Origin of the sequence: Megasphaera sp. SW808 (assembly GCF_012027795.1) — a bacterium.
Classification (GTDB): domain Bacteria; phylum Bacillota; class Negativicutes; order Veillonellales; family Megasphaeraceae; genus Megasphaera; species Megasphaera stantonii.
In genome coordinates this window covers 1-115,343 of record NZ_SJOT01000004.1, presented here as the reverse complement: position 1 = coordinate 115,343, position 115,343 = coordinate 1, and the positions used below count along the sequence as shown (strand labels likewise).

Sequence of the window (115,343 nt, the reverse complement as noted above, 5' to 3'; positions counted from 1 at the left end):
CGGAGGCGGCTAAGGAGTTCCTGACTTATCTCCGGAGCGACAAGGCCATGGCTGTCTTTGAAAGCGTCGGCTTCAGCCGGGCAGGGTAAGTATGGACTGGTATCCTCTTTGGAACAGCCTGCGCATCGCCGCGATTTCGTCGGTCCTCGTCTTTTTCTGCGGTATCGCCGCCGCTTACTATGTGGCGAAAGCGCCGCGCCTCGTCAAGGGCGTCCTCGATGTCGTCCTGACGCTGCCCCTGGTCCTGCCGCCGACGGTATGCGGCTGGCTCCTGCTGCTGGTCTTCGGCCTGCGTCATCCCGTCGGCATGTTCCTCCATGACGTAGGCTTTCCCCTGGTCATGACCTGGTACGGCGGCGTCGCGGCTTCGGCTGTCGTCGCCTTTCCCCTCATGTATCGAACGGCCCGCGGGGCCTTCGAAAGCTTTGACGAGACACTGGCCTGGAGCGGGCAGACCCTGGGATTGTCCAATACGTATATTTTTTGGCGCATCCGCATGCCCTATTGCAAGCAGGGCATTTTGGCCGGCCTCGTCCTGGCCTTTGCCCGGGCGCTGGGGGAATACGGCGCGACGAGCATGCTTATCGGTTATATTCCCAAGAACACGGCGACGATTTCGACGACGGTCTATCAGCTGTGGCGGACGAACGACGAATACGGTGCGTTCGTCTGGGTTCTTGTCAACATCGCTATCAGCGCCGTTGTCCTGGTGACGGTCAGCCTGATGGAACGGAAACGCCGCCGAAGGGAGGTCTGGTCGTGATAGATGTGCAGTGTTATAAACGGCTCGGCCGGTTTTGTCTGGACGTGGAATTTCAGGCTCGCGGCGTACTGGGACTGCTGGGGCCGTCGGGAAGCGGCAAGAGCAAGACCTTGCAGTGCATCGCCGGCATTGAGCGTCCCGACCGGGGGCGTATTGCCGTCGGGAACCGCGTCTTTTTCGACGGGGCGAAGGGCGTGAATCTGCCGGTGCAGGAGCGGCGCGTCGGCTATTTGTTTCAGCATTACGCCTTATTCCCCAATATGACGGCGGCCGAAAATATCGCCTGCGGCGTCCGGCGGCACGTTGGCCGGGGCGAACGGCGGGCTATTATCGCGGCGGTGATGGAACGGCTCGGCTTGACAGGATTGGAATACCATAAGCCGTCCCAGCTATCGGGAGGCCAGCAGCAGCGCGTGGCCCTGGCCCGCATATTGGTCAACGAGCCGGATATCCTGCTGCTGGACGAGCCCTTCAGCGCCCTAGATGCCGGCCTGAAGGAACAGGTCATGGCGGAGCTGACCGACGTGCTGCGCCAATTCGACAAGGATGTCGTCGTCGTGACCCACAGCTATGAAGAAGCGTACCGTCTGTGCCGTACCATCGCCGTTCTCAGCGACGGGCGCATCGACGTCATCGGCGAGCGGGACGCCGTATTTTCCCAGCCCCAATCGAAAACGGCGGCGTCCCTCATGGGCTGCCGCAATATTGCGCCGGCCTGGAAAACGGGGCGGAGGACTGTCTTCGTGCCGTCGTGGAACTGCGAATTTACGGCGGCCTGCGACGTGAAGGACGAATTATGCGCCGTCGGCATCCGGGAGCGTTCGTTCAGCTCAGCCGTGCCCGTCAATTCGCGGGCCGTTTCGATTGCAGAAGAAACGAAGCTGCCCTTTGGCATCTTGACAGCCTTTCGTTACGACGGGCAGAGGCCCGACGAGCCGCCCCTTGTCTGGCTGGCCGCAGGAGGCGAAGGCGTGCGCGCCGATGCGTTAGGCGTGCGGCCTGAGGATATATTGCTGTTATACCGATAAGGAATATACGGAAAGGATAGGATATATGGACGACGTATTTCTGAGACTGGAAGCGGAACTCTGCGCCGGCCGGCCGGCGGCGCTGCTGACGGTGGTGGAAAGTCACGGCGCGACGCCCCGCGGTGCCGGCAGCCGCCAGCTCGTATTGGCTTCCGGCGATACGGTGGGGACGATTGGCGGCGGCATCGGCGAGTACAAGGCCTGCGAAGCGGCAAGACGGGCCTTGCAGGATGGCGTTTCCACGCTGCTGGCATATGATTTGAGCCCCGGCGCGGCGGCGGACATCGGAGCTGTGTGCGGCGGTACGTTTACCGTCTTTTGCCAGTACATCGGGCCTGATGCGGCGGCCTGTATCAGAGCTATCGCCGAATATGGCCGAAACCGCAGGCCCTATTTGCTCCTATGCGATATGACGGAGCCGAAGCGATGGGCCATGGCAGTCGCCGGGCCGGAGACGGTATACTGCGGCGATGAACAGCATAGGGCGGATTTACAGCGTTTTTTGCGGAAAAGTGGGAATGCATCGACCTATAAGCCGCAGTTACTATCCTATAGTGGGAAATTGCTGTATGCCGAGTCCTTTTTTCCAGCCAGCCGGGCCTTTATCTTCGGCGGCGGTCACGTAGCCTGCGCCCTGGTTCCCCTATTAGCCCGCGTCGGCTTTTCCTGCGTCGTCGTAGACGACCGGGAAGACTTTGCCAATGCCGAACGGTTTCCCGACGCCGAGTCCGTCGTCGTCGCCGACTTGGAGCATCTGCCGGATTTCCATATCGGAGAGGACGATTACGTCTGCATCATGACGAGGGGCCACGTAGGCGACTACGTCGTCGAGCGGCAGATACTGCCGCTGCGGCCTCAGTACATCGGGGTCATCGGCAGCCGAAATAAGCTGCATTTCGTGCGGGAAAAGCTGCTGGCCGACGGCTTTGCAGCAGAAGAAATAGATAACACGTACGGCCCCATCGGCCTTCCCATCTCTGCGGCGACGCCGGAGGAAATCGCCGTCAGCATTGCGGCGGAGCTCATCGCTGTCAGGGCGCGGCGGGAAGGTCGGGAAAAGGCCGACGCGAAGAAGTGGAGGGCCGCCGATGTGCCGCATATTCGCCTGCCGTAACGGGGCGGCTGAAGAGATGCCGTCGCTGCGGCAGGGATTGGCATATGGCTGTCCGTCCTTGGCGCAGAAGAAAAAGACCGTCGTCGCCTTTACCGGTTCAGGCGGCAAGACGACATGGATCTATCGGCTGGCTGAGGAGCTGCGCCGGCAGGGAAAACGAGTTGCCATAGCGACGACGACTCATATGTACGAGCCGCCGTCGGAAGTGCTGGCTGACGATGCCGCGACGGTGAAATCGCTGCTGGAAGGGCGAGGTTTCGCTGTCGTCGGCCGTCGGGACGGCCGGGGTAAGATTGGCTACGGCGGCGACGCGCTTTTTGCTGTATGCCGGGCCTTAGCCGATGTCGTCCTCGTCGAAGCCGACGGGTCGCGGCGGCAGCCGCTGAAATGCTTCGGTCCGCACGAGCCGGTCATCCCGCCGGATGCAGACTGCATCGTCCATGTGGCAGGATTATCTGCCTGGGGTCGTCCTCTGGACGAGGTCTGTTTCCGCTGGGAACGAAGCCGATGGGCTCGGCGGCAAGTCGTTACGGACGACGTATTCGCCGCCGTCGTCACTTCGTGTTTGGCAGCCTTGCGCCGAAATTGGAAGGTACCGGTTATACCTGTTTTCAATCAGGCCGATGGTGAAGCGGTTCGGCTGCGGGGACAGGATTTGCTGCGCCGCATGGCTGAGCCCATAGGGCTGATGACTTTTTTCGATATAGAGGAACGGGAGGACATACGGTGCACATCGCTTTGATTTACATGGCGTCGGGCTTCAGCCGGCGCTTTGGCGGCAATAAGCTGCTGGCTCCGCTGGCCGGCAAGCCCCTGTATCGCCATGGCTTTGACCATTTGCAGGATGCTGTGCGGCGTATCAGCGTCGCCTTGTCGTGCTCGTGCCGCCTATACGTCGTCAGCCAGTATGACGAAATTCTGTCGTGGTGCCGTGCTCATGGTGCGATTGTCGTGAAAAATACGGCCGCCGAAGAAGGTATGGCCGCGTCTGTCCGCCTGGGAGTGGAGGCGTCTGCTGCTGCCGATGCTTGGGCCTTTTTCGCCGCCGACCAGCCCTTCCTTTCCGGCGAGATCATAAGCGATTTCGTCAAGCAATACGCGCAGTCGGGATGCGGCATAGGCTGCGCCGTATCGGGCAGCCGCCGCGGCAGTCCGGCGATTTTTTCCCATGTTTATAAAGACGAGTTGCTGGCCCTGCAAGGCGATAGAGGCGGCAGGGCGATATTGGAGACATACGAGGACGACCTATGGCAGTTCGCCGTGCCGGAAGGCGAGCTTTGCGATATCGATACGAGAGATGATTGGGAAGCGGCGGAAAGATAGTTAGAAAGAAAGCGCTTGGATTAGAAAATCCAGCGCTTATTTTTATGGGTGAAATGATGGCAGTGAGGACTTGGTCGGCTATCCTTGTTTTTGGCAACGCTTTTTTGCAGCGTTTTTATATAGAGGGACATCACGTATGCTGGTGTGAAGAAACCTGGCAGGATTTTTGTAAAATACGAAATTTATATACAATATAAAGATGAAATAGTAGTAAAGCTTTTCTATATACGGTAAAGGTAGCTCTATTCATAAATGTCATACAAAAAATGAATATTGAATATATAAAATTAACTAAAACACCTGTTTTTAGAATATTTTCTAAATAAAACCACTAAAACTATAAAAATATAAAATAAAACACGAAAATAACCTTTACAAATTAAAATAAGGGAGTATAATAGAGAACGTAATCGGAGCAGGGGGTTATACGTATAACTCCGATTACGAAGATAGGGGAAAGAGGGGTATTATGACTAAAAAAATATTTAGAACGAAAAGTATTAACGAGTTCATCTCCGAAACCAAAATGGACGGCGGGATGAACAAGTTCCTCGGCACGTTCGGTTTGACCATGCTGGGGATCGGCGCCATCGTAGGGACGGGGATTTTCGTCCTGACAGGCGTAGCTGCGGCAAATTATTCTGGTCCTGCACTGGTTATTTCATTTATTATCGCCGCCTTGGCCTGCGGATGCGCCGCCTTATGTTACGCTGAATTTGCCGCAATGGTTCCCGTTGCCGGCAGCGCGTACACCTATGGATATGTAGCGTTAGGGGAATTTTGGGCCTGGGTCATCGGCTGGGATTTGATTTTGGAATATGCCTTCGCCGTATCGACCGTCGCCATCGGCTGGTCCGGGTATTTTAACAACATTCTCATGAATTTGGGAATTACCTTGCCGGCGGCGCTGACCATGGCTCCCCATGACGGCGGCATCGTCAACTTGCCAGCTGTTCTCATCTTAGCTGTCGTCGCCTTTGTCAACATCCGCGGCGTCAAGCAGAGTTCCTTCGTCAACAACGTCATCGTTGCCATTAAGCTGGCTGTCGTCGCATTGTTCCTCGCGCTGGGCTTCAGCCATGTCGACGCCTCGAATTGGGTTCCGTTCATGCCCTTCGGCTGGTCGGGCGTATTCGCCGGCGCATCGATTATCTTCTTTGCTTACATCGGCTTTGACGCTGTTTCCACGGCGGCAGAAGAAGTAAAAGACCCCCAGAAATCGCTGCCTCGCGGTATTATCTTATCCTTGATTATCTGCACGATTTTGTACATCGCCGTTTCCGCCGTACTGACCGGCATGGTTCCCTTTATGCAGTTCCAGACGACGGCGGCTCCCGTTGCCTTCGCCTTGCAGGCTGTCGGCTATCACTGGGGCGCTGCGGCCGTATCGGTCGGCGCTATCTGCGGCCTTACGTCCGTACTGCTGGTCATGAGCTTTGGTCAGAGCCGCGTACTGTTCGTCATGTCCCGCGACGGCTTGCTGCCGAAATTCTTCGGCCACGTTCATTCGAAGTATAAAACTCCGGCCAGAAGCTCCGCTCTCGTCGGCGTCATTACGGCTATTACAGCAGGTTTCCTGCCCATCAACGCCGTAGCAGAAATGACCAACATCGGCACGCTCTGCGCCTTCATCATCGTTTCGGCTGCCGTCATCATCCTGCGGAAGAAGAACCCCAATCAGCAGCGCGCTTTCAAATGCCCGCTCGTGCCGCTCGTACCGGCTTTGGCTATCGTCTTCTGCGGCATCCTGATTTACATGCTGCCGCTCGTTACGCAGATCCGCTTCGTCGTTTGGCTCCTCATCGGCCTGGCTATCTATTTCGGCTATGGCTACAGCCACAGCATCATTTCCAAGACGAGACGAAGCGCCGTTCCTGCCGGCTCTGCCGCCAATATAAATCCGGTTGCGCAGCCGACGAAGGGGCATTAAGTTACAGTAGCCAGCCTTTTTCTGATAATGATATACTGACATGCATACGCTGAACCCCGCCTGCTGTTTATAGCAAGCGGGGTTCAGTCATATTATGGGAAGCACAAGAATACGAATTTTTATAGAAATTCGAATACAGTGGCTTTACGTAAGCTCGTATATGTTCGGTGTTGTTACGATCTTGAGCGATGAAACCGTGAGGACAGGGGCTTTGAGTTCTGCGCTACGATGAGAATAATGCCGGCCAGTATCAGAACCATGCCGGCGGCAGTGCTGACGTACAGCCTTTCGCCCAGGAAGAGGATGCCGCAGACGACGCCGACGACGGGGACGGCCAGGACGGCAATAGAGGCCTTGCTGGCTTCCATGCAGGTGAGAACGTAGTTCCAGAGGAAGAAGGCCAGTGCGGAGGCCAGGATGCCGTTGTAGGCCAGACAGGCGACGGCCATGGGCGTCCAGTGTACCTGGCCTGTTTCCATGCAGCTGGTATACAGGAATAAGATGATGGAGCCGATTGTCATCTGCCAGGCCGTGTACTGAATCATATTGCAGTCCTTGCTTTTCAGCTTGCTGTTTTGATACTTGATGACGACGTTTGCTACGGCCCAGGAAATGGCGCCGCCGATAGTGATGAACAGGCTGGAGGCGTTGCCGAGGGAGTCGATGTGCATGAGGATAACCAGGCCGATCATGCTGACGACGACGCCTAAGGCCTTGCGCTTCGTCAGCTTTTCATTTAAAAAGAAATGGGCCAGGATGGCGACCCACACGGGCATGCTGTAATTCAGGACGGCGACGAGGCCGGCGTCCAGGTCTTTAATGCCCATCTGCATGGCCGCGTTGTTGCCGGCGATCTGCAGCAGTCCCGTCAGGGCGATCCATTTCCAGTACCGCCGCGGCGGAAGGGGCAGCTTCAGCCAGGCGTTGACTGCCAGCAGGATGGCCGCGCCGACAGCGAAGCGGTAGCAGGCAAAGAGGACCGGAGGGAAAAAGAGCGTCGCCTCCTTCATGGCGACCCAGTTAAATCCCCAAATGGCGTATATGAGCAGCAGCGCTTTGATCATGATATCTTCTCCCTTTAGTATAGTGCGTTATGGTTTTTATTATATAGGACGGCTAGGGGAATGCAAGGGATTTCGTCAGAAAAACGGCTTGGCAAAATATGGTATAATAGGGTCATCGTACAGATGGAAAGGAAGAATACATATGAAATGCATGGTACTGCTGAGCGGCGGCGTCGATTCGACGACCTGCCTGGCTATGGCTGTGGAACGATACGGCGCCGGCGAGGTAATGGCCCTGACGGCCTATTACGGGCAAAAGCACGCGAAGGAAATACAGGCGGCCCGCCAGGTAGCCGCCCATTACGGCGTGGCTCATAAAGAAACGAATTTATCCCAGGCCTTCGCCCTGAGCGACAGCTCCCTGCTGCAGGGAAGGGGCAGGGAAATCCGCCATGAATCCTATGCGGAGCAGCTGAAGGAATTAGGCGGCGAAGGGACCGTTGATACGTACGTGCCCTTCCGCAACGGCTTATTTTTATCCTATGCCGCGGCAATTGCCGTCAGCGTCGGCGCTGAAGTAATTTATTACGGTGCCCACGCCGACGACGCGGCGGGACGGGCTTATCCGGATTGTACGCCCGAATTTGAACAGGCCATGGCGACGGCTATTTACGAAGGCTCGGGCCGCACGTGCCGCCTGGAAGCGCCGCTGCTGTCGTGGAACAAGGCCGGCGTCGTCAAGGAAGGGCTGCGGCTGGGTGCTCCGTACGAACTGACCTGGAGCTGCTATGAAGGCGGCGACAGGCCCTGCGGCGTCTGCGCGACCTGCATCGACCGGGCCAAGGCCTTTGCCGCCAACGGCGCAGTAGATCCGGCGCTGACGGCGCGATAGATTTCCGACTGTAAAGGAGTAAGGATACCGATGAGATATGGGACGAAACAACGCCTGACCGCGCTGGTGCTGACGGCGCTGCTGGCTTTCGGCACGGCCCAGGCCCAGGAGCCCGTTTCGGAACGGGACGACTTTTACTTAGCCGTCAACGGGCCGACGCTGGCGGAAAAGAAGATTGAGCCGACCGAGCCATCCTGGTCCTGGTTTAAGGAACAATCGCTGAAAAATACGAAAATTTTAGAACAGGAGCTGCATGAAATCGCTGCCAAGGAAGGCTCGTACGCGAAGGGGACGCCGGAGCAGAAAATCGCCGATTTATATCGCTGTGCTGTCGACATGGAACGGCGCGACGCGACGGCGCGGCAGCATTTGCAGGACGTCTTGGCTCCCGTGCGGCAGGCTGGAACGACGGATGAACTGACCCAGGCCCTGCTCCAGGTAAGGGAATCGTCCGGCGCGTCCGTATTCGTCGATTATACGGCGGACCGCATGCCCGATTCGCTGCGCTACGCCACCCGCATCGTGCCGGCGGAGACGATTTTGAGCAAATACGAGCTGGAAAAGGAGCCCCAGCCTGGCGCATGGCAGGCCTATAAGAAGTATATTGCCGACGTGCTGGCCGAGGCGGGCAGTCCGCCAGAGGAAGCGGCCCGGCAGGCCGAAGCTATTTTTGACCTGGAACAGAGTTGGGCACCGGTCATGCTGAGCAGCGAAGAACGCAATGACTTTGCCGTGTTGAATACGATGTATACGCGGAACGAGATCGAAGCCTTCATGCCCCATATGGACGGCCGCCGCCTGCTGTCGTCGTGGAAGCTGACAAAGGAGAAGAAGCTGTTTCTGGCTGACGCAGCCTATCTCCAGAAACTAGACGAAGCCTACGTCCAGGACAATCTGCCCCTGCTGAAGAGCTACGCCGTGTTCCGCATCATGGACGGTTTCGCTCCTTACGCCGACAGGCGCCTTCGCGATTTGCAGCGGGCCTATACGCAGTACCGCTTCGGCATCACAAAGAGCCGCAGCGACGAAGAGACGGCGAGCCGCATGGTTCAGGGCCTTCTTCCCTATGAATTTGGCCAAATCTACATGAAGGACCATTGTTCGCCTGACGCCGTGCGGGACGTGACGGCGATGATCGACGAGATCCGCGGCGTATATCGGGAACGCTTGCTGAAAAACGATTGGCTCGGCGAGGATACGAAGAAGGAAGCCGTAGGCAAGCTCGACGCCCTGCGCGTGTTTGTCGGCGGCCCGGCGGCGGACGACAAGCCGATCATTGAGGATATGCCCGATGTCATAGCCGAAGCCGACGGCGGCGACTTGCTGCGCAATATCATGCACAACGCCGTGCTGGTACAGGCTCAGGTACATCGGCTTATTGGGACTGATTTTGACCCGGATAAATGGTACGCTTTCCAGCCGCAGGACGTCAACGCCGCGTATATTCCGGCGAACAACAGCATTACGATTCCTGCCGGCATCTTGAATCCGCCCTTCTACAGCCCCGACGCCTCGTACGGCGCGAACCTCGGCGGCATCGGCGTGGTCATCGGCCATGAAATTTCCCATGCCTTCGATCCTAACGGCAGCCAGTACGACAAGGACGGCAATATGAAGAACTGGTGGACTGCCGGCGATTATGCGAGGTTCCGGCAAAAAGCCGCGGCCTTCGCCCCTTATTACAGCCGCTATAAAGTAGGTGAGGGACTGTATGAAAATGGGGCTCTCGTCGCCAACGAAGCCATTGCCGACTGCGGCGGCTTGTCCGTCGCGACGGAAATCGCCGGCTGCGACGAAGAAACGTTGCGCGATTTGTACCGCAATTTCGCCGCTATTTTTGCCAGCAAAATGACGCCGCAGCTGCTCCTGCAGAGCGTGCAGACCGACCCGCATCCCATCATGCAGGCCCGGGTCAACGGCGCGCTTTCGGCGACGGATTCCTTCTACGAGGCCTATGACGTAGAGAACGGCGACGGCATGTACGTCGCGCCGGAACAGCGGGTAAAGCTTTGGTAATATGTTTGTAATACTTGCATAGAATCTATAGTTTTTGGAGATAATGCCCTATTTAGGACTTGCAATATTGAAAGGGATACGGTACAATCAAGGACGAACAGTGCTCGAGCAACGTCGAGCACTGTATATATTGCCCACATGGGACAAAAAACGTACCAGTTGGAACAGTATTGCTACGGATACAGAAAAAGGGGGGTAAAACATTGGAAAAATATGTTGCGCTCATTGCCCATGATGCAAAGAAGCAGGACATGGTAGAATTGGCCTGTCAGTTTAAGCACGTATTGCAGAAGTTCCCTTTGGTTGGAACAGGGGAAACGGGGAAGCGTATTGAAGACGCGACGGGATTATCCGTCCGAAAAATGCAGCCCGGACCGCTGGGAGGAGACCAGCAGATCGGCGGCATGATCGCGTCGGGCGAAGTCGTCGCTGTCGTGTTCCTGCGGGACCCGCTGACGGCGCAGCCTCACGAGCCGGACGTATCGGCCTTCCTTCGCCTGTGCGACGTGCACTGCATTCCGCTGGCGACGAATGTGACCAGCGCCCGTATTTTATTGACTTCGTTAGATACATCATTAGATTTGTTTCAGTCATAGAGTTGGTATTGTATAAAGGAGATTACGCATGTTGAAAAAAACGAAAATTGTCTGCACGCTCGGCCCGAGCTCGAATTCCCAGGAAGTCGTCGAACAGATGATTCTGGCTGGCATGAACGTTGCCCGCTTTAATTTTTCCCACGGTTCTCACGAAGAACACAAGGCGCGCATGGACATGGTCCGCGCCGCTTCTAAAAAGGTAGGCATTCCCGTAGCCCTGCTTCTCGATACGAAGGGCCCGGAAATCCGCCTCGGCAAGTTTAAAAACGGCTCCATCCAAATGGAAGAAGGCAAGGAATTTACCTTGACGGCCCGCGACGTCGAAGGCGACGAAACGATCGTTTCCGTAAATTATAAAGAACTGCCCCAGGACGTAAAGGCCGGCGACCATATCCTCTTGTCCGACGGACTGGTAAACTTGGAAGTCATCAGCGTCGAAGACCAGGATATCCATACGAAAATCCTCAACAGCGGCAAGATGAGCGACCGCAAGCGCGTCGCTGTGCCGGGCATCGCCATCAACCTGCCGGCCGTTTCGGAAACGGACGCTGCAGACATTGAATTCGGCATCCGCATGAATATGGACTGGATTGCCGCTTCCTTTATTCAGCGCGGTAAGGACGTCGTGACGATTCGCAAGATTTTGGAAAAGCACAACAGCCAGATGAAGATTATTTCCAAGATCGAATGTCAGGCTGCCGTCAACAATATTGATGAAATCATTAAGATGAGCGACGGCATCATGGTTGCCCGCGGCGATTTGGGCGTCGAAGTGCCGGCAGAAGAAGTACCGACGCTGCAGAAGATGCTCATTCACAAATGTCAGGCCGCAGGCAAGCCGGTCATTACGGCGACGCAGATGCTGGAATCCATGTGCAGCAATCCCCGCCCGACCCGTGCGGAAACGAGCGACGTCGCCAACGCCATTCTCGACGGCACGGACGCCGTTATGCTCAGCGGCGAAACGGCCAGCGGCATGTATCCTGTCGAAGCCGTAGAAACGATGGCCCGCGTAGCTATGTTTACGGAAAGCCAGTTCACGCCGCCGTCCCACCAGGACGAACACGCTTCGTCGTCTACGACGACGGAATCCATCGGCAAGGCCGTCGTAAAAATTGCTGAAGACCTCCACGCCGCAGCTATTATCGCGTCGACGGAACGAGGCAGCACAGCCCAGACGATTTCCAAATTCCGTCCGGAATGTCCCGTCGTCGCCGTATCCCCTCATGAAAGCGTCGTCCGCCGCCTCCAGCTGAACTGGGGCGTCCAGGCTATCGTCGGCAAGGAAGCCAGCGATACGGATGAAGTCGTCGACAACGGCATCTTTGCCGCTCTCGACAGCGGCCTCATCAAGGCCGGCGACCTCGTCGTCCTCACGGCCGGCGTTCCCGTTGCCAAGTCCGGCTCGACGAATATGATTCGCGTACAGGTCGTAGGCGATATCCTCATCCGCGGCACGGGCATCGGCCGCAATTCGGCTATCGGCAAGGTCTGCATCGCCAACGATACGGAATCGCTGGAAAAGAACTTTACGCCGGGCTGCATCCTCGTCGTCCGTTCGGCTAAAGCAGAATGGGTAGAATACATGAAGAAAGCCGGCGCTATCGTATCGGAAGAAGTCGGCCTTACGAGCGAATCGGCCATCGTTGCCATTACCCTCGGCATCCCGACGATCGTCGGAGCTCCCCATGCTGCCGATGCGCTGGAAAACGGCGAAGTCGTCACGGTAGATGCCAGCCGCGGCACGATTTTCCGCGGCGAAGCCAACGCGCGGTAATCTCCTCTTCGCCTTTCAGAGACATAGCGTAGACAATATCATAGGTATATTATAAACGCCATAGCGGCATTGGTTTCGGCCAAGCCCTATGGCGTTTTTGTCGTATATAGTGTGTGAAATAAAATAAGCCCGTCCCTTCGGCAGAGCAGATCTGCTGAAGGGACGGGCTTGCAGCCTCGGCATTGCATGCCAGTATGTTATTCTTCCTTGTTGTTGCGCGCGGCCTGCTGGACGGCCCGTTCTTCGGCGGCTCGTTCGCCGGTATCAGAAGATTCGTCGTTTTGCGCTGCCGGTTCGCGCGATTTCTTCCCCTTGTCCTTAGCTGCGTCTTTTTTGTCATCCGCTTTGGGTTTAGGTTCTTCTTTCGGCGGCGGCGCAATCGGTTCCATGCCGGCCGGGATGGCGAAGCCTTCGTACGATTCGTCCTGCGTGGCGACGGTCATGTAATCGCGCCAGATAGCTGCCGGAATCGTACCGCCGTATACTTCGCCCAGGCTGTGCGATCCCGAGTCGTCGCCGATCCAGACGGCCGTGACAATGGTCGGCGTATAGCCGACGAACCAGGCGTCGACGTTGTTGTCCGTCGTGCCGGTCTTGCCGGCTGCGGGCCGGCCGATGGCGGCGCCTGTGCCGGTGCCGTGATCGATGACGCCTTCGAGCATATAGGTCATTTCATAGGCTTCTTTTTCCGACATGACCTGGGTCTTGTTTTTATCCTGATTCAGGGTGGATTCGTTTTCCAGGACGTTGCCGTTGCGGTCCAGGATCTTGACGATGGCGACGGGTTTGACGTGGACGCCTCTATTGGCGAAGGTGCCGTAGGCGCTGGCCATTTCCAACGGCGTTACGCCGCGGGTCAGGCCGCCTAAGGCCATGGCCAGGTTGTCGTCGTCCTTTTCCATCGTCGTAATGCCCATCTTCTTGACGTTGGCGATGATATTGGAGGGACCGACTTCGTCAGCCAGCTGGACGGCGACGGTGTTGACCGAAAGGGCCAGGGCGTCGGCCAGGGATATCTTGCCGCGGAAGGTCATATCGGAGTTCTGCGGGCTCCACGAGCCGTACGAGATGGCCTTGTCTTCCATTGTCGAGTACGGCGACATGTCGTGCTGCAGGGCCGTCATGTATACGAAGGGCTTGAAAGCCGAACCGGGCTGGCGGACGGCCATGGTGGCGCGGTTGAAGCTGTCCTGGCCGCGGCCGCCGACCATAGCCAGGATGTGGCCGTTTCTCGGGTCGATGGAGACGAGGGCTCCCTGCGGCTGGGTCAAGCCGTTTTCGTCCTTATAGTTGTCCGGCAGCTGGCGCAGGGCTTCCGCTGCGGCGCGCTGTTTTTCCAAGTCCATGGTGGTGTAAATCTTCAGGCCTTCCTTGTACAGGGCGTCGTCGCCGTATTTGGAGGCTACGAGCTGCGACACATAGTCGACGAAGGAAGCCGTATCGGCGTTGTCGTCGGTCTGCTTCATCTGCGTCAATGCTAAGTCGGCGTTTTTCGCTTCCGTACATTCGTCCTGAGAAATATAGCCGTATTTCACCATTTGGTCTAAGACGGTGTTCGTGCGTTTTTTCGCTTCTTCCAGATTATTGAAGGGCGAGTAGTAATTAGGGCTCTTGGGCAGACCGGCCAGCATAGCGCACTGCTTGAGGTTCAGTTGGTCGACGTCCTTGTCGAAGTACGTGCGGGCTGCCGTCTGGATGCCGTACGCGCCCTGGCCGAAATAAATCTGGTTCATGTACATTTCCAGAATTTCTTTTTTACTGTATTTCCGTTCGATTTCCAGGGCCAGCATGGCTTCCTGGATTTTACGCTTCAGCGTCTGTTCCTGCGACAGGAAGGCGTTTTTCGCCAGCTGTTGCGTAATGGTGCTGCCGCCCTGGGCGATGCCGCCGCTGGTAATGTTCGTCACGATGGCCCGGCCGATGCCGATGGGGTCGATGCCGATATGGTCGTAGAAGCGGTTGTCTTCCGCGGCGATAAAGGCGTTCTGCAAATGCTGGGGCACCTTGTTGATGTCGATAGGCAGGCGGTTTTGGTCGGAATGCAGGGTCGTCACGAGGCGGCCGTGAATATCGAAGACCTGCGACGACACGGCAGGCCGCATGTTGTTGCCTACCGTAGGCAGGCTTTGATAGGCGGCGAAAATGTAGCCGAAGGTCAGGCCGGCGATTACGACGACGCATAAGATAATCAGGAGTCGCAGACGGTGCATAGGTCCTGATGATTTTTTAGCATGTTTAGCTCTCCGTCTAGGCGTATACATAGATCCTCCTATATTATAAAACATAAATATAATATATAACTTTCAATAAGCAGAAATGAATCTTTGCTAATTTCTTATTATAGCATATTTATATACATTATCCTATATGCGGAAGGGACTTTCGCGGCGGGAAAAGCCAGAAAGGGGCGAAAATCATTGCCGGAAGGGGCATTATACTATTTTTAGATAGTTACATAAGCAATACCGCACAAATAGTATATAATATATAAAAGAAATGTACAATAGATACTGAAAATGTGTTGACTTTTTCTAACAAATAAAGTACCATAAATGTAAAGGAAACAAATAAATAGCATATCTGCTTGTTCTAGGAGGTAAGAGGGAATGGATAGAGATAAGGCTTTTGTATTATGGTTTGATGAACTGCGCCGCGAGGACGTCGCTCTCGTAGGCGGGAAATCTTCTTCGCTGGGCGAACTGACGTCGCAGACGAGCGTACCCGTACCTTACGGCTTCGCTACGACGGCCGAAGGGTACCGTCATTTTATGCGCGAAACGGGCTTGGATGAAAAGATTAAAGAACTTCTCCAGGGCCTGACCGATGTAGAAGACCCCATTCAGCTCCGCAGCGTCACGGCAGCTGTCCGCGAAGCAATTTGCGCTGCCGATATGCCGGCTGACCTGGCCGAAGCGATTCGGGCCAGCTATGCAGAACTGGGCAAAAAAGTCGGCGAAGACAATCCCTTTGTCGCCGTCCGTTCCAGCGCTACGGCAGAAGACCTTCCCGACGCCAGCTTTGCCGGACAGCAGGATACGTATCTGAACGTCCAGGGCGCCGATATGGTAATCCAGAAGGTCAAGGAATGCTATGCCTCTACGTTTACCGACCGCGCTACGTACTATCGGACGAAGAAAGGCTTCGACCATCTGTCCGTCGCCTTGAGCGCCGCCGTCCAGATGATGGTATTCTCCAAGGCTGCCGGCGTTATGTTTACGGTCGACCTCGTGACGGGCGACGATTCGACGATTACGATCGAAGGCGCCTGGGGCCTGGGCGAATACGTCGTACAGGGTACGGTTACGCCGGATAACTTCCGCGTCAAGAAGGACGATTTGACGATTCTGGACAAGATGATCAATACGAAGCCCGTGAAGCTCGTCCGCAAGCCCGGCGGCGACTGCGAAGAACAGCTCGTGCCGGAAGAAGAACAGAAGATGCAGGTCATTACGGACGAACAGGTAAAAGAACTGGCGACGTACGCTAAGGCTATCGAACAGCATTACGGCTGCTACATGGATATGGAATGGGGCGTCGACGAACGGGATAACAAGGTATGGCTCCTCCAGGCCCGCCCCGAAACGGTATGGTCCAAGAAAAATCAGGAAAAGGGACAGGCCGAAGCGGCTCCTGCAGCCGTGACGACGGACCGCAAGGTCATCGTCAAGGGCCTGCCGGCCAGCCCGGGCAGCGCCGCCGGCAAAGCCCACGTCATCCTCGATCCGTCGAAGATTGAAGAATTCAAGGAAGGGGAAATCCTCGTTACGACGATGACTGCCCCCGACTGGGTACCGGCGATGAAGAAGGCCAGAGCCATCGTCACCGACGCCGGCGGCATGACCTGCCACGCGTCGATCGTCAGCCGCGAGCTGGGTATCCCCTGCATCGTCGGCACGAAGAGCCGCAGCGTTGAAGCGACGACGACGATTCCCGACGGCGCGGATATTACCGTAGATGCGACGAACGGCATCGTATACGAAGGCACCGTCGCCGATATCGTAAAACCGAAGGAAGAAGCAGCCCAGGCCGGCGGCCAGACGACGGTCGTCATGTCCGAACCGGTCCCCATTACGGGCACGAAGATTTACATGAACCTGGGCAACCCCGACTTGGCGGAAAAACACGGCAAGCTGCCCTGTGACGGCATCGGCCTCATGCGCGAAGAATTCATCTGGACGACGTTCATTCACGAACATCCCTTGTATCTCATCGAAATCGGCCATCCCGAACGCGTCGTCGACCAGCTGGCCGACGGCATGCGCAAGGTTTGCCAGGCATTGGCTCCGCGCCCGGTAACGCTTCGCCTCAGCGATTTCAAATCCAGCGAATACCGCAACCTCAAGGGCGGCGATAAGTATGAACCGCAGGAAAGCAGCGCTCTCTTAGGCTGGCGCGGCGCATCCCGCTACTACGACCCGAAATACGTCGCAGCCTTCCGCCTGGAACTGCAGGCCGTCCGCAAGGTCCGCGAAGAATACGGCTTCAAGAACCTGAACGTCATGGTTCCCTTCTGCCGCCGCGTCGACGAAATGGAAAAGATCGTCGGCCTCATGGCTGAAGAAGGACTCCACCGCGGACCGGACTTCAAAGTATGGCTGATGGCTGAAATTCCTTCCAACATCATCCTGGCGGATCAGTTCAATAAGTTTGTCGACGGGTATTCCATCGGTTCCAACGACCTGACGATGCTCGTCATGGGCTGCGACCGCGATAACGAAACGGTAGCTCCTCTGTTTGACGAACGCAACTTAGCCGTTAAGCGGGCTATTCGCCACTTGATCGAAGTAGCTCACCGGGATGGAAAGACCGTTTCCATCTGCGGCCAGGCGCCGAGCGTATATCCTGATTTTACGGAATTTCTCGTTAAGAGCGGCATTGATTCTATTTCCGTCAATCCCGACGCCGTTGTATCGACGCGCAAAAACGTCGCGCAGATCGAACAGCGTATGCTGATGGATTCCCTGACCGGAAAAGGCCGCGCAGATACAGAAGATTATACATGGTAAGTCGATGATATGAGAAAGGCGGCGCCAAAAGAGTAAATTATTTCTTTTGGTCCGCCTTTTTCTTGTGCATCTTGGAGTAAAATATGGTATGATAATAAGCGATTATCAGGAGGTGAAACCACAATATGTTATCGGAACGGCAGGGAACGATTTTGAATATCGTCAAGGAGAATAGTCCGATTACGGGACAGCATATTGCCGACCAGCTGCACGTGACGCGGGCGGCGCTGCGCTCTGACCTGGCGATATTGACGATGCTGGGACTGATAGACGCGCGGCCGAAGCTGGGGTATTTCTTTATCGGCGATAAGGAAAAGGACTTGCTGTCTCAAAAGATCATGGATATCAGCATTGAGTCGTGCTTATCGCAGCCGGTTATCGTCGGCGAGCACACCAGCGCCTACGACGCGGTCATCGCTATGTTTACGGAAGATGCGGGAACGGTATTTGTCGCGACGGATAATATTCTGGCCGGTGTCGTATCCCGAAAGGATTTGTTGAAGACGGCTATGGGCAACAACGATTTGAGAGCTCTGCCGGTGCGTATGGTCATGACGCCGGTCAGCAAGGTCATTTACGTGCAGGCTGATGAAAAGGCGCTGGCCGCGGCGCAGCGCATGATAGAATATGAAATTGATTGTCTGCCGGTAGTTCATGTTCTCGATACGGATGAGGAAGATAAGAAGGATTTACAGATTGTCGGAAGAATATCGAAAACAAACATTACGCGGTTATTTGTTGAATGTGGATTAGGAAGGAGAACGTAAGGTGGCAAAACCGATCATTTACGCCTGCTCGGACTCGCTGGGAGATACGGCGGAACGCGTAGCCCGGGCGGCGGCCTGCCAGTACGACAAACAGGAATTTGATATCGTGCGCATGCCCTATATTCGTACGGAACAGCAGGTCGAAGAAATCGTACAAAAGGCGAAAGAACACAGCGCGATGATCTGCTGTACTATTATATCCCCGACGCTGCGGCGCAAGCTGCAGGAGGCGTCTAACGCGCAGAACGTTACCCTCGTCGACATCATCGGCCCGATGCTGGCCGGCGTAGGCACGCTGACCCATACGGAACCGACGATGAAGCCGGGCATGATTCATCAGCTCGACGAAGAATACTTCAAGCGCGTCGAAGCGATTGAATTCGCCGTCAAATTTGACGACGGCAAAAATCCGATGGGCTTCTTAAAGGCTGATATCGTCATCGTCGGCGTATCCCGCACGTCTAAGACGCCCTTATCTATGTATTTGGCTCATAAGCGGATCAAGGCTGCCAACCTGCCCTTGGTGCCGGAAGTAGCCTTGCCTCCGGAATTATTCCAGGTGCCGGCCCGTAAAATCGTCGGCCTCATTATCGATCCCTTTAAATTGAATTTTATCCGTTCGGAACGGCTGCGCAGCATGGGCCTCGATTCGAACGCCAGCTACGCCAACATCGAGCGGATCAATGAAGAACTGACGTATGCCCGCAACGTCATGCGCCGTCTTCATTGCCCGATTATCGACGTGTCGTCGAAAGCAATTGAAGAAACAGCAAATCTTGTCATGGAAATCGTCAAACGCAATAAAGAGTTGTATCACGAGTAAAATGGCATGAAAAAAAGGACGCCATTTTCGGCGTCTTTTTTCGTATCTGCAAGCAAGGAGAAGGTTATGGAAGAAAAAAAGTTAGACCTGAAGACCTTTTTGTACAAGGCCTTGTCTGATTCGGCCTTTTTAAAGGCTGCCGGCATGAAGCCCGGCGACGGCCCGGCGTTTATGAAGGCCAACGGCATCATGAAGCTGGCCGGTGAATTGGAAGGGTGCCGTGACAGCCGGGGACGGTATGCTTCCGCCAAAGTGCTGGAGGCGGCGCGGCGGTACATATCCTGTTTGTCCGACGAGCCGGAAGGCGGCTGGCTGGCCCATTGCTACTGCGCCGTCTTAGAGAGGCTCTTTCCGATTACGGCGGCTCAGTGGGAAGGCTGGGACGGCAAGCCCGTAGCGCACAGCGGAGACGGCGAATTCCGCCTGGGGCGCCTCGTGCTCATGCAGCTGCTGCACGGATTGTATCAGTACGAACGGGCCGTGCTGCCCTTTGACCCGACCGTCGATTTCGATTTTCTCGACGATGAAGAAATTATGAAGCAGGGCTATACGCGGGAATACCTGCACATGATCAAGATGCTGGAAGATCAGTATATCTATGAATTCATGCGCATCGGCTCGGAAATTTCCCCTTTCAACACGCTGGGCCATATTGCCGGCGTCCATTACGTCGCCCTGCATGCGGCGCGTCAGCTGGCCTTCCTCGGCGAGCCCGTCGACCTGGCCCTCATTTCCGGCGCGGCCCTGTGCCATGACCTGGGGAAATACGGCTGCAAGAAAAACGAAGAAAAGCGCGTGCCCTACCTGCATTATTACTATACCGACGCCTGCTGCCGCCGCGTCGGCCTGTCCGGTATCGGACACATTGCGGCTAACCATTCCGTCTGGGATTTGGAGCTGGAAAATCTTTCCGTCGAATCGCTGCTGCTCATCTACGCCGATTTCCGGGTCAAGAGCAGCCGCGACGCCCAGGGCAGGGAAGTCGTTCATTTCTATACTCTGAAGGAAGCCTTCGACGTCATTTTAGGAAAATTGGACAACGTAGACGAGGCGAAGCGCCACCGGTACCAGAAGGTATACGCCAAGCTGGCCGATTTCGAGTCGTTCATGCGGGAAAAGGGCGTCGTCGAGCTGCCGGCCGACCTTTCGCGGGACCACGTCCAGCCCGACGTTCCAGAGCCGCGGGAAATGGTGCTCCTGGCGGAGGGAGAAGTCGTCGAACAGCTGAAGTACGCGGCTATTGCCCACAACATCCGCCTTATGAGTATTTTCCGCGACGACAGCGACTTCGGCAACCTCATCGAAGCGGCCCGCAGCGAGCAGCTGTGGAAGAACGTCCGCACGTATATCGGCATCTTCGAAGAATACTCGACGTACATGACGGAGCATCAAAAGGTCATGACGCTGAAATTCCTGTACGAGCTGCTGTCTCATAAAGAAGGGGATATCCGCTTCCAGTCGGCGGCCCTCATGGGGCGCATTGTCGCTAATTTCAACGAAAAATACACAAAGGAGCTGCCTGAGGGCGTGTCCCTTCCCCATAAGGTCGTCACGAGCCTGTCCCTGTTTGATCAGTATCTGGATATGATTATCTATCCGGAAATGCGGTTTACGGAGCAGCACAAGCTGTGGATCGGCTATTGCCTGAGCAGCTTTGTCGAAGCCGTACTGCATTTCTGCCCGGCAAAGGACCGCGGCGATTACATCCGCGTGATGGCCAAGTATTTCGAGCGCCGCAATTATCCGGAAGAGCGGTATATCATGCTCCTGAAGGTCCTGGACGACATGAAGCGCAGCGACATTCCTGAGGAATTTATGACGGCAGTCCGCCCCTTTATAGAAACGGCCCTGCAGTCTTCCTCCCAAAACCTGCGCGTCGCCGCCCTGAACACGAAGCGCTGCCTTTATGACGGATATACGGAGGAACAATATTACGGCGACCTCCTGTCGGTGATGAATTTGCCCGCCGATAAAAAGGCCTTTTCCGAGCATGAAGGCAGCCTGTTCCTCATCGACTTGAAGATGGGGACCCACTGGGGCATCAAGGTCGCCAATATAGAGCTGATGATGCGGTATATGGACGATACGTGCGACAAGGGCGACGTCATGCATCTGGGCATGCATCTGACGAACCTTCTGAAAATCAGCGAGTCTATCTTTGTCCGCCAGGCGGCAGGGGAAAGCCTGCTGCGCATCGCCGCCAACATGACGTACTCGCAGCGCAATGAGCTGGCCGTCGAATTGTTCAACGGCCTGGAAATCGGCGACCCCCAGATATCGAAGTACGTGCCGGAATTCCTGGGCCGCATGATTCTGAAGCTGCCGCCGCAGGAATTTGACGAATTTATCAATACGATTTCATCGCAGATTTTGACGGTCAACATCCAGCTGGCGTCGTCTATCGTCAACACCGTCGGCGTCATTTTGGAAAACTTCTCCGAATTTGCCGAGGAGTTCGGCGACGATGGGGACGTCAACGAACGGCGTCAGCGCCGCCTGCTGTACATCATGATCAAGGCTTACGCCCACTACGACGACGAGCTGAGCCGCGACGCCTTCCGCGATATCGGGAAGTTTATTTTCCACAGCCCAGTCATGGCCATGGAGCAGAAGGACTTTTTATTCCTGCACTGCTACAAAAAGCTCTTGGTCCTGCTCGACGAAAATCCCGAAGGCGTTCTGGATTTTTACAGCAACGCCGCTGTCCTGAATCATATTTATCGCTATATCGGCCATCATGAGTTCCAGAACGGCGCCTTTTCCTTCCCGCCGGCCCGCAAGGCCTGCTTCTACCCGGGGACCTTCGACCCCTTCAGCCTGGGGCATAAGGCCGTGGCCTGCAAGATTCGCGACCTGGGCTTCGACGTATATCTGGCCCTCGATGAATTTTCCTGGTCCAAGCATACCCAGCCCCGCCTCATGCGGCGCAAGATCATGAATATGTCCGTCGCCGATGAAGAGGACATGTATCCCTTCCCCGACGATATTCCCGTCAACATTGCCAATCCGAAGGACGTTGCCCGGCTGAAGGCGATTTTTGCCAAGAAGGACCTGTACATCGCCGTTGGGACCGACGTCATCGAAAACGCTTCGGCTTACAAGGCCGCGCCGACGAAGGATTCCATCCATACGGTAAACCATATCGCCTTCGCCCGCGAGACGAGGGAAAATGAAGGGCGGGACCACGACGACGGCGGCCACGGCATTACGGGAAAGGTCGTGTATTTGACCCTCGACAAATTCTACGAAGATATCAGCTCGACGAAGATCCGCGAAAACATCGACCTGAACCGAGATATATCCAACCTCATCGACGCCGTAGCCCAGAATTTTATTTACGACAACAATATGTACCTGCGCGAGCCGGCCTACAAGCACGTCCTGGAAGCGCGGGAGCTGGGCATCGGCGCCTTTAAGCCCCGCGGCGCCGAAAGCCTGTGGCCTATCTGCAATAAGCTGTGGAATAAAGGGTACAACATGGATATTCTCGACAAGTACATCGAGCGGGAAGCCGTGCGGACCCTGTACGTTGACGACGCCCGGCAGGAACGGACGATGATCGCCTACGCCGCGGCTCACCGCATCGGCACGCGGGATTTGCTGAAGGAAATCGGCGATTCCCAGCTGGCCTCGCATATCCGCAACGCCGCCGGCGGCAGCATCGCCTGCATCGGCTTCTTCTACGCCGACGATACGTCGACCATTGACAACGTGGCCCAGATTACCATTACGGAGATCCTGACGGAGCTCATTTCCCGCGACTTCGCCTACGCCGTGTACCGGCCTGTAGACGAAGCGGGCTACGACGCCGAAATCATCGACGCCCTCGAGCTGCAGGGCTTCGTCAACATCGCGCCGGAAGGCAGCGAGCATCCACTGTACGTCGTAGATATGAAATCGCCTATCGTCTTATTTAAGGACGTCGAAACGGTTATCAAGAACCCCTTCAACAAGAATCCTCTCGTCCGCGAAGCCCTGCATGAAGCCCATAACAACCTGCTGGCCGTGCTCAAGCTGATTTACCCGGGCAAGCTGCTCCTGTCCTTCAACATGAGCTCCTTCCACAACAAGATCATCAACAAGGTCGCCGAAATCAACGGCGTCTCTACTGTCGAGGACAAGAAAAAGCGGCGCGGCCCTTATATGTCCGTGCCCTTCGGCAAGGCCCTGAGCAACGTCCTGGTGCCGAATACGGTGACGAAGAGCCTGCACATCGGCAAGTACTTCGACAGGTACGTCAAGGAATTTACCCTGGCTGAATCACATCATTATTCGCCTGTGGAAAATCAGGTCCGGACGATCAAGTCCTTTGACAGGCCGGTCATCCTCATCGACGACTTGCTGCACAAGGGCCACCGCATGCGGATGCTCACGCCGTACCTGGACAAGTGCGACATCGAAGTCAAGGAGGTTCTCGTCGGCGTCATGACCGGGCAGGCCATGGACATGATGGTCGAAAAGAACATGAAGGCCGAAAGTGCCTATTTCCTGCCGACGCTGGAAGTCTGGCTCAACGAAAAGGACTGCTATCCCTATATCGGCGGCGACAGCATCGACAACGCCCACAACTACAGCGGCTACGACAGCAACCCGGCTATCAACCTGATCTTGCCCTACGTCAATCCTGAATTCGTCAGCCGCGGCGTGTTCCTGGCCCATTACTGGTATTCTATGACGTGCCTGCAGAACGCCGCCCACATCATGCGGGTATTGCAGGACGTCTATCAGGAAACGTACGAACGCCGCCTGACGCTGAAGCGCCTCGGCGAGGTCTTTACGTATCCCCGGATTCCCGACATCGACGTCGGCGTAAAATTCGATGAAAACATGGACCCGACCCGGTTCATTGAAAATGATATTGAGCGGCTCCTGCGCATGCAGTGGAAGGAAGGCTCTATGGAAGAAGATTTGATGCGGAGCGCCGCTGGAAGGGAAGGACGATAAGGTGCGGTATATTCATGAATTGCCTGGCGAGGCGGCGGTGACGTCGCCCTTGCCGCTGACGGGCAGCCCCTTGGGGAAACAAACGTATAGAGTTCATATTTTAGCCTTGGGAGACGTGGGCATGACCATGCTCATCGGCCTGCGCCTTCTGGGAGCCGGCGTCGTCGAATCCATCGGCATCTGCGATATTAATGAAAGCAATATCCGGCGGCTGGAAATGGAAATCAATCAGATTCGCTATCCCTTCGCCGATTGGGAAGGAAGCGGCATGCCGTCGCTGCCTCCTGTGTACGCCGTCGGGGAAGAAGCGCTGTTCGACTGCGACGTATTCATCTTCTGTGCCAGCAAGGGCGTGCCGCCTGTCGGCGCCCAGGGAGACGTGCGCATGGCCCAGCTGGCGGCGAATACGGAATTGGTGCGCCATTTTGCCGAACTGGCCAAGGCGGCGAAATTTGCCGGCCTGGCCTGCATCGTGTCCGACCCGGTGGACCCGTTGTGCAAGGCCTTTTGGCTGGCGTCGGGACTCAGGCCGGCGCAGGTGCAGGGCTACGGCTTAGGCGTCATGAACGCCCGGGCCTGCTATTATGCGGAACGCCGCGAAGAGTTCCGCGCCTATCTGACCGAAGGGCGGGCCTTCGGGCCTCACGGCGGGGACTTAGTGCTGGCCGACAGCCTGACAGACTACGACGACGAGCGTTCCCGTGCCCTGACCGACCTGGTCATCGGAGCCAACATGGCCGTCCGCGAATTGGGCTATAAGCCGTACATTGCTCCAGCCTTGTCGTCGGCGGCCTTATCGATCCTCCTGACGCTGCGGGAGCAGTGGCATTACGGCTCCGTGTATTTGGGCGACGAAAAGGCCGGCGCGTTTTTCGGCATCCGGAATCAGATGACCCGGGACGGCGTCGTATATGAAGACGCCGCCGTCTGCGACGCCCTGTATGAGCGGCTGAAAACGGCGTATATCAATCTGTGCCGCCTGGTGTAAAGGGGGAATGAAGCATGTTGACAGTCGTGAAGATCGGCTGGCGCGAATGCGCCGATACGAGCCGGTTAGAAAGCGTGCTGACCTATGCTTTGCATGGATTGGAATACCGTGCCGTCGATGGCGCGGCTTTTGCCGAGGCCTGCCGTTCCGCTGCCGCCCTGCCGGCGGGACGGGCCGTGCTGTTTGCCGTGGCCCTGCCTGCCGGCGGCTTCAGCTGCGAATACGCGCAGCTGATTTCGGCATTGGCCCTTCAGGCCGACTGTCTGGACGGCTGGGCCGGCGCGGTCCTCGTCGACGGGCCGGGCGAATTATTTACAAAAAAAATAGGCCGCGAGCTGATTTTCATGGCAAATCAGGCTGGCTGTGCCTTTCCGGGGAAGCCCCTCGTCGAAGCGACGGGCTCTCTGTATAATTTTAATACGCAGGCCATGCTGCTGGACGCGACGAACCTGCAGGCCTATAAAGAAAGCGCGGCCTGTCTGGTAGGCAAGACGACGGCCTTTGCCGCAGAGCTTTCTCGGGGACGCCGTTCGGCGCGCCGCGTCGTCGTGCTCCACGCCAGCAGCCGCAAGACGTCGAATACGCTGCTGCTGTGGGAAATGATACGGAAGAAGCTGCCTGCAGACGTAGACGTAGAAGAAATTTCCCTGCGCAACGGAGCCGTCGTCGACTGCCGGGGCTGCAGCTACGAGGCGTGCCGCCATTTCGGTGAAAAGGGCGAATGCTTTTACGGCGGCGTCATCGTCGAACGGGTCTATCCGGCCATTCGCGCCGGCGACGCCGTCGTCCTGATTTGCCCCAATTACAACGACGCCGTAAGCGCCAATATTACGGCTTTCTTCAACCGCCTTACGGCCTTGTTCCGCAAGGACTTCGCATCCTTTTCACAAAAGAGGGTCTATGCTCTCGTCGTTTCCGGATACAGCGGCGGCGACATCGTAGCCGAGCAGGTCATCGACGCGATGAACTGCAATAAGAATTTCGCCCTGCCGCCGCGCTTTGCCCAGATCGAAACGGCAAACGACCCGAACAGCATTCTGCAGTGTCCCGGCGTGGAAGAACGGGCGGCTGCCATGGCCAGGCGCATTGCCGGCGTATAACTGAAAAATGGCAATAAAAAAAGATGATTCGATAGGGAATCATCTTTTTTTATATGAAATTAAGCATTGCGCTGTACTTTGCCGGAACGAAGGCAGCGAGTGCAGACGTTGATACGTTTTACTTCGCCGTCTACGATAGCACGTACTCTCTGGATGTTCGGTTTCCAGGTTCTTTTTGTTTTCAAATGGGAATGGCTGACGTTCATGCCGGTCATCATTCCTTTGCCGCAAATTTCGCAATAGTTTGCCATTGGTTACACCTCCCTGCACCATCACAGTACAACATATAAATCCTATCATAAAACATAAGGTAAATCAAGTTTTATTTATAAAAAGTCTACAAAATATGATACAATAAATATGAGAAAAAGACAAGGAGTTTTTTTATGGATGGGACACTTCGTCAGCTGAAGGGCATCGGCGCGCGGAAAGAAGCGCTGTTTGCCCGGCTGGGAATTCAGACGATCAGCGATTTGCTGCAGTATTTTCCGAGGGAGTACGAGGACCGCAGCCGCATATGGCCTATTGGCAGCGCACCGGCGCCGTCATCGGAGCCCGTGCTGGTCTGCGGCACAGTCCGGGGCGTGCAGGAGCTGCGGCCACGGCGGGGCATGACTATATTGAAGGTGCTTATCGCCGACGACAGCGGCGCCGTCGAGCTGACCTGGTTCAACCAGCCCTTTAAAAAAAAATTGTTTCATGTCGGCATGGACGTGGCGGCCTTTGGCAAGATCGAATGGGCTTACGGAAAGCGGCAGATGAATTCTCCCGAAACGGAGCAGGGCGGCCTGTCGCAGGAACAGGGCTTCGTTCCCGTGTACGGCCTGACGGACGGCCTGCGGCAGAACGACGTGCGCAGGGCCGTGCGGGAAGCGTTGGAGGAAGCGGCGCGCTGTCCCTCGCTGCTGCCGGGATGGGACGGCGGCAGAAGTGTCTGCGGCGGCTTTATGCCGGAGCTGCAGGCGTATGAGGCCATGCATTTTCCGCCGTCTATGGAAATGCGCCGCAAGGCGCGGGAGCAGCTGGCCTTCGAGGAGCTCTTCGACATGCAGCTGGGCCTTCTGCTGCGCCGCCGTCAGGAAGGGAAACAGCGGGGAATTAAATGCGGGCCGAACGGCAGCCTGCTGAAGCAGTTTTTAGCCCAGCTTCCCTTTTCCTTGACCAAGGGGCAGACGCAGGCTTTTTTAGACATACAGGCCGATATGGAAAGCGAAGTACCTATGCAGCGGCTGGTACAGGGCGACGTGGGTTCGGGGAAAACCGTCGTGGCGGCCATGGCCCTGACGAAAATCGTCGAAAACGGATATCAAGGTGCTTTGATGGCACCGACGGAAATCTTGGCAATTCAGCATTACGAGGAATTTCTCAAGCTGTTTCGCGGCCTTCCCGTGCGCGTCGCCGTGCTGACCGGCCGTACGACGGCCAAGGAGAGGGAGACCCTGCTGGAAGACCTGCGCCAGGGAAGCGTCCAGATTCTTATCGGCACGCACGCGCTGATTCAGAAGGACGTCGCGTTTTGTGACTTAGGCCTCGTCGTGACGGACGAGCAGCATCGCTTCGGCGTGCGTCAGCGGGCCGCCCTGCAGGGGAAGGGCCGGGCTCCCCACGCGCTGTTTATGACGGCGACGCCGATTCCGCGGACGCTGGCCCTGTCTGTATACGGCGACTTGGACGTATCGTCCATACGGGAAATGCCTCCAGGGCGCAAGGTTGTCAAAACCTACGCCGTCGGCGAGGCCATGCGCCGCCGCGTATACGCTTTTATGGAAAAGCTCATGGCCAAGGGGCAGCAGTGCTACGTAGTGTGCCCCCTTGTAGAAGAGTCGGAAACGGTAGATTTGCAGGCGGCGACGGCTTTGTATGAAGAGCTGCGCGCGACGGTCTTTAAAAACAGGCCGTGCGGCCTCGTCCACGGCCGCATGACCGGCAAGGAAAAGGCCGCCGTCATGGAAGCCTTTCAGGACGGCCGTATATCCCTGCTCGTCGCGACGAGCGTCATTGAGGTCGGCGTCAATGTGCCCAATGCGACGGTCATGCTGATCGACGGGGCCGAGCGGTTCGGCCTGGCCCAGCTCCATCAGCTGCGGGGCCGCGTCGGCCGCGGCAGCCAGCAGGCGTACTGCATCCTGCTGTCTAAGGGCGGAAGCGAAGAGACACGGCAGCGCCTGCAGTGGATGGAGAAAATACACGACGGCTTCGAGCTGGCGGAAAAGGACTTGCTCCTGCGCGGCGCAGGACGGCTGTTCGGGTATGCCCAGCACGGGCTGCCCGATTTGAAGGCCGCTGATATTGTCCGCGATATTTCGCTGCTGACGGCTGCCAGGGACAAGGCGGCAGACTATTTGAAGGGCCCCGTCGACGAAGAGAAGATTTATGCGGCTCTGGAGCGGCGGTTCGGGACGCGTTTTCAAGGTTTGCTAAATAACTAAGAAAATGTCATGAAAATATGTACAGATGACATCTTATCGGCTATAATAAAGGATAAGCTATTTAGGGGTATTTCCCTAGGTTTTTATATTTTTCAAAACAGAGGTGCAAAGATGAGATCTGATAAATTTGGTATGAAAGGTTTAACTTTTGATGATGTTTTGCTGGTACCGGCGAAATCCGACGTGCTGCCGTACCAGGTAGACGTATCGACGAATCTGACGAAAGATATCAAACTGAATATCCCTATGATGAGCGCTGGCATGGATACGGTTACGGAAGCTCCCATGGCGATTGCAATCGCCCGTGAAGGCGGCATCGGCGTTATCCATAAAAATATGTCTATTGCCGCTCAGGCGCGCGAAGTCGACAAGGTAAAGCGCTCCGAACACGGCATCATTATCGACCCCATTTTCCTGCATCCCGATAATTTGCTGGCCGACGCCAACGAATTGATGGGCAAGTACAAGATTTCCGGTGTTCCTATTACGGTTGACGGCAAATTAGTCGGCATCATCACCAACCGCGACATGCGCTTTGAAGAAGATATGAGCCGCCGCATCGGCGATATCATGACGAAGGAAAACCTGGTCACGGCTCCTGTCGGCACGTCCTTGGCTGATGCGAAGGCCATCCTGCGCCAGCATCGCATTGAAAAGCTGCCCTTAGTTGATAAGGACGGCAATCTGCAGGGCCTGATTACGATTAAAGATATTGAAAAAGCAACGAAATACCCGAATTCGGCGAAGGATTCCAACGGCCGCCTGCTGGCCGCCGCAGCTGTCGGCGTTTCTCATGACATGATAGACCGTCTGGATGCTCTCGTAGCCGCGAAGGTCGACGTCGTCGTCATCGACACGGCTCACGGCCATTCGGAAGGCGTATTGAAGACCTTGAAGGAAATTAAAAAAGCCTATCCCCATCTCCCGGTCATTGCCGGCAACGTCGCTACGGGCGCCGCTACGGAAGCCCTCATCGAATGCGGCGTAGACGCCGTTAAGGTAGGCATCGGGCCCGGTTCCATCTGCACGACCCGCATCATCGCCGGCATCGGCGTTCCCCAGATTTCCGCCGTATACGAATGCGCCAAAGTTGCACAGCGCTACGGCATTCCCATCATCGCCGACGGCGGCATCAAATACTCCGGCGACATGGCCAAAGCGATTGCGGCAGGCGGCAACGTCGTTATGCTGGGCAATCTCCTGGCCGGTACGGAAGAAAGCCCGGGCGAAACGGTCATCTATCAGGGCAGAAGCTATAAGGAATACCGCGGCATGGGCTCGCTGGCTGCTATGGAACACGGCAGCAAGGACCGCTACTTCCAGGAAGATGCGAAGAAGCTCGTTCCCGAAGGCATCGAAGGCCGCGTGCCGTATAAAGGCGCCGTTGCCGATACGATTTTCCAGATGGTCGGCGGCTTGAGAGCCTCCATGGGCTACTGCGGATGCCACAACATCAAGGAAATGATCGAAAACACGCAGTTCATTCAGATTACCAGCGCCGGTCTCCGCGAAAGCCATCCCCACGACGTCAATATTACGAAGGAAGCGCCGAACTACAGCGTAAACTAAGGGCAAGGTGGAGGATATACGTTGACTAGCACGATACATATCCTGTCCGTCCCCATTGGAAACGTCACGAAGGAAGAAGCCTGTGCCTTTGCCTTTAAATGCATTGAAGAAGGCAGGGCGGCTTCTATCGCGACGGCCAATGCGGAGATGGTCATGAGAGCGCAGTCAGATGAAGAACTGGCAGATATCCTGCGGCACGCGGACTTAGTCGTTCCCGACGGGGCCGGCGTGCTGTGGGCTGCCGAGCAGATAGGGAAGCAGTTTAAGGAGCGGGTCGCCGGCATCGATTTGGCCTGCCGTCTCGTCGGCGAAGCGGCGCTGCGGCAGACGCCGGTGTACTTTTTCGGCGGAGCCGAAGGCGTCGCCAGGGACGCGGCGGCCAATTTGGAAAAACAGGTAGGCAATTTGCATATCGTAGGCACCCATTCGGGATTTTTTACCGACGAGGAAGAAAAGCAGATCATTGAGGAAATCCGTTCAGGCGGCACGCAGCTCCTGTTTGTCGCCCTGGGCGTCCCCAAGCAGGAAAAATGGATACGCGACCACCTGTATGAGCTGGGACCCTGCGTCTGCATGGGTGTCGGCGGCTCCCTGGACGTGCTGTCGGGCCGTCTCGACCGGGCTCCGAAGTGGATGCAGGAGCACCGCCTGGAATGGCTTTACCGGCTGCTGAAGGAGCCGACCAGAATCAAACGCATGATGGCTTTGCCTCAGTTTGTCGCCGCCGTAAAACGGGACAAAGGTGCAAAGTGATTTGAGGTGATGTCTTGAATAAACCGCTTATAATTGAAGATGGCTATATATTCATCGCAGTTCCGGCACTGCTGGCCGTGTTGGCAGGGTATTTCGTCAATGCCTACGCGGCGGCGGTTCCGGCGCTGCTCGCCTTGTATTTCGCCTATTTTTTCAGGAATCCTCATCGTACGATTCCGGAAGACGATACGGCGCTGCTGTCGCCTGCCGACGGCAAGGTCATGAGCGTCGAAGAAGTGTACGAAGATTTATACCTCGATAAGAAGTGCAGAAAAATTGTCATCTTCTTATCTGTTTTCGACGTTCACGTCAACCGGGCTCCCTTAGCCGGGACGATCGACTTTCAGCAGTATACGTGCGGCGGCTTCCGGCCGGCCTATAAGGACGGCGTCGGGTATGAAAACGAACGGTATTCCGTAGGGATTGAAAACAATCGGACGCGGATATTGGTAACAGTTATCGCCGGCATATTGGCCCGGCGAATCGTATCCTGGGTAACGCTGGGCGACACCTTGTCTCACGGTCAGCTGTACGGAATGATCAAGTTTGGCTCCTGCGCAGAAGTATACGTCGGCGACGACGTGGAAATTCTGGTCCAAAAGGGCGATCGCGTGCGCGGCGGAGAAACTATCATTGGGAGGATTGTCAAATGAAAAATATAATTCCATGTCTTTTTACGTCGGGAAACCTCGGGTTCGGCGTATTAAGTATGATCATGACGCTGCATGGCATGTTTACCGCCGCCGGCATATGCATCCTGCTGGCCATGGCCTGCGATGCCTGCGACGGCCGTTCGGCCCGCGCCCTGGGCGTTGCCGGCGAGTTCGGCAAAGAATTGGACTCCTTGTCCGACGTAGTTTCCTTCGGCGCGGCGTCGGCGTTTTTGATTTACACTTATTCGTTGCAGGAATTGGGCTGGATCGGCGTCGTGCCGGCTATTATTTACGCGGCCTTGGGCGGTATCCGTCTGGCCCGCTTCAACTTGAATACCGGCGTCATTCACGGCTATTTCCAGGGCATGCCGATTCCTAACGGCGGCTGCCTCATCGCCACGTACGTCATTTCCGGCGTCCATCTGCCGGCGTGGCTGATCGGCATTTTTGTCGTCGCCCTGGGGTATCATCTGGTAAGCAAGGTCCATAATCCCGATTTCAAAGGGGCCAGCCCGGATGTCCTTCATAAATCGGCATTGGCGATTTCTCTGATTTTTGGCGCCGTCGTGCTGGTTTTCGTCGACTGGCACCTCGTCTTTACGATGCCCTTCTTGTTGTATATCGTATTTGGATTAGTCAATACGGCCATGAACGCCGCTTCTGCGCGTTGATATATTAGGGAGATCGCGTATGGAACATATATTGGATATCATTATGATACCCATACAAGTTATCATTGTATTTTATACGCTGTATTATGTTACCTTGGCTGTTTTCGGCCTGATGAAGCGAAGAGAGCACGTTACGGCAGCACCTAAGAATACCTTTGCTGCCGTAATTTGCGCGCATAATGAGGAACGCGTCGTCGGGCAGCTGATCGATAACCTGAAAGACCTGAATTATCCGAAGGACATGTACGACGTATACGTCGTGGCCGACAACTGTACGGACAATACGGAAAAGATCTGCCGGGAACACGGCGCGATCGTCAAGGTGCGGACGAATAAGGACGAAGTGGGCAAGGGTTACGCCCTGGATTGGATGTTTGCGCAGATGCTGGCTCAGGAAAAGCAGTATGACGCCTTCGTCGTCTTCGACGCTGACAACCTCGTCCATCCGGAATTTTTGAGGGAAATGAACAACCACTTGTGCAAGGGCGAGCAGGTCATACAAGGCTATATGGACGCTAAAAATCCGACCGATACCTGGGTGGCCGGGACCTTTGCCATCGCCTTCTGGCTCATCAACCACATGTGGCACCTGGCGAAATATAATATTGGCTTGTCTACGGCCCTCGGCGGCACAGGCATGTGCATCGCGACGGATATTGTGCGGAAGTACGGCTGGGGATGCGACTGCCTGACGGAAGACATGGAATTTTCCATGAAAGTGCTGCTGGAAGGCGTGCGGACCTGCTGGGCCCACGACGCGATCATTTACGATGAAAAGGCTCTGGGGTTCATGCAGTCGTGCCGGCAGCGCAAGCGATGGGCCCAGGGGCAGTGCGACTGCGGCGAGCGCTTTATTCCCAAGCTGTTTGTCCGCGGCATCAAGACGGGGAATATCCGCATGCTCGACGGCATCATTACCTTGTCGCAGCCCTTTTTCATGATGATGTCGACGATATACGCCCTGATGGCCTATATCAACTCGTATATTCCCTTGTACACCAACATCCTGTACCAAATCGTGCCGGTGCAGATGTGGACGGTCATCGGCGTCGTCCAGTATCTCATTCCGGTTATCGTGCTGCTACAGATCAAGGTGCCCTTAAAATCCTGGGCCTATCTCGTCGTATATCCCCTGTTCATGTACAGCTGGATTCCCGTCAATTTTCTCGGCTTTAAGGACCGCCATAAGATGAAATGGAGCCATACGGAACATACGAGGGCTGTATCCTATGACAGCGCCGTGCTGCTGCGAAAGGAGAATAAAAAATAGATGCATATTCTGTTGACCAATGACGACGGCCTCCGCGCGCCGGGACTGCAGATCCTGAAGCGCGAGCTGGCGGCCTGCGGGTACAGGCTGACTGTCGTTGCGCCTAACGGCCAGCGCAGCGCCGCATCCCATTCTATGACGATCAATAAGGCCTTGTATTGCCGGGAAGAGACCGATGAAGCGGGGATTCGCGAAATCGCCGTGTCCGGCACGCCCGTGGACTGCGTAAAAATGGCTATGGAATACTTCTTGGCTGAGGACAAGCCGCAGCTCATCATATCGGGCATCAACAACGGCTATAATTTAGGCAGCGACGTCCTGTATTCGGGGACGGTGTCGGCGGCAATGGAAGGGCCGTACTATCAGGTGCCGGCTCTGGCCGTGTCGATGTATCCCATGGATGAAAAGAGGTGCGCCCAGACGGCCCGTCTCGTTCACGAATTAGTGGAAAAGGTCGTCGTGAGGGGCCGTTTCCCCGGCATATTGAACGTCAACGTCCCGCCGGCCGGCGATATCAGCCTCGGCAACGTCCGCGTCGTGCCGCAGACCGTACAGATTTATCACAACGTCGTAGCGGAAAAACGCGATTTGGACGGCAGCCTGTGCTATCATATTGTAGGCGATATCGATATGGAAGGGGCACCGGAAAACAGCGACGTGGCCTGCATACGAAGCGGCCGCATCGCCGTGACGCCGCTGCGGTGGCAGCAGACGGCCATGGCGGCTATTGATGACGTAAAGAGCTGTTTGTAAAAAAACATAAAAAGTCAAGAATTCTATTATGGATTCTTGGCTTTTTTTGATAACTTAGGAATATAGTATTATACTTTTAAAAACTGCGTGATACGTATTTAAAATCTTAAATAAGATACATGGGGAGCAGACAGGTGTATTTTCCTATTTCATCAAATTAGTACTTGCAAAATACATTTGTATGCCGTATAATGACAATCAAGTCACATAGTGAGTGGATGAAGTTTACGGGAGAAGGTCGCAGACCTACCGAAGGAGTTAAACTCTCAGGTGCCGGAAGGCAGGACCGTGAATGGACACGACTCTGGAGAGTCCCATATGGGCGCCGAAGGTGCAGGGTATCTTGACGATATCTAATCTCTCAGGCAAAAGGACAGAGAATAGCGCAATTATTTCATTATTTCTTTATGCTGTTTTTGACCTGTCTTCAGAGGTATGCTGACGACAGGTTTTTTGTATTTATTCCTAAAATAACAGTGTAAAGGAGTATGGTATTATGGTAGACGTTTTGAACCAAATTGACAGCTTTGTGTGGGGACCGCCTTTGCTGGTGCTGCTGATCGGTACAGGCATCATGCTGACGATCCGCCTGCGCCTGCTGCAGATTTTCCGCCTTCCTCATGCGCTGAAGCTGATCTTTACGGCAAAGAATCAGGGCGAAGGCGATATCGACAGCTTTAAAGCGCTGTGTACGGCTTTAGCGGCGACTGTCGGTACCGGCAATATCGTCGGCGTAGCTACGGCCGTTCATGCCGGCGGCCCGGGCGCCGTGTTCTGGATGTGGATGGCAGCGCTCGTCGGCATGGCGACGAAATATGCCGAATGCCTGCTGGCCGTCAAGTACCGCACCGTCGATAAAAACGGCGAAATTTCCGGCGGCCCGATGTACTATATTGAAAAGGGCTTGGGACCTAAATTCAAGCCGTTAGCCTGCATTTTTGCCTTCTTCGGCGTTCTCGTCGCCTTCTTCGGCATCGGCACTTTTGCGCAGGTCAATTCGATTGTAGAAATTACGCGCCTTACGGCCGACGTTCCTGTAGAATATACGGCGATTGTCCTGACCATCGTCGTCGCAGCTGTCACCATCGGCGGCCTCCAGTCCATTGCCCGGGCTGCGTCGAAAATCGTTCCGGCTATGGCCGTTATCTACGTCGTTTCGGCGGCTGGATTCCTCATCATGTTCTACGAACAAATTCCGGCGGCTATCGAACAGATTCTCGTCTGTGCCTTTACTCCGACGGCTGCTTCCGGCGGCTTCCTCGGCGCGACGGTCATGATGGCGATGCGCAACGGGATTGCCCGCGGCGTTTTCTCTAACGAATCGGGCCTCGGCAGCGCGCCTATCGTAGCGGCGGCAGCCAAGACGAAATGGCCTGCTGAACAGGGCTTCGTATCCATGACGGGTACCTTTATCGACACGATTATCATCTGCACCATGACGGGCTTAGTCCTCGTTGTCAGCGGCTTGTGGACGAGCGAACTGAACGGCACGGCCCTGACGAACGCCGCCTTCCTGCAGGCCTATCCGGCCTGGGGCAGCTTCATCCTCTGCATCGGCCTGACGCTCTTTGCCTTTACGACGATCTTGGGCTGGAATTACTACGGCGAACGGTGCGTGGAATACTTGGTCGGCGTCAAGGGGATCATGCCGTACCGCATCATCTTCATCGCCCTCGTAGCCTGCGGCGCCTTCATCAAATTGGAAGTTATCTGGATTTTAGCCGATATCGTCAACGGTCTGATGGCCGTGCCGAACCTGATCGCCCTCATCGGTCTCAGCGGCGTCGTCGTAGCCGAAACGAAACGGTATTACGCTCATTTAGCTGCTGAAAAGGAAGCGAAGAAGGCGGCTCTCGTAGACCAGAAGGTAACGGCGGGACATTAACATAAGATAGGGTTTTTATCATAGGGGTATGGTACAACTGCATTAGGAATTTACGCGCCTCATGGGGAGACGGCTCCCTGTGGGGCGCTATCTGTTTGCCTTTGCTTTGGCGTAATAGTATGCATATATTTTGTAAGTTTTCTGTAAGTACCGTTTTAGTCATGATGACGATTACTTATATATATGGTATAATACTTTTTATGAAGCAATATTTTCGAAAGGCAGTGAGTACGTATGGCAAAGATTACTTTAAAATCTGGTTTTGTATTTGACGTAGAGAATTTATACGGTCCGGGCAAGGTGACGGAGGAAGACGTCAAGGCCATGGAGCCGGCGTATACGAAAGCCCACGAAGCGGTCATGGAAATGCGCAGGACAGGCATCATGGCAGGTCATTTATCTAAAGACGGCGAGCCGGAAGCCGTATTGTTCCCGCAGCTTCCCTACATCGTGGAAGGCAATATCAACAATCCGGAACGGGTCATGGCGATGGAAGAATTGGCCCGCCAGGTGCGCAACCGCGTCGATGCAGTCGTATTTTTCGGTATCGGCGGCTCCTATTTAGGCGGCAAGGTACTCTTCGACGTGCAGTGCGGCGAATTTTGGAACCTCAAGAGCACGGAAGCCCGCAAAGGCTATCCGAAAGCCTTCTTTGCCGGCAACAACGTCGATTCCCATAAGGTCAGCGGCCTTATCGAGTTCCTCAAGACGGACAGCGCTGCGAAGTCCGGCTATACGGTCATGGGCGTCGTCATTTCTAAATCGGGCTCGACTATCGAACCGATGTCCAACTACATGGTCGTCCGCCAGGCGATGGAAGACGCCGGCATCAAATTTGAAACCGTCGCCGTTACGGATCCTCATGAAGGCGAAAAAGAAACGCTCCTGCACGGATTGGCGAGAAAATCGGGCTGGCCTATTTTCTACGTTCCCGACGGAGTCGGCGGACGGTTCAGCGTCTTCTCCGAAGTAGGCCTCCTCGTCGGCGCGCTGGTCGGCTTTGATATCCGTCAGTTCTTAGCCGGCGCGAGGGATATGGACAAGGCCTGCCAGAATCCCGATATTTGGCAGAATCCGGCCTTGCTGAACAGTGTGCTGAAATATATTTCCGGCGCAAAATACGGCCGCGACCTGGAAGTTCTCATGCCCTATGCGGACAGCCTGAAATCCTTGTCGGAATGGTATATTCAGCTTTTGGCAGAATCCCTGGGCAAACGCCTCGACAAGCAGGGCAACGTCGTCAACTACGGCCGCACGCCTATCGTCGCCGTCGGCACGACGGACATGCACGCCCAGACGCAGGAACACCAGGAGGGCCCGAGGGATAAGGTCGTCCAGTTCGTTTCCATCGCCAACTGGAAGGACGACGTCGTCGTTCCCCATATGTACGACGAATATCCGAAGCTGGCTGCGTTCAGCGGCTTGCCCCTGAGCAGCATCCTGGAAGCGGCCCGCAGCTCGAATGCGGAAGCCCTGATCGGCGACGGCCGTCCCAACGCCAACTACATTTTGCCCGAACTGACGCCTTATCATTTGGGCGAAGTCATGTTTATGCTGTGCTTGTCCATTGCGTACGAAGGCGAATTTGCCAACGTCGACGCCTTCAATCAGCCCGGCGTGGAAGTGTACAAGAAATTCCTCGGCGGCCGCTTGAAGAAACTGCAGGAAGGTTAATATGAACGTATTAGTTACAGGCGGCGCCGGGTATATCGGCAGCCATACCGTGCGGGCCTTGCTCGAACGGGGCTGCCGCGTCGTCGTCCTCGATAATTTATCGCGGGGCCATCGCGGCGCCGTGCCCGACGGCGTGCGCCTCGTCGTCGAAGATATTCATCATGTCGATGCCGTGTGCGCCCTTTTGACAGAAGAACGCATCGACGCGGTCATGCATTTCGCTGCCCACAGCCAGGTCGGCGAGTCCATGGAAAAACCGACGATATATTATGACAACAACGTCGTCGGGTCGTACTGCCTGCTGGAAGCCGTACGCCGGGCCGGGGTGAAATACTTTGTGTTTTCCTCGACGGCGGCCGTGTACGGCGAGCCGGAGCAGACGCCGATTACGGAAGATATGCCCTATTGCCCGACGAATGTGTACGGCCAGACGAAGCTCATGATCGAGCAGATGCTGGCCCAGTTCAGCCGGGCCTACGGCCTGCGGTATGCGGCGCTGCGGTATTTCAACGCCGCCGGCGCGTCCCGCGACGGCAGCATCGGCGAAGACCATACGCCGGAAACGCACCTCATTCCGCTTATTTTGCAGACGGCCCAAGGGATACGGGATCATATCACGATTTTCGGCACGGACTATCCCACGGAAGACGGCACCTGTATCCGCGACTACATTCACGTCGTCGACTTGGCCGACGCCCATTGCCGCGTCCTCCAGTATCTGGCGGAAGGCGGACAGCCTCAGGCCTTCAACCTGGGCTCGCAGCACGGGTTCAGCGTGCGCGATATGATACGGGCGGCGAAGGCCGTGACGGGACGGGATTTCGCCGTCGAAGAAGGCCCGCGCCGCGCCGGCGATCCGGCGGCCCTCGTCGCGTCGTCGGAAAAAATCCGCCGGCTGACGGGCTGGCAGCCTCAGTACAGCCAAATTGAAACGATCATTGCCGACGCCTGGAAATGGCACAGCGGCCATCCGAAAGGATACGATGATAAAGCGTAATCTGTCGGCCCTTCGGCATCTGGTAAGGAACGCAGCAGCTCACCACAGAAACACATGGCTCCCGTATGGAGTCATCCTGCTTTGCTTGGCAGGTATCTGGTGGGGCTGGGATGGCGTTCCGTCAGGACGGCAGGAAATCATACGGGAGACGAAGAACGATACCGGTTCTTCGCCTCCCGTTTTTTCTGCTTCTGATAGGGATGAAGAAGAGGATCGTCATGAAGGCAGGTTGGTGGAAGGCACTGCGCCGTCTCTGCGGCGCAAGCCCCTGCCTGATATATTTGCCGGCAGCGCGCCGAAGAGCGCTGCCGATTCTGAGGAAAAGGCGCGGCCCGCTGCGGCCGCACCGGCGGCAGAGCCGCCCGTCCTTTGCGGTACGATGGAGCATAATGGAGCCTATCTGGCTTTGTTCCGCCACTCCGGGGAAACGCTGGTCTGCGCCGCAGGGGACAGCTTCGGCGGATATACCGTCGTCAGCGTATATAAAGATGGCGCGCAGCTGGAAAAAGACGGAATCTGCGCGGCCGTAAGCATGTAAAGGAGATGACTATGAAATTTTGCCGATTTATCCTCATTATGATGGCCGTCGCATGGTATGGGCCGGTTTTTGCCGGCAGTTCCTTGTCCGTTCACGTCCGCGAAGTTCCTGTCCGCTCCGTGCTGGAAGGGCTGGCCCGCAGCGGCAATATTAACCTTATCGTCGACGATACGGTGCAGGGGACGATGACCATGCACGTAGACGGCGTCACCGTCGAGGACGCGCTGGACGCCATTGCTGCCAGTCAAAACCTGTATTATGAAAAAGAGGGGCCCGTGCGGACCATGACGGCCGGGAAGAAACGGGACGGTGCGAAATCCCTGCGGACGTGGCGGCTCCGTTACGCCGTCCCGACAGACGTGCAGGAGGCCGTCCGGGCGATGGTACCCGACGGGGATGTCCGCTGCTACGATGATACGAATACCCTCGTCGTCGGTGCGACGCCGCAGGAGCATCGCGCCGTGCAGGACCTCGTGGCAGCACTGGATATGAAGCCGCGGCAGGTCGACGTCGAGGTAGAGATTGCCTCTATTGATCGGAGCGCCCTGCGCCATGCCGGCGTCGAATGGAATTGGTCCAGCGTGAGCGGCGGCGCCGGACATGACGGATTTTCCTTTGCTGCTCAGATACAGGCGCTGGAAGAAAAGGGGAAGGCCTCCGTACTGGCAAGGCCGCGCATGGCCGCCTTGAACGGCAGGGAGGCGAGCGTCCTCATCGGCGATAAAATTCCCGTCGTGACGGAATACATGAGCGGCGGCGAAAAGACGGCGACGACGGAGTACAAGGACGTCGGCGTGAAGCTCCGCTATGTGCCGCGTATTCACGAAGACGGGACGGTAACGGCGGCTATCGAGGCTGAAGTCAGCACGCCTGTATTTGTCAACGAAATGAAGGCCTACCGCATTGCCACGCGACAGGCCAAGACAGTCGTGCGCATGCTGCCCGGAAGGACGCTGGTATTGGGCGGCCTTATCCGCAAGGAGGACGTGGAGAGCCTGCGCAAGGTACCTATATTGGGAGATATTCCGCTGCTGGGAAAATTATTCCGCAGCCATTATACGTCGTCCAAGGAGACGGAAGTAGTCATCCTGCTGCGTTCCTCCGTCCGGGAGGAGATTCCTTGACAGAAGGCGATGGGGAGGAATATGATAAAGGCAGAAAAACGGCCTGTCGTGGTATTGGCAGCAAGATGACGGAAAAGAGTGAAAGAGCATATGCGTGATGGAAAGCGGAGAGACCAAGTTCTTTTGTTGGCGGCGGGATTCTTTTATTTTTCCAGCCCTATGGCAGTTACGCCGATCATTACCGGATTTTCCGGCTCCTTGGGGGCGAGCGCGGCCCTGATGGGCCTTATCGGCGGCCTGATGAATATTTGCTCCCTGTGCTGCCGGCCCTTTGTGGGAGCCTTTTCCGATAGGATGAGAAAGTATGTATTATCCTGTATTGGCGCAGTGTGCCTGATCGTGTCCTGCCTCGGCTACGTCTTCGCCTGGAGCCCCCAGGTCGTCATGGCGGCCCGTATTATCAACGGCTTTGGCTTTGCCCTGTGCTCAATCAGTCTGTCGACGTGGTTTTCCCTGATGCTGCCGAAAGAGCATATGGGCGCCGGCATGGGCGTGTACGGCACGATGAATGCCCTGGCCATGGCCCTGGCGCCGGCTGTTGGGATTTACTGCTACCATCACCTCGGATATCGTGCGGCGTTTTGCGTCGCTACGGCCTTCGCCGCGGCGATCATCGTCCTTATCCAGTTCGTATCGTATAAAAACGAGCCGCTGCCGCCGGCCGGCAAGGGATTCCTGCCCGATCAGTTCGTCGATACAGGTGTCCTGCCCGTATCGTTCCTCATCATGGTATTTACCATTCCGTACTGCGCTACCCAGTCCTTTCTGGTACAGTACGTGCAGACGAAGGGGCTGCCCTTTTCGGCCGGTATGTTTTTTCCAGCCTATGCCGTGGCTTTACTGCTGCTGCGGACGGCGATGCGCGACCTGTTCGACCGCTTATCCTTTCAGTTTTTCTTCGTTATGGCCTGTTTTTGCACGGCGGGAAGTATCCTCCTGCTGGCTGTCATGGACAGCTTTTGGGAAATGATCGCGGCGGCGGTGCTCATGGCCGGCAGCTACGGCGTGATGTGTTCCGTTTGCCAAGCCTTGGCTATCGTCGTAGCCGTCGGAGGGAAGCGGGGATTGGCGAACAGCACCTATTATATCGGCATCGATTTGGGCATGGCTTTAGGGCCCCTGTTCGGCGGCCTGCTGTTCGGTTTCCTGCCGATTTCCTTCTTTTATCCTGTCCTGTTAGCGTCTCTGCCGGCGGCAGCGGCCATTTATTGGTATGGCCGGCGGCGCGTATTTTCCGCCCGCTCTTCCGCTCATGCAAGGTAAAACCTTTAACGTTTGGAAGATAGGAAAAATTACAGAAAAGCATATTGACAATTTTCTTATTTTTCGTATAATGAAATCACGACACAATATACGTTCCCGATAAAGGTATAGACGGAAAAAAGTAGGGCTGCAAATACCCTCGCAGAGAGCCGGTGGGCGGTGTAAACCGGCAGGTGATGCAGCGTGAAGTTCTTTCCTGAACTGTGAGGCTGAACAGAAATCAGTAGGCCGATCCGGTATGGCGACCGTTACATTGCTATGAGTTGATCTGATTCGAGATTATTAGGGTGGTACCGCGGAGATGTTCGTCCCTTGGGTATCACCCTTTTTGTATTCTGGAATGCAGGTAAGCAGGGTGGTACCGCGAGTTCATCGTCCCTCATGGAGGGGCGATTTTTTTATATCAAACGGGAATCTAGCTATTATATTTCTTCATATCATCCATTAGGAGGCAACCCAAATGAACAGTTCAGTTATTGTCGTAGGTTTGTACATTTGTACGATTTTCTTAATCAGCTGGTACACGAAGCACCGCGCTGCCGGGAAGGCGGAAAACTATATCCTAGCCGGCCGGCAGCTCACGACGCCGCTCATCATGGTTTCTATCGTCGGCCTGGCCGTCGGCGGCGCATCGACTATCGGCGTTGCCGAACAGGCCTATAAAGCCGGTATTTCCGCCGGCTGGTACACGACGGCCTGGGGCATCGGCGCGATCGTCATGGGCATGACCGTCGCTAAAAAATACCGCAGCCTCAACATCACGACGATTCCCGAAATGCTGGAACGGTATTACGATAAGAAGAGCATGATTATCGGCATCATTTGCCAGATCATCGTACAGCTCGTCGTCATGAGCATGCAGTACGTCGCCGGCGGCATGATCCTCGCCGCTCTTATGCCGGAAGTCTTCACGCCGACGACAGGGATGCTCATGAGCGCCGTCGTCTTCATCGGCGTAACGCTGATCGGCGGTATGTGGTCGGCCAGCATTACGAACCTCATGAACGTATCCCTGAAATACGCCGGCATCCTCATGGCCGTCGTACTGGCAGTCCGCATGGCCGGCGGCATGGATCAAATCCAGATGAACCTGCCCATGCCTCACGGCCTCGATTTCATCGACGGCGTAGGCCCCATGACCATCGTTACGTGGATTATCGTCCTCATTACGGTTAACCTGTCCCTTCAGAGCATCATCCAGATTTCCCTCGGCGCAAAAGACGTGCATACGGCCCGCAAAGGCTTTATCATCGGCGGCCTGCTCATGCTGCCGATCGGCTTCGTCAGCGCCCTCCTCGGCGTCATCGCTTCGGAATTATATCCCAACATTTCGGCTACGGCTGCATTGCCCCAGGTCATCATGTCCCTCGACCCGTGGCTGGCCGGCATTACCCTGGCGGCTCTTTGGGCAGCCGACGTCAGCTGCGCCTGCAACCTCCTTCTCAGCTCGGCGACGCTGTACTCTCATGACATTCACAAACGGTTCGTCGACCCGAACATGTCCGACAGCAAGTATCTCAACGTCACCCGTATTTCCGTATTCCTTCTCGGCCTGCTTACGCTGAGCTTTGCTCTGACCATCAGCGGCATCATCTCCACGCTCATGGCCGGCCTCAGCCTCATGACGGCGTTCAGCGTCATCGTTCTCATGACGATGTATGCGCCGAAATACTGCTCCCGCGCAGCCGCCTTCTATACGATTCTGGCTTCGGTCGTCGTTCTCGTAGCCTGGATGTTCGTACCGGCCGTCCGCGTGCTGCCGCATGTCATTTATGCCGAATGGATCGTCTGCGGCGCCCTCTTCGTCGGCATCAGCGCCGTGACGCGCAGCAACGCCATTCACATGGAAGGCGTCGAACCGGCCGCCGTACAGGACGGCAAGACGAAGGCCGTACCGGCTCAGCACTAACGATAGGTTCCGCGAGTTTCCACGCGGCAGGTCCTATGGTATAATTAAATAACCTGCATATGAAAAATCCCTGTAAAGCGAGTCTCTTTGCAGGGATTTTTGTGCAGTTGATTGTGCTGATTGTATTCCTGTTCCGGCGAATTGAAGCCGTCGGAGGCAGGGAGGAGAAAGAGGTGATGGCGATGGAGAAAGGATCGGCCATTTCGCTGTATGAAGGGGAACGTATCTTGTGGCAGGGCAAGCCGGGCTGCTCGTGGCGCAAACTGGTTAAACCGTCGGATATACTGAAGGTTCCCATAGGACTATTGTTTTTTCTGTTTGCCCTATGCTGGGAAGGCGCAGCCTTGTCTGTTCCGGGCCTGTGGGGGATTGTCGCGCCCTTATTCGGCCTGCCTTTTATAGCGGCAGGAGCGTATGGCAGCGTTGGCCGCTTGGTCCATCGCCGCTGGCAGCGGCGGCAGATTGTCTACGTGCTGACGAGCGAGCGGATTCTTACGGTGTACCGCAGCCGCCTGGTCTGCCGGTTTTATCATACCCTGCGGTATTTGGAGAAGCGGGAAAACGGCGACGGGTCGGGGACGATTCTTTTCGACAAACGCCCTGTAGATTGGCATGATTTTCATTTTGCTTTTTTTAATGAACTCATACGGGAACGGGAATATGAATACGCCGCTATCGACGACGTCGACGCCGTTTGGGCTATCGTTGAAGCGCAGCGGCGCCGATGGATGAAGCCTGATGGCGAATGATAAAACGCGCCAGCAGATAGCTGTTGTTCTGTCTGCCGGCGCGTCTGCTATTTCAGGCTTTGGTAAATCTGTTCGATGTTGTCGCGCATGCGGTCTATATAGGTCGCAGTTCCTTCGGCGCTTTCGATGGTGTGGATCGTTTTGACCGACGCCCCTACTTCCTTGGCCAGGGTTTTCGAGATCTTGGGGCTGACCATGGTTTCGGAGAAAATCGTCTTCACCTTATGCTGCTTGCAGAAATCAGCCAGGCTGGCCAGCTGCTGAGGGCTCGGCTCGCCGCTGGCAAAGACCGACTCGACGCTGCGCTGCGTCAGGCCGAAATCGCGGCACAAGTAGGCGAAGGCGGCGTGGCCTGTGACGAACTGCCGGTTCGGGACGGATTGGAATTTTTCCTGATATTCCGCCAGCACCTGCTGGAGCTGTTCGTTATAAGCGGCGGCGTTTTCGCGGTAAAATTCGGCGTTGGCCGGGTCGGCTTCAGCCAGGGCGGCGGCGATGTTCTGTACTTCCGTCTGAGCGGCCTGCAGGCTGAGCCAGCAGTGGGGATCGTCGCGGCCGTGTTCGTGTATATCGTGCTTGTCTGTATTGGCGATTACCTGGACGCCTTTCGAAGCGTCGACGGCGACGAGGTTTTTATTGTCTACGACTTCCAGCGTTTTATCCGCCCAGGGCTCCATGCCCAGGCCGTTGTACACGAATAAGCGGGCATGGCTCAATTCCTTGAGATTTTTCGTCGTCGGCTGAAAATCGTGGGGCTCCGTGCCGTCGGGAATCAAGGTGACGACGTCGACCTTATCCTTGCCGACGGCCTGGGTAAATTCTTTCATCGCGTTGAAAGAGGCGACGACTTTCAGTTTGCCGTCGGACTGGACGGAGCCGTCGGATTGGGCGCCGCAGCCCGCAAGGAGCACGGCCGCTGCTATCATTGTGATACAGGCTGTAAGCCATGATTTCATAACATATCCTCCTCTGAAATAGGAATATATACGTATAGTATAAACTGTATCATAGCACTAACCGTTGTCCCTTGTCAATAAATGCAAATGCCTTGCATTTTCCTTTTCGTGACTATATAATAGAGCAGGTATTTTATATGATAAGAAGGAGCGGCTATGATTTCATTAGAAAAGGTGTCCTTTGCCTATGAGCACGGGCCCTATTTACTGCAGGACGTTACGATGACCGTGCAGGACGGCGATTATATTTCCGTTGTCGGGGAAAACGGCAGCGGCAAGAGCACCCTCATCAAGCTGATATTGGGGCTGCTGTCGCCGAGCCGCGGCACGATTTCCAATACCTTCCGCCGCTGCGCCTACGTGCCCCAGCGGTTTGAATCGCTGAACAGCCAGTTTCCCATTACGGTCTACGAGGTGCTGAACTGCCAGCGCAGGATTTTGGGATATAAGGATAAGGATATTATCCGCCGCTCGCTGGAGCAAATGAACGTATATGAGTTAAAGGACCAGCTCATAGGTAACTTGTCGGGCGGCCAATGCCAGAAGGTGCTCATTGCCCGGGCCCTCATGGGCGAGCCTGATCTGCTCATTTTTGACGAGCCGTCGACGGGCATCGACGTCAAGAGCCAGATGGAGCTGTATCCTTTTATCCGCCATTTGAATCAGGATCGGGGCGTAACGGTCCTGACGGTAGAGCATAACCTGAAATTCGCCGCTAAGAATTCGACGAAGATGTTTCGCGTCGTCAACGGCGGCGGCCATTTCTGCTCGCCGGAAGACTATATCCGTGAATACGTATCGGACAACATGGGGAGGGACGGCAATGTTTGAGTACGCTTTTATGCAGAACGCCTTTATCGTGGCCGTGCTGATTTCCATCGTATGCCCTCTCATCGGCATATTCCTCGTGCTGCGCCGCTATTCCATGATCGGCGACGCCTTATCCCATGCGTCTCTGGCCGGCGTAGCTATCGGCCTTTTGCTGGACGCCAATCCCATCCTCAGCGCCTTCGGCCTTACGTCGGTCTTCGGCATTCTCATCGAAGTGCTGCGCCAGCGGTTCCGCCAGTACGCCGAGCTGATACTGGTGATTATCCTGTCCTTATCCGTCGGCATCGCTATTACGATTATCAGTTCCGGCATGGTGCATACCAACGTGGAATCCTTTTTATTCGGCAGTATCCTGACGGTGACGCGGGAAGACGTATGGTCAGTCCTGCTGCTCAGCATCGTGTCGATTTTGACGATTATCAAGCTGTACCCCCAGCTGGTCATGCTGACCTTTGACGAAGACGGGGCGAAGATCGCCGGCGTAAAGAGCCGTCTGATCAACTACGTCTTTGCCGTCCTCGTCGCGGCGACGATTTCCGTGTCCATCCGCATCGTCGGCATCCTGGTCATCAGTTCGCTCATTGCACTGCCGGTAGCTACGGCGCTGCAGCTGCGGAAGGGATTTCGCCGGACTATGGTATGGTCCGTCCTGTTCAGCTTTTTAGATATTATTCTGGGCCTGGGCATCGCTTACGGAATCGACGCTGCGCCAGGCGGCGTGACGGCGATTGTTTCCGTACTCATGCTGCTGGCCGTCATTGCATATAAAGAAACGGCGCAGGCCCGGCGGCTGTAAGGAGGTACAGCTATGGACGACATAATACAGAACGAGGCCCGTGCAGAATGCCTCCACCGCTGCGGATTAAAGAGCACGCGGACCCGCAAGCTGGTCCTGGATGCGCTGTACCGGCACGGCGGCGTGTTGACGGCGGAAGATATTTATCAGGAGCTCATCGGCCAAGGGCAGGGCATCAACTTTTCTACGGTGTACCGCATACTGGAAATGTTTACGGCCAAGGAGCTGACGGAAAAGCATTATCTGCCTGATTCCCGGAAATACGGCTTTTCCCTGCGGGCAATGGGCCATCGGCACCGCTTGATTTGCCTGAAATGCCGCCGCATCGTGGAAATCGACCACTGTCCCCTGGCGGGGTTTGAAGCGGAATTAGCTGAAAAGACCCAGTTTGATATTGTCGGGCACAATTTGGAATGGTACGGGTATTGCCCGGAATGCCGCGGCCTTGCGCCTAGCGGAGAAAAAACGATAAAGACGGCGAAGGAGGAGTAGATGTGGCCTTATGCAAAGAACGGCTGGAGAACTATATAGAAACGCATTGGCAGGACAAGGCCGCTGTGTCCGTGTACTGCCGTCCTCTGGATGGCGGCGACGACTTTTTCTATCGCGACCGGGTCATGCCGTCGGCCAGCTTGATCAAGGTACCCATCATGGCCTGCGTCTTCCGTCAGGAAAAAGAGGGACAGTTGTCCTTTGATACAACTTATCCCGTTTACGGCGGCGTCGAAGGCGGTTCGTTTTACGGCCTGCCGGAGGGGACGGAAGTATCTCTTCGTACGCTGGTGTTTCACATGATCGTCGAAAGCGACAACACGTGTACGAATATGCTCATCGATGTGCTGGGCTTCGACGCCATTAACGAGGAAATTCGGCGGCAGGGCATGGAGCATACGCTGCTGCGGCGCAAGATGATGGATTTCGAGGCGGCCCGCCAGGGGAAAGAAAACGTGACGTCTCCCGGCGATATGGGGCGCTTGTTTCTGCGCCTGGCCTCCGGGACCTGCGTCGACGGGCGGCGCGACGAGGCGATGCGGGCTATCCTGGCCCAGCAGGAGGATAACTGCATTTTGCCGGCGCAAATTCCCAATACCGTGGCGGTAGAGCATAAGACAGGCGAGCTGGACGGCATATATCATGACTGCGGCCTCGTCTGGAAGCAGGGCCGGCCCTATGTGTGCTGCCTCATGGCCGACGGGATAGTCCATGAAGCCCAGGCCATTTACGATATGTCGTATTTGGCGCGCTTCCTATATGATGAAATATAAAAACTGCAGCAGTGCCGGCGCATAGGGCATTGCTGCAGTTTTTTTAACGGTATGAAATTAGCGGACGTAAGTTACGAAGTCGGCCTTGCGCGGTTTTGCTGCCGGCACAGGGCCGTCGGCGTAGCCGAGGATGCAGTGGCCGACTCCTACGAGGTGTTCCGGCAGGTTCCACTGGCGGAGCAGCGCTTTGCCTTCGGCTGATTCAAATTCTTCCTTGGCCCGGTTGATCCAGCACGAGCCGATGCCTAAGGAGGCGGCGGCATTCATGAGGTTGCCCATGACCAGGCAGCCGTCGGACCATGCGTTGGCCGATTTTTCCATGTCGGCCAATACGACGACGATGGTCGGCGCGCCGTACATGGGGTCGCTGTCCGTTCCCATAATCTTTGCGTTCATGGCGGTTAATTTAGCAATCGTTTCCTTGTCCTGCACGACGACCATCGTGACGGGCTGGATGCCCATGCCGCTGGCGGCGTACATGCCTGCTTCCAGGATTTGCTGCAAGTCGCTTTCGGGAATTTGTTCCGCTTTGTATTTGCGGATGCTGCGGCGGGAAATTAAGGTTTGTATTGTTTCGTTCATGCGTATCGCTCCTTTTATATAGAAATATAACTATACTTGTCTGTATGTATTATACCACATCTGTTTTTGGCGGGACGGGACGGAGCCATCTTTTTTCTTGCCATTTGCAGGATAAAATGCTATTATCTTATTTATAAGAAAACTCAAAAGGTTTTTTCAGTTTTCTAACAATTTTTTAACAATTCTCGTTTCTCGTTTTACAGCGGCCCATTATTGATGGTATAGTAAAATAGACGGAGAAATTGAAGCCGGAGAGGAGTGGTTGTCGGTGCAGGAGGCATTGGAGAGAGTAGGGCGCTTTACCCTTCATATCTTTGAACAGGTCGGCGTTCTAGCTATTTTATTTATCCAAACCCTGAGACAGCTTCCCAAAATTCAGCGCGGCTTGACGGTCGCGCAGATGGCTCATTTGGGGGTCAATTCCCTGCCCATCGTCAGCCTGACCCTTCTCTTTGCCGGCATGGTCATGACCCTGCAGATCGTGGATATCCTGCTGCGGTACGGCGCCCAGTCTACCTTGGGCGGCGTCATGTCTATCGCCATGGGCCGCGAGCTGGGGCCGATTCTGACCGGCGTCGTCGTCGCCGGCCGCGTAGGTGCGGCCATGACGGCCGAGCTGGGCACGATGAAGGTTACGGAGCAAATCGACGCCCTGCGCTGCATGGCTGTCAATCCGATTGCCTACCTCGTCGTACCCCGTTTCGTCGCCTGCGTCATCATGGTGCCGATCCTGTCGTTTTACGGGTATGTCATCGGTACGGCCGGAGGCTATGCCGTAGCGACCTTTGGCGCCGGCCTGACTCATTTTACGTATATGAATTCCGTCGAGCTGTTTACCGAGGTAGGAGACATCGTATACGGCCTGATCAAGGCCATGTTTTTCGGCGGCATTATCGCCCTGATAGCCTGCTATGAAGGCATGCACGCCAAGAGCGGCGCAGAGGGCGTAGGCCAGGCGACGACTAAGTCTGTCGTCACGTCCATTATTTTTATCTTTATATGCAATTACCTATTGTCTGTCATTTTGTATTAGGAGAGCCTATGATTAGTTTGCGCGATGTAACCGTAGCCTATGGAAGCCAGGTTGTCCTGGACGGCGTCGACCTCGACATCTGCGACGGGGAGACGCTGGCCATTTTAGGGGCCAGCGGTTCGGGGAAAAGTACGATCCTGCGGCTGATCATCGGCCTGCAGAAGCCGACAAGGGGCCGCATTTTTGTGGATGGCGCAGATATTACGCCGTATGATGAAGAGCAGCTCAATGAAATGCGCCGGAATATGGGCATGGTGTTTCAATACTCGGCGCTGTTCGACTCTATGACCGTAGGGGAGAACGTGGCTTTCGGCCCGCGGCAGCGTACGCGCTGCAGCGAGGAGGAAATACAGGCAATCGTCAGGGAAAAGCTCAGCTTCGTCGGATTGGAGGGCATTGAGGACATGATGCCCAACGATTTGTCCGGCGGCATGAAAAAGCGCGTCAGCCTGGCCCGGGCAATCGCCCTGGACCCGAAGACTATTTTATACGACGAACCGACGGCCGGGCTGGACCCGCTGCGGAGCATGGATATTAACCGCCTTATTGTCGGCATGCAGCGGCATTTGAAAGCCACGTCGATTCTCGTCACGCACGATATGCGGTCGGCCTTTTATGCCGCAGACAGGATAGCCTTCCTGCAGGGCGGCAGGTTCAGGCTGATTGCGCCGAAGGAAGAATTTAAACATACAGAAGATCGGGAAGTACTGCAGTTTATTTACGGCGGCGAGCTGCCCGAGGAAAGGGAGACGATGCTATGAGATGGAGTGCGGAAGCCAAGGTCGGCCTCGTAACCATTGTCGGCGTCCTGGTATTTACATATGTCATCATCACCTTGGCCCACGCCGAGATATTCGGCAATCCCGGCTTCGAGGTTCACACCGTATTTCATGACGCCAACGGCTTGCAGCAGGGGAATTCCGTACGCTACGTAGGCGTCCATGTCGGCAAGGTAGAAAAGGTCACGCCCCTTCGGAACGGCGTGGATATCGTGCTGCGGATTGATGAAGGGACGGAAATTCCCAAGGATTCGCGGGTGGCGATTACGACGGACGGCCTGCTGGGCGAAAAAATCGTAGCGATTACGCCGGGCAATGATAAAAACAATATCCTGGCCGACGGCGATACCCTGAACAGCAATCAGGGCAAAACCATGGACGACATGATGAACAGCGCCGGCACGCTGATCAACGGCGCCAACGATATGATAAAAAATATCAACGCTATCCTCGGCGACGCCAAGACCCAGGCGGCAATGCGCGGTTCTATTCAAAATGTAGAAGCCATTACGGGACAGACCAGCGCCATGATGGAGGCCAACGCCGCGAATATTCAGCAGATTACGGCCAATATGGCGGCGATGACGGCGCAGATGAACGCGTCGCTGCAGCAGCTGGACGGCGACGGGGCTACGTCGGCCAACGTCCGGGAAATGGCCGCCAATATGAAAAATATTACGGAACGCTTCGATACAATTGCCCGCTCTATGGAAACGATGACGACCAATCCGCAGAGCCAGGCAGACATTCAGACGACGCTGCACAATACGGCCGAGATCACGACGAAGGTCAACAATATCCTCGGCGGCAGCGGCGACGTGAAGTTTGAAGGAGAAGCGGGCTTCCTGTATAATGATACGCAAAGTGAAAGCGGGGCTCATGCAAATTTTAGGTTGTACCGGAACAATTCCTTCGCTTTGGTCGGAGCTGAAAGTATTGGCAACGGTACGAATCTAAACTTGCAGTTTGGACGCCGCAGTTCCTGGTTTGACAGCCGCTTCGGCCTGATCAACGGCGATTTGGGCGTCGGCGTCGATTTATTCGCCGACGGGCCGTTCCGCCTGAGCCTGGAGGGGTACGACCCCAACGACTGGCGGTACCGCGTGAAGGCCCAGTACCGCATCTTGCCGGATATTTATTTATTCGGCCAGTTTACCCGTCCCATGGACAGGAGCGACGGCGGCAATTATTACGGCATCAACTATGCTTTTTAGCATATTTCCAGTTTTATGATAAAGGATAGAAAATAATTGACGGGGGTACCCAAGATGAATAAGAATTTGTACAGAAAGATAATCATCGCCATGATGGTAACGGCTTTGGGAGGCGCGTCGGCCTTTGCGGAAGACACTGCCCAGGCATCGGCTGAAGCGGCGCCGAAAGCGCCGGTAAGCGTCGCGAAAGTGCGTCCTGTCGACGTGACGCCGGCTCTGCGGGAAGAATTAGCCCGCCAGATCGCGGCGGAATCGGAAAAGAAAGCGCAGAAGCGCGCCGCTAAAAAAGAGCAGGACCCGGTTATCGTCATCGGCCGGGTAGCTCCGGATCAGGCCGTCGAGCTGACGCTGCCCAAGACCGTGCAGATGGCCCTGGATTACAACCGCGATATCAAGGTCGCCCATTATGACCTGAAGAGCGCCGAATACTACATCGATGAAGCGCGGGCCGGCAAAATGCCTCAGTTCAGCTACACCTTCGACGCGTCGCGCCGTGAAAACAGCGGCAGCTCCGGCATGAATAACCGGGACAGCATTACCAACTCCTTCGGTCACGGCCTGAGCGTCAATATTCCCCTCTATACGGGCGGCCGCGTAGAAGGGCAGATTGCCGTGGCTAAGCTGGGCAAGACCAGCGCCCAGGAAGAAATCCTGCGGGTAGAACAGGCGACAAAGCTTTCGGCCGTTCAGGGCTATTTCGGCCTGCTGGCATATGAAGAGCTGCGCGACGTATACCATGAAGCGGTCACGAATATGCAGGGCCACGTCGACAACGTCACGGCCCAGTACAATGTCGGCACCGTCGCCAAGCTCGACGTCCTCACGTCGAACGTCTCCCTGGCCGACGCCAAGACGAACGCCGTCACGGCAGACAACAACGTCGCCGTTGCCGAAGCGAACCTGAACAACATCCTCGGCTTGCCGCTGCAGACGAAGCTGGAGCTCGTAGACCATCATCTTCCCTTCGAATCGTATGATATTTCCCTTCAGGAAGCCTTGGACTACGCCATGAAATACCGGCCGGAAGTCCTGCAGGCCGCGCTGAGCGTCCGTCAGGCTGAAGAAAATATCGGCATCGCCAACGCCGGCAATATGCCAAGCGTATCTATCGGAGCCGGCAACGACTGGAGCGACGAAGATTTCCCCGGCTCGGGCAACAGCGCATGGCGCGTAACGGGCGGCATTACGTTCAGCTTCTTTGACGGCGGCGCGACGAACGCCCGCGTTAAACAAGCCAAGCAGGCCCTGCTGGCTGCCCGCGAAACGGAACAGCAGACCCGCGAAGCCGTTCAGCTGGCCGTTAAGCAGGCTTACCTGAACATCCGCAGCGCCGCGCAGCGCGTAGAAGCCAGCCAGTCTGCCGTCGCTGAAGCCGAAGAAAGCTTCAAGATTGCCCGCGTCCGCTATCAGGCCGGCGTCGGCATCAACTTGGACGTTCTCGACGCGCAGTTAAACCTGAATCAGGCGCAGACGAACTACATTCAGGCGCTGTACGACTATAACGTCGGCATTGCCCAGCTGGAACAGGCGATGGGCGTAGACGTTCGGTCCGGCGTCGTCATCCCGTCCATGACGGAATAAATTATATACAGGCGTATTGCAAGGTCATAAGCGCTGTCCATCGGGACGGCGGCTTATGACCTTCTTTGCAATACAGACGGCGTGTCACAAGTTTTAAACAATTTTTGAAGGACGCCATATATTTCTTGATTTTATGTACCGGCCTAGGTAGAATAAAAAGAGATTCATACACTTTTGTTTTTTATATGTACATGCGGGAGACTCGGCGTGAAGAAAAAATGGATAGCCGGCTGCGTTGCGTCGGCCTTTTTTCTGTCGGCCACGGCGGCTTTTTGGATGGAAAAACCGGCTTTAACGCAGCAGCTGAGCGAAATCGTAACGACAACAGCAAATAGCAAGCTAAACGGAACCTTATCCTTCGCGTCGATGGATATTTCCCTGACGGGGAAGGTAACCATATCCCGGCCGGTTATCCGCGACGCGAAAGGGCGGATCGTGCTGGAAAGCGAAGATATCGACGTGTATGTCAATCCCGTCAAAATACTGCCTTCTCTATGGGATGGGAACGTATTGGCGTCGCTGGATACAGTAGCCGTCGACAAGCCCGTAGTGCATCTCTGGGAAAATGAAGACGGCTCGTGGAATGCCGCGGCCCTTATTAAACCGAGCGATACGGAAAGAGGCGCAGATTTTTACGGCGTCGTGCGCCTGAGCGACGGCGTCGTGCGCGTGCTGCTGCCTGATGGAAGCGGCAGGACGGTGGCTTTGGAAGACGTAGACGGCTCCGTGTCCTTTGCCGACTACCCCAAGGCCATTGCCTTGACAGCCGACGCCTCGCTGGACGACCACGACCTGACTCTTTCGGGAACGTATACGTCGGCGCGGCAATATGATATGACGATACAGGCCGAACGCATCGACGCGTCGTATGCCGCTCCCTTTATTCCAAAGGACGTAGACGTGACGATTCTCGGCGGCGCTGCCGAGAATGTAAAAGCGCGGGTAGCCGACGGCAAAGACGGCCTCTTCGTATCGGGGCAGGCCGACATTGCAGACGGCGCAGCCGCCGCGTACGGCCTCAGCGTAGACGGGCTTACGGGCCATGTTTCCCTGGGGACGGACGATGTGCTGCTGAAAGGTGTATCGGGGACGATCAACGGCCAGGAATTTCAGGCCGACGGCATTGTGAAGACCAACGGCGCGTCTCCTGTATTCAATATAGACGTCGACGTGCCGGGTGCGGCGCTGGACGCTTTTTCTGAATTTATACCGGCTCCCGTTTCCGGTACAGTCGGATTTAAGGGAACCCTGTGGGGGACGGCCGACGACGTAAGCGGCAAGGGCAAGCTCACCGCTTCGAACGTCGCTTACGACGGCTGGCTTCTCGACGACGGCGTGGCGGATATTTCCTACGCAGACCACGTGGCGCAGATCGAAAATCTAAAAGCCCATGCCGCCGGAGGCGAGATTACGGGCCGCGGCGCTTATCATGCCGATACGGGCGATTTTACTGCCGAGGCGAAGGCTGCGTCTGTCGACTTGTCGCAGATTCCTGCGGTCCCCGTTTCTGTATTGGGGTCTGTTTCGGCAGAGGTACAGGCGGCCGGCAATCTCCAGAGCGGTACGGTACAGGCCTTGGGTCGGGCGGAAGCATACGGCCTTTCATACGACAGCATAGAATCGGATCGCAGTACCGCCGATTTTTCCTACACCGACGGAGTTATTACCCTGTCAAATTTGGACATGGCTGTCGGCGGCGGCACAATTCGGGGCGGCGGTACCTATAATATGCATACGGGCGCGCCGAACATTGCCTTTACGGCAGAAAACGTGTCCCTCGACGTGCTGAGCTCTGCCGCCTCCGTGCCTATGAGCGGCTCTGTGTCGGCGGCAGGCCATGTATACGGCCCCGACCTGCAGTGGGAGTTGTCTGTCAGTGGGCGGAACGGCTCGATTCAGCACTTGGCCTTTGATTCTATCGACGGGACCCTTCGCGGCGTCGGCCGTCAAATTGAAATCCCTGCTGCGTACTGGCGATATAAAGACGGCGTTCATACACTGTCGGGAACGGTAGATTTAGATACGCGAGCCGTCAGCGGGACGATGACTACGGAGCACATGCGCCTGGAAAAACTCCTGCCGGCGATTGGGCAGGGCGATTTACCCATGACGGGCTGGGCGGATAATACCGTGTCGATTCGCGGAACCATAGACGACCCGGTCGCAGAGGGGACCTTCCACTTGACCAGCGGTTCCTACGCCGGGTACTTATATAAAAATATCAGCGCCGACTATCGCCTGGATCAGGGCGTCCTTTATATTTCGAACGGCGATATTTCGTCGTACAACGCGTCTGTATCCGTACAGGGCTCTGTCGGCCAGTCCTTGAACCTGGATATTGAAGGAAAGGAACTGGATATTTCCCGCATGATGCCGCGCAGCCGCCTGCCGCGGAGCGGCGTGTTCAACGTCAGCGCCCATATTGGCGGCACGCCGGACAACCCGACGGCCGGAGGCTCTCTGCGGGCTGATACGCTTACGATCAACGGCATGGAGCTGACGAACGTACGTGGTGATTTTGCCTATTATGACAAGCTGGTGCGCCTGACGGATCTGCACTTTGACCAAAGCGACGGCTCGTACGATGCGAACCTGCTGTACCGTACGGAAGACGGTTGGATGCGCGGACAGGCCGGCGTTCGCAACGGCGATATTGCCAGCATCCTGAAGCTGGCCGCCGTGCCTGTACAGAATGTAGAAGGCCATATAAACGGCCAAATTGATTTGGAAGGGACGGCGTCTGATCCGAAAGCGTCTATTATAGGGCAGATTACGGACGCGTCGCTGGCCGGACAAGCTGTCGAACCGGCAGATATAGATATTCGCCTGGAAAAGGGAACGGTACAGGTCAATAAGCTGTCCCTGAAGACCGGCGACAGCCTGCTGGCCGCGAAGGGGACTTATGCCTTCCACGGTCCCGTCGATATGCAGGTGGCGGCCCGCAATTTCCCGTCCCGGGCCTTGCTGGATATTTTGGGGCAGACTGACGTAGACGTCGATACGCCCATTGATTTTGCCGCGGCCCTGGGCGGTACGGGCGACGATTTGGAAGCCGACGTGTCGGCGCAGCTGAACGGCGGCGCTATTAACGGCGTAGACTTCACCAACGGCTTTGCCTTATTGAACATCCGCGATGGAAATATACATATCGATCAGGCCTATTTAGCCCGCGATCCCTATAAAGTCGCGGCCTACGGCGACATACCCGTCAGCGCGCTTCACGGCGGGCGGGGCGCCGAGCCGATGGACGTGACGCTCAAGCTCGACAACACGGGGCTGGATATTTTAGCAGTCCTAACGCCTGCCGTCGAATCGGCGCAGGGCGGCGTCGAAGGGTCTCTGCAGCTGGGAGGCACGCTGGCAGAGCCTCAGATACACGGCAGCGTGAGCGTGCAGGACGGTTCCATCCAGTTCAGCGATGTCGCCTATCCGCTGGAACACATTACGGGCAATATCGTATTTGGCGGCCAGAACGTCTCTGTAACCGCCTCGGCGACGATGGACAAAAAAGGAGCCAAAGATCCGGGCAGTGTTTTCGTCCAAGGCCAGGCCGCCTGGGACGGCTGGCAGTTGACAAAGTATGAAGGCAATCTGTTTTTGAATCAACTGGCCTTGGACTGCGATTATTTTAAGGGGCCGCTGAACGGAACCTTTACCTTAGGCGAAGGTCAGCGAGGTCCTAAGCTGAGCGGTTCTATCGATATAGCGAACACGACCCTGGATATACCCCTGAGCTTTTCCGATAGTTCCAGCGCTCCCGAGTTGGAATTGGACGTTTCTGTAAACTTAGGGGAAAAAGTAAGGTTGTATAATCCGGCATTATATGATTTAATGGTAAATGGCTCTGCTCGTTTCAGAGGATCGACGACATGGCCCATGCCGTCGGGCCGGTTCGAAGCGTCGCGCGGGACGGTCTATTACTTAAATACGACGTTCCGCCTGTCTAAAGCCCGGGCTGACTTTAATCAGTTCGGCTCGTTCCTGCCGTCTGTCGACATCGAAGGGAACACGCGCGTCGGCCAGTACGGCGTCTTGCTGACGCTCCGAGGTCCTGTAGAAAATATGGACCTGGTGCTGCGGTCGGACCCGCCGCTTACGAAGCAGCAGATCATTTCCTTGATTACGCTGCGCAACAGCAGCAGTAAGCAGCAGAGCTCCCTGAACAGCGAGGACATGAGTACCCTCGTCGGGTCAGGCATCCGCATGACCCTGAACAGCCTGGGTATTACGCAGGAGCTGGAAAAGGCGCTGTATCTGGACATGCTGACCGTTACCAACGGGTCTTTGGATTTCAGCGACAAGCACAGCGATGTAAGCAACAACTATTACAACATCGAAATGGGCAAATATCTGTTTGATAACTTCATGCTTACGGCGGCTTTCGGGTTAAATCACGACGATAACCGCTTCGGCGCCCAGTATGATTTGGGCAGCCGGTTCAGCGTCAACGCCTGGACGTCCGACGACGACAGTTTTGTCGGCGGCATGTACCGCTATTCATTCTATTAGGAACAGGAGGGGACGGCGTGCTGGAACGATATTTAGAAGAATTAAAGCGCATTTCCCTCTTGACGCCGGAGGAAGAGCGGGCCTTATGGAAGGCGTACAAGGACGACGGCGATATGGCCAGCCGCAGAAAGCTCATCGAGCAGTATCAGCCTCTCGTATTCAAAGAGGCGATGCGCTGGCATATCCGGGCAGATTTGCTGCCCGACGCCGTGCAGGAAGGGACGGTCGGCCTCATCGAAGCCGTCGAGCGCTTTGACTACCGGCGCAATGTGGCTTTTCCTTTGTTTGCCGTACACCGCATTCGGGGAGAAATCGTTGACTACCTGAATAAGGAAGGCAGCATGGCGTCCTTGTCCATCGACGAGCCTGATGAAAACGGATTGACGCTGCGGGAAATGCTTCCTGACGAAGACGTAGATATTGCAGAGCAGACGGGGCGCCGATTGCTGTTTGAACACGTAGCCAAGACGCTGCAGCGTCTGCCGCAGAAGGAGCAGGCCGTCCTTGAGGGCGTGTATTTGCAGGACAAGCAGCAGAAATATCTGGCCCGCGACATGGACGTGAGCCTGCCTTATGTCTACCGCCTGCAGAAACGGGGGATTCGCCGCGTTCGCGGCATGCTCAGTCAGTTTATTCACGACTGCAAAAAGAAGTAACCGAGGTGTTTTCCTTAGAAAAATAAAGATTTAGTGAGTATTTTTCGTGTAATATAGGAATTTTGCTGATTTTTTTCTGTTACAAACGAGGCCCTGTGCCAGGATACTATAGGTATGTTCAGAAAGGAGTCAGCAGCATATGGGAAAATCAGGCAATAATATAGCTGAACATGTCCGGTCGGCTAAGATGTGGCTGGAAAAAGCGGAGCAGTCCTTTGACCGCCAGTCTGAAATCCAGGGAGAACTGAATCTCATGCTGGCAGAAGCAGAGATGAAAAATCTGCGGAAACGCCATGGCCTGAAGGTGCGCGCTAAACTTCGCGTCGCAGCGGCCATGGGGATTGCCGTTATGGCCGCCGGATTGTGGTATGCCGCGACCAGGGAAAGCCCTTCGACGGCGTTGCCGGCGCGGGACGCCATACCGGTAGTCCGGCAGCAGTCTCCTGAAAAATTGCCGGCTGCACCGGCTAGGACGGCGGCGCAGCCTGAACCATATACAAGGCGGCAGGCTCAGGCAGAGCCTGCCGCTGCGTCGAGGCCGACCGCCTCGCAGGAACAACGCGATGACGCAGCGGCGCCTGCTTCGGCACCAGAAGCTGCCGCGCCGATTCAACGCAGCGCGCCGGCGCCGAAAGAGGTGCTGACAGACGCGCAGATACAGCAGGCCGTACGAGATGCGCGCCATAGCCTGCGCGGTACGGACGTAAAGAATAAATAAATGGAGGTTTTGTATGAATACGCGGAAGAAGAAGCTTCTTGTCTTGATGATGACCAGCGCAATGATGACCTGCCCCGTATGGGCAAGCGACGAAACGGTAGCGCAGCCGGCTCCGGCTGCCGGCGCGACGGGATATGAACCGGTAGGTAAGGACGTCGTCGCCGCCGATGTTGTTTCGGCTGCAGGAATGTCGGGCACTGAAAAGATGGCCGTCAATGCGACGATAACGGCGCGGGCCGATAAGGCGACGCAGGATACGATGGCGGCGGCCCAATCGGGGCTGACTGGGTATGAAACGGAGGAAGAGCTGGCAGCAATTGCTGAAGGCAAGACGCCGGAAGAAATTCATAAGGCCGCCGAAGCTTCTTCCCAGGAAAGTGCCGCTCCTATTGCTGTTCCAGGTACTGGATCTGAAGCTGCGCCGCAGGCAGCGGAAACGGCGGCTTCTGCTGAAACGGCTCCGGCTGCAGCATCTGACGCTGCATCTCAGCCTGCAGCAGCTCCGGCTGCGCCTGCTCCCAAACTGCCGGGCACGCCGGTACAGTTCCCGGCCAGAATCGGCGATTTTGTCGTAGATTCCAGCGTTCCCAACTATCCTATGGCTGTCATTCCGCCGGAAGGCGGGGTCAACCTGCCCTACGGCAGCCTCGTATCGGACAGCGACGTCGCGCCGTACCTCAACAAGACGGCTACGTCCGTTACGGTCAGCCCGGTGCCGGATGAAAAAATTGAAGAAAACATTCTTCCGCGATTGGCTATGCGCGTCGGCGATGCCGTCAATATGGCCTATATCCGCCATGACTTGAACGTCATCGGCTCGACGGGCATCTTTTCTACAGTGAAGCCGTCCTTTACCAACGTACCCGAAGGGGTTATGCTGAATTACACCGTTCAGATGAACCCTGTTGTCAACGGCATAGAAATTACAGGGAATAAGTCTCTTTCGGACGGCGATATTAAAAAGCTCATTACGATTACGCCGGGCTCGGTGCTCAATACGTCTATTGTCAGCCGCGACATTGCCGCTATCAATACGACGTACAATAACGCCGGCTACATGCTGAACCGCGTATCGGAAGTCAGCCTCGACGAAGAGGGGATTCTCCACATCGGCATCTCCGAAGTCCATGTAGAAGACATCTCCCTGCGGGGCAATACGAAGACTCGTGATAAGGTCATTCTCCGCGAACTGCGTTTCAAGAAGGGCGACGTATTTAACCGCGAAGTTGCCAGCCGAAGCATTCAGCGCGTCTATAATACGGGCTACTTTGAAGACGTCAACGTCCGCCTTCTGCCGGGCCAGAAAAACGCCCAGGACGTCATCGTTGAAATCGATGTCGTAGAACAGAAAACAGGTACCGTTACTATCGGCGCCGGCTATTCCGATTCGGACGGCCTGGTAGGTATCCTGGGCCTGAGCGAAACGAACCTGCGCGGTACGGGCGACAAGGTCAGCATCCAGTGGGAATTCGGCGGCGAAACCAACTCCAATAAGAACTATATTTTCTCCTATACTCATCCGTGGCTCAACGACCAGGGCGATTCCATCGGTTTCAGCTTGTTCGACCGCGAAAATGATTACAACGACTATGACGAAAACGGCGACGAAGTAGCCGATTACGACCGCCAGACCCGCGGCTTCAACATTACCTACGGCCGCGTCCGCAGCGAATACGTCAGCGACTTCGTAACGTTGGAAACGAAGGAAACGAAGTATAAAGATTATAACAGCGGCTTAAATTATCCAGAATTATCGAAGGATCCTAATCATCCGGAATATCACGATTACATGGACGACAACTTCGGCCGTACGAACAGCCTGCGTTGGTCCCATGTATTCGATAACCGCGACAACGTCTTCGATCCGACGCGGGGCAAACGCTTGTCCTTTACGGGCGTTTGGGCCGGCAACGGCTTGGGCGGCGATTTTGATTACTTCAAATTTATTGCTGAAAATCGCCTGTATTACAAGGTCGGCCATGCCCACGTCATCGCCGTCCGCCTTATGGGCGGTATTGCCAGCGGCGACATGCCGTACAATGACCTGTTCACGCTGGGCGGCGCCGATAACCTCCGTGGCTTTGAAGACGATGAATTCCGCGGCGATAAGATGTATTTAGGTACGATCGAATACCGTTATCCCATTGCTAAAAAGGTACAGGGCGTATTCTTTGTCGATGCCGGCAACGCCTGGGGCGGCACGGATAAGGTTCCCTGGTACCATGACAATGACGAGCTGCACGTAGCCGGCGGCTTGGGCTTCCGCGTCACGACGCCTATCGGGCCGATTCGTCTCGATTACGGCGTAGGCGATGAAGGCGGCAAGTTCCACTTCAGCTTCGGCGGCAAGTTCTAATGTTGTCGGACCAATGAAAGCGACTATACTTCGAGCGGGCTTGGGAGCAGTCGTATGCGCCTGCTGCAGTGTGGGCGGCGCATGGGCGGCTCCCATCGCGCATGTCAGCGTCAGCGTTTCCTCCGTACAGGAGAAGATGCCGCCCTTGGTGCAGAAGCGCATTGCGGCCAGCATTCAAACCGTAGGAAACCACGTGCTGCTGACCCATGACAGCGGCGAGGTGCTGGCAAACGGCGAGGAATATAACCGGATTATTAACGATATCGTCAATCGGGTCCTCATCGGCTACACCGTGGAATCGATTCAGATTCAGCCGGGCGAGGACACGACGTTGGCCGTACAGATCCGCCCGTGGGGAGAGACGATTCAATCTGTTGCCATGCATGTAGATTACGGCGCCCTTCCCGATATGGGCCGCCGCCTGGCCGACGGCGATTTGCGCAATGCTTCGTCTATCGTGGAAAATCTCCTCGTCGGCCTGCCTGTCGACGCCCTGGACTGGGCGAACGGCACGATAAAAGCCGTGATGGAAAGCGAGCTGGAAAGCCAGCTGCCGGAATTTTATCCCCATATCGCCATTACGCCGGGGCGCAGGGCGGAGGTGCAGATTTACTTGCTGCCGAAGCTGCCTGTAGTGCGCAACGTAGACGTAGCGATCGAGGCGGAACATCTGCCGAGGGTGATTTTCCTCAGCGCCCGCAAGAACATAGAAGAACGCTACGCCGGGCTGGAAGGCCTGCCCGTGGCGTTTGTGCACCGTCATGAACGAGATATACAGGCTGACCTGCGCCGGAGCGTAGACAGCCAATGGGTTATTCGCAAGTATAAGCTGAAAGTTGACCCTGTCGTGGAAATCGGCGAAAATATGAAGATCCAGCTGCGTTCCCATACTGATTTTTACGATATTCAGGCCGGGGCTTACGTCGACGTCGGCCGCGACGACAACAGCGGCGACGACACGGTTTTAAAAGCTCACTTAGGCCGCAAAATCGGCGGCCATCACGAGGTATATACGCAGGTGGAATTCATGCCCAGCTCCGTCGATTGGAATATCATTCCCGGCTACTTCTACCGCTGGGGAAAATATACCCGTCTGGGCTATCAGTACGAGACGGATGACGACAGCAGCCATGTATGGGTACGCCAGTACCTGGGCAAAAAATGGATGCTTCGCTTCGACAGGGACTTGACAAACCATGAGGACGAAATCGGCCTGACCTACCGCGTCCACGAATACATCGGGTTAGAATATATCGTATCCGACCATGACAATTGGCTCAGGGTCATCGGATATTTGTAAACATAAAGGAGTACATGCCGTTATGATGTCAGAAATGGGTAAAAAACGAAATATTAAAATTTTTTCCGGCGTAATCGCCGTCGTCTTCGTTCTCAGTATTGCCGGCTTAGCTGTCATGCAGATGGGAAATCCCGTCAACGCTGCGCCGTCGAGCAATATCGGCGTCGTAGATATGAGCAAAGTCATCACGCCGGATAATCAGGATGCCGTAGAGGCGCAGAAGCAGCTTCAGCAGGCCGGTGAAGACATGCAGAAGCAGTTTGACGAACAGTCTGCAAATATGACAGACGAACAGAAGCAGGCACTGTTCCAGAAAATGCAGGAAGAAATGAACCAGAAGCAGGAAGAAATCTTCAAAGGCATGAAGGATAAAGTCGATACGGCTATTGGTTCCGTTGCCAGCACGAAGGGCCTCAGCCTCGTTGTAGATAAGCGCGTCGTTCTGTACGGCGGTACGGACATTACCGATCAAGTAGCGAAGCAGCTGAACGATTCTCAGTCCAAATAAGGAGATCTCATGAAACGGATATATGCGGCAGTTATCGGCGCCGTCGTCATAGCCGCCTGCATAGGCGCAGGCTGGAGTGCGATGGAACAACGAAATCAGGTATCGGAGACAGGGCCTTTGTATGCCTATGTCGACCTGGAGCACGTGGTTATGAGTCATCCCAGATACAGCGAATACCATCGGCTGGAGCTGGAATACAACGCTATGGTTGCCCAATATCAGTTTGAGCAGTGGAATTACTCCCATAAGGCGGCGGCAGAAGGCCTTGCGTCGCAGCAGTTCGCCGCTGTAGATGCTGCCGGGACGGCGGCGCTGAATCAGGAGCTGCAGGCCAAGGTGCTGCTGAAGGAACAGGAGTTAAACAACGGCCTGAAGCAGCAGTACGATAAGATACTGCAGGAAAAGAGGAAGTCGCAGCCTATGATTTCGAATGCTGATTCGCTGAAAATCGTCAATTTGCAGCTGAAGCTGCAAAATCTGGTCTTGAGCCAGGAAGAACGGCAGGCCGCTGAAGCGGAGCTGGCCCAGCTGCTGAAATCGGCGGAACCCAGCGTCGTAATCAGCGGCGAGACGGCGGCGGAAATCGATAAGGAAATGGCTCCCTATCGGGAAAAGGCGCAGAAAGAGCTGGAAGAATACGCCAAGACCGTAAAAGGCGATTTGGAAAAACGCCGCGACGACAGCCGCAGCGCCTTCCAGTCGCAGCTGAGTTCTCTCCAGGACCGGCCGGAGCCGGAAGCGTGGAACCGGCAGTGGAAAGAGAAATTGCAGGCTAAAGAAAAGGAAATGAAAGATGTCAAAGAGGCCATCCTGGCAGATATCAGGACAAGAGCCGCCGACGTCGCGCACGAGCAGGGCATTGAGATGATTTTCTGCGAATACGCCGGCGTAGGGACGGCGCGGGATGTCACCGACGATATTATTGCCAGACTAGGCTGATAGTAGGAGGATTTGTACGATGAAAACAATGTGGAAGCGGCTGACGGCGGCCGCGCTGTTAACCCTGTGCGTCGGCATGCTTGCCGGATGCGGCGGCGAAGACCGGGTCGGCGTCGTCGACTTGGAACGGGTGCGGAAAGAAGCGCCGCTCGTACAGAAATATAAAGAGAAAACGGAAGAAAAGCAAAAGTCCGTAACAGAGGAATTGCAGAAGGCGCAGAGCACGATGTCGGCTGAAGACTTCCAAAAAAAGCAGCAGCAGTCGCAGCAGGAATTGAATATTTTTGCTGCCAGCATGCAGCGGCAGTTTATGTCGGATATTCAGACGAACTTGGGTGAAATCGCTAAAGAAAAAGAAGTGGGCATCGTCATGGTGAAAGAAGCCGTGCCTAACGGCGGCATCGACGTGACTGATGAGTTAATTGCAAAGCTGCAGTAAAAAAGGAGTGTACATTGTGGAAAAAACAGTGCAAGAATTAGCAGAATTTTTGGGCGGAACTGTGATTGGCGACGGCAGCGCCGTGATTTCGGATATCAAAGGATTGGCGGAAGCTGGGAAACAGGACATTACCTTTGCCGTCGATCCCTATACGGAATATCTTCCTCAGGTTCATGCCGGCGCCGTTATGGTTGAAAAAGAAGTGCCTGCCGGCGACAATACCCTGGTGATCGTAGAGAATCCCCGCTTGGCTTTTTCCAAGCTCCTTGTGCTGTTTCACCCTCGTCAGTCCGTACAATCGGGCGTTCACCCGTCGGCGATTGTCGATGAAAGCGCAGCCATAGGCGCAAACGCCGCCGTCATGGCCTACGCCGTCATCGGGAAGAACGTCAGGATCGGCGAAGACTGCGTCATCTATCCCTACGTATTCATTGGCGACAACGTCTCCATCGGTAAGGGGACGACGATTTTCCCCGGCGCCGTTATTCATGAAAACTGCGTTCTGGGAGAACGGGACGTTATCCGCGCTCACGCCGTCATCGGCGGCGAAGGCTTTGGCTTTGCTACGAAAGACGGCAAGCATACGCGCATTCCCCAAATCGGCAACGTCGAAATCGGAGACGACGTCGAAATCGGCGCCTGCACGTGTATTGACAACGCGACGCTCGGTTCGACAAAGGTAGCTGCTGGAACCAAAATCGACAACCTCGTCCACCTGGGCCATAACGTAGAAATCGGCGAAGATTGCTTTATTATCGCTCAGACGGGGATTGCCGGCAGCACGAAGGTCGGCCACCACGTTATTTTTGCCGGGCAAACGGGCTGCACGGGGCACGTTACGATTGGCGACAATGCTGTATTTGCCGGAAAATCAGGGATTACAGGAAATATGGAAGGCAATAAGGTTTACGCCGGATTCCCCGTCCGTCCGCACATCGAATGGAGCCGTACGCAGGCTTACATCAAACGTCTGCCTGAAATGGCCAAGACGATCAAGGCTCTGGAAAAGAAAATTGCCGAATTAGAAAAAAAGGCGGGAATGTAAGAGGCTGCCTATGTATACATTCATGAAATGTCTCAGCTTTCTGATTTGCCATATTCCTTTTTTCATGCGCCGCAGTTTGGGGGCGTTTTTCGGCGCCTTTTTCTGGACCTTTGTGCCGAAGAAGCGCAAAATCTTGGCGCGGGATCAAATCCTTAAATGCGGCCTTACGGCAGATGCCGGCGAAGCGATGGCGATCGCCAAAGCCAGTACGACGCGCTTCGGCCGTATGATCATCGAGGTGCTGTCCTATCCTGTGTATGACAAAGAGATTCTCGATAAAAAAATCGTGTTTCATGGCAAAGAATATCTCGACGAGCTCAAGGCGAGCGGTGAGGGCGCGATTTTTATGGCTTCCCATGCAGGGAACTGGGAGCTTCTCGGCGCGTATTTGGCGATGAGCGGCTATCCTCTCATATCGGTGGCGCAGCAGCAGGACAATAAGGGCTCGGATACGTTTATCAACGAATACCGGGCGATGATGAAGCAGCACGTTACGTATAAGACGGGCATCCGCGACATGGTACGTTTTTTGGCCAAGGGCCATTATATCGGCCTGCTCATGGACCAGGACCCGGGATATGCCGGCATCATGGTCAAGCTGTTCGGCCGGGATACACTGACGGCCGACGGCCCGGCGAAGCTGGCCGGCATACAAAACTATCCGATATTGTCTATTTTCATTCACGAAGACAGACCTTATCATTACGTCGTAGAAGCGCTGCCGCCGATTCGGCCTTATACGTCCGACACGCCGCTGTCGAAGGAAGAAAAGAAGCGGATCGTATATGACGTTACGCAGCAGCTGAACGATCGTCTGGAAGCACATATCCGCAAGTATCCCGACGAATGGTTCTGGCTTCACAATCGCTGGAAATGGACGAAACGGTATAAAGAGAAACAAAAGCTGAAAGAACAACAGAACTAGCTCATCCATTGGCGCTGCCGAAATGTAGGCGGCGCCAATTTTTACAGCTTTTTAACAATTTTGTCAGGGCAATATATATGCGTGCTGAATTATGGTATAATAAATAAAAATTAGGCGAGCCGCAGGAGCTCAAAGAAGCCGCGTAAAACAATGTACAGTGAAATACGCGGGAGCAAAGGAGAATTGACGAATCATGTATGTTTGTTTGATGCGTCATGGCAAAGCCGAGCCGTACCATGACGGAATGGACGATAAAAAGCGGGAACTGATTGAAAAGGGCAAGAAGCAGGCTGCGGCAATGCTCGACGCCGCCCGGCTGTGGTGGCCCGAAGGGACTACCGTCCTGTGGGCCAGCCCGTATATCCGCACGTGTCAAACGGCGGCGTTTTTTGATACGCGCATTCCCTATACTGCCTTTCATACCCATCCGGCCATTGCAGCCGGTGATCTGGACGCCGTCTATAAGGATATTCTGTGCGGGAGCGACGGGGATGTCGTGTGCATTGTCGGCCATTCGCCCTATTTAGAGCAATGGACTAAGGCATGGACCGGTCTGGATATACAGTTCAAAACGGGCAGCATGGCCTTGTTTGATTATGATCCCTTTGACAGCAACGGGGGCACGGCGTCGCTGCTCATGTATATGAGCCCGAAGGCAGCAAAGCTGATAAAGAAATAATAGATAGTAATTAGGAGGTATAGCCTATGAAACACGTAGTATCGATTGCCGGGACGGACCCGTCCGGCGGGGCCGGAGCGGCGGCGGACTGCAAGACCTTTTGCGCCCATGGTTGTTATGCCATGAACGTCATAACGGCTGTCGTATCGCAGAACACGCAGGGCGTGCGGGGATATATGGACGTGACGCCGGAGATGATCGCATCGCAGATTGATGCTGTATTTGAAGATATAGAGGTAGACGCTGTGAAAATCGGCATGGTCAGCGTTCCCGAGACGATCCGCATCATTGCCGGCAAGCTGCGCCAGTACAAGCCTCCCTTCGTCGTCGTCGACCCGGTCATGGTGGCGACGAGCGGCCATCGGCTACTGGCCGAAGAAGCAGAACAGACGCTGAAGGAGGAGTTGATTCCCCTGGCAGACGTACTGACGCCGAATATTCCCGAAGCGGAAGTGCTGACGGGACGTCATATTGATGATTTTACGTCTATGGAACAGGCGGCTAAGGACATCGCAGCCTTAGGAGCGAAGGCCGTGCTGGTCAAAGGCGGCCACCGCGTAGAAGATGCGACGGACATCTTATACGACGGCGAAGGCTTCCATTATTTCAAAGGCCGCCGCGTCGAAAGCACGAGCACTCACGGCACGGGCTGCTCCCTGTCCAGTGCCATCGCCTCCAATCTGGCGAACGGCATGAACCTGGCCGACGCCGTCGCGGCGGCCAAGCAGTACGTCTTCGACGGCATCAGCCACGCCGAACCGATTGGCAAAGGCCACGGGCCTATCCATCATTTCTACAGCCTGTACCGCAAGGCGGGCATGTAGCTTCTGTGTTCAGGTTATTCCCCGGCAGTCCCTCGGCTTTTCCGGGAATAGTTATTATTGCGCAAGGAGGAATGAAATATGAATTTAAGAATGCGTGTAAAAAAGGCTCTTTGTACGGTCGCGGCCCTGGCTATGGCCAGCGGCGCGGCATTCGCGGCGTCTCCGTCGCAGGTATACGAAGAAGCGGCCCGCAATATGATGGCTGAACCGACAGGCGAATACGTCCTGCAGGTCAATATGGAAATGCCTTTTTTGGGCAATGTGTCCCTGACCAACACCATCGATATGCAGGCTGAACCCTTCCAGATGAAGAGCGAAGCTGTAGCGAAGGTCCTGAACAACACGAAGACCGTCCACAGTTATGTGGAACAGGACGGCGACGTACTGCACATCTACTATGAAGATTCGAAGGCCGACAACGCGTGGAAAAAGGCAACCCGCAAATTGAAGAGCGCCGATCCCATTTCCAAGCGCTTCCATGGCGACCACAACGTACTGGCCGGCGTGAAATCCGTAACGGCAGCCGGCAAGAATTCGTACGATGTCGTATATGACGCGAGCCGCCTGTACCGCGAAGGCGACAAGGAAAAATGGGCTGCCGACGGCTATAAGAAAGAACAGGCCGAAGGCTTTGCAAAGGTTCTCCAGGCCCTGCAGAAAACGGGCGACATAACGGTCAATGTAACCGTCGATCCGAAGACCAAGCGGATTTCCAAGGTGACGATGCCTTTGACGCCGCAGATGCGCGCCGTTGCGCAGGAAGTATTGGCTGAAAGCGACGCATCCGACGCGAATAAAGCCGTCATGGAACAGTTCATCAAGTACAGCGAAATTTCCATGACCATCGACTGCGCGCCCCTTCCGAAAGACGCCGATTTGACGGCTCCGAAAGAAGTCAAGGAAGCGGCCGTTCCGGGAACGATTCCGGGCTCCGACGACGCGGAGGCAAAAGCGGCTTAAGGGTGGCAAGGAGACATCTACATATGTTTTGGCATCAGGGCCGTATGCGGTATCGTCGCTGCGGTCCTGCTGTTTTTTATAAGCACATGTGCCGTGCGGCATGGATATACCGCGGCAACTGGACAAATATATGAACTGGCGGCCTCGGCACTCTAAATTTTTCCTTAAATTGTAGAATTTTACAGTCATATTATTGACATAGGGAGAGAAATAACGGAAAATATGATAGAAGGGTAAGTCCATTATTGTTCGTTATATCTGAACGCAAGCATCTTTGATAAGACAGTTGGCATCGATTGCCTGCACGGGAGAATAGGTCGGCGCAGGCCGACGGGCAATCCAATATACACAGTTAGAACGGATAAAATTTCATAGTACAGGAGGTAAAAAAATTGGCTAAGAAAGAAAAGCTGATGGTCATTCCATTGGGCGGCTTGGGCGAAATCGGCAAGAATATGACCGTAATCCAATACGGAAATGACATCATCGTGATTGACGCCGGACTGTCTTTCCCTGACGACGATATGTTTGGCATTGACCTCGTCATCCCTGACATGAGCTATTTGATTGAAAACAGGGACAAGGTGAGGGCCGTCGTCATTACGCATGGTCACGAAGACCATATCGGCAGTTTGGCATATTTGCTCAACGAAGTAAATGTGCCCGTTTACGCGACGAAATTAGTATGCGGCCTCATCGAAGGCAAATTGAAGGAAAATCACATTACGAATTACAAATTGAACGAGGTGCAGCACGGCGACGAAGTGCAGATCGGCTGCATGAAAGTGGGCTTTATCCGAACCAATCACTCTATTCCCGATGCCAGCGCGCTGTATTTTAAGACGCCTGTAGGCACGATCGTCCATACAGGCGACTTTAAGATCGACCTGACCCCGGTGGACGGCCAGCCTATGGACATCCACAAGTTTGCAGACCTGGGCCGCCGCGGCGTACTGCTGCTCATGTCGGACAGCACGAACGCAGAACGGCCGGGCTACACCGAGTCGGAAACGACTGTAGGCCACGCCTTCCGCAAGGCCTTCCGGGCTGCGACGGGACGCATTATTTTGGCGACCTTCGCTTCGAATATTTCCCGTATTCAGCAGGCGATCAATACGGCCGTGCAGTTTAAGCGCAAAGTGACCGTATTGGGCCGCAGCATGGTCAACAACGTGCAGATTGCCATCGAATTGGGCTATCTGAGCGTGCCTGACGGCGTGCTCATCGAGCCCGACGAATTGGGACGCTATCCCGACGACCAGGTCCTGATCCTGACGACGGGCAGCCAGGGCGAGCCCATGGCCGGCTTATCCCGCATGGCCTCCAACAATCACCGCAGCGTCAGCATCATGCCGGGCGATACGGTCATCATTTCGGCGACGCCGATTCCGGGCAACGAAATGGGCGTCAGCCGGACCATCGACAACCTCATGAAGCTGGGCGCCAACGTCGTTGCCGGCCGGGATAAGAAGATTCACGTGTCGGGCCACGCCAGCCAGGAAGAATTGAAGCTCATGCTGGATTTGATCCGGCCGAAGTATTTTATTCCCGTGCACGGCGAATACCGCATGCTGAAGCAGCACGGCGATTTGGCGGTGCAGATGGGCGTCGAAAAGGATCACGTCCTCATCGGCGACAACGGTCAGATTTTCGAATTTTCCAACCGTTCCGGCAATAAAGCCGGCCGGGTCAACGCCGGCCGCGTATTCGTCGACGGCCTCGGCGTCGGCGACGTCGGCAACATCGTCATCCGCGACCGCCAGCAATTAGCTATGGAAGGCGTCGTCATCGTCGTCATGACCTTGGCGAAGGGGACGAGCCACGCCCTGGCCGGACCGGATATCGTGTCGAGAGGCTTTGTCTACGTCCGCGATTCGGAAGAGCTGATCAGCGAAGCTCACGACCGCGTCGCCGCCGTCCTCGAACGGTGCGAAGCCGGCAACATCCGCGAATGGGCGGTCATTAAATCGCAGGTTCGCGATACGCTGAGCCGGTACTTATATGAAAAGACGAAACGCCGGCCTATGATTTTGCCGATTATTATGGAAGTATAATGCAATACTGCGGAGACAGCGGAGGCCAGCGCGCCTCCGCTGTTTACCATGTAGACAGGCTTTTCTTGAAAGGAGATGATTCAGTGGAACAAAAGCGCATTACGCCTCTTACGACTGCCGGCTGCTTTGCCGCCGTCATGCTTATCCTGGCCCTTCTCAGTACCTTTATGCCCTTCTTTTCCTTTGTCGGGTACTTTATCATGCCCATTCCCATGACGATTATCTATATGAAATACGGCATGCGCCAGGCGCTGCTGCTCGGCGTCGTCGTAGGCATTCTCATGGGAATTTTCATCGATCCCCTGACGGCAGTTGCCCAGCTTATTACCTTTGCCTCTGTCGGCCTGGCTATCGGCGCCGGATTCCGCTATGAGTGGGCGCCGGCCAAGATGCTGGCCTGCGTAGCGGCGGCCCTCATTGCTGCTACAGGCGTTCTTCTCGCACTTATGTATATTGTTCTCGACATCAATTTGCTGGCGGCGATTTACAGCGCCTTCGATACGGTCGTCGCCGATACGATCGCCCAGTATAAAACCAGCGGCATGTCTGATATCCAGCTGGCCGAGGCGCGGATGCAGCTGGAAGAAGTGCGGCGCCTTCTGCCGTCTATGCTTCCCATGTTTTTATGCCTGGCCATGGCGGTTATCGCCTATATTAACGTCAAAATTTCCCAGCTGGTACTCGTTCGCTTAGGCTTTTCCATCAAGCCCTTTTTGCCGATTCGTTATTGGGAAATTTCGCGCAGTGTGATATACTTATATGTACTGGCATTGGTCATGAAATATTGGGGGACGACGCGGGATATCGAGTGGCTCAGTATCGCTGGCGTCAACTTGAATCAAGTCGCCTTTTTCTTCATATGCATTCAGGGCCTGGCCTTCCTGTTTTATTTCCTCGACCGCCGGTTTCATATCAGCACGGGGTTGCAGGTGCTCATTATCATTTTGTTTTTTGTCATGCCCGTGTTTTCCTACGCGGCCTTTGCCGCCGGATTGATGGACATGCTTTTGAATTATCGCAAGAAACGCAATACGATGTGATGCCCAGGGGGAAGTCATATGCTGAAGGAAATGCTGTCAAGACGAAACGAGGAGCCCTTTTTCCTCATTACGGTCTTGCTGCTGATTATTATCGCCGTATATAATTGGGTTATAGCGCTGCTGGCGCTGATACTGATTATCGGGGCCTACGTGCTGACGCGGAAAAATACGAACGAGCGCAACCGGGAAATCAGTCAGTTTTTCGACGCCGTTTCCCAAAGCGTCGACCAGGCGTCGACCTACGCCGTGCAGAACCTGCCCATCGGCATAGCCATCGTCGATATGCAGTCCAGCCTGTGCTGGGCTAACAGCGTGTTCCGCGACTGGATCGGCGATATCGACAACGACCAGAAGCTGGATCATATTATGCCCAATTTAAATATCGATAAATTTTGGGGGAAATTCGGCTACTTTTTCGAACATATCGATAAGCGGTATTACCGCGTCGTCTACAAGTATTTGCAGACGGAAGCGGCGGAAGACGACAACTATCTCATCTTGTATTTTGAAGATATTACGGACACGGAAACGCAGAAGATGAACTGCATTGCCTCCGTGCCGGTATTGTGCGATATTGAAATCGACAACATGGAAGAAGTCGCCAAGGGCATGACGTCGGTCCAGCAGACGACGCTGTGGACAAACGTCAACAACTGCCTGATCGACGAATTGACGTCGCTGGGAGCCTTCGTCCGTTCGTACGGCAACGAAAAGTACTTCGCCTGCCTGAGCCGCGAGGCCCTCGACGAACTGAAGAAGGACAATTTTTCCTTTCTCGAAAAAATCCGCATGATCCATACGGTCAACCGCATTCCCGTTACGCTCAGCATGGGCGTGGCGGCTTGCCCGAAGGATGTCGTGACCCAGGGCATGGTCAACTTCAACGAGCTGGCCGACAAGGCCCAGGCCGGGCTGGATCTGGCCTTGGGACGGGGCGGCGACCAGGTCGTCGTATATGAAGAAGACGGCTCGCCTCATTTTTACGGCGGCAAGACCCGGTCTGTCGAAAAGAATACCCGCGTCCGGGCCCGCGTCGTCGCCCAGGCGATACGCGAACTCATCGACACGAGCGATCTCGTCCTGGTCATGGGGCATGAACGGGAAGATTACGACAGCATCGGAGCTGCCGTCGGCGTGGCTCACATGGCCCGCATCATCGGCAAGCCCGTCCACATCGTCATCAGCAAGCAGACCGACGCCATCCGACGCCTGGAAACGCAGATACTCAACGTGCCGGCCTTTAAGGACTTGCTCATTTCGGCGGAAACGGCGGAAGAGCTGTGCAACAGCCAGACGCTGCTGTTTATCGTCGATACCCATCGGACGGACATGACCGTCGCGCCGGCCTTGATCGAACAGACGGAACGGCGCGTCGTCATCGACCATCACCGCCGCAGCTCCGACTTTATCAAGAAGCCCCTCCTGACGTATACGGAGCCGTCCAGCTCTTCGACGAGCGAGCTCGTCACGGAACTGCTCCAGTATTATCAGGAAGACGTAGAGCTGGAAAAAATCGAAGCGACGGCCCTGTATGCCGGCATTATCGTCGATACGAAAAACTTCGCCGTCCAGACCGGCGTCCGTACCTTTGACGCCGCAGCCTACCTGCGCCGCAGCGGCGCCGACCCGGAAATCGTGCGGGAGCTGTTCAGCTCCGACTTTACGACAGTCCGGGAAAAGGCGGCCATCTTATCGGAGGCGCGCATCGTAGACGGCGTGGCCATGGCTTCCTGCCCGAAGGGGACAAAGAACACGACCATTGTAGCGGCGCAAATCGCCGATATGCTTATCAATATAGACAACGTAAACGCCAGCTTTACGTTCTGCGAGCTTCCTGACGGCAATATCGGCGTCAGCGCCCGCTCCAAGGGAGATATTAACGTACAGCTCGTCATGGAAGCCTTAGGCGGCGGCGGCCATCGCACCGTCGCCGGCGCGCAGCTCAAAGAGCGTACTGTAGAAGAAGCGCAGCAGGACGTCATGACGGCCCTGTGGGACGTAATCAATAAAAATAAGGAGACTGAAAAAGAATGAAAGTAATATTATTGCAAGACGTAAAAAAATTGGGTAAAAAAGGGGAAATCATAGAAGTATCGGAAGGCTACGGCCGCAATTTCCTGCTGCCCCGCAAATTAGCCGCGCCGGGCACGTCGGAAAACATCAACGACGCGAAGCAGAAGCAGGCTGCGGCTAAGCATAAGGCCCAGGTAGCGTCCGACGAAGCCGTCGTCCTGGCCAGCCAGCTGAAGAAGGTAGAGCTGACGATTCCCGTAAAGGTCGGCGAAGGCGGAAAGGTATTCGGTGCGATTACGGGCAAAAATATCAGCGAAGCGGCGAAGGCTCAGTACGACGTCGACATCGACAAAAAGAAAGTCGAAATCAAGGACCCGATTAAATCGCTGGGAACGTACGACGTCGTCATCCGCGTTCATCCGACCATTACGAGCGTCATCAAGGTTCATGTCGTAGAAGGATAAGCTGCGGCAAACTGTAAGGGGATACTATGAAAGAATTGCTTGATAAACTGTTACAGCGCCATAAGTATCTGGAACCGACGGCGGAGGAAGAGCTCCGCCGTCAGGTTAACGTGCTTTACGGCGCTTTTACTGGTCTTATAGGGGCGGAAAAGATGGTGCTCAGGGCCAGTAAATACGCCGCCCTGTCCTATGTTCATTCGGAAGACCCGCGGCAGCGGCTGGTCGGCCTGCAGCGCCTCGTATATGAAAACGCGTCGTACGACCGCATCCCGAAGGACGACGAGGTCATCGACGTATTGAACGAGCTGGAAATCGTACTGGCTGAAATGCTGGCCCGCCAGGCTGTGGAAGAGCGGCTGGAAAAGAAGATTTCCCAGCGGATGGAAGAAAAGCAGCAGGAATACGTGCAGGAAATCAAGATGCAGATTATCAAGGAAGAACTGCACGATGTAGAGACGCCGCAGACGAAGCGCAAGCTGGCTGAACTGCAGAAGCTCGACACGATACAGCTGTCCGAATCGATTATGGAGCAAGTACGTCCGAAAAAGCTCAGCGCCGTCGTCGGCCAGGAACGGGCTGTAGAAGCGATGCAGAGCAAGCTGGCTTCCGTGTATCCGCAGCATCTTCTGCTGTACGGACCTCCCGGCGTAGGCAAGACGACGGCGGCCCGCATCGTCCTGCAGGAGGCGAAAGGCCTTCCCTTTACGCCCTTCGGACCTGACGCTCCCTTTGTCGAAACGGACGGGACGACGCTTCGCTGGGATTCGCGCGATATGACCAATCCCCTCATCGGCTCGGTTCACGACCCCATTTATCAAGGCGCGCGCCGCGATTTAGCCGATACGGGGATTCCCGAGCCCAAGCCGGGCCTGGTGACGGAGGCCCATGGCGGCATCTTGTTCATCGACGAAATCGGCGAGATGGATCCCATGCTGCTGAACAAGCTGCTGAAGGTATTAGAAGATAAGCGGGTGAAGTTCGAGTCGGCCTATTATGACGAAGAAGACCCGAACGTGCCCCAGTATATTAAAAAACTGTTCGCCGAAGGCGCGCCGGCCGATTTTATCCTCATCGGGGCGACGACGCGGAGCCCTTGGGAAATCAATCCGGCTATCCGCTCGCGCTGCGCTGAAATCTTTTTTGAGCCCCTCGTGCCGTCGGATATACAGACTATCGTAGAAAATGCGGCCAGGGAGCTGGGCGCAGTCTTGGAAGACGGCGCGGCGGCCCTTATCAGCACCTTTACGATCGAAGGGCGCAAGGCCGTCAATATTCTGGCCGACGCTTACGGCTTGGCCGTATATCGGGCCGGCCGCAAGGACGGCGTCGTCATCACGAAGGATCACATTCACCGCGTGTCCCAGATCAGCCGCCTCACGCCGTACGCCATGGAAAAGGCGAGCGACGTGCCGGCTGTGGGGAAAATATTCGGCCTCGGAGTTTCGGGATATTTAGGCTCGGCGATTGAAATCGAAGCCGTCGCCTTTCCCGCCCGTGAAGCCGGCAAGGGCTATTACCGCTTCAACGATACGGCCGGCTCAATGGCCAAGGACTCCATGTTCAACGCCGCCGCCGTAGTGCGCAGCGTGACGGGCAAGGAACTGTCCGATTACGACGTCAATATCAATTTTGTCGGCGGCGGGAACATCGACGGCCCGTCGGCAGGCTGCGCGATTACGACGGCCCTCATCTCGGCTATTACGCAGACGCCGATCCGACAGGATGTGGCCGTTACGGGCGAAATTTCCGTGCGGGGACAGGTAAAGCCCGTCGGCGGCGTATTTGAAAAGGCCTACGGCGCCTGCCAGGCCGGCATGAAGGCCATCGTCATTCCTAAGGACAATGGGCAGGATATTCCGGAGCACCATCTGGATTTGGATATACGCTGCGCTGAAACGATTCAGGACGTATTGGATGTTATGTTTGTAAAGTAGGAGTGTGCATAGACTATGGAGCAGCGGATTCCGCCGCAGAACGTAGAAGCGGAGCAGGCCGTGCTCGGCGCGATGATGCTGGAGCACAACGCCGTCGTAGCCGCTATGGAAAAGCTGCGGCCCGGCGATTTTTACAGGGAAGTGCATCGGACGATTTTCGAAGCCATGGAGCACCTGCACCATGACAACAAGGAAGTCGATGTCATTACCCTGCCGGAAGAGCTGCGGCGCATGAAGAAGCTCGACGACGTCGGCGGCCTGGAGTACATCCTCAGCCTGCCGAACCTGGTCGCGACGGCCGCGAATATCGAATATCACGCCAATATCGTGGCGGAAAAGGCCCTGGCCCGCAATATTATTACGACGTGCACCGAATTGACCTCGGAGGCTTACGACGGCGAGAAAGAGCCGGAGGATTTGCTGGACGACGCCGAACGGCGTATCTTACAGATTTCCGAGAGCAAGCGGCGGGGAGACTTCGCGCCTGTCGGCGTCGTCGTCGAAGAAACGCTGGACAAGATCACCAAGCTGTACGAAAATAAGGCGGGCATTACGGGCCTGCCTACGGGATTTCGCGATTTAGACCGCCTGACGTCGGGGCTGCAGCCGTCAGATTTAATCCTCGTCGCGGCTCGTCCGAGCATGGGGAAGACGGCCTTTACCCTGAATATCGCCCAGAACGTAGGCGTAAAGCAGCATAAGACCGTGGCCTTCTTTTCCTTGGAAATGTCTCAGGAGCAGCTCGTACAGCGTCTGCTGTGCCAAATCGCCCACATCGATTCGCAGAAGCTGCGCACGGGCCAGCTCAACAGCGACGATGAGTGGACGAAGCTGACCGATGCCTGTGATAAATTGTATCAGGCGCCTATTTACATCGACGATACGCCGGGCATTTCCGTGACGGAGATGCGCTCCAAGGCCCGCCGTCTCAAGGCGGAGCACGGTCTGGACCTGATCATCGTCGACTATCTGCAGCTCATGCAGGGGCGCAACTCCGAAAGCCGCCAGCAGGAAATTTCCGAAATTTCCCGTTCGCTGAAGGCTCTGGCCCGGGAGCTCAAGGTGCCTCTCATCGCCCTGTCGCAGCTCAGCCGAAGCGTAGAAAGCCGGCAGGATAAGCGGCCTATGCTCAGCGACCTGCGCGAATCGGGCGCGCTGGAACAGGACGCCGATATCGTGTCGTTTTTATATCGCGAAGATTATTATGATAAGGAAACGGAAAATCAGCATATTACGGAAATCATACTGGCCAAGCACCGCAACGGCCCCGTCGGTTCTGTAAAGCTGTACTTCAAGGGCGAATATACCTTATTCTTGAATTTGGATACGACCCATGAAGACCGTTTGTAATGCGTAAGGGATAGAGAGCTGTCGCTCTTGCGTCCCTTATTTTTGTATAGAGGAGGCCCTATGGAAAAGCAGAAAAAAATCCGCATTGCCGGCGTCGTTGCGGCAGTGCTGTTTATCGCCGTTGCCGCGGCCGGCTCCCTGTCCCGCTCGGACAGCGTGCGGAAGCTGTATCAGGAGCCGCGCGTAGCCGTTATCCGCGTCAATGGTCCGATTGTCGGCGGCGATGACGCCGATATGGCTTGGGGAAGCCCGTCTTCGACGACGTCGGGCGCACTGATGCGCCAGTTCCGCAAGGCCAGGCAGGATGACAGCGTACAGGCCGTGCTGCTGCGCGTCAACAGCCCCGGCGGCAGCGCGGCGGCGACGCAGGAAGCGGCGGCAGAGCTGCAGAAGCTGAAGGATTCCGGCAAGCCCGTCGTCGTATCCATGGGCGATACGGCCGCGTCGGGGGCCTACTGGCTGGCGGCTTACGGAGATAAAATATACGCCAATCCTTCGACGATTACGGGAAGCATTGGCGTGTATATGTCGTATTATGATGTGCAGGGCCTGAGCGAAAAGCTGGGCGTACGGGAAGAAAAAATCAAATCCGGACCCCATAAGGATATTTTTTCGCCCTTCCGTCCGATGACCGAGGAGGAACGGCAGCTGACCCAGAATATGGTCGACGACATGTATGAGCAGTTTGTCGCTGTCGTGGCCGAGCAGCGCCATATGGACAGCGAAAAGGCGCGGTCCCTGGCTGACGGCCGGGTATTTACGGGCGTACAGGCGAAGGAGGCAGGCCTCGTCGACGAGCTGGGGAATTATTACGACGCCTTAGGTTATGCAGGGACATTGATTCACGCCAATTCGGACAAGGTGGCGACGGTGACATACGACGACGCCTTCTCCTGGGAGCAGCTGGTGTCCGGAAAGATAACAGCGTCTTCTCTGGCCGAAGGGCTGTATGAAGCCGGACAGAGAATTCCCTTCCCCCTTATGATATGGAAAGGAGCGCGTCAGCAATGAGATATTACCTTGAAGAAGCCTTAGCCCTGGCCTACGGCATCGTCGTATCGCCTAAGGAAACGCTGGCCGTCATCGTTCCGGAGCAGCGCTTTCGCGAAGGCGTCGTCGTATGGTCCCTTTCGGTGCTGCTTTCGGTCGTGTCCGTATGGGCGCAGTGGCAGGATGCGGCAGTGTGGACGGCTGTGGCCATGTACGGCGGAGCGGCCTTCTGTTTTGCCGCGCGCATCTTGCTGTATCATGGAGCCGCCCGCCTTCTCGGGCGAAACGGGTCTATGAAAAGCCTGGCCGCGGCCCTCTGCTTTACGGAAATCCCCCTCAATTTAGCGACATTAGCCGGCAGCTTCGTATTCGTAGCGCCGGAGCTGCTGGTGCAGGCCGTGTCGCTGGCGGCAGGCGTCTGGGCCCTGGTATTGGACGTATGGGCCGTCAAAGAAACGTACGCCATGGGGACGGGACGAAGTATTGCCGTTCTGCTGCTGCCCCTGGCTGCCGTGGCCGTCTTGGCTGCCGTCGTCTTGTTATACGTCGTCTTTGCCGTCGTTTCGATTTTTAGTTGACGCGGCGTCCGGCTTAGCCGCATATTCCAGATTGCGGAGCAGCACCTTTTTGCCGCGCCAGGCGAAGGCCCGGTCGCCGAAGGCCTGCTGGAACTGTTTGTTGGACAGCGATTCGATATCCGAAGGGCAAAGCTGGGACAGGCGGTTCCGGTAAAATTCCGGAAGAGGCGTCGCCTTGGCGCCGGCATTGTGGGGACACGATTCCTGACAGACGTCGCAGCCGAAGATGAGCGGCGTTTTTTCTATACATCGTATTTCAGGCAGCGTAAGGCTGCCTTTTTTTTGCGTAATATACGATTTGCAGCGGCTGTAATCGTACGCGCCGCCGGCAAAGCATTGTCCCGGACAGGCCGACTGGCAGGCGCCGCAATGGCGGCATTCCTTTGGCAGGGGCTGGTCCGGCGCAAAGGGAAGGGACGTGAGGATGCTGCCGATAAAGACATAGGAGCCGTACGTATCGTTGATGAGACAGCGATTGTCTCCGAAAAATCCCAAGCCGGCCTGATAGGCCAGCCAGCGGTCTGACAACGGGGACGTATCGACGATGCAGTGCTGCTCGCTGCCGGGGTATTGCCGCTGCAGATATGCGGCGATTTGATCTAAATAGGCGCCGACGACGGCATGATAGTCTGCGCTCCGGCAATAGAGGGAGAGATTGGCCTGTTCTGTCTGCGCCGTGTAATAGGGAACTAAGACGACGATGACGGAACGGCACGACGGGAGAAGGCGACGCGGCTCGTATCGCTCGTCTCCTGTGCCGGCGGCCAGCGGGCACGGCGGTTCTTCAGCATAGGGCGGCCGGGGCAGATCGGCCGGGGCGACGCCGGCGCAGTCCAACCCAAGGGCGGCGGCAAACCGTTTTATATCTGTGCTGTCTATCATATAAAAATATCCTCCAAAATTTTTGAACTTATCTCTTGCTTTTTTCTATAGAGTATAGTATACTATCCAAGTCAGCGGTTTTAAAGACTTCTTTAAAAGAAAAGCTTTTGAAGAAAGAAAAAACTTCTGAAAAATGTCTTGACAGAATCGAGATTATCCAGTATAATCAATTACGTTCTGTGAGACAGGACATGCCGACATAGCTCAATTGGCAGAGCAACTGACTTGTAATCAGTAGGTTGTAGGTTCAAGTCCTATTGTCGGCTCCAGGTATGGTGGGGTTCCCGAGTGGCTAAAGGGAGCAGACTGTAAATCTGCCGGCGACTGCCTTCGAAGGTTCGAATCCTTCCCCCACCACCATATCATCGCGGGGTGGAGCAGTTGGTAGCTCGTCGGGCTCATAACCCGAAGGTCGTAGGTTCAAGTCCTGCCCCCGCTACCAAATTTTTACTGCAAGGCAGTAAAGAAAAACTGTATATGTGCTTTGAACGGTGTAAGCTGTTGTAGCTCAGTCGGTAGAGCGTATCCTTGGTAAGGATAAGGTCACCGGTTCAATCCCGGTCAATAGCTCCAAACATGGCGGCTTAGCTCAGTTGGCTAGAGCATGCGGTTCATACCCGCAGTGTCCAGAGTTCGAATCTCCGAGCCGCCACCACATTTATAACCTCGTTTTACGAGGTTATTTCTATATGCAATACTATTTTTTTCTGAAAACAGAGCAAAAATAGATATTGTGTGATAGAATACAATATAGATGGTAAATTTTTTCCTAAAGGAGGAAATCAGTAAAATGGCAAAAGAACATTACGAAAGAACCAAACCCCATGTTAACATCGGCACGATTGGTCACGTTGACCATGGCAAAACGACGTTGACGGCTGCTATTACGAAAGTATTGTCCGAAAAAGGCTATGCTAAATTCGAAGACTATGCCGATATCGATAAGGCTCCGGAAGAACGCGAACGCGGCATTACGATCAACACGGCTCACGTTGAATATGAAACGGACAACCGTCACTATGCTCACGTTGACTGCCCGGGCCACGCCGACTATGTTAAGAACATGATCACCGGCGCTGCTCAGATGGACGGCGCTATCCTCGTCGTAAGCGCAGCTGACGGCCCGATGCCCCAGACTCGCGAACACATCCTGTTAGCCCGTCAGGTAGGCGTACCGGCTATCGTCGTATACCTCAACAAAGCCGACCAGGTTGACGACCCCGAACTGATCGAACTCGTAGAAATGGAAGTCCGCGACCTCCTGAGCTCCTACGATTTCCCCGGCGACGATGTACCTATCGTCGTAGGCTCTGCACTGAAAGCCCTCGAAGGTGACGAAGAAGCAAAACAGTCTATCCTCAAACTGATGGACGAAGTAGACGCATACATCCCGACGCCGGATCGTCCGACGGACAAACCGTTCCTGATGCCTGTTGAAGACGTATTCACGATTACGGGCCGCGGCACCGTAGCAACGGGCCGTGTAGAACGCGGTACGGTTAAAGTAGGCGACGCAGTCGAAATCGTAGGCTTGTCCGACGAACCGAAACAGACCGTCGTAACGGGCGTAGAAATGTTCCGTAAGCTCCTCGACCTGGCAGAAGCCGGCGACAACATCGGCGCGCTGCTCCGCGGCATCGACCGTAAGGAAATTGAACGCGGCCAGGTATTGGCAAAACCGGGTTCGATTCATCCGCACACGACGTTCAAAGCGCAGGTATACGTTTTGACGAAGGACGAAGGCGGCCGTCATACGCCGTTCTTCAACGGCTACCGTCCGCAGTTCTACTTCCGCACGACGGACGTAACGGGCGTTATCAAACTGCCGGAAGGCACGGAAATGTGCATGCCTGGCGATAACGTAAAGATGGACGTAGAACTGATTACGCCGATCGCTATTGAACCGGGCCTCCGCTTCGCTATCCGCGAAGGCGGCCGTACGGTAGGTGCAGGCGTCGTATCCGAAATCGAAGCATAATTCGCCTAAGATCACGAACTGACTGAAATATAGAAAGAGCTGCAAGCATTGACTTGCGGCTCTTTTTTAAATATCTTACAAAAATTTATGCAATATACTTGCATATTATTCCAAATGGGTGTATACTAACACCCGTAGACAAGAATAGCAGTTACAGTATGTATGTTGCATAGAGGAGGAAGTTATCATGAGTGAAATCAAAAAAATTGTCTTAGCCTATTCCGGTGGTTTGGATACGTCCGTCATTATTCCCTGGTTGAAAGAAAATTATTCCGGCGCGGAAGTCATCGCGGCCTGCGCCGACGTAGGGCAGCCCGACGACTTTGAAGCTATTGAAAAGAAAGCTTACGCTTCCGGCGCTTCCAAAGTATACATCATGGATATTAAAAAGGAATTCCTGGAAGAATATGTTTGGCCGACAGTAAAAGCCGGCGCCGTATATGAAGGCAAATATCTGTTAGGTACGTCCTTCGCCCGGCCTCTCATTTCCAAGAAGCTCGTCGAAATCGCCAAGCAGGAAGGCGCCGACGCCATCGCTCACGGCGCGACCGGCAAGGGCAACGACCAGGTTCGGTTCGAATTGACCGTAAAGGCCCTGGCTCCGGAAATAAAGCTCATTGCTCCCTGGAGAATGTGGGATATGAAATCCCGTGAAGACGAATTGGTTTACGCTGAAAAACACGGCGTGCCCATCGATTATAAATCGGAAGAAAATCCCTATCCGTACAGCATGGACTGGAATATCTGGCATCTGAGCCACGAAGGCGACGATTTGGAAAATCCGGCCAACGCACCGAAGGATATGGTGTACATGGTCACGACGCCGCCGGAAAAAGCTCCCGACGTTCCCGAATACGTTACGATTGATTTCGAACAGGGCGTTCCCGTCGCCGTCAACGGCCAGAAGATGGGCGCCGTCGAACTCTTGACGGAACTCAACGCAATCGGCGCGAAAAACGGCGTCGGCATTGTCGATATCGTAGAAAACAGACTGGTCGGCATGAAGAGCCGCGGTATTTATGAAAACCCCGGCGGAGCGATTATCATGTACGCGCACAGAGAATTGGAATACCTGTGCTTAGACCGGGATACGTATCACTATAAAGAAAAGGTCGCCAACGAATACGCCGAACTCGTATACGACGGCAAATGGTTCTCGCCGCTGCGGGAAGCGCTGGACGCTTTCGTCAACGAAACGCAGAAAACCGTTACAGGCACGGTTAAATTGAAACTTTATAAGGGCAACATCATGAGCGCCGGCTCTACGTCGCCGTATTCCCTGTACAGCGAAGAATACGTCACCTTCGGCGAAGACGACGTATACGATCAGACCGACGCGGAAGGCTTCATCAACCTCTTCGGCCTGCCGCTCAAGATGCGGGCCCTCATGAAGCAGCACGCAGAAAAAGCAGGAAAATAAGGAGAGACTAGTACTATGAAATTATGGGGCGGCCGGTTTACGAAGGCCACGGATAAAAGCGTAGAAGAGTTTAACGCCTCCATCCAGTTTGACTGCCGCATGTATGCGGAAGATATTTGCGGCAGCATCGCCCACGCGACGATGCTGGAACGGCAGGGCATTATTTCTTCGGCAGATAAGGATGCGATCGTAGCCGGTCTGAAAGCCATCTACGAGCAAATTGAACAAGGTGAATTTGAATTTTCCGTCGAGCTGGAAGACATTCATATGAATATCGAAAAGCGCCTGACCGACGCCATCGGCGAAGCGGGCAAACGGCTTCATACGGGCCGGAGCCGCAACGACCAGGTAGCGCTGGACACGCATATGTACGCGCGCCGGGAAATCGCCGCGATTGCGAAATTGATTATCCAGCTGCAGAAATCCATCGTCAAAGCGGCGGAGAAGTACGGCGACGTCATCATGCCGGGCTATACCCATCTGCAGCGGGCCCAGCCCATCTTGTTCAGTCATCACCTGATGGCCTATTTCTCCATGCTGTCCCGTGATTTTGCTCATTTGAAATACGCTTGGGATATGGCCGATATGATGCCTCTCGGCGCAGGCGCGCTGGCCGGCACGACGTATCCCCTGGATCAGCCCTTCGTGGCCCGTACGCTCCATTTTGGCAAGATTTACGACAACAGCCTCGATGCCGTCAGCGACCGGGACTACATCATCGCCTTTCTGGAATTTGCGGCCCAGCTCATGATGCATTTGAGCCGGCTGTCGGAGGAATTCATCCTCTGGTCGTCGTCGGAATTCAAGTTCATTGAATTGGACGATTCCCACTGCACTGGTTCCTCCATTATGCCGCAGAAGAAGAACCCCGATATCTGCGAGCTCGTCCGCGGCAAGACGGGCCGGTTCTACGGCCATCTCATGGGTGTGCTGACGATGATGAAGGGGATTCCCATGGCCTACGACAAGGACATGCAGGAAGATAAGGAAGGCTTGTTTGACGCCGTCGACAACCTGAAATTTGCCCTTACGATTTACGCCGCCATGATCGACAAGATGACGGTCAACGGGCAGCATATGCGCGACGTATTGGAAAGCGATTTTTCCAACGCAACGGACATGGCCGACTATTTGGCCAAAAAGGGACTGCCCTTCCGCGAAGCCCACGCCGTCGTCGGCAAGGCCGTTCATTACTGCATCGAGCAGGGGAAGGTGCTGCAGCAGCTCACGCTGGACGAACTGCAGTCCATGAGCCCCCTCTTTGCCGAAGACATTCACCACTTCTTGGACATCGAAACGTGCGTAAACCAGCGCAATACGTATAACGGCACGTCTCCGGCCTCGGTAAAGCGCCAGTGCGAAGCCGGCCGCGGAGCCATCGCCGCTGAGGAAGAAACAGCTTCGCTGTGGAACGATACGGTAGCTTCGGTGTACGAGTTGTTGAAATAATAAAACAAGATATGACAAAAGGCCATCGCTTGGTGCGGTGGCCTTTTTGCTGTGCGGTGAATCTTAGTTGTCTTTTTGTTCTGTTTTCTGGACATATACGACGCGCTGCGGGTAAGGGATTTCGATGCCGTTGGCGTCGAAGGCGTCTTTTACGGCCGACATGATGTCGTACGTCGTGGGGATGACGTCCTGGCGTCGTACCTTGGGATAGGCGGCGATGCGGACGGAGTTGTCGGCGAATTCTTTAATGCCGATTTCCAACGTGTCGTTGTTGAGAATTCGCGAGTCTCTGGCAAATATATCCTTCAAGACGGCGATGGCCTTGTGATGGTCATTATTGTAGCTGATGTCGAAGAGGAAGGGAATAAACCGTTCGTCCAAATAGGAGCTGTTCGTGACCTGGGAAGAGGTGATGAGCGAGTTGGGGATGAATACGGTTTTGTTGTCCTTGGTGATAATGGCCGTATTCAGCACCTGGATCGCCTTGATGCTTCCTTCGACGCCGCTGATACTGACCCAGTCCCCGGACTTAAAGGGCTTAAAAATGAGGATGAGCAGGCCTGAGGCGAAGTTTGACAGGTTGTTCTGCAGGGCCAGGCCTACGGCTAAGCCGAAGGCGCCGAAGACGGCGATAAAGGATGTCGTCGGTACGCCGAGCTTGTTGACGGCGGACAGGACGACGAGGGCCATGACGGCGTAATAAATGATCTGGCTGACGAAGGTGATGACGGTGTGGTCGTAGTTGGCGTGGGTCATCATGCGCACGGCGATGTTTTTCAGCAGCTTGGCAATATACCGGCCAATGATAAAGATGACGATAGCAAATAGAATGTCCGGCCCGCGGTCAATCAGCAGATTTGTAATGCGGTCCAGCATGGTCACGCCCTGGGCGACCTGTTCTTTTACGTCTTGGGCGACGGCAGCCGTCGCGGTGGCAGTAGATGTATTCATAATCCAATCCTTTCTTAAAACAGAAGTCCTTTGACGGCGCCGCAGTACGCCGTTACGGTTCATTATACAGGATTCGCCTGATTTTTGTAATCCCATGGGGGTATATATCATACAAAAATAGGCAAGTACGAGTGAGATGCCTGTCTATGTCAAGATATCATTTGCGTATGACCACTAGTATCTGGTATACTGTATATGTGTAAAATTAATATTATATCTAATAATGGCGATAATGTAAATGTTTTTTTCGATTTTTTTGGAGGTAGAGCCATGGATGGAGCGGAACGGTTTGTAGGATGCATGTTGGGCGGCGCGGCAGGCGATGCGTTAGGGTATCTCATCGAATATGTCGATTTGAAGACGATTCATAAGAAGTACGGTCCCTATGGGCTGCGGACCGTATTGAAATTGGAAGCGAACGGCAAGCGGGGCATTATTTCCGACGACACGCAGCTGGCCTTGTTTACGGCCGATGGACTGCTCTGGGCCAAGCACGACGGCCTCGCGCCGGAAGAAGGGCTGTACCGGTCTTACATGCGCTGGTATTATACCCAGACCGAGCGGATTATCCGGCCGGAACAGGCACGATGGATGAAAAAGCAGGCTCATGAAGAGTCGTTTGGATACGACCTCATGGGCGAACCGCTGTTGTTTGCCCGCCGGGCTCCCGGCAAGGCCTGCCTGATTGCCCTGGCGTCAGGGCTGCGCTTTACGAAGGAAAAAAAGGCCAATGCCTGCAAGAGCAGCGCCGTCCTGCGGACCGGCCCCGTCGGATTGTTTTATGCCGGCGACGCCGATGCGGCCTTTGCCGTAGGCTGCCGGGCGGCGCTGCTGACACACGGCGGCGCAACGGCTTATTTAGCGGCGGGAACGTTCAGTGCTGTTATTTCGCTGCTGGCTGCCGGAAAGACGTTGGGGCAGGCTATTGCCGGTGCTTTTGAGCGGCTGCAGCAGGAAGAAGGCGGCGTCGAATTATGGAAGACCTTGCAGACGGCCGTTGACGAAGCCATGAGCGACAGAAACCCCGTGCGGTCCATGAAGAAGCTCGGCCTGGGATGGAATGCCGACGAAGCCCTGGCCCTGTCCTTATACTGCGTCATGAAGACGAGCTCCCTGAAGGACGCCGTCATCATGGCCTGCAATCAGGACGGCGACAGCGATACGTGCGGCGCCGTCAGCGGCAGCATCGCCGGCGCGCTGTACGGCGCGAAGGACGTGCCTAAAAACTGGCTGACCCACATGGAATGCCTGGATCTCCTGCAAGGGCTGGCGAAGAACTTATACGAACAGGGCCTCGGCTCTGTTGCGGTAAACCCTGAAGAAAAGGACGAGTAAACGTACATATTGACATCCTTCCCAATGTACGTATAATGAAACGTAAGACTGCGTCGATGCAACAACCATTGCGTTGACGGGAACTGCACGCTGTTGGCAGGAAGGAGCGGAACGTATGATAGAATCAATTGACCGGGCGCTGGCAATCCTTCAACTCTTTTTACAGGAAGAAGCGCCTCTGAGCCTTACGCAGATCAGCAAAAAGATGGGAATGCACAAGAGCACCGTGAGCCGGACCCTGGATACGCTGGAAGGGCGGGACTTCGTGCGCCGCGACGGCGAAACGGGACTGTACTGGCTGGGCCTTCAGGTGTACTCCCTGGGCATGCTGTTCCGCGAAAAGGAATCCTTTCAAAAGGTCGCCTACCCCTATGCGAAGGCCCTGGCCCTTCAATGCAAGGAAAGCGTCCACATGACGACCTTCGTCCAGTCCGACGCGCCGTATCCGCAGCACGTCATCCTGGAAAAAATCAAATCGCCCCAGACCGTCGACATGGCGCCTCCTATCGGCGCGATCCGGCCCAGCTACTGCGCGGCGTCGGGAAAATGCCTGCTGGCCTTTTCCGAATCGTACTGCCGCCGGTACGAAGGATGCAAGTTGAAGAAATTTACGGAGTACACGATTACCGACTGGGACGAGCTGCTGAAGGAGCTGGAAGCGATTCGGCGCAACGGCTACGCCATCGAGCGGGAGGAAGTCGAACTGGGCATGACCTGCATTGCCGCGCCTATTTTTTCAAATCACGAAATCATCGCCGCCATCAGCGTGTCCGGCCCGGTGTCCCGCGTGACGGAAGACATGCAGGAGCAGATTATTCAGGCCGTCAAGAAAACGGCCGCCGAGATTACCCAAGCCCTGCACTAATATGTGTTATGTGAATTATTTGCTATACGATGTATGCTATAAAAGAATACGCAATATGTATTGGACGAAATGAAATTTTATGGTAGAATGGAGTGTGGATAAAGGGGCAGCCGCGCCAGTGTGTCTGTTTTGGGCCGTATGAAAATCCGTTTATTCTTGCGGCGGCAAAGCGGTGTGGGAGCATATTGACGGCGACTGCTCAAGAGTTGAGGCGAAAGAGACATGAACAGCATGATACATGAAGCAGCGGAGCCGGCAGTTCGCGTCAGGCATCCGTACAAGACAAGAGAAGGCGGGGCGACGGTGACGGTATTTGTGCCGTATAACTGCCGCAATCACTGCCCGTTCTGCATTAATAAAGAAGAATATTCCGATATGACGGGGTTTTCGGCGGAAAAAATCTGCGAAAGCATCGCCCGCATGGACGCCATCACGCCGTACTGCGATTTTGTGTTTACCGGGGGCGAGCCCTTCGCAGACCTGGATTCGCTGCAGCATATGCTCGACTGCATTCCCCGTACGCATAAGGTATATATCAATACGACGCTGCCTGTGTCGGAGTTTCAGACCGAAGACGATATTATCGCCTTTACGCAGCGCAATAAGGACAAGATTACCTGCATCAACGTGTCGCGCCACATGCAGCACTATGTCGTAGAATCGAACGACGAATTGCTGGGGCGCCTGGCCGTGCCGTTCCGAATCAACTGCGTGCTGTATAAAAACTATCCGGCCCGCGATTTGATCCCGTATTTGGAACGGTTTCATGCCATTCCCGGCGCGTCGATCCAATTCCGTTTCGACTATACGGAAACGACGCCGGAAAACCTGTACGACGAAAAGAACGACAAAATTCTTCACGATTTGAAGTACATCGCCCGCTATACGGGGCTGGACGGCTGCCGTATGCGCTGCGGCTTCCATTTCGATTACAAGGGGATGGAGCTGACCTATCACAAGACCCTTCCGTACAGCACTATTGTGGAACGGGATGAAAGGGACGGCGTGACCTACGATATCCTGTACGATATCCTGATCAAGCAGAATGGCGACATCCACTCCGATTGGGACGGAACGATGATGGACGTAGACGCATACCGCCGCGTCGTGTTTGAACCGTACGATTTGAAGTGGCTGTATCGGGAAGAACGGCGGCGCGCGCCGTTTCTGAAATCAGCCTGCGCGGCTATATAATTGCATAATAAACTGGAAGATCCGGCAGAGGCGAATCGCTTTGCCGGACTTTTTTTGCATGGGCATTTCGGTTTTATGCGTGCAGAAAATATGATACAATAATTGAAAATGTAATTTCAGAGTGCACAGTGGAAGGGAGGAGTTGCCGTGGCGCTGACTGTTTTGTTTGGCAAGGGCCGAAGCGGAAAAACGGAATATTGCTTTTCGCAGATGAGGGCCGAAGCGGCCCAAGGCCGCCGCACGCTTCTCATCGTGCCTGATCAGGCGTCGTATAATGCGGAGCGGCGGTTTGCTGAGTCGCTGCCGGAAAAGGGCTTTATGGGGACGCAGATCGTCGGGTTTTCGCGGCTGGCCTACCGCGTGTTTCAGGAAAAGGGCAAGGACTGCGCCTTCGTATCGGAATTGGCGCAGAAGCTTATCTTGCAGCGGCTGCTGCGTCGGCACGCAGATGAGTTTACGGTGCTGCAGACGGCGGCGCGGCAGGACAATTTCGTAGAAACAGCCGGCCGGTTTATCGGCGAGTGCCGTTCCTTCTGCATCGGTCCCGATATGCTGCGCCATGCCGCGTCCCTGCTGGGCAGCCAGACCTTGAGCCGTAAGCTCATGGATATTGCCCTGCTGTACCAGGGATATACGGCCTATTTAGAGGAACGGTTCGGCAGCGCCGACGATACGATGACCGTATTGGCAAGGGAAATTCCTTCGTATTCCTTTTTGCAGGGCGCTTACGTATGGGTTGACGGGTTCCAGTGGTTTACGCCGCGGCAGCTGGAAGTGTTGCGGGCCATCGAACAGGCGGCGGCTCAGGTCACGATTACCCTGACTATGGATCCGGACCGCGTTGAGGCGCAGCGTCGGGAAACGGCCCTGTTCCACCGGCCCTATGCCGTGTATAAGGAGCTGCGCCGCATATTTCCGCATCTGGAGGTACGGCGCGTCGCCGGGACTGACGGAGGCGGCCTTTCTGTATTTTTGAATGAGTTCTTCCGTCCCGTGCCGCCAGTCCAGGCTGAGGCCGTCAAGGGCTTGACGCTGACGGAGTGCGGAAGCCGGATGCTGGAGCTCGACGCGGCGGCCCGACGCATTCAGGCCTTGTGCCGACGGGGATACCGCTACCGCGATTTTCTTATTTTAGCGCGGACCGGCGAGTCCTATTACCATATTGCCGAGGAAATATTCGCCAAATACGGCATTCCCTTTTTCAGCGATTACCGGCGTCCCATGACGTCCCATCCGGCGGCGGAGGCCATTTCCTCCCTGCTGGAGGTGTTTACGTCCCGCTGGGCCCACGAGCCGTTGTTTCAGCTGCTGAAAACGGATTTGTTCCCCATCAGCCGGCGCGATGCCGACGATTTGGAAAACTATTGCCTGGCCTACGGCATCCGGGGCTATCATTGGCTGGCCGGCGAGGACTGGCAGTACGGAAGGAGCCGCTATATCGAAGAAGGGCATGGCGTAGACGAAGGCGAAGAAGAAACGATACGGCGGATCAATGATATTCGCCGCTCCGTATGGGACGCCCTGCAGCCGTGCTGGGAAGAGGCGCAGGAAGACCATTCCCTGGCAGACTGGTGCACGCTGCTGTACCGATGGCTGTATGACCTGGGCGTTCCCCAGTCGCTGCAGCAGTGGAAGCGGGACGATGAAGGGGCTGGCCGGGCTGCCGAAGGAAAGGAACATGAGCAGGTTTGGAAGCGCATCGTCGCCTTCCTCCATGAAATCGTCCGCGTGTGCGGCGACGACGTCGTGCCGCTGCAGGAGTTTTCCCAGATCGTAAGGGACGGGCTAGAGCAGCTGAAATTCAGTTTAATTCCGCCGACGCTGGATCATGTTACGTTTACGTCGGTCGAACGGGGCTACAACATGCAGGCCCGCGTCGTCTTCCTCTGCGGCCTGAACGACGGCGTGTTTCCCCAGCGCACGAGCGAAGAGGGAATGCTGAACGACGCCGAGCGGCGGAAGCTGGAGGCCTTGGGCGTCCGGCTCGGACCGGACAGCCGGTTCCGTTCGTTCCAGGAAAAATTCCTCTTTTATCTGGCTGCCGGCCGGGCCGGAGAGCAGCTGCACCTGTCGTATATTCTGGCCGGCGACGACGGCGGGGCGATGGAGCCGTCGTCGTGGATTCGGCAGATAGAAGAAAAGGGCTATGTCGAGGTTGTCGGCCATGAAACGGGGATGATTGAAGGGGGACGCGAGGCCGAGTTCATTACGTCCCTTCCGGCGGCCCTGTCCTGGCTGCCCGTCATGCTGCGGCCTGCGTCAGAGGGCAAAGAAACAGACGACGTTTGGTGGGCCTTGTACGACTGGGCCTGCAGTCACGGCTGGAAAGAGCGGGCGGCGCAGGCCGTGCAGGGATTGTTTCACCGTAATCAGCCCCTGCGGCTGCCGGCGCCGCTCGTCAAGCGGCTGTACGCGCCCGACGGCGTCCTGCGGGGCTCCGTCACGAAATTCGAGCAGTACCGCAGCTGTCCCTTCGCCTATTTTGCCCGCTACGGCCTGCTGTTGGAAGAACGGCAAATGTATCACTTTTCCGCCCCCGATCTGGGCATGCTCGTCCACGGCGCGCTGCGCATTTTAGGCGAAGACCTGCTTCGCGAACACAAGCAGTGGCGCGACCTCCGAGCGGAAGACATTCCGGCCGCGTGCCGCCAGGCTACGGAACGGCTCGCCCCGTATATACAGCACGACATCCTCATGTCCAACGCCTATTTCGCGCAGATCAAGGAACGCCTTATTCAAACCCTGGCCCGGACAGTGCGGCGTCTTTGCCAGTTCAGCGAGTCGTCCCAGTTTCATATGGAAGGGCTGGAAAAGGCCTTCGGCCGCAAGGGAAGTCCGTGGGAAGCCCTGCGCTTTACCTTGCCTGACGGCTTGGAAGTTGTCGTCACCGGGCAGATTGACCGCGTCGATTCCATGCGGGACGGCGATGCCAAATACGTCGTCGTCATCGACTATAAATCGGGGCGGAAGCAGCTCGATTTGAGCCAGGTATTCGTGGGCCTGGAGTTGCAGCTCCTGACGTACATGTACGTGGCGCTCCTGAACATGGGCGAAGACGCCGTGCCGGCGGCTATTTTGTACTGCTACGTCCGCAACGACAAGACGTCTCTGGATCATGTGGCCGACGAAGAGGAAAAGAAGACCTTATACGATAAAAAAAGCCGCCTCAGCGGATATTATCTCGACGACAGTCAGGTCATGACGGCCCTGGACACGTCGATGGAAGGCTATTCGGAATTTTTGAATTTACGGTTAAAAAAAGACGGCACCTTGAGCAACGTATCCCATACGATGTACGATGAAGCGGGATGGCAGAAGCTGCTGACGCTGGCCGTTGCGCGGATTCGCGAAATCGCCGGCCGCATAGACAGCGGCGACATCGCCGTGCGGCCTATTTTATTGGGGCAGGCCAGCCCGTGCCGCTATTGCCCCTATCACGCCGTCTGCCGGTTTGACGCGCAGTTGCCTGACAACGGCTACGACGTCGTGACGATACGTAAAGAGGATTTGCTGGAAAAATTGGACAAAGGAGGGAGCGAACATGGCGTGGACACCGGAACAGCAGGCGGCCATTGACAGCCGGGGGCAGACACTGCTGCTGTCTGCCGCGGCCGGCTCGGGCAAGACGGCCGTTCTCGTAGAGCGAATTATCCGCCGGCTCCTCGACAAGGACGACCCCGTCGACATAACGGAGCTGCTGGTCGTGACGTTTACAAAGGCGGCGGCGGCGGAAATGCGGGAACGCGTAGGAGCGGCCCTGGCTCAGGTATTGGCCGACACGGGCGATGCGGCTGTAGAGCGCCAGCTGGCGCTGCTGCCGTCGGCCCACATATCGACGCTTCATTCCTTCTGTCAGGACGTCATACGCAAGTATTTCTATACCATCGATATAGGCCCGCGCGTGACTATTGCCGGCGAGGAAGAACTGCGCCTGCTGCGCAAGGGCGTGCTGGAAGCTGTGTTTTTATCGTATTATGAAGACGAAGAGAAAGCGCCCTTTCTCTATCCGCTGGCAGATATGTTCGGCAATGACCGGGGAGACGACGCGCTCATGGATACGGTCAGCCGCATGTACGACTATTCGCGCAGCATGCCCTGGCCCCGGAAATGGCTGGACGATGCGGCCGAAGCCTATGACGTGCCTGACGGCGCGTCTATCGACGAAATGGCTTGGTGCGATCCCGTCAAAAAGCTGGTGCGGAGCAGCGTAGAGGAACAGCTCGGACGGTACGAAGTCCTCTTAGGCGAAATGAAGGCCCGTCCAGCCTTTGCCGGCCCGTACGCCGATTTCGCCGCCGAAGCCGATTCGCTGCGGCGCGTGCTGGAGCGCACCTCTTGGGACGATATGCGGAAGGCCGTCATGGCCGTAGAATTTCCCCGCTTAAAGGGGCTGCGCAAGCTGTCTGACGAAGATAAGGCCTTCTGGGAGCAGTGCAAGGCCGTGCGCAGCGACGTGAAAAAGGAAATTGCCGAAGGCCTTCAGACGCCCTACTTTTCCGTTACATCCGACGTCTGGCTGGACGGCGTGAGAGCGATGGCGCCGGTCATGAAAGGGCTGGTGCGGCTGACGGCTGATTTCGCCGAGGCCTATGGGGCGGCGAAAAAGGAAAAGGGCTGGATCGATTTCAGTGATTTGGAACATTTCTGCCTGCAGCTTCTCCTGTCGCCGCAGTCGGATCCGGATCATCCCGTGCCTTCGGCGGCAGCAGAAGAACTGCGCCAGACCTATAAGGAAGTGCTCATCGACGAATATCAGGATACGAACGGCGTGCAGGAACTGATTACGACTTTGATTTCCTGCGGCGACAACCGCTTCATGGTCGGCGATATCAAGCAGAGCATCTATCGCTTCCGCCTGGCGGACCCAACGCTGTTTCTGGAAAAATACAGGTCTTTTAGCCGCGATGGCGACGCCGTGCAGCGCTGTATCGACTTGGGGAGGAACTTCCGCAGCGCCCCGAATATCCTCGACGCCGTCAACGAAGTGTTCACCAGGACGATGACCGAGGAAGCTGCCGGCATGGGCTATGGCGAACGGGAACGGCTCTATGCCGGACGAACCGCCCCGGAAGACGAACGCTGGGTCGGCGGTCCTGTCGAGGTGCATATCGTCGATACGGCGCGGGACGACGCGCCGGCAGATGAAGAGACGCCGGAACGGGACATGACGGCCTTTGAGCAGGAATGCCAGGTCATTGCCGAATCGATTTGCCGGCTGAAGGAACAGGGAAAGATGGCCGCCCGCAAGGACGGCACGCTGGAGCCTCTGGCCTATCGTCATATCGTCGTGCTCCTGCGGTCCATGGCCGGGAAGGCGGACGTGCTGCTCCGCGTCCTGCAGGCTCATGGCATTCCGGCTTATGCGGAACAGAACGGCGGCTATTTTGCGGCCATAGAGGTACAGACCGTCTTGTCGCTTCTGCGCTGCATCGACAATCCTGAACAGGATTTGCCCATGGCGGCGGTCCTGCGCTCTCCCATCGCGGCGATGGACGAGCCGTCGCTGGCTGAGCTGCGCCTGGCCGGCGAGCAGTCCCTGTGGCGGAACCTGCCGGCATACGCCGCATCCTTGGAAGAGGGAGAAGAAAAGGAACGATTGCTGGGCTTCTGCGCCAAGCTGCAGGCCTGGCGGACGTACAGCCGCCGGCACGGCGTGGCGGAAACATTGCAGGAATTGTATCGTGATACAGGCTACTACGACTACGTCGGCGGCATGCCCGGCGGCGCCGTCCGGCAGGCCAATCTGCAGGCCCTGTACGACAGGGCGCGGCAGTATGAGGCTTCGGGCTTCCGCGGGATATTCCGCTACCTGCGCCTCATCGACAAGATGAAGGAAGACGGGCTGGACCTGGCTCCGGCCAAGGTGCTGAGCGAACGGGAAGACGTAGTGCGCGTCATGAGCATCCACAAGAGCAAGGGGCTGGAATTTCCCGTCGTCATTGCCGCCGATATGGGCAAGGCCTTCAACCGCCAGGACATGCATTCCCTCATCTTGTTTCACAATACCCTGGGAATCGGCCTGAAGCAGTACGACGCCCAGTGGCGCATGGCCTATCCGACGCTTTTATGGAACGGCATCTGCGCGCAGATCGGCTGGGAAAGCACGGCTGAGGAAGAACGGGTTCTCTACGTGGCCATGACGAGGGCCAGGGATAAATTAATCCTTACGGGCCATACGTCTCACTTGGAGCGGGACTGGCAGCGCTGGCGCGGCCAGGTCAATCCGGCCCGGGCCCGTTCGTATTTCGACTGGGTGCTTCCCGGCGTCGCGTCGCGGCCGGAAAGCGAGGCCTGGCTCCTGGGCGGCGTGCCGTCGTGGCAGAGCGGGCTGTGGCAGGTAACGATTCATAGCCGTGTCGGCGCGGCTGCGGCCGATGCAGGGGAGCAGGCGGAAGAACCGCGCCTGGCCCGGCTGAAGGAGGGGCTGCCGACGGGAACGGCGGCGCCCCTGTGGATGGAACAAGCTCTGACGTGGACTTACGGCTACCCGGCGGCGACGGAGACGGCGGCTAAATTTTCCGTATCAGAAATCAAGCGGCAGTATAATCTCCGTTATGCCGAAGCAATGGAGGAAGAACAGCCGCCGGCTTCCCCACTGGCCGGCATCGCCGAGGACGAAGATGCCTTCGGCCCGACGCCGCCCTGGCTTGCGGAACAAGACGGCAGCGCCGGCGGCGCATGGCGAGGAACAGTTATGCATAAGGTCATGCAGTATATTCAGCTGACGCCGGATATGACCGACGGGGATATACGGCGGCAGATGGCGTCGTGGCGCGCCGACGGGCTGTTTTCCGAAGAAGAGCTGAAGCTCGTTTTCGTGCCGTCTGTACGGCGCTTCTGCAGCTCCCCTCTGGGACGGAGCATGGCCCTGTCTCCCGACGTGCGGCGCGAATATCCGTTCAGCGTGCTCCTGCCCGGCGGCGGGTATTTGCCGGCCCTGGAGGAGGGAGAGCGGGTCCTCGTGCAGGGGGTCGTCGACTGCCTGTTTTGGCAGGACGGCCAATGGGTCCTCGTCGACTATAAGACGGACCGCCTGCCCGATGAAGAGGCCTTTCGGCGGCGCTACGCCGTGCAGCTGGCTTTGTATCGACAGGCTGCCTCGCAGGTCCTCGGTGCTCCCGTCGACAACGCGTACATATACAGCTTTTATTTAGATAGAGAAATTGCCTTTCAAGTTTAAATTTTATCCATATAGGTAAGCAGTACAAGGAGGTATAGTATGGGAGTTTTTGATGTAGTCGGTCCGGTTATGATCGGTCCGTCCAGTTCTCACACTGCCGGCGCGGCCCGCATTGGCCTCATGGCTCGGGAAATCCTGAAGGATGAGCCTGTAGAAGCCGTGATTACCTTATACGGGTCTTTTGCCAAGACGTATAAGGGCCACGGCACGGATAAGGCCCTGGTTGCCGGATTATTAGGCTTTTCAGCCGACGACGTCCGCCTGCGTACGTCCTTCGACCTGGCCGCCCAACAGGGAATGAACGTCGTATTTCAACGCTCGGAAGCGGAGGTAGACCATCCCAACACGGTGCGCATTGCCATGACGGGAAAGACGGGAAAGAAGATGGAAGTACTGGGCGTATCCCTCGGCGGCGGCAAAATGGAAATCCGCGAGATCAACGGCGCCGGCGTCCTGCTCAGCGGCGAAGAGCATACGCTGATTACGGTGCATCGCGATAAGCCCGGCGTCATCGCCCAGGCTACGACGATTTTAGCTATCGGTCATATTAACGTATCGAATATGCGCGTATTCCGCAGCGCTAAAAATGCGTCGGCCGTCATGATTGTCTGCACGGACAGTCCGGTTCCGCAGGAAATGGTCAGCATGATTAAGAATATTTCCGGAATTGAAAGCGTCGTCACGCTGCTGCCGTTATAGGAGGACAGGATATGTACCAGTATGAATATAAAACCCTTCACGAACTGATGGACGCGGCGGCAACGCACAACCTGTCGTTGTCGGAAGTCGTCGTGCGCCACGAAATGGAAACGTCGGAACAGACGGAAGAAGCCGTACGCAGCCGCATGGAAGGCCGGCTGGCCGTATTTAAAGAATCTATCGACGCCGGCTTGAACGATACGGAAAAATCCGTAAGCGGCCTCGTCGGCGGCGACGCCGATAAGCTCTTGAAAGCGGCGCCGAAGCTGTTGGGGCCGCTGGCGAAAAAAGCGGCCGTCTACGCCTTGGCGGTCAGCGAAGCTAACGCCAAGATGTTTAAAATCGTCGCCTGCCCGACGGCAGGGTCCTGCGGCATCGTGCCGGCCGTCATGACGGCCGTGGCCGAAGAACTGGACGTCGATACGGAAACGAGCGTCAACGCCCTGTTTACGGCTGCCGGCGTCGGCGCCGTCGTATCGCGCAACGCCTCCGTGGCCGGCGCTGTCGGCGGCTGTCAGGCTGAATGCGGCACGGCTGCCGCTATGGCCGCTGCTGCTGCTGCTGAAATGGCTGGCGGGACGAACGACCAGATACTGCAGGCCTTTGCCCTCTGCATGAAAAATACGCTGGGACTGGCCTGTGACCCCGTAGCCGGACTAGTAGAGGTTCCCTGCGTCAAGCGCAACGCCTGCTATGCGATCCTGGCGATTACGGCGGCCGAAATGGCCCTGGCCGGCGTGCGCAGCGTTATCCCGCCTGACGAAGTCATCGAAGCGATGAATGAAATCGGCCGGATGATGCCCGTCGCGCTGAAGGAAACGTCCGACGGCGGCCTGGCTAAGACGGCGACAGGCAAGGCCATTGCCGAACGCTTGGAACGGTCTATGGCCGAATAAAGGAATGGGGATATAAAAAATCGTCCTCGCGGCGGTAGGTTTTTTCCTTACGGGGGATTCCGGTAAGGAGAAATCGTATTGCGCGGGGACGATTTTTTTATACTTGCCCGCCCAAGATACGGCGCAGATCTGGACGAAGGGCGGGGAAGGGGACGACTGGTTCGGGGACGGCCGGATGATCGCCGAGAAATTTTTCCATCCAGGCGACATTGTACCAGCGGCTGAATTTATAGCCGCAGCTGTGAAAGATTCCGACCATGGCGTATCCTATATGAGCGTGGAACTGGACGCTGTTTTGCGTTACGTATTCGTCGTCGGCGTCGGGACAGGTGATGCAGGCGTTTAAATTAACGATGTGCTGGGCCTTTGAAACGGCTTCGAGCGCTTCATACAGCTTTCTGCCGATTCCTTGGCGGCGATAGTCCCGGCGTATGTACAGCGACGTTTCGGCGGACCAGTCGTAGGCGGCGCGGCCGGAAAAGGGACCGGTATAGGCGTAGCCTGCAGGGCGTCCTCGATGCTCGGCGACGAGATAGGGGTATTTAGTCAGCGTTACGGCGATTCTGCCCGTAAATTCTTCCAGGCTGGGAACGGCGTATTCGAAGGTGATGGCAGTATGCCGCACATAGGGCGCATAAATCGCCAGAAGGGCCGCGCCGTCTGCCGGCGAAGCCGCGCGGATGATGATGTCGTCTTGGTTCATGAGAGCCTCCCGTGTTGTTGATTGAAGGGATTATCGGGGAAATATAAAACGAGCTGCCGCAGCAGCCAAGGGCGTACTTGCAGCAGCTCGTCAGAGGGGGAATGAGCGTGGGTTATACTTATTTTTGAGCCATTGCGGCGCGAACGGCGCCGCCGCTTTTTTCATATACGTTTACGCGGCTTTGGGCGAAGGCCGGATGGCCTTCCAGGCGGCGGTAAATCGTACGGCACAAGCCTGCTGAAATCGGCGTATCTTTAGGCTGGTTCATAAAAGCGATAAGCAATTCAGATTCGAATTGACTCAGCTCTACACATCGTGTTTTCATAGCGTCATCCCTTTGCGTAAATAAATTTTGTTAGCCTGCGGCGTAAGTATTCATTGTCATTTTACTATATTTCCCGTCGTTTTACAAGGGAATTGTGGACTAAGCACAGCGTATTGTTATGTACTCTCCCTATTTTATGGAGCGGTAAAACGTGGTACAATAGGAACGTCATACGCTAAACTAAGGAAGTGTTTTTTATGATGCAGCATATACTGGCTGTGGCCGTCGGCGGCGGCATCGGAGCTGCCCTGCGGTATGCCGTCACGCTCCTCGCCAACGCTCACGGCGGCGTCGTCTTCCCTTATGGGACCGTTTTGGTCAATATCATAGGCTCCTTTCTCATTGGCCTGCTCATGATGTATTTTCAGGCCCAGGCCGACTTGCCGCCGTCGGTGAAGCTCTTTGCCGTTACAGGCGTCCTCGGCGGCTTTACGACCTTTTCCACCTTTAATATGGAATTGCTGACCTTTATCCGGGCCGGCGAGATGGGCTTTGCCCTGCTGTACGGCGGCCTGAACGTCGTCGGCGCGTTTTTATTCTGCTGGCTGGGATTGGCGGCGGGGTCGGCGCTGTGGTGAGAAAGCAGGATTTATTTGCCGCTGCGGACGGTAAGCTCTAAAATATCAGGCCGCGCATAGTGGCCGACGCCGTCGAATTCCATGTGGCTCATCGGCACGGCGTCCATGTCGAGGTCGGCGTAGATGATGGCTTCCTGATTCCATACGGGCTCGGTGACGCAGTGGCCGTATGGATCGATAATGCAGCTGCCGCCGATGCATGTTTCGTCTTTCAGCCTGGCGATTTCATCTTTCGCCAACAGCGTGTCAGGATACATGGCCTTCGTAAAGTACTGGTCGGCGTTGATGACGTAGCAGTGCCCTTCGATGGCGATATGCCGTATCGTGTCCTGCCATTCGGGATTGTCGTTGGTATTGGGGGCAAGGTACAGGGAGACGCCTTGCTGATACAGGGCAACGCGGGCCAGGGGCATGTAATTTTCCCAGCAGATGAGGGTGCCCATGGGGCCCCACGGCGTGTCCGTGATGGGGAAATACGTGTCAGGGTCGTGTGAATCAGCCCAAATATACCGTTCCGCTCCCGTCGGCTTTATCTTGCGGTGCTTTGCGGCGATCTTGCCGTCGGGGGAAAAGACGAGGTTCGTGCAGTACAGGGAATAATTCGTGCCGTCCCGCTCCGTAATGCCGATGCTGACGTAGGCGCCCGCTTCTTTGGCGGCCTTGCCGATGCGGTCGGTGTCGGCACTGGGGACGACGACGGAATTATCGTAGTATATTTTCCAGTCCCTGCGGCCGTCTTCAGACCGGCTGCCGACGTTGAAGCCGAAGGTCAGCCCGTAGGGATAGCAGGGAACTAGGGATTCGGGGAAGACGATGAGTTCGGCGCCGTGCCTTCCCGCTTCGGCGATTTGGCTTACGACCTTGTCGAGTGTCGCGTCCTTGTCAAACATGACCGGCGACGCCTGCACGACGGCGACGCGCAGATTTTTTTTTCAGTATTTTCATAGGTGTGGCCTCCTTTGCATGAATATAATCTGATTGTATCAATAAAAGGGCGGTTTGCGAAGAGGGGCCTTCGAGTTTGACGCGATTGCCCCCTTCCTATGTGGATATTATACATAGGATATAGGCGCCATTTATGCTATAATATGACTGAACTGGTGAGGAGGGATACAGTGCGCATAGATATACAACAACGACCTTCGCGATTTTTTGCCATGAACGACGCCGGCCCCATGCCGATCCGTCACGGCGAGTACGGCGAACAGGTGCAGGACTACTTTCATAAGCTGTTTCCCCACCGCGAATGGAAGGTTTTTTCCGACACGACGGCCAGTCCGATTCCCATCGGCGTGGAAATGCTGTACCCGACTGTAGAGGAGCCCTTTTATCTCCTTCACACGATAGGGATGAGCGCCGTTCCCATGCATTACCCGGCCGGCAGGCTGGAAATGGGCCATGAGGTGTACGGCGAGCTGTGTATGATTTTGCCGGCAGACTGGCCCTTCGGCAAGGGGAAGGACGTCGCCCTGACAGACGCTGCGGCCTGGCCGATTTGGATGCTCATGGAGCTGGGGCGCTTTCCTCACGTGCATCAAATCTGGATATCCTATGGGTTTATCCTGCCCAATACGGAGACGTGCGAGCCCTTTTCGCCTATGACGGACTTGTCCGGCGTCATCATCGTCCAGTTCGAAGGAGAGCTGGGAGCCCTGAACATGGCTGACGGCACGACGGTCGAGCTGCTCATGCCGATTCTGGCCTATAAGGAAGAACTGGATTTGTGTGATGAAATCGGTGTTGATGCCGTCATAGATGAAATTCTGGAAAGCAACAGGGGCTCCTTTGCCCTCGATGTCCGCCGCGCCAATGTGGCTGCCGGCGGCGCATATGAATAAAAAGATGATACAAACTGAATATATATAAATGAGAAAGGAGATGCACCCATTTTGGTTACGAGTGATACGATTGCAGTACCGCAGAGCCCGGAAGAGGCATATCAGGTATACCGAGACGCTGCTTCTGCCGTATTTTTGGCCGGCGCCCAAGGCTTAAAATACAAGAAAGACCATTACGGCCTTATCGTCGACTTATCGAAGGCCGGGCTGCGGTATATCCGCGACGCAGGCGATGAAGTGGCTATCGGGGCCATGACGACGCTGGCCGACTTGGAGAAATCGCCGGTCGTGCAGGCCATCGCCGGCGGCGCCATATGCCGGTGTATTCGGGATATCAAGAATTCCGACGAAAAGAAAGCGACGATTGGCGGAGTCGTGGCCGTAAAGGCTCCCTTTTCCGTCGTACTGCCCGTGCTGATGTCGCTGCGCGTCGACGTCGTCTTGGAAGGAAAGGGGCGCATGAATCTCGTCGACTATATTCCCTGCCCGCCGATGCGGGAGATGGTTTCGCAGGTCGTCATTGCAAAGGAAGAGGTATACACGGCCTTTGCGGCCTATCGCAAGCTGCCGACGGACGAACCGTACCTGACGGGAGCCGTAGCGGCCCTGGATGACGAATGGCGCGTCGTCGTAGGAGGCCGGCCCGGCGTCGCCGCCATTGCCGAAACAGCCAGCGCGGAGCTAACGGAAAAGGGAATGGCCGTACGGGAAAACGTGGCCCATTTGGCCAGCGAGGAATTGGACTTTGCCAATTACGGCACCTGTTCCGAGCAGGAACGGCGGAGCCTGACTGTCGACATGGTCCGCAAGCTGATTAAGGAAGCGTGGAAAGGCCGCAGCGCCCAGCTGCAGAAGGCCGGAAAAAGATAAAGAGCATCATTAAAAGGAGGAGATTCGTCTATGTATCAAGATAATCGGTGGTTGCGCATGCTGAAGCCGGGCATTACGGCGATCGTCGGGGCCGGCGGCAAGACGACGGTATTGGAACGGCTGGGGAAATACGGGCACAACAGCAAGCTGCCCATTATGATCAGCAGCACCGTCCCCATGGACAGCGCTTACATCGATAATGTAGAGCCCTTCGACGTCATCTGTACGTCCGACGTCGAAAAAGGAGAAGCATTCTGCGCAGCCCGCATTGCCGACGGCCGCGTGCCGGCCTGGTTTTGGGGCCTCGATGGCAACGACTGCTACACAGGCCTGCCGACGAAGGTCATCGAGCAGCTCAAGGTACGGCATCCGGCCTGGTATATCCTCATAGAAGGAGACGGGGCCAAGGGCAAATGGCTGAAAGCGCCTCTCCCCGACGACGTGCCCGTCCCGGTAAACTGCGATACGATTATCGGCGTGCTGAACCTGCAAATGCTGGGAAACTCGCTTCTTCCGGAAAAGGTAGAAGGCATTGAAACGGCGACGATGATCATGGGCCGGTCTCAGGGCGCCGTCATTACGCCGGCCATGCTGGCAAAGCTCATCAAGCATCCCCGCGGCATGTTCCGCGGCATGCCCTGCGCCCGCATTTTATTCTGCACGGGGTATAATGCCGTGCAGCACCGCATGACGGAAGCCTTGCTGGACGAAATGGAAGATTTCGGACTGGTCGCCAGCGTATTGGCCGACGGCTACAGAGAAGCCTGCACTATCCGGCAGTACGTTTCCTATGAACCTAGATAGAAAGAAAGCGTTTACGGTATATGATAGCAAAATTGAAATTAGCCTTGGGCTGCGTGCTCATCGTCGTCCTGGCTTCGGCCGGCCTTACGATGCACGTCATGAGTCATTCCTTCGACCGGGTACGGTCCGTCGTCATGCCCTTTGAACGACAGGCCAAGGAGGTATATGTGGGCGACGAATTTTCCCTGCCGCCGGCGGACAACGACCTGCCCGTATACGACCGGTATACGACGCGGGAGCGCCGGGCCAAAGGGCTGCCGCAGACGTACGGCGTGAAGCGTTCTTACTTTTACGGCGATCACGTTGCCTATCTGACCTTTGACGACGGGCCGAACCAGGCAAATACGGAGAAAATACTGGATATCTTAGAGCGTGAAAACATACGGGCGACGTTCTTCCTGACCGGGCGGAACGTAAGCCGCTATCCCGACGTGGTACGCCGCATATATCAGTCGGGCCATGGCATAGGCGTTCATTCGTATAGCCATGATTACAAAAAATTATACAGCTCTCCCCAGGTCTATATAGACGAGCTGCTGAAGACGGAAGAGATGATTTACCATATCATCGGCGTCAGACCGGTCATTTCCCGGGCGCCGGGCGGTACGGCCGGCCACTTCACGAAGGAATACTGGCAGGCGATTCAGGATATAGGATACGTCGACATCGGCTGGAACGCCTTGACGGGCGACGCCGACGGCACGGGCAGGACAGCGGAGAAGGCCGTGGAAAACCTGCGGAGCCAGCTGGCGGCCAGACCGTATTTAAATACGCATCTTATCATATTAATGCACGATGCCGCCGGCCATGAAGAGACGGTCAAGGCTCTGCCGCCCATCATCGCCATGCTGAAGCAGCAGGGCTATACGTTCCGCGTCGTTACGCCGTCGACGCCGCCGGCCTGGTAGGATATAATTTAAATTTTTCTTGACAACAACCTTCGTTTAGGTATACAATGGCACCAACAAATTTTAATTATTACACAAAGGAGACCATCTAAATGAAGGTTTTGTCATCTTTGCCTATGACAATTGCATCTGTCTTTACGTACTTTAGCTGGAGCTTTTTTAGCGCCGGCTATTTCGGCTACGGAAAATACAATAGGGACAATGCAGACATGGGCATAGGGAAGACGGCGGAACCCGTTTTCAGCGGCGTATAGCATCATACAGATGGATTCGAGCAGGCTCATGGCAGCCTGCTTTTTTTGTGGAGAAGTGGAGGACTTATCATGCTGAACCAAATTTCATTGTTTGCCGAAAATAAGAAGGGCGCCCTGCGCCGCATTACGTCGGTCCTGGCTCAGGCCCACATCAATATTTATACGATGCTGGCCAACGACAGCGCCGAATTCGGCATCATCCGCCTCATCGTGACGGACCCGGACAATGCCCTGAAGGCCCTGCAGGACGCAGGCTACCAGTGCCGCCTGGACAAGGTGCTGGCCATCGACATGTCCGATGCGCCGGGCACGCTGGACGGCATTTTGTCGAACTTGCAGGAAGCAAACGTATCGATCGACTACTTATACATTTCGTATAACCGCCAGACGTCGACGCCCGTAGCCGTATTCAAGACCAGCGAGCCCGAAACGGAAACGTTTCTGCGCGGCAAGGGATATATCCTTCTCAATTCTATTTAACAGGCATGAAAAAACATCCCCGCAGTTCCTCTGACACGAGGAATTGCGGGGATGTTTCTGTCTGACGTTATACGAGGTCGGCCAGCTCGAGGATGAGCCGTTCCGTCTTTTTCCAGCCCAGGCAGGGGTCGGTGATGGATTTTCCGTACGTCCCTTCGCTGATTTTCTGGCTGCCGTCTTCGATGTAGCTTTCGATCATGAGGCCCTTGACGAGGGTGCGGATGTCTGGGCACATATGGCGGCTGTGCATGACGTCCTTGGCAATGCGGATTTGTTCCAGATATTTTTTGCCGGAATTGGCGTGGTTGGTGTCGATGACGGCGGCCGGGTTCGCCAGCTTCCGTTCGGCGTACGCTTCCAGCAGGTTGTGCAGGTCTTCGTAATGGTAGTTCGGCAGGCTGTTGCCGAAGTTGTCGACGTAGCCGCGCAGGATGGCGTGGGCCAGGGGATTGCCTTTCGTGCGGACTTCCCAGCCGCGGAACAGGAATTCCTGGGAGTGCTGGGCGGCGGCGATGGAGTTGAGCATGACTGAGATATCGCCGGACGGCGGGTTTTTCATGCCGACGGGAATGCCGACGCCGCTGGCAATCATGCGGTGGAGCTGGTCTTCGACGGAGCGGGCTCCGACGGCGGCGTAGGACAGGAGGTCCGACAAGTAGCGGTAGATTTCCGGGTAGAGGATTTCTTCCGCGCAGGTGAATCCCGTTTCGCGGACGATGCGGGCGTTCATTTCGCGGATGGCAATGATGCCGGCCAGCATGTCTTCCTTGCCTTCCGGGTCGGGCTGATGGAGCATGCCCTTGTAGCCTACGCCGATGGTGCGCGGCTTGTTGGTGTATACGCGGGGAATGATGAAGATAGTGTCGGCGACTTTTTCCTGCACGGCGGCCAGGCGATGGGCGTAGTCGACGACGGCGTCTTCGTTGTCGGCTGAGCAGGGCCCGATGATGAGCAAGAAGCGGTCGTCTTCGCCGGTCAGGATGCGGCGGATCGTCTCGTCGCGCTGCGCTTTGATGCTGCGGATGCGGTCGTCAATGGGGAACTGTTCCATAAGCTCCTGCGGCGACGGCAGTTTTCTGATGAATTCAATTTGCATTGCCATAATACTATTCCCTCCTGCAAGCAGTTTCGGCCGGTCGGCCTTTTGGCGGTTAATACTCGAATTATAGCATATTATATCATAGACTTAGCTTTTGTAAATATTTTCAGGGCAAAAGGACAATTTTACGGCCTGCCCGATGAAAAACATTAGGTATCTCGTCTTGACAAGAGGCTTTTTCGGAGTATATAATGGCATTATTATACAGCATATTGCAAAAGGGAGCGGCATCGCCATGAAGAATCTATCCTTCGTGAACCATGCAATTGAATATGTCTTTACATACTTTAGCTGGGGCTATTTTTATTTTAGCGCTGGCTATTTTTGCTGCGACGAATTGAATAAGCATGACATCCGCATGAGAAGAAACTTCGGCAAATCGTATCGCTTAGCGGCAGGGGGAATATAAGATACCTGCACATACCTTTTGACACTGCATTTGGGACAGGCTCATGTGAGCCTGTTTTTTTTATGATGAAATGGGGGTCTTTTATTTATGATTATCGTATTGAAACAACATGCTCCGCAGGAATTCGTCGATATGTTAATGAGTTCCATCAAGGCCAAAGGCGTTCAAATCGACGTCAGCAAGGGGGCGCGCAAAACGATATTGGGATTAGTCGGCAATACGTCGGTTATCGATAGAGAGCAAATCGCAGGATATGAATTCGTGGACAAGGTCATCCGCGTAGAAGAGCCGTACAAGCGGGCCAGCCGCACCTTCCATCCGGCCGATACGGTCATCGACGTCGGCGGCGTACAGATCGGCGGGAAGAAACTGGCTGTCATCGCCGGCCCCTGCTCCGTAGAAACGCCGGAGCAGATCGAAGGCGTAGCCCAAGCCATCAAGGACGCCGGCGCGACGATGCTGCGCGGCGGCGCCTTCAAGCCCCGCACGTCGCCTTACTCGTTCCAGGGCCTTCAGGACAAGGGACTGGACATGCTCTGCCAGGCCGGGAAGAAAGCGCACCTGCCCGTCGTAACGGAAATCATGTCGGCCGATAAAATCGACCTGTTCCTGGAAGACAACGTCGACATCATCCAGATCGGCGCCCGCAACATGCAGAACTTCGAACTGCTCAAGGCCGTCGGCAAGACGCGCAAGCCTGTCCTCCTCAAGCGCGGCCTCAGCGCGACCATCGAAGAATGGCTTATGTCGGCGGAATACATCATGGCCGGCGGCAACCGCAACGTCATCCTCTGCGAACGGGGCATCCGCACCTTTGAAACGTACACCCGCAACACGCTGGACCTCAGCGCCGTGCTGGCCGTCAAGCATAAGAGCCACCTGCCTATCGTCGTAGACCCGAGCCACGCGACGGGCAAGCGGTGGATGGTCGAAGCGCTGTCCAAGGCGGCCATTGCCGCCGGAGCGGACGGCGTCATGATCGAAGTGCATAATAATCCGGACAAGGCCTTGTGCGACGGGGCCCAGTCCATTACGCCGGATATGTTTGCCCGGCTCATGGATTCGCTGCGCCAGCTGGCGCCTATCGTTGGCCGGGAATTATAACGGCAGACCGAGGGGGATATGATGGAACAGGGAGACTGCAATTTTGCAACGGAACAGACAATCGGAATTATCGGCTTAGGCCTCATCGGCGGCTCCTACGCTAAGGGACTGCGCCGCCTGGGCGCGGCGAAGATTCTTGCCGTCGACGTCGACGAGAAGGCGCTGCAGGCGGCCCTCGCTGACGGCGTGATCGACGAAGGCCATCGGGCCGGCGGGGAATTTCTGGCTCAGGCCGACATGCTCATCTTCTGCATGGCCGCCGACGCTATGATGGAGTTTATCCGCAGCAACGCCGCTCATTTCAAGGCCGGCGCGGTCCTGACGGACGTGACGGGCATCAAGGGCGACATGGCCCGGACCATCGAAGCAATGCTGCCGGACGGCGTCGATTTCATATCGGGGCATCCCATGGCCGGCCGGGAAGGCAAGGGCTACGGTATGTCGCAGGCGGAAATCTTTGACGGCGCGAATTACATCATCGTGCCGAGCCCGGCCAATAAGGCGGAACACATCGGCAGGGTGCGGGCCATGGCCTATGCCTTAGGCTGCGCCCACGTCGTCACCGTATCGCCGGAGGAGCACGACAAGCTCATTGCCTACACGAGCAGCCTGCCTCACGTGCTGGCTACGGCCTTAGTCAACAGCGAGGCCATGAGCCCGATGACCAAATTTTTCGTGGCCGGCAGCTTCCGTGACGGAACGCGGGTCGCCGATATCAACGCAACGCTGTGGACAAAACTGTTTTTATCCAATAAAGAAAATCTCTTGTACGAAATCGACCGCTTCGGCGACGCCCTGCAGACCTTTGCCGACATGCTACGCCGGGAAGACACGCCGGCTATTACGCAGTATTTGCAGCAAGCCGCCATGCGGAGAAGGGAACTAGTTCATGAAAAGCATACACATTGATTTAGGAAAGGATTCCTACGATATTCATATCGAAAACGGCCTGCTGGACCGGGCCGGGGAGTACGTCCGCAATTTGACGAAATCGCAGACCCTCGCCGTCATCAGCGACACGACGGTCGACGGCTTGTACGGCGACCGGCTGGAACAGGCCCTGCGCAAGGAGCATTACAACGTGCGCCGCATCGTCTTTCCCGCCGGGGAAAAATATAAATGCGCCGAGACCCTCCTGCAGCTGTACCAGGAATTATCCGATGCAGGCATTACGCGCAGCGACTATATCATCACCTTCGGCGGCGGCGTCGTCGGCGACCTGGGCGGCTTTGCCGCGGCTACATTCCTGCGGGGCGTGCCCTTTATCCAGATTCCGACGACGATTATCGCCCAGGTAGACAGCAGCGTCGGCGGCAAGGTCGGCATCGACCTGCCCAGCGGTAAAAACCAGGCCGGCAGCTTCTACCAGCCCAAAGGCGTCCTCATCGACCCGGAACTGCTCCGGACGCTGCCCCTGCGGTTTATCCACGACGGTATGGGCGAAGTGATCAAATACGGCTGTATTCACGACGAAGAGCTGTTCGCTTTGCTGGAAGCCTTAGACGACGAGACGATATCCGGTCATTGGGAAGATATCATCGGCCGCTGCTGTGAGGCCAAAGGGCGCATTGTTGAACGAGATGTGCTGGATTTGGGCGAACGGATGCTTTTGAATTTCGGTCATACGATCGGTCACGCTATCGAGCGGTGCTATGGCTACGGCTATTATACACATGGCGAAGGCGTTGCCGCCGGCATGGCTATGCTGACCGGCGTGACGGAACACATGGGCTTGACGGAAGCGGGAACGACTGAACGGCTCTGCAAGGTGCTGCGCCGCTATGGCCTGCCGACGGACGTGCAGGCTTCGGCAGATGATTTGCTCCGTTATATCGGCAACGACAAAAAGAAACGGGGCAACCGCATGACGCTGATTATCCTTAAAGCTATCGGCCAAAGTGAGCTTCTTCCGGTAATGGCCGACGAACTGCCGAAATATATACGCAAGGGAGAGTAGCCTCATGAATATACGTATTACGCCGACGCGTCTTCACGGTTCTGTCGTCGTCCCGTCGTCGAAAAGTATTGGACATCGCGAGCTCATATGTGCCGCCTTGGCTCAGGGAGAGAGCGTCGTAGAAAATATTTCCGTCTCGCAGGATATTGAGGCGACGTGCCGGCTGCTGCAGGCCTTCGGCGCTTCGATTGAAGAAATCCCGTCGGCCTACGAAGGGCGGACGGCGTATCGCGTCAAAGGCGGGCTGACGAAACAAGGGGAGGCGCTGACTGTTGATTGCGGCGAATCTGGCTCCACCCTGCGCTTTTTGATTCCCATCGGCTTATACAGCGGCAATACCGTCGTCTATACGGGGCGGGGACAGCTTGTCAAACGGCCCTTGGAGCCGTACTACCGCATATTCGACGAACACGGTGTGTCTTACGAGCCGACGGAAGGCGGTCTTCCCCTGACGGTGGAAGGCTGTCTTCAACCAGGACGATACGCCCTGGCCGGCGACGTAAGCTCCCAGTTTTTTACAGGACTGCTGGTTATGCTGCCCCTTCTGGACGGAGACTCGGTGCTGGAGAGTACGACGCCCTTGGAATCGCTGAGTTATGTTACCATGACATTGGACTGCATGGCCCGTCACGGCGTTGACGTTCAATGGGATGGAGGCCGCCTGTTTCATATTCCCGGAAATCAGCAGTATATGGCCGGGACCTACGCCGTCGAAGGCGATTATTCGCAGGCGGCGTTTTGGCTTGCAGCCGGGACGCTGGGACACCCTGTGGAATGCTTGGGCCTGCGCCATTCGTCGTCTCAGGGCGACGAAGTCATCGTCTCCATTTTGCAGCACATGGGCGCTGTCATAGGGCAGGCGGATTCTATCGCGGCGCATCCGTCGCAGTTGACGGGTCAGGTCATCGACGTGGAAGATTGTCCCGATTTAGTGCCGATTTTGGCTGTGGCTGCCTCCTGCGGGCAGGGGACGACGCATATTATCCATGGAGCCCGCGTGCGGCTGAAAGAGTGTGACCGCCTTCACGCCATTGCGACGGAGCTCAATAAAATTGGCGGCTGTGTAGAAGAAGAGCCGGACGGCCTCATCATTCGCGGTGTAGGAGCCCTTACCGGCGGCCGGGTCAGCGGCTGGAACGACCACCGCATCGCCATGGCCCTGGCCATTGCGTCGCAGCGCTGCAGCGGCGAGCTGATCATCGAAGGAGCCGAATGCGTGCGCAAATCCTATCCTGACTTCTGGCAGGATTTTGCCAAGCTCGGCGGGATATACAGAGTGGAGGAATAAGGCATGAACAATACATTCGGGCGGTCCGCCGCCCTGACTATATTCGGCGAATCCCACGGCGTATCTATCGGGGCCGTCCTCGACGGCCTGCCGGCAGGAGAAGCCATCGACTGGGATGCCGTGCGGACGGAAATGGCCCGCCGCGCGCCGGGGCGAAACGCCATGTCGACGGCTCGTTCCGAAGCCGATGCCTTTGAAGTGCAGAGCGGTTTTTTCAATGGCTATACGACGGGGACGCCCCTGTGCGCCGTCATCCGCAACGGCGACCACCGCTCCAAGGACTACGACCAGCTGCGCCATATCATGCGGCCCGGTCATGCCGATTACAGCGGCAAAATCCGTTACGGCGGATATAACGACTTCCGCGGCGGAGGGCATTTTTCCGGCCGCCTGACGGCGCCGCTGGTCTTTGCCGGCGCAGTGGCCTCACAGATATTGAAGCGGCGCGGCGTCGCCGTCGGCGCCCATATCCTGCAAATCGGCTCGGTCCGCGACGCGTTCTTTAATCCCTTGGGCGAGGATGAAGCGCTGTTCGCCTCGCTGAAACAAGAGACTCTGCCCGTATTGGACAAGACGAAGCAAGCTGAAATGGAAGAAGAAATCATGGCGGCTAAGGGCGACCTCGACTCGGTAGGCGGCATCATCGAATGCATGATTACGGGCCTGCCTGCCGGATTGGGGAATCCTTTCTTCGATTCCGTCGAAAGCGCCCTGAGCCATATGATATTTTCCGTGCCGGCCGTCAAGGGCGTCGAATTCGGCGACGGCTTTGCCCTGGCTTCCATGCGCGGCTCCGGGGGCAACGACGCCTTCTATTACGACGGGGCTGCCGTCAAGACGAAGACCAACCGCAACGGCGGCATCAACGGCGGCATTACCAACGGCATGCCTGTCCTGTTCCGCGTCGCTGTCAAGCCTACGCCGTCCATCAGCCGCCTGCAGGAAACGATAGATACGGATACGCAGGAAAACTGCACGTTGGAAATTAAGGGGCGGCATGACCCCTGCATCGTCCAGCGCGCCGTACCCGTCGTCGAGGCGGCGGCGAGCTGGGCGATATTGGACGTATGGCTTTCTACAGAAAAAAGGATGTGAAAATATATGGCGACAGACGAGTATTCCATTCCTGTCGGATGCTTCGGAACTCCCGGTTCATACAGCTATCGGGCGATGATGGGACATTTTGACGGGAAGCCTATAACGCCGACATACTACGGGCAATTCGCTGACTTAGTGCAGGCCGTGGCCGACGGCACGGTGCGCTACGGCGTCCTGCCTATTGAAAACTCCTCTACAGGAGGTATCACGGAAGTATACGATTTGATACACAAGTATGACTGCCGTATTGTAGGCGAACGATATTTGAAGGTAGAGCATCATCTTCTGGCGTATGGAGATACGAAATTAGAAGATATACGGACGGTATATTCCCATCCGCAGGGATTGGCCCAGTGCCGGAAGTATTTGACAAAGCATGCCGACTGGACGGTGTGTCCTTACTACAGCACGTCGCAGAGCGCCCAATTTGTACAGAAGGAACGGCGTCATGATATTGCCGCTATTGCCAACAGTACGGCTGCCGATATGTACGGCCTGACTATTTTAGAGCGCGATGTCAACGACAATCCGACGAATTTTACCCGCTTTTTTGTGATTGCCCCCCATTCGGAAGAGCCGGGGCTGGCGGATAAGATTACCCTTGTCCTGACCGTTCATCATGCGCCGGGTGCGTTGTATCATGTGTTGGGGCATTTCTTCTACAACGATATGAATATGACCCATCTGGAATCACGGCCTATTGAAGGGCGGCCCTTCGAGTATTTCTTTCATATCGACGTCATGGGCAGCATGAAGGACCCCGGCGTCGTCCGCACGCTGCAGGCCTTGGAACGGACGTGCAAGTATTTTAAAATTTTGGGCAATTATCCGTCCGATAAGGAGGGCATCAGCCATGAAACTCGGGCTCATTGGTGAACGGCTGGGGCACAGCCAGTCGCCGGCGATTCACAAGCGCATATTTGAGCTGCTTGGCATAGATGGGCAGTACGACTTGATTGAAGTAGAGCGCGGCGGCGTGGAAAAAGCTTTGGAAGAACTGAAACAACAAGGGTATGCAGGTGTCAATGTGACGATTCCCTATAAAAGAGACGTCATGCCGTGGCTGGACGACGTTGCCGGAGAAGCGCAGGTTATCGGCGCAGTCAATACGATACACATGACGAGCTGGGGAAACTTCGGCTATAATACGGACTACTACGGCTTCGGCCGTTCTCTGGATCACGCCGGCGTTGCCGTAGAAGGAAAGTCCTGCGTCGTCTTGGGGACAGGCGGCGCGGCGCGGGCTATTTTAAAATGCCTGGCTGATAAAAAGGCGGCAAAACTCACCGTCGTATCGCGGAAAATAACGGAAGCGGCCGACTTTAAGGCCTTTGCCGACAGCCTGCATATCGGCATGATCGGCTACGACGAGCTGTCCGACGACGGAGGAGATGTGCTGGTCAACTGTACGCCTGTCGGCATGTATCCCGACATCGGCGGAGCTCCCCTGCCGGAGCGCAGCGTTTCGCACTATGAAGCCGTTGTCGATATTATTTACAATCCCAAAAAGACGAAGCTGCTGGAATATGGAGAACGAAACGGCGCGAAGATAGTAAATGGCATGTATATGCTCGTGGCCCAGGCCGTCGGAGCGGAAGAAATCTGGCAGGGCCGGGCCATTGATTCGGCAGTCATCGAGGCCATTGCGGCGGAAATGGAGCGGCAGTATGAACGAAGATAAAAATATCGTGCTCATCGGCATGCCGGGCAGCGGGAAGACGACCTTAGGAAAACAGTTGGCAAGCCGGTTGGGGAGAACGTTTGTAGATGCCGACGACTTTGTAGTCCAATTAGAAGGAAAGACTATCGCCGACATGTTTGCCGTCAGCGAGGAGTATTTCCGCGACGCTGAAACGAGAGCTGCCCAAGAGCTGGCGAAACGGAGAGGACTGGTCGTGGCCTGCGGCGGCGGCGTCATCAAACGGGACGTTAACATCAAAATTTTAAAACGAACCGGCGTTGTCATTTTTTTAGACCGCTCGCCTGACGATATTGTAACCGACGTCGACGTAGCCAGCCGGCCCTTGCTGAAAGACGGCAAGCAAAAGGTCTACGACTTGTACAATGAACGCATTGCCCTGTATTGGGCGGCGGCCGATTATACGATAGTTAACGATAAAAAAGCAGAAGAAATATTGGACGAATTAGTTCGTCTCAGTGAAAGCATATAAACTATATATGAGTCGGCAAGACGCTTCTACATTTAGAGGCGTCTATTTTTTTAGAATTTTTAATGTAATAGGCACGCGGGGTGCTTGCATATACATGCATTACAGGTCGATGGAGATGTGAAACATATTTTATCATCAGGGGGGAACAATTTGTATGATTTATATTGTAAAAAAGTAATTGTTTAGCTATAATAAGAGTAACATATTGCATATATACTGGAAAAAATAATAGCTGTTCATGATTTTAAGATGAAATGAAGGAGGATTGCAGACAGGACGTAAGGATTATGCAGTATGGATCGGCAATTATTATTCGTATATATTTTAAGAAAGGATGAGATTTTATGAATAAGATCCACAAGGTCGTATGGAATGCCGCGAGAAATTGCTATGTCGTAGGCTCGGAATTTATCTCTTCGCATACGGGGGGGGGGGTATGGTTTAAGTAGTAATCGTACGCAAAATAGAAGAAAAAATTTGCAGCGGCTTGTCGTCGCTTCGCTGTTAGCGGGAGCGGCTCTCATGCCGTCTTTTGTCATGCCGCAAACTGTATATGCTGATTTGCAGGATAGTATTAACACCGTCCAAGAACGATTAAATGACGAACGAGATCTCCGAGTAGAAGCGGATAAAGGATTGCAAACTAGTATTAATGACGTTAATGCTAGAGTAGCTGCCGAAGAAACATCCCGGGTGGAAGCTGATGCAAGTTTGGAGAGTAAGATAGACGCGGTAAATAAGTGGCGAGAAGATGGCGATAATGCGCTGCAGGGCCAGATAACGGCAGAATCACAACAACGTGAGGATAAGGACAATGACCTGCAGAACCAGATCACGAATGAAAAGCAGCAGCGCGTAGACAAGGACAATGACCTGCAGAGCCAGATCACGAATGAAAAGCAGCAGCGCGTAGACAAGGACAATGACCTGCAGAACCAGATCACGAATGAAAAGCAGCAGCGCGTAGACAAAGACAATGACC

At 55.6% G+C, this 115,343-nt stretch carries 97 protein-coding genes, 5 tRNA genes, 1 riboswitch and 1 other annotated feature (1 of these 104 running past the window's edge); of the genes, 91 read left to right on the top strand and 11 right to left on the bottom strand.

Annotated elements, in window-relative coordinates; genetic code table 11:
* The 7 genes from modA to E0L13_RS02780 form a co-directional block, all read left to right on the top strand.
* Positions 1-89, top strand: the 3' portion of a protein-coding gene (gene modA, locus E0L13_RS02810; protein ID WP_168060139.1) for a molybdate ABC transporter substrate-binding protein. Its footprint begins 754 nt before the window's first position; 89 of the gene's 843 nt are visible here — the last part of the coding sequence; its start codon lies off the left edge, out of view; it ends in the stop codon at positions 87-89.
* A 2-nt stretch (positions 90-91) separates the two neighbouring features.
* A complete protein-coding gene (gene modB / locus E0L13_RS02805; RefSeq protein ID WP_168060137.1) occupies positions 92-763 on the top strand; it encodes a molybdate ABC transporter permease subunit in 672 nt (223 codons plus the stop codon).
* A complete protein-coding gene (locus E0L13_RS02800) occupies positions 760-1,791 on the top strand; it encodes an ATP-binding cassette domain-containing protein (protein ID WP_168060135.1) in 1,032 nt (343 codons plus the stop codon). Before modB ends, E0L13_RS02800 begins: the two co-directional genes overlap by 4 nt.
* Positions 1,792-1,816: 25 nt before the next feature.
* The gene (locus E0L13_RS02795) at positions 1,817-2,905 is read left to right on the top strand and encodes an XdhC/CoxI family protein (RefSeq protein WP_168060133.1); all 1,089 of its coding nucleotides are present in this window, start codon (positions 1,817-1,819) and stop codon (positions 2,903-2,905) included.
* A complete protein-coding gene (gene yqeC / locus E0L13_RS02790) occupies positions 2,880-3,647 on the top strand; it encodes a selenium cofactor biosynthesis protein YqeC (RefSeq protein ID WP_168060131.1) in 768 nt (255 codons plus the stop codon). The genes E0L13_RS02795 and yqeC (E0L13_RS02790) overlap by 26 nt, the downstream gene beginning before the upstream one ends.
* Complete coding sequence (locus E0L13_RS02785) at positions 3,632-4,228, top strand: nucleotidyltransferase family protein (protein WP_168060129.1); 597 nt, start codon at positions 3,632-3,634, stop codon at positions 4,226-4,228. The genes yqeC (E0L13_RS02790) and E0L13_RS02785 overlap by 16 nt, the downstream gene beginning before the upstream one ends.
* A 469-nt stretch (positions 4,229-4,697) precedes the next feature.
* A complete protein-coding gene (locus tag E0L13_RS02780; RefSeq protein ID WP_168060127.1) occupies positions 4,698-6,158 on the top strand; it encodes an amino acid permease in 1,461 nt (486 codons plus the stop codon).
* A 173-nt stretch (positions 6,159-6,331) separates the two neighbouring features.
* On the opposite strand, the gene E0L13_RS02775 is transcribed toward E0L13_RS02780, so the two are convergent.
* The gene (locus E0L13_RS02775) at positions 6,332-7,222 is read right to left on the bottom strand and encodes an EamA family transporter (RefSeq protein ID WP_168060125.1); all 891 of its coding nucleotides are present in this window, start codon (positions 7,220-7,222) and stop codon (positions 6,332-6,334) included.
* Between the two features lie 142 nt (positions 7,223-7,364).
* Here E0L13_RS02775 and queC point away from each other — a divergent pair, with 142 nt between their 5' ends.
* The 4 genes from queC (at position 7,365) to pyk (ending at position 12,443) form a co-directional block, all read left to right on the top strand.
* Positions 7,365-8,054, top strand: a complete 690-nt coding sequence (gene queC / locus E0L13_RS02770; protein ID WP_168060123.1) for a 7-cyano-7-deazaguanine synthase QueC — start codon at positions 7,365-7,367, stop codon at positions 8,052-8,054.
* Between the two features lie 30 nt (positions 8,055-8,084).
* Entirely contained in the window at positions 8,085-10,070 is a 1,986-nt protein-coding gene (locus tag E0L13_RS02765; protein ID WP_168060121.1) for a M13 family metallopeptidase, read from the top strand.
* A gap of 203 nt (positions 10,071-10,273) precedes the next feature.
* On the top strand, positions 10,274-10,666 hold the full coding sequence (gene mgsA / locus E0L13_RS02760) for a methylglyoxal synthase (protein ID WP_240924640.1): 393 nt from the start codon (positions 10,274-10,276) through the stop codon (positions 10,664-10,666).
* A 28-nt stretch (positions 10,667-10,694) separates the two neighbouring features.
* Positions 10,695-12,443 (top strand): pyruvate kinase, encoded by a 1,749-nt coding sequence (pyk, locus tag E0L13_RS02755; protein WP_168060119.1) that lies wholly within the window; start codon positions 10,695-10,697, stop codon positions 12,441-12,443.
* A gap of 197 nt (positions 12,444-12,640) precedes the next feature.
* Here the strand turns inward: pyk and E0L13_RS02750 are convergent, their stop codons facing one another.
* Positions 12,641-14,704 (bottom strand): penicillin-binding protein 1A, encoded by a 2,064-nt coding sequence (locus E0L13_RS02750; protein ID WP_168060117.1) that lies wholly within the window; start codon positions 14,702-14,704, stop codon positions 12,641-12,643.
* Positions 14,705-15,049: 345 nt separating this feature from the next.
* Between E0L13_RS02750 and ppsA the strand changes: the two genes are divergently transcribed.
* The 6 genes from ppsA (at position 15,050) to E0L13_RS02720 (ending at position 26,071) form a co-directional block, all read left to right on the top strand.
* Positions 15,050-17,449, top strand: a complete 2,400-nt coding sequence (ppsA, locus tag E0L13_RS02745) for a phosphoenolpyruvate synthase (RefSeq protein ID WP_168060115.1) — start codon at positions 15,050-15,052, stop codon at positions 17,447-17,449.
* Positions 17,450-17,574: 125 nt separating this feature from the next.
* Positions 17,575-18,216, top strand: coding sequence for a helix-turn-helix transcriptional regulator (locus E0L13_RS02740; RefSeq protein ID WP_168060113.1), 642 nt, complete (start codon positions 17,575-17,577; stop codon positions 18,214-18,216).
* A gap of 1 nt (position 18,217) precedes the next feature.
* The gene (locus E0L13_RS02735; protein WP_168060111.1) at positions 18,218-19,039 is read left to right on the top strand and encodes a pyruvate, water dikinase regulatory protein; all 822 of its coding nucleotides are present in this window, start codon (positions 18,218-18,220) and stop codon (positions 19,037-19,039) included.
* Between the two features lie 66 nt (positions 19,040-19,105).
* Positions 19,106-23,983, top strand: a complete 4,878-nt coding sequence (locus tag E0L13_RS02730) for a phosphohydrolase (protein WP_168060109.1) — start codon at positions 19,106-19,108, stop codon at positions 23,981-23,983.
* A gap of 1 nt (position 23,984) precedes the next feature.
* A complete protein-coding gene (locus E0L13_RS02725) occupies positions 23,985-24,971 on the top strand; it encodes a lactate dehydrogenase (protein WP_168060107.1) in 987 nt (328 codons plus the stop codon).
* Positions 24,972-24,985: 14 nt separating this feature from the next.
* Entirely contained in the window at positions 24,986-26,071 is a 1,086-nt protein-coding gene (locus E0L13_RS02720) for an NAD(P)H-dependent oxidoreductase (RefSeq protein ID WP_168060105.1), read from the top strand.
* A gap of 59 nt (positions 26,072-26,130) precedes the next feature.
* On the opposite strand, the gene rpmB is transcribed toward E0L13_RS02720, so the two are convergent.
* The gene (rpmB, locus tag E0L13_RS02715; RefSeq protein WP_087477868.1) at positions 26,131-26,322 is read right to left on the bottom strand and encodes a 50S ribosomal protein L28; all 192 of its coding nucleotides are present in this window, start codon (positions 26,320-26,322) and stop codon (positions 26,131-26,133) included.
* Between the two features lie 135 nt (positions 26,323-26,457).
* Between rpmB and recG the strand changes: the two genes are divergently transcribed.
* From recG to E0L13_RS02640, 15 genes are all read left to right on the top strand, one after another.
* Positions 26,458-28,500 carry an ATP-dependent DNA helicase RecG gene (gene recG, locus E0L13_RS02710; protein ID WP_168060103.1) on the top strand — a complete coding sequence of 681 codons (2,043 nt, stop codon included), beginning with the start codon at positions 26,458-26,460 and terminating at the stop codon, positions 28,498-28,500.
* Between the two features lie 111 nt (positions 28,501-28,611).
* Complete coding sequence (gene guaB, locus E0L13_RS02705) at positions 28,612-30,069, top strand: IMP dehydrogenase (protein WP_087477866.1); 1,458 nt, start codon at positions 28,612-28,614, stop codon at positions 30,067-30,069.
* A 21-nt stretch (positions 30,070-30,090) separates the two neighbouring features.
* Complete coding sequence (locus E0L13_RS02700) at positions 30,091-30,822, top strand: WecB/TagA/CpsF family glycosyltransferase (RefSeq protein WP_168060101.1); 732 nt, start codon at positions 30,091-30,093, stop codon at positions 30,820-30,822.
* A 14-nt stretch (positions 30,823-30,836) separates the two neighbouring features.
* On the top strand, positions 30,837-31,475 hold the full coding sequence (locus E0L13_RS02695) for a phosphatidylserine decarboxylase (RefSeq protein ID WP_087477865.1): 639 nt from the start codon (positions 30,837-30,839) through the stop codon (positions 31,473-31,475).
* The gene (locus E0L13_RS02690) at positions 31,472-32,146 is read left to right on the top strand and encodes a phosphatidylcholine/phosphatidylserine synthase (RefSeq protein WP_087477864.1); all 675 of its coding nucleotides are present in this window, start codon (positions 31,472-31,474) and stop codon (positions 32,144-32,146) included. The genes E0L13_RS02695 and E0L13_RS02690 overlap by 4 nt, the downstream gene beginning before the upstream one ends.
* Before the next feature lie 19 nt (positions 32,147-32,165).
* Positions 32,166-33,416, top strand: a complete 1,251-nt coding sequence (locus E0L13_RS02685; RefSeq protein ID WP_087477863.1) for a glycosyltransferase family 2 protein — start codon at positions 32,166-32,168, stop codon at positions 33,414-33,416.
* Positions 33,417-34,169: a 5'/3'-nucleotidase SurE gene (gene surE / locus E0L13_RS02680; protein ID WP_168060099.1), complete on the top strand. Its 753-nt coding sequence runs from the start codon at positions 33,417-33,419 to the stop codon at positions 34,167-34,169.
* Positions 34,170-34,463: 294 nt separating this feature from the next.
* Positions 34,464-34,556: riboswitch (glycine riboswitch) on the top strand.
* A gap of 109 nt (positions 34,557-34,665) precedes the next feature.
* On the top strand, positions 34,666-36,054 hold the full coding sequence (locus tag E0L13_RS02675; RefSeq protein ID WP_168060097.1) for a sodium:alanine symporter family protein: 1,389 nt from the start codon (positions 34,666-34,668) through the stop codon (positions 36,052-36,054).
* Between the two features lie 234 nt (positions 36,055-36,288).
* A complete protein-coding gene (locus E0L13_RS02670) occupies positions 36,289-37,728 on the top strand; it encodes a glucose-6-phosphate isomerase (protein ID WP_168060095.1) in 1,440 nt (479 codons plus the stop codon).
* Position 37,729: 1 nt separating this feature from the next.
* Positions 37,730-38,725 carry a UDP-glucose 4-epimerase GalE gene (gene galE / locus E0L13_RS02665; protein WP_168060093.1) on the top strand — a complete coding sequence of 332 codons (996 nt, stop codon included), beginning with the start codon at positions 37,730-37,732 and terminating at the stop codon, positions 38,723-38,725.
* 85 nt (positions 38,726-38,810) lie between these two features.
* Positions 38,811-39,263 (top strand): hypothetical protein, encoded by a 453-nt coding sequence (locus E0L13_RS02660; protein WP_168060091.1) that lies wholly within the window; start codon positions 38,811-38,813, stop codon positions 39,261-39,263.
* An 11-nt stretch (positions 39,264-39,274) separates the two neighbouring features.
* Positions 39,275-40,387 (top strand): secretin N-terminal domain-containing protein, encoded by a 1,113-nt coding sequence (locus E0L13_RS02655; protein ID WP_240924639.1) that lies wholly within the window; start codon positions 39,275-39,277, stop codon positions 40,385-40,387.
* Positions 40,388-40,477: 90 nt separating this feature from the next.
* Positions 40,478-41,650: an MFS transporter gene (locus E0L13_RS02650; RefSeq protein ID WP_168060089.1), complete on the top strand. Its 1,173-nt coding sequence runs from the start codon at positions 40,478-40,480 to the stop codon at positions 41,648-41,650.
* 99 nt (positions 41,651-41,749) lie between these two features.
* Positions 41,750-41,966: a binding site (T-box leader), on the top strand.
* Positions 41,967-42,110: 144 nt separating this feature from the next.
* A complete protein-coding gene (locus E0L13_RS02645) occupies positions 42,111-43,559 on the top strand; it encodes a sodium:solute symporter family protein (RefSeq protein ID WP_168060087.1) in 1,449 nt (482 codons plus the stop codon).
* A 176-nt stretch (positions 43,560-43,735) separates the two neighbouring features.
* Positions 43,736-44,308, top strand: coding sequence for a hypothetical protein (locus E0L13_RS02640; protein ID WP_095629776.1), 573 nt, complete (start codon positions 43,736-43,738; stop codon positions 44,306-44,308).
* Positions 44,309-44,355: 47 nt separating this feature from the next.
* Here the strand turns inward: E0L13_RS02640 and E0L13_RS02635 are convergent, their stop codons facing one another.
* A complete protein-coding gene (locus E0L13_RS02635) occupies positions 44,356-45,264 on the bottom strand; it encodes a metal ABC transporter substrate-binding protein (RefSeq protein WP_168060085.1) in 909 nt (302 codons plus the stop codon).
* A 156-nt stretch (positions 45,265-45,420) separates the two neighbouring features.
* On the opposite strand from E0L13_RS02635, the gene E0L13_RS02630 reads away from it, so the two are divergent.
* Genes E0L13_RS02630 through E0L13_RS02615 form a run of 4 tightly spaced genes read left to right on the top strand, consistent with a single transcriptional unit; the run spans position 45,421 to position 48,156 of the window.
* On the top strand, positions 45,421-46,095 hold the full coding sequence (locus tag E0L13_RS02630; protein WP_168060083.1) for a metal ABC transporter ATP-binding protein: 675 nt from the start codon (positions 45,421-45,423) through the stop codon (positions 46,093-46,095).
* A complete protein-coding gene (locus E0L13_RS02625) occupies positions 46,088-46,891 on the top strand; it encodes a metal ABC transporter permease (RefSeq protein WP_095629773.1) in 804 nt (267 codons plus the stop codon). The genes E0L13_RS02630 and E0L13_RS02625 overlap by 8 nt, the downstream gene beginning before the upstream one ends.
* A 12-nt stretch (positions 46,892-46,903) precedes the next feature.
* Positions 46,904-47,383 (top strand): transcriptional repressor, encoded by a 480-nt coding sequence (locus E0L13_RS02620; RefSeq protein WP_095629772.1) that lies wholly within the window; start codon positions 46,904-46,906, stop codon positions 47,381-47,383.
* Positions 47,384-47,385: 2 nt separating this feature from the next.
* Entirely contained in the window at positions 47,386-48,156 is a 771-nt protein-coding gene (locus tag E0L13_RS02615) for a serine hydrolase (protein WP_168060081.1), read from the top strand.
* Positions 48,157-48,213: 57 nt separating this feature from the next.
* On the opposite strand, the gene E0L13_RS02610 is transcribed toward E0L13_RS02615, so the two are convergent.
* Positions 48,214-48,738 carry a nitroreductase family protein gene (locus tag E0L13_RS02610; protein ID WP_087477848.1) on the bottom strand — a complete coding sequence of 175 codons (525 nt, stop codon included), beginning with the start codon at positions 48,736-48,738 and terminating at the stop codon, positions 48,214-48,216.
* Positions 48,739-49,006: 268 nt separating this feature from the next.
* Between E0L13_RS02610 and E0L13_RS02605 the strand changes: the two genes are divergently transcribed.
* The 25 genes from E0L13_RS02605 (at position 49,007) to E0L13_RS02485 (ending at position 79,626) form a co-directional block, all read left to right on the top strand.
* A complete protein-coding gene (locus E0L13_RS02605; protein WP_087477847.1) occupies positions 49,007-49,771 on the top strand; it encodes an ABC transporter permease in 765 nt (254 codons plus the stop codon).
* Positions 49,772-49,779: 8 nt separating this feature from the next.
* Entirely contained in the window at positions 49,780-50,532 is a 753-nt protein-coding gene (locus E0L13_RS02600; RefSeq protein WP_168060079.1) for an ABC transporter ATP-binding protein, read from the top strand.
* Complete coding sequence (locus E0L13_RS02595; RefSeq protein ID WP_095630205.1) at positions 50,529-51,764, top strand: MlaD family protein; 1,236 nt, start codon at positions 50,529-50,531, stop codon at positions 51,762-51,764. The genes E0L13_RS02600 and E0L13_RS02595 overlap by 4 nt, the downstream gene beginning before the upstream one ends.
* Before the next feature lie 54 nt (positions 51,765-51,818).
* Positions 51,819-53,345 carry a TolC family protein gene (locus E0L13_RS02590; protein ID WP_168060077.1) on the top strand — a complete coding sequence of 509 codons (1,527 nt, stop codon included), beginning with the start codon at positions 51,819-51,821 and terminating at the stop codon, positions 53,343-53,345.
* A gap of 207 nt (positions 53,346-53,552) precedes the next feature.
* Positions 53,553-57,854: a translocation/assembly module TamB domain-containing protein gene (locus tag E0L13_RS02585; RefSeq protein WP_168060075.1), complete on the top strand. Its 4,302-nt coding sequence runs from the start codon at positions 53,553-53,555 to the stop codon at positions 57,852-57,854.
* Between the two features lie 17 nt (positions 57,855-57,871).
* Positions 57,872-58,510 (top strand): sigma-70 family RNA polymerase sigma factor, encoded by a 639-nt coding sequence (locus tag E0L13_RS02580; protein ID WP_168060073.1) that lies wholly within the window; start codon positions 57,872-57,874, stop codon positions 58,508-58,510.
* A gap of 139 nt (positions 58,511-58,649) precedes the next feature.
* On the top strand, positions 58,650-59,228 hold the full coding sequence (locus E0L13_RS02575) for a hypothetical protein (protein ID WP_168060071.1): 579 nt from the start codon (positions 58,650-58,652) through the stop codon (positions 59,226-59,228).
* Positions 59,229-59,241: 13 nt separating this feature from the next.
* Positions 59,242-61,584: a BamA/TamA family outer membrane protein gene (locus E0L13_RS02570; RefSeq protein ID WP_168060069.1), complete on the top strand. Its 2,343-nt coding sequence runs from the start codon at positions 59,242-59,244 to the stop codon at positions 61,582-61,584.
* 13 nt (positions 61,585-61,597) lie between these two features.
* Entirely contained in the window at positions 61,598-62,884 is a 1,287-nt protein-coding gene (locus E0L13_RS02565) for a hypothetical protein (RefSeq protein WP_240924638.1), read from the top strand.
* 22 nt (positions 62,885-62,906) lie between these two features.
* Complete coding sequence (locus E0L13_RS02560; RefSeq protein ID WP_087477838.1) at positions 62,907-63,392, top strand: OmpH family outer membrane protein; 486 nt, start codon at positions 62,907-62,909, stop codon at positions 63,390-63,392.
* Between the two features lie 9 nt (positions 63,393-63,401).
* On the top strand, positions 63,402-64,331 hold the full coding sequence (locus tag E0L13_RS02555; protein WP_168060067.1) for an OmpH family outer membrane protein: 930 nt from the start codon (positions 63,402-63,404) through the stop codon (positions 64,329-64,331).
* 19 nt (positions 64,332-64,350) lie between these two features.
* A complete protein-coding gene (locus tag E0L13_RS02550; RefSeq protein ID WP_087477836.1) occupies positions 64,351-64,770 on the top strand; it encodes an OmpH family outer membrane protein in 420 nt (139 codons plus the stop codon).
* Between the two features lie 16 nt (positions 64,771-64,786).
* A complete protein-coding gene (gene lpxD / locus E0L13_RS02545) occupies positions 64,787-65,815 on the top strand; it encodes a UDP-3-O-(3-hydroxymyristoyl)glucosamine N-acyltransferase (RefSeq protein ID WP_168060065.1) in 1,029 nt (342 codons plus the stop codon).
* Between the two features lie 10 nt (positions 65,816-65,825).
* Positions 65,826-66,740 (top strand): lysophospholipid acyltransferase family protein, encoded by a 915-nt coding sequence (locus tag E0L13_RS02540; RefSeq protein ID WP_168060063.1) that lies wholly within the window; start codon positions 65,826-65,828, stop codon positions 66,738-66,740.
* A 193-nt stretch (positions 66,741-66,933) separates the two neighbouring features.
* Complete coding sequence (locus E0L13_RS02535) at positions 66,934-67,419, top strand: histidine phosphatase family protein (RefSeq protein WP_240924637.1); 486 nt, start codon at positions 66,934-66,936, stop codon at positions 67,417-67,419.
* Positions 67,420-67,445: 26 nt separating this feature from the next.
* Positions 67,446-68,243, top strand: coding sequence for a bifunctional hydroxymethylpyrimidine kinase/phosphomethylpyrimidine kinase (gene thiD, locus E0L13_RS02530; RefSeq protein ID WP_095630198.1), 798 nt, complete (start codon positions 67,446-67,448; stop codon positions 68,241-68,243).
* A gap of 78 nt (positions 68,244-68,321) precedes the next feature.
* Positions 68,322-69,203: a hypothetical protein gene (locus E0L13_RS02525; RefSeq protein WP_168060061.1), complete on the top strand. Its 882-nt coding sequence runs from the start codon at positions 68,322-68,324 to the stop codon at positions 69,201-69,203.
* Positions 69,204-69,595: 392 nt separating this feature from the next.
* Positions 69,596-71,257: a ribonuclease J gene (locus tag E0L13_RS02520; protein WP_154876930.1), complete on the top strand. Its 1,662-nt coding sequence runs from the start codon at positions 69,596-69,598 to the stop codon at positions 71,255-71,257.
* Between the two features lie 83 nt (positions 71,258-71,340).
* Complete coding sequence (locus E0L13_RS02515) at positions 71,341-72,297, top strand: YybS family protein (protein ID WP_095630195.1); 957 nt, start codon at positions 71,341-71,343, stop codon at positions 72,295-72,297.
* Positions 72,298-72,315: 18 nt separating this feature from the next.
* Positions 72,316-74,331 carry a DHH family phosphoesterase gene (locus tag E0L13_RS02510; RefSeq protein WP_168060059.1) on the top strand — a complete coding sequence of 672 codons (2,016 nt, stop codon included), beginning with the start codon at positions 72,316-72,318 and terminating at the stop codon, positions 74,329-74,331.
* Positions 74,328-74,774, top strand: a complete 447-nt coding sequence (rplI, locus tag E0L13_RS02505) for a 50S ribosomal protein L9 (protein WP_095630193.1) — start codon at positions 74,328-74,330, stop codon at positions 74,772-74,774. Before E0L13_RS02510 ends, rplI begins: the two co-directional genes overlap by 4 nt.
* 26 nt (positions 74,775-74,800) lie before the next feature.
* On the top strand, positions 74,801-76,708 hold the full coding sequence (gene lonC, locus E0L13_RS02500; protein ID WP_168060057.1) for a Lon family ATP-dependent protease: 1,908 nt from the start codon (positions 74,801-74,803) through the stop codon (positions 76,706-76,708).
* Between the two features lie 15 nt (positions 76,709-76,723).
* Positions 76,724-78,058 (top strand): replicative DNA helicase, encoded by a 1,335-nt coding sequence (gene dnaB, locus E0L13_RS02495; protein WP_087477825.1) that lies wholly within the window; start codon positions 76,724-76,726, stop codon positions 78,056-78,058.
* A 60-nt stretch (positions 78,059-78,118) separates the two neighbouring features.
* Complete coding sequence (sppA, locus tag E0L13_RS02490) at positions 78,119-79,069, top strand: signal peptide peptidase SppA (RefSeq protein WP_168060055.1); 951 nt, start codon at positions 78,119-78,121, stop codon at positions 79,067-79,069.
* Entirely contained in the window at positions 79,066-79,626 is a 561-nt protein-coding gene (locus E0L13_RS02485; protein WP_168060053.1) for a YIP1 family protein, read from the top strand. The genes sppA and E0L13_RS02485 overlap by 4 nt, the downstream gene beginning before the upstream one ends.
* Here E0L13_RS02485 and E0L13_RS02480 read toward each other — a convergent pair.
* Positions 79,588-80,508 carry a QueG-associated DUF1730 domain-containing protein gene (locus E0L13_RS02480; protein ID WP_206081476.1) on the bottom strand — a complete coding sequence of 307 codons (921 nt, stop codon included), beginning with the start codon at positions 80,506-80,508 and terminating at the stop codon, positions 79,588-79,590. The two genes, E0L13_RS02485 and E0L13_RS02480, sit on opposite strands and share 39 nt — an antisense overlap.
* Positions 80,509-80,701: 193 nt before the next feature.
* Between E0L13_RS02480 and E0L13_RS02475 the strand changes: the two genes are divergently transcribed.
* The 8 genes from E0L13_RS02475 (at position 80,702) to argH (ending at position 85,355) form a co-directional block, all read left to right on the top strand.
* Positions 80,702-80,777: transfer RNA gene (locus tag E0L13_RS02475), tRNA-Thr, on the top strand.
* A 5-nt stretch (positions 80,778-80,782) separates the two neighbouring features.
* A tRNA-Tyr gene (locus tag E0L13_RS02470) sits at positions 80,783-80,868 on the top strand.
* Between the two features lie 6 nt (positions 80,869-80,874).
* Positions 80,875-80,950, top strand: a tRNA-Met gene (locus tag E0L13_RS02465).
* 55 nt (positions 80,951-81,005) lie between these two features.
* Positions 81,006-81,081, top strand: a tRNA-Thr gene (locus tag E0L13_RS02460).
* Between the two features lie 5 nt (positions 81,082-81,086).
* Positions 81,087-81,163: transfer RNA gene (locus E0L13_RS02455), tRNA-Met, on the top strand.
* 135 nt (positions 81,164-81,298) lie between these two features.
* A complete protein-coding gene (gene tuf / locus E0L13_RS02450; RefSeq protein WP_168060051.1) occupies positions 81,299-82,486 on the top strand; it encodes an elongation factor Tu in 1,188 nt (395 codons plus the stop codon).
* A 187-nt stretch (positions 82,487-82,673) separates the two neighbouring features.
* Complete coding sequence (locus E0L13_RS02445; protein ID WP_168060049.1) at positions 82,674-83,906, top strand: argininosuccinate synthase; 1,233 nt, start codon at positions 82,674-82,676, stop codon at positions 83,904-83,906.
* 15 nt (positions 83,907-83,921) lie between these two features.
* The gene (gene argH, locus E0L13_RS02440; RefSeq protein ID WP_168060047.1) at positions 83,922-85,355 is read left to right on the top strand and encodes an argininosuccinate lyase; all 1,434 of its coding nucleotides are present in this window, start codon (positions 83,922-83,924) and stop codon (positions 85,353-85,355) included.
* A 63-nt stretch (positions 85,356-85,418) separates the two neighbouring features.
* Here the strand turns inward: argH and E0L13_RS02435 are convergent, their stop codons facing one another.
* Positions 85,419-86,306 (bottom strand): mechanosensitive ion channel domain-containing protein, encoded by an 888-nt coding sequence (locus E0L13_RS02435; RefSeq protein WP_154876922.1) that lies wholly within the window; start codon positions 86,304-86,306, stop codon positions 85,419-85,421.
* A gap of 270 nt (positions 86,307-86,576) precedes the next feature.
* Here E0L13_RS02435 and E0L13_RS02430 point away from each other — a divergent pair, with 270 nt between their 5' ends.
* The 7 genes from E0L13_RS02430 (at position 86,577) to sdaAA (ending at position 98,475) form a co-directional block, all read left to right on the top strand.
* Complete coding sequence (locus tag E0L13_RS02430; RefSeq protein ID WP_168060045.1) at positions 86,577-87,641, top strand: ADP-ribosylglycohydrolase family protein; 1,065 nt, start codon at positions 86,577-86,579, stop codon at positions 87,639-87,641.
* 115 nt (positions 87,642-87,756) lie between these two features.
* Positions 87,757-88,506, top strand: coding sequence for an IclR family transcriptional regulator (locus tag E0L13_RS02425; RefSeq protein WP_168060043.1), 750 nt, complete (start codon positions 87,757-87,759; stop codon positions 88,504-88,506).
* A gap of 222 nt (positions 88,507-88,728) precedes the next feature.
* Positions 88,729-89,700: a 4Fe-4S cluster-binding domain-containing protein gene (locus E0L13_RS02420; protein WP_206081475.1), complete on the top strand. Its 972-nt coding sequence runs from the start codon at positions 88,729-88,731 to the stop codon at positions 89,698-89,700.
* A 147-nt stretch (positions 89,701-89,847) separates the two neighbouring features.
* The gene (locus E0L13_RS02415; protein WP_168060041.1) at positions 89,848-93,276 is read left to right on the top strand and encodes a PD-(D/E)XK nuclease family protein; all 3,429 of its coding nucleotides are present in this window, start codon (positions 89,848-89,850) and stop codon (positions 93,274-93,276) included.
* Complete coding sequence (gene addA, locus E0L13_RS02410; protein WP_168060039.1) at positions 93,242-96,880, top strand: helicase-exonuclease AddAB subunit AddA; 3,639 nt, start codon at positions 93,242-93,244, stop codon at positions 96,878-96,880. Before E0L13_RS02415 ends, addA begins: the two co-directional genes overlap by 35 nt.
* Before the next feature lie 39 nt (positions 96,881-96,919).
* Positions 96,920-97,579 (top strand): L-serine ammonia-lyase, iron-sulfur-dependent subunit beta, encoded by a 660-nt coding sequence (gene sdaAB / locus E0L13_RS02405; RefSeq protein ID WP_168060037.1) that lies wholly within the window; start codon positions 96,920-96,922, stop codon positions 97,577-97,579.
* Between the two features lie 11 nt (positions 97,580-97,590).
* Positions 97,591-98,475 (top strand): L-serine ammonia-lyase, iron-sulfur-dependent, subunit alpha, encoded by an 885-nt coding sequence (gene sdaAA / locus E0L13_RS02400; protein WP_168060035.1) that lies wholly within the window; start codon positions 97,591-97,593, stop codon positions 98,473-98,475.
* Between the two features lie 97 nt (positions 98,476-98,572).
* Here the strand turns inward: sdaAA and E0L13_RS02395 are convergent, their stop codons facing one another.
* Positions 98,573-99,178: a GNAT family N-acetyltransferase gene (locus tag E0L13_RS02395; RefSeq protein ID WP_206081474.1), complete on the bottom strand. Its 606-nt coding sequence runs from the start codon at positions 99,176-99,178 to the stop codon at positions 98,573-98,575.
* Between the two features lie 118 nt (positions 99,179-99,296).
* Positions 99,297-99,503, bottom strand: a complete 207-nt coding sequence (locus tag E0L13_RS02390; RefSeq protein WP_143747176.1) for a hypothetical protein — start codon at positions 99,501-99,503, stop codon at positions 99,297-99,299.
* 197 nt (positions 99,504-99,700) lie between these two features.
* Here E0L13_RS02390 and crcB point away from each other — a divergent pair, with 197 nt between their 5' ends.
* Positions 99,701-100,081, top strand: a complete 381-nt coding sequence (gene crcB / locus E0L13_RS02385; protein WP_240924636.1) for a fluoride efflux transporter CrcB — start codon at positions 99,701-99,703, stop codon at positions 100,079-100,081.
* 11 nt (positions 100,082-100,092) lie between these two features.
* Here crcB and E0L13_RS02380 read toward each other — a convergent pair whose 3' ends face one another.
* On the bottom strand, positions 100,093-100,971 hold the full coding sequence (locus E0L13_RS02380; protein ID WP_168060033.1) for a carbon-nitrogen hydrolase family protein: 879 nt from the start codon (positions 100,969-100,971) through the stop codon (positions 100,093-100,095).
* A 225-nt stretch (positions 100,972-101,196) separates the two neighbouring features.
* Between E0L13_RS02380 and E0L13_RS02375 the strand changes: the two genes are divergently transcribed.
* The 5 genes from E0L13_RS02375 to E0L13_RS02355 all read left to right on the top strand — a co-directional run bounded on the left by E0L13_RS02375 (position 101,197) and on the right by E0L13_RS02355 (position 105,235).
* Positions 101,197-101,919, top strand: coding sequence for a suppressor of fused domain protein (locus tag E0L13_RS02375; RefSeq protein WP_346766156.1), 723 nt, complete (start codon positions 101,197-101,199; stop codon positions 101,917-101,919).
* 51 nt (positions 101,920-101,970) lie between these two features.
* Positions 101,971-102,789, top strand: coding sequence for an FAD binding domain-containing protein (locus E0L13_RS02370; RefSeq protein WP_095629952.1), 819 nt, complete (start codon positions 101,971-101,973; stop codon positions 102,787-102,789).
* 30 nt (positions 102,790-102,819) lie between these two features.
* Positions 102,820-103,593 carry a selenium cofactor biosynthesis protein YqeC gene (gene yqeC, locus E0L13_RS02365; RefSeq protein ID WP_087478540.1) on the top strand — a complete coding sequence of 258 codons (774 nt, stop codon included), beginning with the start codon at positions 102,820-102,822 and terminating at the stop codon, positions 103,591-103,593.
* 20 nt (positions 103,594-103,613) lie between these two features.
* Positions 103,614-104,501 (top strand): polysaccharide deacetylase family protein, encoded by an 888-nt coding sequence (locus E0L13_RS02360; protein ID WP_168060029.1) that lies wholly within the window; start codon positions 103,614-103,616, stop codon positions 104,499-104,501.
* 323 nt (positions 104,502-104,824) lie between these two features.
* The gene (locus tag E0L13_RS02355; RefSeq protein WP_095629955.1) at positions 104,825-105,235 is read left to right on the top strand and encodes an ACT domain-containing protein; all 411 of its coding nucleotides are present in this window, start codon (positions 104,825-104,827) and stop codon (positions 105,233-105,235) included.
* A 67-nt stretch (positions 105,236-105,302) separates the two neighbouring features.
* Here E0L13_RS02355 and E0L13_RS02350 read toward each other — a convergent pair whose 3' ends face one another.
* Positions 105,303-106,331 carry a 3-deoxy-7-phosphoheptulonate synthase gene (locus E0L13_RS02350; protein ID WP_346766158.1) on the bottom strand — a complete coding sequence of 343 codons (1,029 nt, stop codon included), beginning with the start codon at positions 106,329-106,331 and terminating at the stop codon, positions 105,303-105,305.
* Positions 106,332-106,830: 499 nt separating this feature from the next.
* On the opposite strand from E0L13_RS02350, the gene aroF reads away from it, so the two are divergent.
* From aroF to E0L13_RS02300, 9 genes are all read left to right on the top strand, one after another.
* Complete coding sequence (aroF, locus tag E0L13_RS02345) at positions 106,831-107,847, top strand: 3-deoxy-7-phosphoheptulonate synthase (RefSeq protein WP_168060025.1); 1,017 nt, start codon at positions 106,831-106,833, stop codon at positions 107,845-107,847.
* An 18-nt stretch (positions 107,848-107,865) separates the two neighbouring features.
* Positions 107,866-108,756 carry a prephenate dehydrogenase gene (locus E0L13_RS02340; protein WP_240924635.1) on the top strand — a complete coding sequence of 297 codons (891 nt, stop codon included), beginning with the start codon at positions 107,866-107,868 and terminating at the stop codon, positions 108,754-108,756.
* A complete protein-coding gene (gene aroB / locus E0L13_RS02335) occupies positions 108,737-109,804 on the top strand; it encodes a 3-dehydroquinate synthase (protein WP_107195782.1) in 1,068 nt (355 codons plus the stop codon). Before E0L13_RS02340 ends, aroB begins: the two co-directional genes overlap by 20 nt.
* A gap of 4 nt (positions 109,805-109,808) precedes the next feature.
* A complete protein-coding gene (gene aroA, locus E0L13_RS02330; protein WP_168060023.1) occupies positions 109,809-111,092 on the top strand; it encodes a 3-phosphoshikimate 1-carboxyvinyltransferase in 1,284 nt (427 codons plus the stop codon).
* Positions 111,093-111,095: 3 nt separating this feature from the next.
* Positions 111,096-112,187, top strand: a complete 1,092-nt coding sequence (gene aroC / locus E0L13_RS02325) for a chorismate synthase (protein ID WP_168060021.1) — start codon at positions 111,096-111,098, stop codon at positions 112,185-112,187.
* 6 nt (positions 112,188-112,193) lie between these two features.
* On the top strand, positions 112,194-113,066 hold the full coding sequence (gene pheA, locus E0L13_RS02320; protein WP_206081473.1) for a prephenate dehydratase: 873 nt from the start codon (positions 112,194-112,196) through the stop codon (positions 113,064-113,066).
* A complete protein-coding gene (gene aroE / locus E0L13_RS02315; RefSeq protein ID WP_168060019.1) occupies positions 113,044-113,871 on the top strand; it encodes a shikimate dehydrogenase in 828 nt (275 codons plus the stop codon). Before pheA ends, aroE begins: the two co-directional genes overlap by 23 nt.
* Positions 113,858-114,361 carry a shikimate kinase gene (locus E0L13_RS02310; RefSeq protein ID WP_168060017.1) on the top strand — a complete coding sequence of 168 codons (504 nt, stop codon included), beginning with the start codon at positions 113,858-113,860 and terminating at the stop codon, positions 114,359-114,361. Before aroE ends, E0L13_RS02310 begins: the two co-directional genes overlap by 14 nt.
* A gap of 477 nt (positions 114,362-114,838) precedes the next feature.
* Positions 114,839-115,343, top strand: a 505-nt coding sequence (locus E0L13_RS02300) for a hypothetical protein (protein ID WP_206081472.1), incomplete at its 3' end; no start/stop codon positions are given.

Coding starts and splice junctions, on each gene's coding strand:
- E0L13_RS02740 (WP_168060113.1), top strand. CDS start 17,575: ATGTTATCGGAACGGCAGGGAACGATTTTGAATATCGTCAAGGAGAAT.
- E0L13_RS02780 (WP_168060127.1), top strand. CDS start 4,698: ATGACTAAAAAAATATTTAGAACGAAAAGTATTAACGAGTTCATCTCC.
- E0L13_RS02670 (WP_168060095.1), top strand. CDS start 36,289: ATGGCAAAGATTACTTTAAAATCTGGTTTTGTATTTGACGTAGAGAAT.
- E0L13_RS02775 (WP_168060125.1), bottom strand. CDS start 7,222: ATGATCAAAGCGCTGCTGCTCATATACGCCATTTGGGGATTTAACTGG.
- E0L13_RS02590 (WP_168060077.1), top strand. CDS start 51,819: ATGAATAAGAATTTGTACAGAAAGATAATCATCGCCATGATGGTAACG.
- E0L13_RS02355 (WP_095629955.1), top strand. CDS start 104,825: ATGCTGAACCAAATTTCATTGTTTGCCGAAAATAAGAAGGGCGCCCTG.
- aroA (WP_168060023.1), top strand. CDS start 109,809: ATGAATATACGTATTACGCCGACGCGTCTTCACGGTTCTGTCGTCGTC.
- E0L13_RS02390 (WP_143747176.1), bottom strand. CDS start 99,503: ATGAAAACACGATGTGTAGAGCTGAGTCAATTCGAATCTGAATTGCTT.
- E0L13_RS02480 (WP_206081476.1), bottom strand. CDS start 80,508: ATGATAGACAGCACAGATATAAAACGGTTTGCCGCCGCCCTTGGGTTG.
- E0L13_RS02310 (WP_168060017.1), top strand. CDS start 113,858: ATGAACGAAGATAAAAATATCGTGCTCATCGGCATGCCGGGCAGCGGG.
- pheA (WP_206081473.1), top strand. CDS start 112,194: ATGGCGACAGACGAGTATTCCATTCCTGTCGGATGCTTCGGAACTCCC.
- E0L13_RS02640 (WP_095629776.1), top strand. CDS start 43,736: ATGGCGATGGAGAAAGGATCGGCCATTTCGCTGTATGAAGGGGAACGT.
- aroE (WP_168060019.1), top strand. CDS start 113,044: ATGAAACTCGGGCTCATTGGTGAACGGCTGGGGCACAGCCAGTCGCCG.
- recG (WP_168060103.1), top strand. CDS start 26,458: ATGGATGGGACACTTCGTCAGCTGAAGGGCATCGGCGCGCGGAAAGAA.
- E0L13_RS02625 (WP_095629773.1), top strand. CDS start 46,088: ATGTTTGAGTACGCTTTTATGCAGAACGCCTTTATCGTGGCCGTGCTG.
- argH (WP_168060047.1), top strand. CDS start 83,922: ATGAAATTATGGGGCGGCCGGTTTACGAAGGCCACGGATAAAAGCGTA.
- E0L13_RS02340 (WP_240924635.1), top strand. CDS start 107,866: ATGATGGAACAGGGAGACTGCAATTTTGCAACGGAACAGACAATCGGA.
- E0L13_RS02350 (WP_346766158.1), bottom strand. CDS start 106,331: ATGCAAATTGAATTCATCAGAAAACTGCCGTCGCCGCAGGAGCTTATG.
- queC (WP_168060123.1), top strand. CDS start 7,365: ATGAAATGCATGGTACTGCTGAGCGGCGGCGTCGATTCGACGACCTGC.
- E0L13_RS02360 (WP_168060029.1), top strand. CDS start 103,614: ATGATAGCAAAATTGAAATTAGCCTTGGGCTGCGTGCTCATCGTCGTC.
- E0L13_RS02380 (WP_168060033.1), bottom strand. CDS start 100,971: ATGTTTGACAAGGACGCGACACTCGACAAGGTCGTAAGCCAAATCGCC.
- E0L13_RS02720 (WP_168060105.1), top strand. CDS start 24,986: ATGTTGACAGTCGTGAAGATCGGCTGGCGCGAATGCGCCGATACGAGC.
- E0L13_RS02445 (WP_168060049.1), top strand. CDS start 82,674: ATGAGTGAAATCAAAAAAATTGTCTTAGCCTATTCCGGTGGTTTGGAT.
- E0L13_RS02510 (WP_168060059.1), top strand. CDS start 72,316: ATGCTGAAGGAAATGCTGTCAAGACGAAACGAGGAGCCCTTTTTCCTC.
- E0L13_RS02550 (WP_087477836.1), top strand. CDS start 64,351: ATGAAAACAATGTGGAAGCGGCTGACGGCGGCCGCGCTGTTAACCCTG.
- E0L13_RS02540 (WP_168060063.1), top strand. CDS start 65,826: ATGTATACATTCATGAAATGTCTCAGCTTTCTGATTTGCCATATTCCT.
- E0L13_RS02570 (WP_168060069.1), top strand. CDS start 59,242: ATGAATACGCGGAAGAAGAAGCTTCTTGTCTTGATGATGACCAGCGCA.
- guaB (WP_087477866.1), top strand. CDS start 28,612: ATGAGATCTGATAAATTTGGTATGAAAGGTTTAACTTTTGATGATGTT.
- yqeC (WP_168060131.1), top strand. CDS start 2,880: ATGTGCCGCATATTCGCCTGCCGTAACGGGGCGGCTGAAGAGATGCCG.
- E0L13_RS02620 (WP_095629772.1), top strand. CDS start 46,904: ATGGACGACATAATACAGAACGAGGCCCGTGCAGAATGCCTCCACCGC.
- E0L13_RS02575 (WP_168060071.1), top strand. CDS start 58,650: ATGGGAAAATCAGGCAATAATATAGCTGAACATGTCCGGTCGGCTAAG.
- E0L13_RS02765 (WP_168060121.1), top strand. CDS start 8,085: ATGAGATATGGGACGAAACAACGCCTGACCGCGCTGGTGCTGACGGCG.
- E0L13_RS02750 (WP_168060117.1), bottom strand. CDS start 14,704: ATGTATACGCCTAGACGGAGAGCTAAACATGCTAAAAAATCATCAGGA.
- galE (WP_168060093.1), top strand. CDS start 37,730: ATGAACGTATTAGTTACAGGCGGCGCCGGGTATATCGGCAGCCATACC.
- E0L13_RS02595 (WP_095630205.1), top strand. CDS start 50,529: ATGAGATGGAGTGCGGAAGCCAAGGTCGGCCTCGTAACCATTGTCGGC.
- E0L13_RS02485 (WP_168060053.1), top strand. CDS start 79,066: ATGAGATATTACCTTGAAGAAGCCTTAGCCCTGGCCTACGGCATCGTC.
- sdaAB (WP_168060037.1), top strand. CDS start 96,920: ATGGGAGTTTTTGATGTAGTCGGTCCGGTTATGATCGGTCCGTCCAGT.
- rplI (WP_095630193.1), top strand. CDS start 74,328: ATGAAAGTAATATTATTGCAAGACGTAAAAAAATTGGGTAAAAAAGGG.
- crcB (WP_240924636.1), top strand. CDS start 99,701: ATGATGCAGCATATACTGGCTGTGGCCGTCGGCGGCGGCATCGGAGCT.
- sdaAA (WP_168060035.1), top strand. CDS start 97,591: ATGTACCAGTATGAATATAAAACCCTTCACGAACTGATGGACGCGGCG.
- ppsA (WP_168060115.1), top strand. CDS start 15,050: ATGGATAGAGATAAGGCTTTTGTATTATGGTTTGATGAACTGCGCCGC.
- yqeC (WP_087478540.1), top strand. CDS start 102,820: ATGTATCAAGATAATCGGTGGTTGCGCATGCTGAAGCCGGGCATTACG.
- E0L13_RS02610 (WP_087477848.1), bottom strand. CDS start 48,738: ATGAACGAAACAATACAAACCTTAATTTCCCGCCGCAGCATCCGCAAA.
- E0L13_RS02675 (WP_168060097.1), top strand. CDS start 34,666: ATGGTAGACGTTTTGAACCAAATTGACAGCTTTGTGTGGGGACCGCCT.
- rpmB (WP_087477868.1), bottom strand. CDS start 26,322: ATGGCAAACTATTGCGAAATTTGCGGCAAAGGAATGATGACCGGCATG.
- E0L13_RS02690 (WP_087477864.1), top strand. CDS start 31,472: ATGAAAAATATAATTCCATGTCTTTTTACGTCGGGAAACCTCGGGTTC.
- E0L13_RS02730 (WP_168060109.1), top strand. CDS start 19,106: ATGGAAGAAAAAAAGTTAGACCTGAAGACCTTTTTGTACAAGGCCTTG.
- sppA (WP_168060055.1), top strand. CDS start 78,119: ATGGAAAAGCAGAAAAAAATCCGCATTGCCGGCGTCGTTGCGGCAGTG.
- E0L13_RS02635 (WP_168060085.1), bottom strand. CDS start 45,264: ATGAAATCATGGCTTACAGCCTGTATCACAATGATAGCAGCGGCCGTG.
- E0L13_RS02685 (WP_087477863.1), top strand. CDS start 32,166: ATGGAACATATATTGGATATCATTATGATACCCATACAAGTTATCATT.
- E0L13_RS02630 (WP_168060083.1), top strand. CDS start 45,421: ATGATTTCATTAGAAAAGGTGTCCTTTGCCTATGAGCACGGGCCCTAT.
- E0L13_RS02425 (WP_168060043.1), top strand. CDS start 87,757: ATGATAGAATCAATTGACCGGGCGCTGGCAATCCTTCAACTCTTTTTA.
- addA (WP_168060039.1), top strand. CDS start 93,242: ATGGCGTGGACACCGGAACAGCAGGCGGCCATTGACAGCCGGGGGCAG.
- E0L13_RS02555 (WP_168060067.1), top strand. CDS start 63,402: ATGAAACGGATATATGCGGCAGTTATCGGCGCCGTCGTCATAGCCGCC.
- dnaB (WP_087477825.1), top strand. CDS start 76,724: ATGGAGCAGCGGATTCCGCCGCAGAACGTAGAAGCGGAGCAGGCCGTG.
- aroB (WP_107195782.1), top strand. CDS start 108,737: ATGAAAAGCATACACATTGATTTAGGAAAGGATTCCTACGATATTCAT.
- E0L13_RS02525 (WP_168060061.1), top strand. CDS start 68,322: ATGAATTTAAGAATGCGTGTAAAAAAGGCTCTTTGTACGGTCGCGGCC.
- modB (WP_168060137.1), top strand. CDS start 92: ATGGACTGGTATCCTCTTTGGAACAGCCTGCGCATCGCCGCGATTTCG.
- E0L13_RS02420 (WP_206081475.1), top strand. CDS start 88,729: ATGAACAGCATGATACATGAAGCAGCGGAGCCGGCAGTTCGCGTCAGG.
- E0L13_RS02795 (WP_168060133.1), top strand. CDS start 1,817: ATGGACGACGTATTTCTGAGACTGGAAGCGGAACTCTGCGCCGGCCGG.
- E0L13_RS02430 (WP_168060045.1), top strand. CDS start 86,577: ATGGATGGAGCGGAACGGTTTGTAGGATGCATGTTGGGCGGCGCGGCA.
- E0L13_RS02650 (WP_168060089.1), top strand. CDS start 40,478: ATGCGTGATGGAAAGCGGAGAGACCAAGTTCTTTTGTTGGCGGCGGGA.
- E0L13_RS02565 (WP_240924638.1), top strand. CDS start 61,598: ATGAAAGCGACTATACTTCGAGCGGGCTTGGGAGCAGTCGTATGCGCC.
- aroC (WP_168060021.1), top strand. CDS start 111,096: ATGAACAATACATTCGGGCGGTCCGCCGCCCTGACTATATTCGGCGAA.
- E0L13_RS02535 (WP_240924637.1), top strand. CDS start 66,934: ATGTATGTTTGTTTGATGCGTCATGGCAAAGCCGAGCCGTACCATGAC.
- E0L13_RS02435 (WP_154876922.1), bottom strand. CDS start 86,306: ATGAATACATCTACTGCCACCGCGACGGCTGCCGTCGCCCAAGACGTA.
- lonC (WP_168060057.1), top strand. CDS start 74,801: ATGAAAGAATTGCTTGATAAACTGTTACAGCGCCATAAGTATCTGGAA.
- pyk (WP_168060119.1), top strand. CDS start 10,695: ATGTTGAAAAAAACGAAAATTGTCTGCACGCTCGGCCCGAGCTCGAAT.
- E0L13_RS02600 (WP_168060079.1), top strand. CDS start 49,780: ATGATTAGTTTGCGCGATGTAACCGTAGCCTATGGAAGCCAGGTTGTC.
- E0L13_RS02560 (WP_087477838.1), top strand. CDS start 62,907: ATGATGTCAGAAATGGGTAAAAAACGAAATATTAAAATTTTTTCCGGC.
- thiD (WP_095630198.1), top strand. CDS start 67,446: ATGAAACACGTAGTATCGATTGCCGGGACGGACCCGTCCGGCGGGGCC.
- surE (WP_168060099.1), top strand. CDS start 33,417: ATGCATATTCTGTTGACCAATGACGACGGCCTCCGCGCGCCGGGACTG.
- E0L13_RS02645 (WP_168060087.1), top strand. CDS start 42,111: ATGAACAGTTCAGTTATTGTCGTAGGTTTGTACATTTGTACGATTTTC.
- E0L13_RS02395 (WP_206081474.1), bottom strand. CDS start 99,178: ATGAACCAAGACGACATCATCATCCGCGCGGCTTCGCCGGCAGACGGC.
- tuf (WP_168060051.1), top strand. CDS start 81,299: ATGGCAAAAGAACATTACGAAAGAACCAAACCCCATGTTAACATCGGC.
- E0L13_RS02655 (WP_240924639.1), top strand. CDS start 39,275: ATGAAATTTTGCCGATTTATCCTCATTATGATGGCCGTCGCATGGTAT.
- aroF (WP_168060025.1), top strand. CDS start 106,831: ATGATTATCGTATTGAAACAACATGCTCCGCAGGAATTCGTCGATATG.